This window comes from Clostridium sp., from assembly GCF_036781005.1.
Lineage (GTDB): Bacteria > Bacillota > Clostridia > Clostridiales > Clostridiaceae > Clostridium_B.
In genome coordinates, this window is record NZ_DAIQBT010000012.1 from 1 (window position 1) to 88,843 (window position 88,843).

Here is an 88,843-nt window from a genome sequence, read left to right on the forward strand (position 1 = left end):
TAACGGTACTCCTCTGCCGTCTGCGAGGATATGCTTTTTGCTCCCATTTTTTTCCTCGATCCGTTGGATTTGCTCCAACAGATTCTTTTGCAAGGGGAGCTTGATGTTGAGACTTAAAGAATTAAATATATTCGCCGGTAATTTTTGAATTAAATTTAAAAGGGAGAAGCTTTTGGCATAATTTGCATATATAATTAAACCTATATATCTATATAAAATTTAGTATGTATGGTACAATATTCATATATTGCTAAAAAGATAGGAGGTTACAATATATGAATAGAAGTACCATAAAAGCTGTAGGTAGTATAGCGGTGGTATCCCTGATTCTTTCAGCCTCACTGCCTTTTACCAAGGTTGAAGCGGCAGTGGGAGCTGTTACAAAACTGTCTGGATCAGATTGTTACGAAACCGCAGCTGTTGTTGCAGAAAAGAATTGGACTACCTCCACTGACGTGGTCCTAGCATCAGGAGAAGGATATGCAGATGCAATTAGTTCTACTGCAATTTCTAAAAAATTAAATGCACCTATACTTTTAACGGAGTCAGGTTCACTTAATTCTAGTGCCAAATCCGCTCTTGACAAATTAAATCCACAAAATATATATGTGATAGGAGGGACAGCCTCTATATCACAGAGCATAAGAGATGAACTTAAAAAGGATGGCTACAATTTAGTTGAATTAGGTGGAAAAAACAGATATGAAACTAATCTTAAGGTAGCCCAGCAGCTTGTGAAACTCGGCGTGGATCCTGCCAGTGTAATGATGGTTTCAGGAGAGGGTTTTGCAGATTCTCTTTCGGCTGCACCTATTGCCGCTGCAAAAGGGCAGATACTTCTGCTTGGTGTAAATAATGATGAAGCCATAAAGCCCATAGTAGATTTTGTGAAGAGTAATAGTTCAAAGGTTACCGTATTAAGTACAGAAAATTTAATAAATAGTGAAATTTACAATGAATTAGGTGCAGTATCTAGAATATCTGGAGGATCTGACAGATTTGCTACTAATGTAAATGTATTAAATCAATATGACAGTGAGCTAAAATCTAATAAACTTTACATTGCAGAAGCTAGTGGAGATAGGTATGCAGATGCACTTATTGCAGCTTCAGTAGCAGGAATTAATTTTTCTCCATTAGTGCTTATTGGGGAAAAGGATGACACCTCGACTTCAAATGCATTAAATTACATAAGAAACAAAGTCACAGAAACTACAGACTTGAATCTTATAGGAGAAGAAGGGGTTGTTTCTGAAAATACAATTTCCAATATAAATGCAGCGGCATCAGGAAGCGGTGTGGAAAGTCCTACTGTGGCATCTGTAAGTTCCAATGGACTTAACCAGGTAAAAGTTGTGTTTAACACCGACGTAGATGAGGATTCTGCAGAGAGAGCTGCAAATTATGAAATTAGCGGCAGTCAGTTAGGTTCTGTTACTGAAACTCAATCAACAGCTACTCTTCAAGAGGATAATAGAACAGTTTTAATTACATTTTCAAATCCTTTTCAGCAGAATAGGCAGGTAACTTTTACAGTAAAAAGTGCTATAAATACTAAAGATTCCGTTAACACTATAGCTAAGTATGATAAAAAAATCACTTTTTCATCCACATCAGCCCCCACTCTTGATTCAGTAACTGCCGTAGGAGGAAATAAAATTGTAGTTAAATTTTCACAGCCTATAAGAATGACAAAAGATAATTTATCTTCATTTAAGATAAACAGGCAAAGTATAACTGCATTTGGATTCAATTCTTCTGATACTGAGTTTAGAAATCAATCTTTAAATGAAAAATGGGCAGATGGAGTGGAACTTTATTTTAATTCTCCCCTGCCAATAGGTACAAATACATTTACTGTGCCAAATGGGGATGTAGGAAATAAATTTGATAATGCAGCTAACTTTCCTTTAAGCAGTACCACGGAAAATTTTACAGTAAACTATGTGTCGGGAAATCCCCAGATAGAAAGTGTAACCAGTGAAAATTCTGATACTGTCTATATAAAATATAACAGACCTATGGATCAACAGACAGCTTTAGAACCTACAAATTATAAGATAAATGGAAGTACAGTAAATGTAGATTCATCTTATGTTACTTTTGATAAAAACTCCGGAGACACCATAGTTAAAATTACTAAATTAGAGAACACACTTAAATCAGGAGAAAATACACTTACCATAAGTGGAGATATAGAAGATACTTTTGGAAACTATATAAATAAAAGCAATATGAATTTTTATGTAGGAGGAGATACTGACAAACCTACTATTACCTCTGCCAGTATTTTTGATGAAGAAACCATAAGAATTAAATTTAATAAGGATGTAACAAGAAGCTATGCCACAGACAAGGGAAATTATACTGTACTTGATTCCAGTGGAGCAGATATAACTTATAAAATTGACGACATATATGCAGTAACTGTAGATGGAAATAGTAAAAGAACCTTTAATATTAAATTTGAAGATGATACATTAAATGGCTCCCAGTATAAATTAAAAGTAAAGGATATTATTGATACAAATGCAATTCCAAATATTATGAACCCTTATACTGTTACACTTACAGGTACGGATACTGAGGGAGTGAGTGTTGATGAAATATTAAGGCGAAGTGATAATTCTCATGCTGTAGCTATGTCTTTCAGCAAGGTTATGGACAAGAACTCCCTAGAATCATCTTCAAACTATCTCTTTAAAGACGGAAATGGAGATATAAGAACACTTCCAAACAGTGCTATAATTACTCCTAGTCTGGATTATAAAAGTGTAACTATAGAGTTTCCATCTAGTTTTAAAATAGGAACTGGAAGCGGTGGTACAAGTGTCTATCAAATGGGAGTCAAAAATGTAAAAGATGTAAATGGAAATATACTGGATCTTGGTTCTTATATGGGTGAAATTACTATTGATTCCAGTGATGGCCCTAAAATTGTGTCAGATACTGCAAAAATGACCTTTGAGGATAATGATATAGAAGTGAAGGTTTCACTGTCTTCTCCTCTTGATATACTTAGTTTAAATGATTTTAAAGTAGCTGGAAACGCCCCAGATAGCGGCTATTGCAGTGGAAATGATGTACTGCTTTTATTTAAGGCAGGAATAAGAAATAACGAGAAGATAGACGACATAAAAGATACAGGAAGCAGTACTACAGTTAGTATTACAAATACCAACTCCGTGGATTGGGCAGGACGTAATATAAGATCTGGTTCTTCTAAGGTATATATACCACCTATGACTAGGTCAGATTTATGGTCTGCTAAAAGTTCAAATGGTAATACTGTAACTATAGTGTTTAATCAGGATATTGATAATGATATAAAAACTTCTTATATGGATGATTTTATATTTAAAAATAACGATACTGGAAAGGAATTGAATCCAACTGGAGTAACCATAGATGGAAGAAAGGTAATTTATAGATTCAACAATGGAACTTTTGAAGATGGGGATAAAATTTCTGTTTATGCCAATAGTGATAGTTCTAAAATTAATGTAAGAAGTGAAAAACACGATGATTCAGGATATACACTTTATTCACCATCCAATGAAGATCTGGATGGAAGAACTATAACTGCTGATTAGTAAATCGGAGATTAATTTACAATTTTTAATTCACAGTTCACAATTTGGTAGGATTTTTTGGAAAAAATCTATCAAACTGCGAACTGTGAATTATAAAAACCTTTTTCTTGAATTCAAGAAAAAGGTTTTTATTAATTATTTCTGTAAATTGTCTAAAGCTGAAGTAATATAGGTATATAAATTGCTTATTCCTTCATTTCCACCTTTTATATTTAAAATTGTATCCATTTCCTCAGCTAGATTTTTAAGCTTATCCTCTTCTTCATTTATTTTATCTAAATCTGAAGTATCCACTGCATCTTTAAGAGCAGTAAATATATCATTGCAGTTATTCATATAATTCAATACTTTGCCTGCAGTTTCAATTTCAATAATTATGCTGTCTAAATATTGCTTGTTTAGAGATTCCAAACCTTCTGGTACGGAGAGGTTGGAAACCTTGTCTTTAAGTACAGTCAGTTCATTTTTGTAATCAGATAAATAGGAAATGTCTTCTTGAAATAATTCAGTTAGATTTCCAAGTTCCTGGGATATTTCATCAGCACTAGCTGCAGAATTTAAATCTACCAGTGTATCATTAATAGTAATATAGTTTTCACCTAATTGTTCTGATATATAGGTGCTTTTATCGTTATACGATTCACAGTAAGTTTTTAAATTGTTTACATAGTTTTTTTCAGATTTTACTACATCTGATGGAGATTTTAGTAAGTACTCTGTAGGGAGATCTATAACACCTATACCTCCTAGTAGTATTATATTTTTATATTTTTTTTCATCTATAAGGTTCTTCTGGATGGATATATCACTGCTGTCTGTAAGAAGAATAGGGGCAGTTAACTTAGAGGCTAGGGCACTTCCGGATAATGCATCAGGAAAGTTTTCACCATTTGCAAGTACTGCTGTGTCTGTATCTATATCAAAATATTTGCATATATTTAGTGAAGTTTCATATCTGGTTTGACCACTTATTCTTATTATGTTTTTATCTTCCAGGGAAGGAACAAGAGATTTTAACTGGTTTATTACTTCATCCTTTACGGAACCTTGTCCACCTAGTATATACACATTGTCAGGAGCAATATCTGAAATAAGATCTCTGGTTTCCTCCGGCAGACAAGTATCTCCCGTCATAAATATGGGATATCCTTTTGAAGAAGCTGTACTTGATACACTCAGGGCATCTGCAAATCCCCATCCATTTGCAATAACTATAGGGGTTCCTTTTTCCACTTCCATGGAATTTATTATAGATTTATTGGTATCAAATCTATTTTTCCCTCCAAGTCGTATAATATTTTTATATCCTGATTGTTCCATATAATTTAAAAATTCATCACTTATTGAGGCTGTACCGCCTAAAGCATACAAAGTTCCAGATTTACTTAAATGATTTTTTATATACTCTATAGCATCAGAATTTTCACTTGAATTGTTATTTATAAGGAGTATAGGAGCGTTGTATTTTTTTGATAAAACACTTCCTCCTAAAGCGTCTGGAAAATTTTCTCCGCTGGCAAGTATTATATTGTTCAGAGTTCCCTGTTGAAAGTTGTCTGAAATTTTTATAGAAGTTTCGTATCTGTCAGTGCCTGCAAATCTTTTTACCTTATATGTAGTTTTGGCATAGGCAATGTTTGATATACAGAATATGAAAATTATTGATAGGGTTAATCCTGTTAATTTTTTCATTAAGTTTACATCTCCTTTTGTAAATAATATATATTCAAATTCTAACATAAATATAAAAAATACTGTATAGATAAATTATGGCCGTTTTTTAATGTGTAATAATTAAAAAGCACTTCTGTAAAATTTTACATAGTGGTAATTATAATCCTAACTATGGAAATATAACTATAATTGTGGTAAAATCAGTTCATGATTGAAATATTATATTTGTTAAGAAAATATTTTAATATATGGAAGGAGGAAAATATGAATAAGATTAAGATACTTGCTGCTGCAGTTGCTTTGAGTTTTTGTACGAGTACTATGGTTTTTGCACAGGGAAATACATTAGATATTGACAGCTTTATAAGCAACAATATCAGTGACACCTATAAAGTTAAAAAGGCGGATATTTCCATAAAACAGGCTGAAAATTCCCATGATCAGGCTGTTAAAAACGCCAGTAGTTATTCAGACCAGTTCAATGATGATTTGGATAGTTATACTAAACTGACTATCAGGCAGCAGATAGCTATTACTCCCCGTCAGGCTGAATTTTCTATTTATAAATATACCAAGGAAAAAGAAATTGTTGAAAACAAAGTTAAATTGGATGCATATACTCAATATGAGGCTATTATGAATACTAAAGATGTATTGGAGCTGCAGCAGCAAAAATTTGATCATTCTGAACAGCTTTATAATAGTGCAAAATTAAAATTAAATCTGGGAGTTGTCACAGAGGCAGATGTAAAACAGGCGGAGGCAGCTTATTATGATGCAAAGGCTCAGCTTAACAAAGCACAAAGAGGGTATGATATTCAGATTATGAAATTAAACCAGATATTTGATATAGATGTATATGTAAAATATGATACTCTTCTTAAGGATAAAGTTGCTGAAACACCTTATATAAGAAGTTATGATGATTATTTAAATGATGCACTTGAAAATAGAGGAGAAATTGTAATAGGTCAGGAAAATATAAAGTTAAAGGAGTTTGAGTATAATATCATAAAAGGAATATACCCATCTAAATATGAGACTAGTAATAAAATTGGACAGTATAATTTAGATAAAGCCAAGGACACTCTGGAATTGGACAAATTGTATATAGCAAATAATATAAATGAACTTTATAATAATTTACAGGTTAAGTGTAAAGCTTTGGATTCAAAAAAAGATACACTCAAACTTACTGAGACAAATTACAATATTGCGCTTGCAAAATATAATGCAGGGGTAATGAGTAGAATAGACTTTGACTCACAAAAGATAGGTCTTAGAGCTGCTCAAAATGATTTAAAATCACTTCAGAGAGATATATGGATAGCGCAGTTTCAATTAAATATTGCCTGCGGTATGGGAAGTGATACATCTAAAATTACATATTAGAAGTCAGAAGGAGGTAGAAGCGGTGAAAAAAAATTTAAGTATAGTAATTGGACTTGCTATGGCTATTAGTATGGGCACCAGCTGTTTTGCAAAAGATGAGGTATCCTCGTCTGGTACTACAGAGTCTACAGTATCTCAGGATATTAGTGATTATAGTAATTTTACTTTGGACAATTTATTGAAACTTATAGAAACAAATAATAAGGAAATACAAATGATAGATCAGAAAATACTGCTTTATCAGAGACAGTTTGACAGAGATCACCAAAATGCACTTTCATATGCTGATAAGAACAAATCAAACTATCCTGCAGGGCAGTACGCATCTATAAAAGTTTTAATGGATGTTGTACCAAGGCAAGATCAGCAAAATATAAAAGATGCTGAAAATGAAAGAAAAGAAACATTGCAAAATATAAAATTTTCCTTAGAAGGACAATATTTAAATGCAGTAAGCTGCCAACGTCAAATAGCTGTTATAAATTCCCAGATAGAAAATATGGATAAACAAATTGAACAAACAAATGCTAAAATAAAACAGGGACAATTAACAAGTGATGCTCTTGAGAATCTTGAAGTACAAAAAAGCAATTTTATAACTTCACTTAATACTCCAAAGGCTCAACTGCAGCAGTATGAACTAAATATAAAACAAGCTATAAATGTTGATTTAAATATGGATGTAACCTTGCAAGAGATAGGAAGGGAATTTGCAAAATTTGATGACAGTAATATACAGTCAAGAATTGATCAGGCGGTTAACAATTGCTATGACCTTCAAAAGATAACCAACAATATTGAAACGCTTAAAATACAAGAAGCTATATATAAAAAATATTCCTATAATGATGCTACCGGTGAAGTAAGTGCAGGCCTTAATATACAAGATGCCCAAAATTCTATTTACACCACTCAATTAGGTAAAAGAGTTGAGTTATGGAATCAGTATTACACCCTTAAAAATAGTGAGGATACAGTGAATACTCAGCAGATAAAAGTAGATAATGCGAAAATGAATTATGATATTGCACAGGCTAAGGTTAATGCAGGAGTTTTAACTCAGGTAGAATTGGATTCTTATGCCCTTGCCCTTGAAAGTGAAAATGTGAATTTAAAAAATGCAGTGGATAATTATATGATACTATCAGATCAATTTGAATATGCTCTGACTAAGGATCTTCCAGCAACTTCATCAAATGATTAGATTCATGTGGAGTTTGATATAGAGAATACTTGAAAGTCTAACATACAGCATCATTAAGCGTTACTTTAATGGTGCTGTATGTTTTTCCAGTTCTGCTGCGAAAAATTTTCTTGGATTTTTAACTTTTTATGAATAACCATCTCAGGTAACTCTTAAATTATAATAAGTATGATAGAATAGATTTACTTGTTTAATTGACAAAGCACAATTGATTGTAGATTTTTCACAGAAAAATATTCTCCTAATTGTGAACTGTGAATTGAAAATGGTGAATTGATCTAAAGGGTGGTGGATTTATGAAAGACAAGCTTAAATTACTAAAAGATAAACTACTTAAAAGTAAAGCCAGAATATTAGGAATTATCATAGTTATTTTAGTAATTATTGCAGGTATAACAGGATATTTTTATCATAAAAAGTTGGTAGAATCAAGGGATCCTGTTAAAATTGAAGCAGCTAAGACAGATAAAAAGCTTGGCATAACTGAAGATGAAAGTAACACTAAAAAGCTTAAGAGAGAAGATATTATATTAAATGGAAGGATATATACGCAAAATAATAAGGTTATAGTTACTATGGTAATTAAAGAAGGAGTCAGTGACCAAAAAGTAAAGGAACTGGCACAGGAGTATGGCAAAAATCTGAAAGAAAAATATGAGAAGATGCCAGTTAATGTAATAGCAGTAAGAGGTAATAAAAAAGTATTGGATATAACTGTAAAGTAATTGAAGAGCTACAATGTATAATATATAGTTCACAATTAAGGACAATTTTCTGCCCTTGTAGTTTGGAAAAATCTATTTATAGATTTTTCTTTTTTCATGTTTAATTTATAAACAATATGTTAAAATTAAAATATAATAATAAAAGGAGTGATATTTGTGACCATTCCTATTAAAAAAGAAAAATATACCTATAAAGATTATTTAAGTTGGAAAGAAGATAATAAGTGGGAAATAATAGATGGTGAAGTTTATGCAATGAGTCCAGCTCCTTCAAGAATACATCAAGAGATATCAGGAAATTTATTTTTTTATATAAAGACATATTTATTAGATAAAACTTGTAAAGTATATGCGGCACCTTTTGATGTTAGGTTGTGTGATGAAGAGGAGGATGAAAAAATAAAGAATGTGGTTCAGCCAGATATTACAGTTGTATGTGATGAAGATAAGTTGGATTATAGAGGAGCTAAAGGAGCTCCAGATTTCATAATTGAAATAGTTTCGCCATCTTCAACTTTTTTGGATTATGTAAAAAAGCTTAATTTATATGGAGAATATGGAGTCAGAGAATATTGGATTGTGGATCCCAAAGATGAAAATGTTTTAGTTTATAAAGTTAGTGAAGATGGGAAGTACGGTAAACCACAAATTTATAATAATACAGATGAAATAAAGGTTAGTATTTTTGAAGATCTGGTTATTGATTTAAAAAAGATTTTTTAGACGGGATTGTGAAAACTATAGAAATATTAGAACCAATAAAAACGACAATAGGGAAGGTATATGTTTCACTATTGTCGTTTTTGTTTCTTTTTAATTGTGTATTGTAAACTGTGAATTTATAATGTGTTTTCTAGTTGGTAATTGAAAAATGAATCTTTATAACAGAAGGTTTTAAGGTGTTTCCATCTGTATCTCTAAAGGTGTATTTTCCGTTGCTCAGTACCGTGATGGTATAGGTTTCATCAGCCTCATAACCATTATAAGGGGGATTTATTACTATGGTATCCGGACTTTCAAAAGTAAAAGAGACATTTTTGTATTTTCCACTGCTGTCAGTGACTTTAATATTATCTGTCATAGTCATGTCCATATTATTTAATACTTCATCATCAGGGTCTTTGGTGATTTTATCTTTAAGAGATTTACTGAATTTTATTTTCCATATTTTAAAAGGATCGGTTATAGTGCTGCCTGGTATGAATTTTATATGGGAATTTTTTACGAGACTACATCTACCTTCTTTTATAATAAGTGCATATCCATTGTTAAAAGAAGAAACACTGTTAAAATCATAGGAAATAAAAGTAGAATTTTGCCTGTCTATATATCCCCATTTTAAATGTTTTTTTATAAAACTTGTGTCATCTGAATCTTCAATATTTGAAGAACCCGTATTTTTTTCCACAGCTGCATAACCTTCATTAAAATCATAAGCACTGTTGAATATAGGTTCAATGACTATATCCCCACTATCATTTATAAATCCAAATTTATTGTCTTTTTGTACTCTGGCTAGTCCTTCACTGAAAGCATAAATTCTATTGAATTGTGATTTAGAGGTTGATTTGCCTTTTGCATCTATAAATCCATAGGTACTGCCTAACTTTGTAATGGCTTTTCCCTCCTTATAATTATCTATCCAATCGAATTTGGGTTGTACTATTATTTTACCTGAAGAGTCTATAACTCCATACTTTTTATTTTTATATATTAAGGATATACCATCTTCATTAGGTATAATAGAGTCATAATCCATACTTAAAATTGTATTGCCTTCTTTGTCTATAATTCCATACTTGCCGCCGCTGGAGACTTTAATAAGATTTTTATTTAATATGGATATATATTTGTAATCAGGTTTTAAAATTATAGTTCCATTTATATCTGAAAGCCCCCATTTATTATTTTGTTTTATAGGTACCATTCCTTGAGAAGGAGATCTTATTTCCTCAAAATTAAAAGGTATAAAGGTTCCCTTATCATTTATAAGTCCCCAGGAAGTACCCTTTTTTACTGCAGCATAATTTTCCTGAAAGTTATAGGCATTATCATATATACAATCTGAGATTATATTTCCCCTGCTGTCTAAAAATCCAAATTTGTTATCTTTTTTTATCATCATAAATCCGTCTTCAAAATTATATGCTGTATCAAATTTAGGTTCTATAACCATATTCCCAAAACGGTTTATTATACCCCAGTTAGAACCTGTATTTACGGCAGCTACTCCTTCCTTGGAAAAATCTCCTATATCTTTGAATTGGGGTTGTGCTATAATCTCTCCTTTTGAATTTATAACACCTACTTTTGAACCCTTGGAAACTTTGGCGTATCCATTTTTGAAGGAAGATATGGAAGTGAATTGTGGGGTTAATATTACTGTTCCATTTGTATCTAAAATACCGTAAACACCATCTTTTTTGAATTTTGCAAGGCCGTTATTTTCAAAGGCATATATATTGTCAGCAGATAAATTCAAATCTGTTATGGAATATTTATTACTGTTTGCCGCCAGTGCTTCATGAGAATTTTGAAATGATGTATAACTTAAGATAAATAGAGAAGTTAGAACTAAACTGCAGCATTTATTAAAAAAACTTTTCAAAATTTTTCCCTCCCTATGTGTTTTTAGGTTATTATACCATATTATTCAGACAGGAACTTTATAATTTGATATAATTATTTTGTGAAATTGTTACAGCTGCTATTGTAATGTAATATTAGAGAGAGGGCATATTATAAATATGAATTTTTAAGTAAAGAAGTTACTGTGAAAATTGCATTTGATTTTAGAAAATCCTTATGATATATTTAATTAAGATAAATTAAGAGAGTTAGAAGTTAAACGAGTTATTATGAGAAATTTGGAGGTTTAATAATGGTAAAGAAAACAGAACATGATAAGGAAAATGCTGGTGTAGAATATGTTTCCACAGTTCTCTCTCTTTTAGATGAAGAAGAAAATGTAGTTTCCGATGTACAAAAAGAAATTTTTGAAGATGAAATAAAAGAACTGCCCCCTATAGAGGAGGGACAACTTAATATATCAGGTATATATTTTTATGATGTGGAGGATAAACTTGAAGTTAAAGTATATATAAGAAATGGACTTTCATACAATTTAAATTTAAATAAAATACCTCTTGTAATCACAAATTCAAAAGGTGATGTTCTGGCATCTCAGAAGTTTAATTTGTCATCTCTTGGAACACTTCCACCACATTCAGCAAGACCATTGAAACTTTATTTTGATAAGAAAAATGTTAAGGTAGATAAAATAAACCAGGATGACTGGCAGGTTGCTTTGGATGGCGAATTTAATATAACTTCAAAGGTAAGTCCAAGATATGAAGGGCTTCCAGAGGATATAGATGTAAAGGACAAGCTTGTTTTTGATAAATTTTTAGAGGAACTTCCAGAGATGACAGAAGGGGAATTTTCCATATCTACTTTCAGTGTAGGTCTTCAAAAAAATGGGAATATATTAGTTACAGCAGTGATGAGAAATGCCACAGATAAACCAATTACTATTGATAAAATACCAATAACTGTGCTGGATGCAAAAAGAAGGGCTGTTAAATCAGAAAAATTTACATTAAATGATTTTACGGTGAGTCCTTATAGAGCCAAAATATGTAATTTTGCTTTTCCAACTAATGTACATCCTGAAGAAGATACCTCATTAGATGACTGGTCTGTGATTTATAAGTTGGTGAAGATAAATGGCGGCAAAAATGTTAAATTTGTGAAAACAAAAAAGTAAAGTTGAAAATTCAAAGGTTTATCCCAAATGTACTGACTTTGGGATAAACTTTAATTTGTTTATATGACTTTTATCTAAATAATTTATAAATTTAAAATAATTGAAGATGTGTTATAATATATTAGAAAATAAATTGTTATATGAAGTTTACTTTAAAATTTGTAGGAGAAGAAATATGAAAAATTTTATTAAAAGTAAAAAAGGAATATTTTTATGTGTAATAATTCTTTTGGCTTTTGCATCGGTAATTTTTGCAAGGCTTATTTTTTGGAAATCTGATTACAGTTCTCCTGAATATAAATTTTCAGCGCAACTTTTTAGTAAGGTAGTTAAGGCACAAAGTGAAGGAAGCACAGTAGAACTTACCAAAAATGAAATAAATCAAATAATAGCCCTTTATTTTAAAGAGTATAGAAAAGGGAATCTGGTTGTAAAATCAGTAGAAGGAGATATTCAAGGTAAAACTTTTGCCTTTTATGTGCCTGTAACTTACGGTAAATTTAATATATTTATGAATTCCCGGGGAAGTATGTCTTTAAATAATGGCAAACTGAAATATACACCGGAGTATTTTAAAGCAGGGAAGATTACTCTGCCAAAATCATATATTCTGAAAAAGTTAAGTTCAAAGGTTAAAGATGAGGTGGATATTGAAGGAGACTCCATAATAGTTAACATTAAGGAATTTCTCCCACAGGTTAAAGCCGTGGCTGTAAAGGATGGAAAGCTTTTTGTTACCATGGAGAAAAAGGAATTTAAGATTGAAGATATGTTAAAGGGAAAGTTAAGTTCTATAAGAAATCTTATAAAAAATTCTTCTGATGTAAAGGAGTCAGGTTCCTATACTAAAAACAATAGTGGAAGTGGTGTTTCTAAATCAGATGAAAATAATACGGGGAAAAATGATGAAGTTAAAAATAATACCAGTGAATCTAGTTTGGTTTCCTCTGAAAAACAAAAATCACTTGATAATGTAATCAGTGGACTAAATTCAGCTTCATCATCTGTAAGTACTAGTGCACAAAAAGCAGTAATATCTAAGATGATATCTGTGGCAGGAAATATGAAGGATTCCTCTTACAATCCATATTCCGAAGAAAGCAGTGTCAAGGCAGCATACGGGCAGTTGTCCCAGGCTGAAAAGGCAGAATTAAAGGCAGCTTTATTTTCAAATGTGGATTCTTCAGAAGTGGATATATTGGAAGGCATGATAGGAGGTGGCAAAACAAACTGAAATAAAAAATTCCAAACTTTTAACTTCAGGAGCAATATGTCCAAGTTCTTCAGAACTTATACGTTCTCAAAAATGGTAAAAGTGATAAAGCTAGTTTTTCAAGAAAGAAAAAATACATAAAAATTTGTTTATTGCCCTCTGGACGTAGGTTCAGGGGGCTGAATTTTTGGCCTATTTAAAACTAAAATATAAGTTTATATTTTGTTTACATATTTGGAATGCAATTTTTTCAAAAAGTGCATATATACTGTTTGAAAGGAGATGAATTTATATGGCTGCTAATGCAACTTTAATGGAAACTTCTATAGTATTAAGTTATAAGGATGGATTAGATGATAAAGGAAAAGATATAATCAAAAAACAGACTTTTTCAAATATAAAAATAACCGCATCATCCCAGGATATTTATGATGCAGTTGAAAAAATAGAAATTCTTCTTGGAAAGACCATAGAGGAAATTGTAAGAAAAGATGAAAGTGTTGTAACAAACGCTTAGTCAATTTACAGTTCACAATTAAAAATTCACAATGTAATTGTTCATCGAGAATTATAAATTGTGAACTGTGAATTATAAATTGAAAAAAGGGTGTGAAAAATATGACAAGAGTATTGACTATGACTTTTTTAACAGAGGAAGGGAAAAAAGTTTCTGTAAGAGTTTCAAATGTGAAAGAAACTTTAACAGGACAGGAAGTAAAGACTGCCATGGAAACAATTATTGCAAAAAATATATTTACTTCAAAAAGTGGAGATTTTAAATCTATAGATTCAGCTAATATGGAAGAAAGTTCAACTACAGAGCTTGAAGTAAAGTAAAATTTTGATGTTATTTAAGGAGAATAGTTATGATATGTAATTTGGAAAAGGAGGCTTTAATAGACAGGCATCCCAAAATCCAAAAATATGAAAACTATAATTCGCAGAAAATATTTGAATTAAACTCGCTGCTTGAAAAAGCACAAAATGGGGATATTTCTTCAATAAAGGAAATATGTATAAGGTTTAATGGAATGATTGCAAATATATGCAGAAGCTTTTATATAAATGGGTACACCATGGAAGATATGATGCAAGAAGGCAGAATAGTGCTTATGAAAGCTATTGATAGTTATGATTTAAGTTCAGAGTATCCCTTTCCTTCTTATGCAAGTAAAGCAGTTTTAAAAAATTTCTATTATAAAATAAGAAGCAGTACAAAGAAAGTAAGGTGCTGTAGTATTTATAGTCGTAATGCAGAGGGAAATGAACTCATAGAGATTATAGCATCTCGGGAAAATATTGAAGAAAATTTCCTGGAAAATCAGTGGAAAACCCAGTTGAGGAGTGCTGTAAAAAAACTTTCAGGGGAAGAGAAAAAAATAATATTTTGGTGTTATATAGAAAATAAAAGTTTAAAAGAATATGCAAAAGAAAAAAATATAACCTACAGCAGGGTGGTATACAGGAAGAAAAGAGCACTTTATAAGTTGAAAAAATATTTGGAGGATTATATGTAGTTTTAATATTAAAAGTTAAATAGAGTTTTGGATTTTCCACAAAATTATTGTATGCAGAGGTATTTGAAATTTTTCATACCTCTGTATTTTACATAGCTTGATTTTTATTGTATTCATCCAAGTGTATATACACTGAAGAAAGAAATACATTATCTTTGTGCCCAAATTTTGCTGTGTCACCGTATTTTTGTGATACATACAAGATTGAAGGCAAGCCTGAGCCTATAATGCCTATTATCATTGCTACTAAAATCTTTAATCTAGGTGCTGTTAAAAAAATCATAGATTCTAGTCTTTTTTCCAGTTCTATGATAATATATTCTTGAGTATTAAACATACTTGTTAACTGCCTTCCTATCGATATTGATTGCAATTATATTTTATAGGATTTTAAGGCGGTTTTTTATACAATTGTGTCCTCTAAATGTTTTATACATTTAAGGATAAATTGTGGCCTTCACTGAAAGAGAGTGAGTTTGATTTCTAATTTACGTAAGACAGGTATAGTTTATATTGAATATAAAAATAAAATTATTTTATTAATATCATAAATTTATAGGAAATGGAGATAAGCAAATGAAAGTAATTATACTGGCAGGAGGAAATGGCACCAGACTATGGCCCTTAAGTAGGGGTAGCTATCCCAAACAATTTATAAAACTGCAGGATGATAAACCTTCATTATTTCAACAAACATTTAAAAGAAGTTTATTATTATCATGTTTAAATGATATATATATAGTTACTAATAAAAAATACAAATTTTTAGTTGTAGGTGAAATTAAAGAATTAGGCTATGAGTATGATGAATCTAATATTATTATTGAACCTGAAGCTAAGAATACTCTACCGGCAATTTATGCAGGTGTCCATGAAATAACTAAAAAGGGAACAGATTCTGTAGTGGTCTTTCCGTCAGACCATATGATTTTAAAAGAAAAGGAATTTTGTGATATTATTAAAGATTCAGAGATATTTACCAAAGATTCAATTATAACCTTTGGCATTAAGCCGGATGGCCCCAATACTGGATATGGTTATATAGCACCTGGTGCTGGAAAGTTAAATGCTTATAAAGTTAAAGAATTCAAGGAAAAACCGGGGCATGAAGTTGCAGTTACATATGTTAATGATGGATACTTTTGGAATAGCGGTATATTTATGTTTAATACTGAACTTTTTATAAATGAAGTAAAATTGTATGCTAAAAATATCTACCATGCTTTTGAAAGCAGTAATAAAATTGAAGAATCCTTTAGCAAAATAGATGAAGATATTTCAATGGATTATGGTATTATGGAAAAAAGTAAAAATGTTGTTGTAGTACCTGTGGATATCGGCTGGAGTGATCTTGGAAGTTTTGATGCTATCTGTAATATTTCTGATAAAGATGAAGATGATAATATAGTTGATTCTCATAATATAGTAATTGATTCAAGGAATAACTACATATACTCAGAAAAAGATAAGATAGTGTCAACTATAGGGGTAAATGATTTAATTGTAGTAGACAATAGAGATGCCCTGTTAATATGTAAAAAAGACCAATCACAAAAAGTAAAAAAAGTTGTGGAAACTTTAAAAGAAAGAAATGACAGTAGAGTCAATTATCATGTCCAGGATTATAGACTCTGGGGATATTATAAAGTCCTGGAAGAAGATAAAAATTCTTTTAAGATTAAGAGAATAGAAGTAGGTCAGGGAAAAAAGCTAAGTTATCAATTACATTACCACCGCAGTGAACACTGGATTATTGTTAAAGGTATGGCTAAGGTAACAATTGATGATATTGAGAAATTTGTGCCTGCAGGAGAAAGTATTTTTATAAAACCCGGACAAAAACATAGACTGGAAAACCCGGGCAGAATACCTCTAGAAATTATAGAGGTACAGATGGGTGATTATCTGGAGGAAGATGATATTGTAAGATTTGATGATGATATGGAAGAGAATAAAAAGTAAAGTAGAATATTATGAGGTTAAATAAAATGTATAAAATTTTATCATGTATATTTATTGTTATCTGGATGGGACTTATTTTTAAGCTCTCATCCCAACCCGCAGTACAGTCTGGCCAGTTAAGCGGAAAGGTAACAAATATTAATATAAAAGCAATTGAAAAAGTTAAGCCTGATACCAAATTTAATACAGGAGAATTTAATCATATAATAAGGAAAAATGCCCATTTTTTTATCTATTTGATTCTAGGAATATTGACTATAAATGCTTTAAAAACAAATGGTATAAAAGGATACAGGTGTGTAATTTTTACACTATTTATCTGTATTCTTTATGCTTCAAGTGATGAAATACATCAAATTTTTGTACCGGGCAGGAGTGCTCAGGTTAAGGATGTTTTCATTGACAGTGCTGGGGTTGGTGCAGGGATTTTAGTGTATTTGGCTATTAAAAAACTCAGAAAAAGTTTTTTGCAGAATCTATCGTAGTATATGAGTAAATTGTGAATAAAAAATAACGAAATTATAGTGGAGACAATGAAGTTGTTTATGTACTCTTGGAATTTCAATCCTCTCTGATGGGTAAATTATAAACCCTTAAGTCTACTTCAGGTCAATACTTTTTTAAAAAAAGAAAAAATCGGTGACAAGGTAGCTTCGCACTATCCAAACCGGCTTCAGATTTCCTATTCAACTTCAATCTTAGTACCATCCAACAAAGTCACAATGACCTTCTCTCCGTCAAACACCATCATCTTCTCCACTATTCTAAAAAATAAATCCATAAATTATATATTTGAAGCACTACCTTTATCTATAATATTTTTTATAAATTGAAGCAATTTTGAAACATAATGACCAACGCAGACAAACAGCCCCATGATTGCCAGCTGATCGGCGAAAAACAAACTCAGAGGTTCATCAAAATCAAAGAATACAAACTGAGTTTTAAGCAGCATATAAGAACCATTCTTCCGCTGCAAAAATGCATATATTCCATAAGCGGCAAGCAAAATAGCTATTATACGCAGAAAAACAGTACGAATGCGGGAAGTCTCCTTTATACCCGTAATCTTTTTTGCAATGCCCATCAGCATACCCCAATGAAGACCCAAATGTATTGACATCAGAGCAAATCCCCAATAGGAAGCAAGCAAATGAATTGTTCTTGCAAAAGATATACCACTACTTATATGAAGGAACATGAACACATACCGGGATATCATGATTCCACTAACCATAAGGCAAATCATAATTACAAAAATTAGAATATTGATAACTGTTCCTATGATTCGAATGCCAGAATACCGCCCTTTCAAAAGATTTTGATGCCATCTGTAATTTAAAATATTGTGGATGATGAATAAGATAAACATAGAAATTCCCACCCACTCATGGGCTACTTCACTAACCAGTGAATATGCCATGAGTACAGGCAGCATAACGGTCATTGATAAATCTACAATAATTTGCAATATCTTTTTCGGCATCATTTCACCTGCTCCTTTTATTCGACTATTTAATAAATCCTAGTTTAGACAATCTGTTTTTCACATCATCCGCCGTATTATTAGGAAGATCTTCACTTATTGCAAGTCCTTCTAAAATTGTGGCTTTTGGTTCCAGCTTGCTGATAGTCTCAATGGTATTTGAGAAGCCGCTGCCACCGCTGGTACAGAATGGTACAATGGTTTTTCCTGATAAATCATATTCATCAAGAAAACTGTAAACAGCCATAGGCATATCGTACCACCAATTAGGATAGACAAGGATTACCACATCATAGGAACCCATATTCCTCACATGTGTTGCTAACTTTGGTCGGGCATTGGCATCATGTTCCTCCTTACCCTCACGATCAATCACACTATGATCAGAAATTAACTTATCAGACTTTAATTTATCTGTTCTCTGAATAAAGAACAAATCGCTACCTACTACATCCTTTTGGATCGTTTTTGCAACAATCTCGGTATTGCCCTGAACACCGTCCTTCGTAATATTCAGACTAGCAGAAGAAACTGTATCCACCTTCTTAGGAAGATCAGTATTGCCAACACGGGAGAAATACACAACCAGAATTTTGTGTGAACCTGCTGAGATTCGAGCTGAACCATTAGATGTCCCAACCACATCAGAAGATGTATTCGTCTCGGTATTTTTTCTACTACTACAAGCAGTGAGAGAAAGTACCACAAGTAAAAGTAACAAGATAGTTCGTTTTTTCATTATTATAATCACTCCTTTCGCTTCGTTCAAAGTACAAAATGTAATGAATTATACTACTCTGAACAAATTTTTTTATTATTACTAAGTAATTTTCTCTCTTAATAATTTTAGCATAGAGTATAAAGTTAACTTTATGTCAATACCTTATGTTAAAAAAATTAAAGTTTTTAAGCTCAATTTTTCATTTTCTTCAAAATTTCAGTGTAACGTATTAATAATTTACTAAAAATCAATTATAGCAAATCCTGCTGAAAATCCGAAGAAATTCTTTCATAGGACGACTTACATATTTATTCTAATGTGAAGCAACTAAAACACCAAAATAATTGCCAAAAGGAGATGAAAATTCAACAGAATCATGACTACAAATATCATTAAGTATACACAATTCTGGAGATATTAAGGCAGGTCTTTCAGCACATGCTTTAATAGATCTTAATACAAATGAAGGAGTTATAGTTCCTACATCAGCTGTTGTTCAAAATAAAGGACATAATTATGTGATTGTAATAAATTCACATTATAGAAATGTGTATGGATGATAGCTGTTTATAATCATGATATCATTGATAATAGTCCCCCGAAAAGTTATAATTGAATTATAAAAATTAAATGGGTTTCAAAGAGGGCAGGATGAATATAAAAAAAGATATAAATAACATTCATGATAAAAGTTATAAAGATTTATTTTCAAATAAAGAAGTGTTTATAAATTTAATTCAGAATTTTGTAAAAACTCCATGGGAAAGTAAGTTAAAAGAAGAGAATTTGGAACTTGTGAATAAATCATATATACTATTTGACTATGAAGAGTTATAAAATGTGTTAACCGTTAATAGAGAGGAGGTCTTTTAAATGAATCAATTCAAAGACGTAAGATGGAGACAAAGATTTGTGAATTTCCAGCGATCATATAAATTATTAAGTAAATATATTAATGAACCTCTTGAAACAGAATTAGAGCGTGCTGGTATTATACAGTTTTTTGAGATTTCCTTTGAACTATCCTGGAAATTGATGAAGGATTATCTGGAATCACAGGAGTTATATACAAAAAGTCCTAGGGAAACAATCAAACAAGCTTATCAAATGGGGTTAATTGATGACGGGCACATTTGGATAGATGCTCTTTCAGATAGAAATTTGACTGTACATACTTATGATGATAGACTGGCAGAAAAAATGGTTAAGGATATAGTGAGGATTTATTTTCCTGAACTAAAAAAACTTTATAAAAAGTTGATTAAGGAGCTTTAAAATGTTTGGATTATTGGAGCGAGATTTAAAATATATACTTAAGGCTGTTAAAAAATATTCCGAAATAGAGGAAGTGATTATTTTCGGCAGCAGGGCTATGGGTAATTATAAAAAAGGCTCTGATGTTGACATAGCATTAAAGGGTAAATATGTAAATAGAAAGGTAGTTTGCAGACTCAGTGATGACTTAAATGAAGAGTATCCGCTGCCTTATTTTTTTGATGTGGTAAATTATAATGATGTTTCAAATGAGGAACTTAAAAGACATATTGACAATGTAGGAAAAACTATTTATAAAAGGGAAGATTAAGTAGTAAGTTTATATAGTTCAATTTAAATATCCCAAGGTATTCATGTAGAGCGATTCCAATAGTACTAAAACTATCATAGGAAGGAATAAATGACTTAAAGTCTATAATTACATGAGTATTGGTAAAATAGTCAGTAGGGTAGGGGATAATTTCTTTTATACCTGCATTTGAAAAATTTATTATTGAACGTTTCATATGAAAAGCTGATGTTACTATTATAGGTTTTGAAAAGTGGTATTTATTTAGAATTTTGGAGACAAATTCTGCATTTTCTGTTGTAGTCTGGCTGTTATTTTCTATTATTATATCGTTTTTGGAAACATTTAAATCCAGTAACTGCCTTCTGGCGATTTCAGATTCTATACCAGTTGTTTCATAAACTTTACCACCGGATAGAATTATAGGCAGTTTTGTTTTATTATATATACGCAGTGTGGTTAGTAAACGACTGGATGCAGAACTAGAAAGACCTCCAGTGCCGCTAAAGTCCGGGGAATCCAGTGTAGCACCCCCACCCAGCATGATAATTACATCCCCATCTAGTTTCTGAGGAGGAATAAAAGTATATTCTAGTGAGTGAATTGCCCAATTTGCGGTAAAGGGAATTGAAACAATATAAATAAGAAATGCTATTGATATTGTTAATTTTGGAATTTTCTTTTGAGATTTATATTGAATCAGGGCTGAAATCACCAGAATAACGATAAAGCAGCCTGGAGGAAGAATCAAGTTAGTTATAAATTTAATAAAATATATCACAATAACACCCCTTTATATTGAGAATTTTCTCAAATTAATTATGCAACATTTCAAATTAAATTGTTTAAATCAACTGGTATATAAAATGAATAATTGAAGATGACACAAAAGCAGTGATAAACATCAAACATATTAATTTTAAAGCAGTTTTATTACCAAGTTCTTTAAACATTGTAAAGAAAGATGCAATGCAGGGAGTTGAAAGAGTTAAAAATATACAGGCAATTATAAATTGATGTGCACTAAGATTTAAGGGCACAAGCAAGGCTACTGATGCATCTTTTCTAAGAAAGTTTAAAAGCATAATTGGTGCAATTCCCGATGGAAGGCCGAGTAAAATATTTATGGGTTTTTGTATTATTTCAGTAATAAAACTTAAAATATGTAGTGTATCTAATATATTCATAGTTAAAATACCTACTCCAATCATTGGAATAACTTCTGCAAAATAATCTACAATTCTGATTTTAAGTTTACTTGCCATAAGTTTAAGTGAAGGTATTCTACAGGCGGGAAATTCAGTAAAAAACTCTGAAGATTCCTCCTTTTTATATATCAAATTCATAAACCAATTCATCACTAAAGTTAAAGTAATTAATATGATGTAAATAAATAAAACAGTCATTACCCCATAATTCATTCCAAGTGAAACTATAATTGCACTTTGTGAAAGACAGGGTGCACTCATAAAAATTAATGTTATAGTTAAAATTTTCTCTCTTTTGTTGGTAAGACTTCTTGTTGCCATAAATGCAGGTACTTTACAGCCCAGTCCGAGCATTACGGGTATGGATGAATATCCATGAAGACCCAGTTTGTGAAAAAATTTATCCAGTACAACAGCAAGTCTTGGCAGATATCCAAAATCTTCTAAAAAACCGAAAATAAAATAAAAAGAGAAGAAGTACGGAAAAACTGCAACTAATGCTATATAAATACCACTTGTAAGTATTCCAAAGGATTGAAGTGGATCAGAAGTATTTGTAATTAAAAGATTTTTAATAGTGAGATAAGGAATTCTATTACCTAAACTTTGAATCAAGGGATTGTACACATGGAAATAAAAGGGTTCAAATATCAATTTTATCAGGTTCTCCCCTATAAATTCAACCAATATTAGTGTAAATACAAGCACAAAAAAAGCAATTACAATACCCCAAATTGGATGTAGTGTTAAATCACTTATGCTTTCAAGAAATGTATGATGACGATGAGATAATTTTTGTATTTTATTAATAATATTTCCAATATAATTCCAATCAGCATTCTCTTTAATTCCTAAGTCATTTGTTCTGGCGTTCTCTAGCGAGGCCAGCAATTCTGAAATACCTTCATTTTGAAGAGCACTCACAGGAATTACAGGAATACCAAGTAAATTTTCAAATTCCCTGGTATTAATGGTGATGCCTTTATGTATAGTTTCTTCCCAGAAGTTCAGGCATATTACCATAGGTTTATTTTTTCTTAAAAGCTGTAAAGTTAGTTTGAGATTACGTTCTAAATTTGTAGCATCAATTACATTAATAATTATATCTGCAGTGTCGATTAAATTTAATGCAATTTGATCTGTTGTGGAAGATTCTCCTAACAAATAAATACCTGGACCATCCAGTATTTCATATTCATTATTTTTATATTTAAAATGACCTGATTGCATGGCAACCGTAGTTCCACCATAATTTGCCGTAACAATTCCAATTCTTGTGATACGGGAAAAAATAAGGCTTTTACCTACATTAGGGTTTCCGGCAAGTACTACTTTTTTCATGAAAACTTCAAAACCTCCTCATGTTGATAAACTATGTATTGTAAAGAACTTATATTCAATTTCAATAGGTAAAAATTCAACTATAAATGTTCCACAAGAATTTTTTCTGCAATATTATACCCTAAGGCAAATTGCATAGCACCTTTTTCAATTATAATTGATCCCTTTGAGGGAAGAGCACTTTTTTTAAGAATAATAGTTCCCGAAAATATTCCCATAGCATTAAGTTTATCTATTAAAATGGGATTATTTTCAAATTTTATAATTTTTGCATATTTACCACACTCAAGGTCTGATAAATATACATAATGATTATTATCATCTATACTGTACTTAAACTGTGTAATACTTTTATTTTTTACCTGGGGTTTAAAAATATTTTTAAACATTTTTTACTCCTCATTTTGAATTTTTTAGACACGTACATAATAATTGTAATCATTATCATTTTAAAAGTCAATGTGTTTGTAAATTTATCCGAAGGGATACCATTGGTAATACTAGCCTTTTCTTTAAAGTGGGAGATAACATCTTAAAATTTCATTGACAAATAAAAAATTCTAATCTATCATATATTGTAAGTAAATAAACTGATGAATGAGGGTAGTATTCTAGAGTTATATGTTTTTAGAGAGCTGCAGTTTTGGTGGAATGTAGCAGCATTTATCTGGATGAATGGACTTATGAGGGCAGTCTGAAAGGATTTTTTCCAAGTAGGCACTGACGGGAACCTTACCCGTTATAAATTAGGCGTATATTATAATGTATATGAAAAGAGTGGGTAATTTTTTACCAATTTGGGTGGTATCGCAGGAGTATAGGCTCTTGTCCCTTTTATTAGGGTCAAGAGTTTTTTTATATACTTTTATATTCAAAGGAGGTTATAAATAAATGAGTAAAATACCTTATAGAGTTTATTTGTCAGAGGAGGAAATACCGCGTAAATGGTATAACCTCAGGGCTGACATGAAAAGCCAGCACGATCCATATATAAATCCAGCTACTATGAAACCTGCAAAGGCAGAAGACTTGTATCCCGTATTTTGTGAAGAACTTGCAAAACAGGAAATGGATAATAAAACCAAATATGTGGATATTCCAGAGGAGATCCTGGATTTTTATAAAATTTATCGTCCATCTCCCCTTTGCAGGGCATATAATTTAGAAAAAGCTCTGGATACCCCTGCAAAGATTTACTATAAATTTGAGGGAAACAACACCTCCGGCAGTCATAAATTAAATTCTGCTGTAGCACAGGTTTATTATGCCAAGAAACAGGGAATTACTTCTCTTACTACAGAAACTGGAGCTGGTCAATGGGGTACAGCATTATCTGAAGCCTGTGCATATTTTGAAATACCCTTAAGAGTCTATATGGTTAAAGTATCTTCCCAGCAAAAACCTTATAGGAAGGCGATTATGGAAACCTTTGGGGCAAAGGTAATTCCAAGTCCTTCAGATACAACAGAAGCTGGACGTGCTATTCTCGCCAAAAATCCTGATACAGGAGGGAGTCTTGGCTGTGCTATTTCTGAGGCTGTTGAATATGCGGTGAATACAGAAAATTGTCGTTATGTTTTAGGCTCTGTCCTTAATCAAGTTCTTCTGCATCAATCTATAATAGGTCTTGAAGCCAAGGCAGCCATGGAAAAAATCAATGTTTACCCAGATATTGTTATAGGCTGTGCAGGAGGAGGCTCTAATCTTGGAGGACTTATAGCTCCTTTTATGGAGGATAAATTGACAGGAAAAGCCAATCCCTATTTCATAGCTGTTGAACCTGCTTCCTGTCCGTCCCTTACCAGGGGAAAATATGCCTATGATTTTTGTGATACAGGTAAAATTACTCCTCTTGCAAAGATGTATACACTAGGATGTGAATTTATTCCTTCTGCCAATCATGCAGGTGGATTGCGTTATCATGGAATGAGTCCAATTATTTCAAAGCTTTATCATGATGGATATATTGATGAAGCACGTGCTTTGGAGCAGACCAAAATATTTGATGCTGCTGTATTGTTTGCAAAATATGAAACAATATTGCCTGCTCCAGAATCTTCACACGCCATTTCTGCAGCAATTGATGAGGCACTTAAATGTAAAGAAACAGGGGAAGAGAAGACAATTCTATTTGGACTTACTGGAACTGGATATTTTGATATGCAGGCATATATACAATATAATGAAAATAAAATGTCTGATTATATTCCTAATGATGAGGAGCTTCAAAAAGGATTTGAGACTTTACCTACTATTCCATCATTGTAATTAATATAAAAACACATGGACATCACACTATATCAATCCATGTGTTTTTTTCTTAAGAAATTTTAAATTTTGATATAATTTCATTAAGTTTTGCAGTACTTTTTTTCAAATGATGAACTTCTCCATAAACTTTATCTGATTTTTGTAATAGAATAGTTAGTTTTTGTACTATATCTTCCGTATTTTTTGATCCTGTAGAAGAAGCTTGAGACACCTTGTCTATTTCTTCAAACATATTCTGTATGGATAGGAGCATATTTTTGTTAGTTTCGCTAAAATTACTTATCATATTATTTATGGACCTGGCATCTTCGGTGTATTGATTCATTATTTCAAGTATTAATTCATAGTCTTTGCCGATATCATTTTCTATAAAAGTTAGCATTTCATTTGAGTTTTCAGATAAGTCCCTTACTGAGGTAATTACATTTTTAACTATGCTTTGCATTTCAGTAATGGTGTTTTTGGAACTATCGGCTAGTTTTCCTATTTCTCCTGCAACTACGTTAAAGCCTTTACCTTCTTCACCTGCTCTGGCTGCTTCTATGTTGGCGTTTAGGGCAAGCAAGTTTGTCTCTGATGCAATTTCTAATATAGCTCCAGACAGATTAGAAATTTCATTTACTTTCTCTGCTTTTGCGAGAGACTTTTCAAGGGTTTCTTTTGTGGATTTTAATGTATTAAATATTTTATCATGTGATTTTATAAAGTTTTCCAGTGTGTTTTCAGCAGTTGTACTGATCTGATTGGCAGATACAGATATTGACTGAGAATTGTCAGCAATATTTTTAATTGAATTTTCCATGTTAGAGGAGGAAGCACTCATTTCATCTGTAGATGCTGCCGTATTATTCATTCCTATTGACAAATCCTTTGTTACAGAAGATAGATTTTCTATCATTTCATTGAGTTCAGAGACTATATGTGTAAATGTCTGAACTGATCTATCCATATTTTTAGCCTCTTCAATTAGATTCTGTATTATTTCTGAAAAGGTTATTTTGATCTTATTAAAGCTTACAGCTAAATTGCCTATTTCATCTTTCCTTTTTGTATGAGATTCTTTTAGTGAAAATATAAAGTTCCCATTTGCCATTTGTTCACATATGCCTGTAAGATAATTGATGGGATTTGATATATTTCTTGCGATTAAGTATCCTATAATTATACTTAAAATTAAAAAAACAATTGATACAGCAATACATTTCATTTTTAAAGAAGAAAGGCCTGATAATACCTCGCTTTTAGTCACTTCAATGGCCATTGACCATCCCAGTTTTCCAATAGGACCATATATTATAAATCTTTCCACACCATTAAATGTATGGTTTCCAAAACCACTTTTCCCATTTGTCATTTGTTTTATCAAATCGGGCATATTAAGGAAATCTGAATCTTTATCGATTATATTTGCTGTGGCAGAGGTTGTAGTATCTGTATTTTTTTTATTGCTGTCAGTTTCGGTGGACTCTTTAATATGTATGCTTCTTTTTGCTATTTCAATATTTGAGTGGCCGATGGTTTCTCCTTGTCTGTTAAGTATAATGATATCTCCTGATTTTCCGTATTTTATATTTTTGACAAAGTTGCTTAACTCATATCCCTCTCTTACTGAAATCAGTACACCGGTTATGATATCATTTGTTTTTATTGGAACAGCATATATCATTACAGGGGAATTTTCTTTATTTATTTTAATGGGATCTGTAATGACATTTTCACCCTTAATGGCTTTTTTAAAGTAATCGGTATTTTTCACATCTTCAGTTTCGCCATTAGTATATACAGCAGTTCCCTGACTGTTTACTATGGCCATTTTTAGGCTTCCTAGGGATTTTGTTTCTTTGGACAATATTTCTTTTATACCTTGTGTATCGTTGATATTATTAGCTGCAGTAGATAGATTTTCACTGGATGCCAGTATGTTTAGTGTGTTAATTTGATTCACTGCAAATTGATTGATATTTTCTGTTGCCTGGGTGACAAAGTTTGGCATTGTCTGTCTTACATCTTGTATTAATATATTTTTAGACGAATTATATAATTCTATGGCTAGGCCTGTACAAACTACTATAGACAGTAAGCTGATTAATATAATAATTCTACTTTTTATACTTTTCATAATATTCTCCTCCATAGATGTAGATAATGGTTATTATAGTTAATGTTAGCTATAATATACTAAACCTAATACTATTATACAGTAGTATTAGGTTTAGTATATTTAAAAAAGAAAAAATTCTATTTAATCACTTAAAATACAGCATACAATAACTGTTATTGGCTAGATAACCTAGAACTAAACATATGGAACCGCTGATATAAGCCAGGATTAAAGTAGTGGCCATAGTTCCCATAGTATCCCTGCCTACAACCATTCCCGCTTTCATAAGCCTTCCGGTATTGATTTTGGGGTGTGCTTCTTTTATTTCAGTCATGGTTGAGCGATTTATTCCTCCTATCATTACCAAAGATACAATAGTTATGGCAATGCAGACAAAGATGCAATGGTTATATTTGGCTCTATTTTAAACTAGTATAAATTGTCTCTAAATTGTTTTTCATACTTTCAATATAATCTTTGTTATCTTCTTTACTTTCAAGAGTATATATTTTTTCAACTTTGGCACCTATTTCATTGGCCAGGGTGGTAGATACTTTAGTACTTACCATGTCTTCCATGAATATAGTTGTTATTTTATTTTGTTTGCAGTAATCTACCAGTTCTTTTAATTTTTTTGTAGAAGGTTCTCCTTCTGCAAATACATTTTCTACACTATTTTGATTTAAGTCATAATCTCTACAGAGGTATGCAAAGGCAGCATGGCCAGTTACAAAATTTTTATTTTTAACGGTTTTGAATTTTTGGGTATATTCATTATAGAGAGAATTTAGTTGCTTTGAAAATTCACTATAATTTTTTTCATAGAATTCTTTATTTGAAGGGTCTACTTTAACTAGAGCATCTTTAATATTTTTGGACTCAACTTCCGCACCTTTTAGACTAATCCAAAGATGGGGATCGTATTGTCCGTGTTCTTTTATTTCTTCAGTGTCAGTATTTTTAATGGGATTTGATCCCTTTGAGGCATTTACTACAACTAGATTTTTATTGTCAATGGATTTTAAAACCTTATCTGTCCAGGATTCCATACCCAGTCCGTTGTATATAAATATGCTGGCACTGCTTAAATCTTTCAGGCTTTCTGTAGTTGGTTCAAAATCATGAGGTTCGGTACCGTTAGGTATTATTGTGGTAATGGCAATTTTATCTTTTCCAATAGCTGAAGCAAATTCTTTCATGGCATTAAAGGATACTACCACCTTTATTTTGGATTGAGATGTTGTATTAGCAGTTTCAGTTGATTTGCTATTGCAGCCAGTGAAAATAAACATGAAAGAACTAATTAGAAAAGAGCATAATACTATCTTACATATGTTGTATTTTTTAAACACTTGTATTCCTCCTGAAAAAATAATATTTAAATGCAAGTGATTTGCATTTAAATATATAATACTTGATAAAAAAGATATTGTCAATTATATGAAGTCTTACTATAAATTGAGGATCAATACCATGATAGCTACTTTTAAAATTAAGATCCTTATATATCCTTTTTATTGAATTCATACATGCCTAAAGTAGCAAAAATAACAAATAAGGCAAGAGATATTATATATATATAACTTGGGCATCCAAAATCTAAATTTGAACCGTTTAAAAGTACCCTTCCAGGGTAAGTCCAGGGAAATAGTATCCAGTATTTTGTATTGTTTATAAGTACTGATGGAAGGGAAAATACCACTCCTATTCCTAAAGGAACTGCTATGTTTTGAAATTTCATAGTTAAATAGTATTGAATTGATATAACAGGAAGGGAGGCGGCAAAACACAGCAGAGGAGAATAAATAATTCCTTTTGGCATACTTTCACTTACGGGTGCTGCAATTACTCCAGCTGCAATTACAAGTAGGGTAAAAATAAAAAGATTTAAAAGTACCATACCGCATGCCACCAGTAGTTTTGATACATATATATGACTTCTTTTTACAGGTAATGCAAGTATCCTTTTGAAATTATCTTCACTGTTTTCTATTCTAACTAAAACCCCAACCAAAATAGTAATGAATAAAGCTATAATAAATAGACCGTAAAATATAGAGCTTTGAGTGTATATCTGATTCCATATGTTCTGTCCTTTTGAGGTAAAAAGCTCTCTGTATCTTATAAAATTTCCAAAACCAAGGACTACAAAGAATAAAGGTAAAAACATAACTATACCTAGTATTTTTGAATGTTTTAATTTTAATAGTTCTGTCTTATATATATTTTTCATTTTATACACCACCTATTTAATATCCCTTTTATTAAATTCTAAGACCCCTATGATAAGCCATAATATACCGGAGACTGTTCCAAAAATGGCAGCAGTATAGGCATCATTCATATCCCCTAGAGGAAGTGCCCTTAAAACGCAGGAAAATGGATTTATATTTCCAAGAATCTTACTTTGTGCAAGCATATATGAGCCTATAGTACCTGCAAATCCTATGGCTGCGGCAATTAAAGAATTTTTAATATAACAGCTTATAAATTGCTGAAAACTCACCACTCCAAAGGCTGCAGCTATTTCTAAGAGTACATATTTAAAAATAGGTGAAGGGCTTCCCTCAATTTCAAAGAACTTCTTTATAAGCATTACAAAGACTCCATTTAAAACTATTAAAATAACTGAGGCCGCAAATACTATAATCCATTTGGAGAGATAAATCTTTATCCTTTTTACAGGTCTTGCAACTATTTGTTTCCAGGTATTTTCGCTGTATTCCATGTGATTTACAATAAAAGCTATTACCACGATGGATAAGTTTAATAGTATAAACCAAAGTGTAGATAAATGATTTTCACAAAGTAAGGCATCTACTTTATTATAAATTCCAATTTCAGCTGCTTTTTTTAGCCGGCTGCTTTCCATTAAGTAATCATATCTCAGGTGAAGATCTGTAAATAAAAGAATAAACGAAAATACCGGAATGAAAAATACCCCTTTCCACAATAAGGATTTTCTATACTTCATAAGTTCAGATTTTAAGACATATATAAAACTCATATATTTTTTCTCCCTTCTGTAAGATGGAGAAATATTTCTTCTAAGGATTTTTGTACCTCTACAAATTTAAATACTTTATTGTCATTTAATATGAGCTGTTTTAAAATTTCATAAGGTTCCATTGCTCCGGGCCTTATAAGAATATGATTATCTTTTATTTGGCATTTATAGCCTAGGTTAGTTAATGTATGGGCTGCTTTTTTTAAATCTTTCACTCCTATACAGATTTCACCTTTACTTTTTGAGTGAAGTTCTTCAAGGGTACCCTGAAACAACATATTTCCCCTGTTTATAATTCCTATATCATCTGCTGTAAGCTCAATTTCACTTAAGTTATGGCTGGATATAATTACTGTCATATTATAAATTTTAGGAAGGGTCTTTATAAGTTCTCTTATTTCATGAATTCCAGAGGGGTCAAGTCCATTGGTAGGCTCATCCAATATTAAAAGTTCAGGCTTTGATATAAGAGCCTGGGCTATTCCAAGTCTTTGTTTCATTCCAAGGGAAAATTTTTTGCACTGTCTATCCTTCCATTCAGTAAGTTTTACAAAATCTAAAACTTCATCAATATATTTATAGTCAAGTTCCAAAAGTTTTGCTGTTATTTCCAGGTTTTCATAGGCTGTTAAGTTTCCATAATATGAGGGAGATTCAACCAGAGAACCGATGTTTTTTAAAATGCTCATTCTATGCTGCCTTAAATTTTTATTAAATATCTTGATCTGTCCTCTGGTAGGAGTCATAAGGGCCAGAAGCATTCTTATGGTGGTAGATTTCCCGGCACCATTTGGCCCTAAAAACCCATATACTCGTCCTCTTTTTACTGTAAGATTTAAATTATTTACTGCCTTGAAGCCTTTAAATTCCTTGGTCAAGTTTTTAGTTTCTATAATTTTTTCACACATTATTTTTCTCCTCCAATTTATTGTGATTTTATCATAAGGGGTGAATCTTAAATTTTGTTTATGGGAACCTTATAAGAACCTTAAAATTTTACTTTGAGAATTTAAAGTATTAAATAATGTTATAATTGAAGCAAATAATATTTCTGTTTTGGAGGATTGTTATGTATGATGAAATTTTGGATAAAAAGATTCTTTTAATTGATGATGAAAGGGAACTTTTGAAACTTATGGAAACTGTTTTGAGAAAAGAGGGGTTTAAAAGGATATTCAAAGCTTTAACAGGGACAGAGGGGATAAGTTTATGCAAAAGTGAAAAACCAGATATAGTGGTTTTAGATGTGATGATGGATGATATGGATGGTTTTGAAGTTTGCAGGTCTATAAGAGAATTTTCATATGTGCCGGTTGTATTTTTATCTGCAAAAAGTGATCATATAGATAAGATACTGGCCCTTGGACTTGGGGCCGACGATTATGTGACAAAACCTTTCAGTCCCAGGGAAGTTGTATTTAGAATTAAAGCCCACTTGAGAAGAAATATATATATAAAGAATGAACTTACCATGAAAAAGGAAAAAATATGTTTTGGAGAGGTAACTATTGACTGTAAAAAGGGACAGGTGTTAAAAGGGGGCAGAAATATTGCCCTTACTCCAAAAGAATATCACCTTTTATGCTATATGGCCCAGAATGCCAATCAGATATTGACAAAGGAAATGATATGTGATGAGGTGTGGAAGGATAACTATGAGGGATATGATAATACTATAATGGTTCACATTAGAAAGCTCAGGGAAAAGCTGGAGGATAATCCTTCAAAACCTCGATATATAGTTACTGTAAAAGGCTTGGGGTATAAATTGACACTTTAGAATTGGAGGTGCAGCCTGTGAAGTTTATAAATAAACTAAAAACCAATTGGAGCCTTACAACAAAATTTTTAGTGACCCTGGTATTTATAATCATGATAGAGTTCATTGTGGATATGTTTGTATGGAGAGGTGCTATTATATACACCAAGGAAAATCTTCCAGAATTTAATCCTGAAAAATTCACATGGACTTTTTCAAAATATATAAATATTGAAGATAATAAGCCTGTTTTAAATGAAGAGGGTAAAAGTCAAATTATAAAAAATAAAGCCTGGGTTCAAATAATAGATGAAAGTTTTAAAGAAATGTATTCTTTTAAAAAGCCGCAGCAGGTACCAAAGGTATATACTCCTATAAAAATGGCTCATATTTATAAATATGATGTGTCAGGTTATTCCGTATTCATAAGTGAAAAGAAATATAATAATGAAAGTTATACGTACGTTATAGGATTTCCCATACAGCATATAGCGAAACATACTGTTGTTTTCAATCCCACTGCACTTGAAAATTTTTTTAATGGAGGTTTTATTGTACTTTTAGCTGTAAATGTTATTATTGCAGTGATTGCCTCTTATTTTATATTTGGAAAGAGAATGGGAAAGCCTCTTGAAAGCATTATTAAAAGTATAAATGAGCTCTCCAGGGGAAATTATGAAAGTAATCATTTGGAACAGGGAGTCTATAAGAGTGTATTTATGAATTTGAATAATTTAGCTGAAACCCTAAAAGAGAGCAAAAATAAAAGAGAGGAGGTGGAAAAGATGAGGGAAAACTGGATTTCCTCCATATCCCATGATGTAAAAACCCCTCTTTCTTCTATAAAGGGATATGCTGAAATAATGAAGGATCCTAAATACACCTTCTCACGAGATGAAATTTTGGAATATTCAAAGATAATATATGATAAATCTTCCTATATTCAGGGGCTGGTGGAAGATTTGAATCTTACATATAAGCTGAAAAACAGAGCAGTGCCTTTGGAAAAAGAAAATATAAATGTGGTGGGGCTTATTCAAAATATAATTGTGGAAATTTTAAACCATCCTCTATATTCAAATAGAAATATAAACCTTTATTTTGAAAGAGAAAATATAAATATTATGGCAGATAAGAAATTGCTTAGAAGGGCACTGTCCAATCTGATCTTCAATGCTATAATACATAATCCCAAAGAGGTTAAGGTAGATGTTTCCGTTTATAAAAAGGATAAAGTCCATATTCTAATAAAGGACAATGGAAGAGGAATATCTGAAGATGATTTGAAATACATTTTTGAAAGATATTACAGAGGCACAAATACCAATGTCTCTTCAGAGGGTTCTGGACTTGGCATGGCCATATCCAAACAAATAATAGATGCCCAGGGAGGAAGCATAAAGGTAGAAAGCACTTTAGGCAGGGGCACTGATATAGATATAATAATGGAATAAAGGGGGAAAGGAAAATTCACATGAAAAAGATACTTATAGTAGAAGATAATACAGTTTTAAGTACAGGGCTTAAATTTGATTTGGAGAGGGAAGGATATGAAACCTACGCAGTATACAATTCCCGTCAGGCTAAAGAAATTATGAAGGCGATTGATTTTGACTTGATTGTACTGGACATAAATCTCCCTGACGGAAGTGGTTTTGAACTTTGTAAATGGATAAAGAAATTGAAAGATATGCCCCTTATATTTCTTACTGCCTGTGATATGGAGAAAGATGCCATAAAAGGTTTTGAATTAGGTGCTGATGATTACATAACCAAGCCTTTTAATATGGAGATTTTTAGAAGGCGTATAGCAGCTGTATTGAAGCGCTGTGAAAGGGGTGGTACAGAAAATATTTATAATGATGGATATCTTATGGTTGACTTTGATAAATTGATGGTAATTAGAGAAAATAAAACATTTACCCTTACGTCCTCTGAGTACAAACTTTTGAAAATTTTTGCTGCCAATGGGGGAAAGGTTCTCACAAGGCAGGTGCTGCTGCAGAAACTCTGGGACAACGATGGAAACTTTGTGGATGAGCATGCACTTACCGTTAATGTAAACCGTATTAGAAATAAAATAGAAAGTAAAGCACATAAATACATAAAAACGGTATATGGTATGGGCTATATGTGGGTAGGTGAAAGCTTTAATGGCTGATAAATATTCTTCGAAAAATATTTATAGAGTTTGGATAGCATTATGGTTTTTTGTGTTTATGTGTTTTGCCTATGTTACTTTTTCTACGGTGGGAAGGTGGAGCTTAAGATTGTTATTTCTGGGGTTTACAGTCTTGTTTCAAGTTATAGCACTTTTGGCTGTGGCTGCATTTAGAAAAAAAATCGTATATTTTTCTGAGAACATGGGCGCTTGTTTAGATGAGATGATAAATGGAAGCGAAGAGGTTCATTTCGATTTAGAAAGTGAAACTTTGATGGCAAAACTTCAGATAAAATTAAAACGTCTTTATGAAATTATGAAAAATAACAGCAGAAAAAGTATGCATGAAAAAAGAACCATACAAAAACTGGTATCTGACATCTCCCACCAGGTGAAAACTCCTATTGCAAATATAAAAATGTATAATGCCATTTTAACAGAGAGAGTCATGTCTTTAGAGAAACAACAGGAATTTTTGAAAGCTTGTGATGTTCAGATAAACAAATTGGATTTTCTCCTTCAGTCCATGGTAAAAATGTCCCGTCTGGAGACAGGCGTTATGGAGGTGTCTCCAAAGCCTACCAGTATCTATGATACATTAGCAGAGGCATTAGGGGGAGTGTTTGTAAAGGCAGAGAAGAAAAATATCCATATTTCAGTACAATGTAATCCTTTGCTCATTGTTAATCATGATAAAAAATGGACCGGTGAAGCTGTCTATAACATTTTGGATAATGCAGTAAAGTACACGGGAGAAGGGGGAAGCGTAGAAATAAAAGTGGATAAGTGGGAATTTTACACCAAGATAGATATTAAAGATACAGGAAAAGGAATTTGTGAAAAGAATCAGGGGGCAATTTTTAAAAGATTTTACCGTGAGCCCGAAGTTCATGATGAAGAAGGCATTGGTATTGGTCTTTACCTGGCCCGTAAAATTATTACCCTTCAGAAAGGGTATATTGAAGTTAAATCCAAATCTGGTTACGGATCTACTTTTTCTATTTTTATTCCAAATAGCTAAAAAATTAAAACCTCTCAAAATTGTGAGTTTTTAGAGAGGTTTTAGAGACATTGAGGTTTTATAATTAGGGCAGTAAAGAGAAAGAGGGTGTAATTTTTGAATGCTGTTGTACAAATTTCAGATTTAAAAAAATATTATGGCAGGGAGCCTAATATTGTAAGAGCCTTAGATGGGGTAAATTTATGTGTGGAGTCCGGGGAATTTATTGCTATTGTAGGTACATCAGGAAGTGGAAAATCCACTTTGCTGCACATGATGGGGGGACTTGATAAGCCAACCTCTGGCAGTGTCATAATTGAAGGCAGAGAACTATGCAAAATGAAGGATGAAGCTCTCACTATTTTCAGGAGGAGACAAATTGGCTTTGTTTTTCAAAATTATAATCTGGTTCCCATCTTAAATGTTTATGAAAATATTGTACTGCCTGTTGAATTAGATGGAAATAAGGTGGATAAGGATTATGTGGAGAAGGTTATTTCCATGCTCCATTTAGAGGATAAGTTAAATAATATGCCAAACAATCTTTCAGGGGGACAGCAGCAAAGGGTAGCCATTGCAAGGGCACTTGTGAGCAAACCTGCCATTATTCTTGCAGATGAGCCTACGGGAAATTTAGACAGCCGTACCAGCCAGGAAGTAATGGGGCTTTTAAAGATGAGTAACAATGAATTCCATCAAACTTTGGTGATGATAACTCACAACAGTGAAATTGCACAGCTAGCCCATAGAATTATCCGTATTGAGGATGGAAAAATTATGGACAGGGAGGCGTAATAATGCTTGAGAATAATAATAGTAAAGTTATAAGCAAGCTGGCACTATGCAGTCTTAAGGGTAACAAAATGCGTAATTTTTTTATTGTGTTTACGGTGGTGCTATCTGTGAGCTTGTTAACTGTTATGAGTCTTTTTTGTTCAGCCCTTATAGAAAGAGATAAAAAGGCAGTGGCAAAGGTTCAGCATGTTATCTATCAGCAGGTAAATAAAGGACAGTTTGAATCACTTAAAAAAGATAAACGTGTAGAATATGCCACCCCCTTCAAATTAGGACAGAGTTTTGAAATGGGAGGTCACATGATCCGCCCTGTGTATTATGACAGAAATTCCTCAAAAATTGAAACTATCAAAGTATCCTATGGAAAACTACCGGAGAAGGAAAATGAAATTGTACTTGATAAATCCTATATGGGAAAGCTGGGAAGGAAAGCAAACATTGGAGAAACTATTTATTTTACTTTTTTAGATGGAACTACTGAAAAATTTGTTGTTTCCGGCTATACGGACAGCGGCATAAAATCCGGGGTATATGCTGTATTGTTTTCAAAGGAATATGCTGAAAAGGGAACTCAGTTTAAAAATATACCCTATGGTGCTCTTGTACGTATAAATGGTGCAGATAAAATGTCAAAGGATCAATTTATAGATGTAATTCATTCTGTTGGACAGGATTATGGTATTGAACGTAAGTATATAAACGAGAATAATTTTTTCTCCAATATGTTGTCTATGAATTTCCAGCAAATTATGGTTATCATTGGTATAGGTGCTGGTATTTTACTGGCAAGTGTGCTTGTTATCTACAGCATATTTTATATCTCTGTGGTAAGTCGTATAAGACAATTTGGTCAATTCCGTACATTGGGCATGACAGAGAGACAAATCCGCAAAATGGTAAATAAAGAGGGACTTGCTCTTTGTGCAATTGGTATACCTATAGGACTTGTTATAGGGGGAATAATTGCATATTTTCTGAAACCAGAGGGCTGGAACTGGATTAATTCTGTATTTGTTGGGGCAGTTGTGGCGGCAGCAGATATTATAACACTGCTTTTTTCCATTCATAAACCGGCCAAGCTTGCATCAACCGTATCTCCTCTTGAGGCTTCTAAATTTTCCTTTTATTCTGGAAGCAAAAAAGAAACTTCAAAGCTCCATAGAAGAATTACTCCAATAAGTCTTGCATTTATGAATTCTATACGCAATGGGAAAAAGACATTTTTAACCATGCTGTCTCTTGGTATAGGCGGAGTACTGTTTTTAATGGCAGCTACTTTTATAGTTTCTATTAATAAAGAAGAGTATTCAAGACAGACAGAATTTTATTTTGGAGAATATTTAATTGAGTTCTCCTACAATGCAGTGGAAACTTCAGAGCATGGATATAGTGATATTCAAATAAACAATCCATTAACTAAAAAATTGAAGGAAAAGATAAAAGCAGTTCCAGGGGTAAAGGGAATCAAAAGTATCAAGCAGGTAAATATCCAATATGAATACAATAATGAAAAAGAAAAAGACTTTTTAACACCATTTACCAGAGATAAGATATCATTACTGAAAAAATCCTTAAGTGAAGGGAATTTCGATTATGATAAAATGATAAAAAATAATGAAATTTTAGTAATTGCAAATGATAATGTGAAAGAGTTTTATGGATGGAAGTTCAAGGCTGGGGATAAGGTAAAAATACATTATTATAATGGAAAGCCTATGGAAAAGGAATTTAAAATTGCAGCATGTATGGATGATTATGTATCCTATAAGAATTTAGGGGGACCCTGGGGATATTTTCTCATTCCTGATGAAGCACTTAAGAGCCTTATGAACAATATGGACCTTACCACTGGATTTATAGTATCTGCTGTGGATTTTTCGAAAAATGGAAAAAGCATCGAAAAGAATCTCAATAAAATAGTGAGGGAAAATTCTCTTTTAAGTATGGATACATTGAGGGAAAGGATGGAACAGGATGAGAATAACTTTAGTATTATGTATGGAGTTATTCTGGGACTTGCTGCGTTTATAATATGTTTTAGTTTTATCAATCTTATAAATACTTTAATTATGAACATTTTGACACGGAGACAGGAACTTGCCATGATGGAATCTATTGGTATGAGCAGCAGACAACTGGACGTAATGCTGCAAGGGGAGGGGATTATTCTTGCAGTGGGGAACATTTTTATTACACTGTTGTTAGGTACAAGCCTTGGATATTTGCTGATACAGGCGATGAGAGATACAGGCACTGAGTATTTCCATTATCACTTTCCGGGGTGGTATTTATTAGGATATACCCTAATAATTCTGCTTTTACCTATGATAATTTCTGGAGTACAAATTCATTCTTTTAAGAAAGATTCTCTAGTGGACAGACTGAGAGAGCATGAATAGAATTTTAAAAGGCAGCATTAGCTGTCTTTTATATTCTAATAAATTTATTGAAATATTAGTGAAAAAAATAAAAAAAATTTGATATAATAAAATTAAAAGGTTTGTGTTGATTCCTTACTTATCTAATATAAAGTACTATAATATAATAAAAAATTCGTAGTATAAATTTAAAGTGCAAGAAGAAAAGAAGGTGATTTTTAAATGGCTGCACATTGGAAAAACAAACTTGTTCTTGAAATGGATGGAATAGAAAATAAAATAATAGCATTAAAAAAGCTTCTGAAATATTCAAAAATTGTGGGTATACATAGAGCTTTTTATGATGTAATTAATCAGTATAAAAATGCTATAATTAAGTTTACAAGTATGTACAATACTTTAGATGAACAAATGCAGCATCTTAGACATGAAAATATGAAATTACAAGCTGAAAATGAGGAATTAAAAAGAGAGTTGAATAGGTGGGGGACATATAAAAGGCAAGATGAAAAATTTAATTCTAAACTTTTAGCACAGAAAAACAACATACTTTATTGGAAGGTATTGGGGATATCTAATAATGAAATAGCTAAAAGGCTTAAAAGGGAAGAGTATGGAAAAATAAACATAGGTGAAGGCGGCATACAGCATTTTTTGAAAACTTTTTCTCAACTTTAACCCATAGGAAACAATAATCAACGAATCATGCCATAATTTATTATAATTTTTATGTTAGATTATTTTTGTTATTATAAATAATTAAAGACTGCGTCGAATAATATAAAATAAAGTATTAATATGTATTTTTCAACCATATTGACATTAAATTGACTTTATAGTACTATTTTACTATAAGCCCATGTTAATGATTTATGAAAGTTTACTTATCAAAATTAAATTCAAGGGGGAATTAAAATGGTTGGAGGATGGACAGTTCAAGATAATGTCAGCGAGGAAAATAAAAAGGTTCTTGAGACTGCTTTAAAGGGATTTGTGGGTTCTACTTTTGAACCTATAGCAGTTGCTACTCAGGTTGTAAATGGTGTTAATTACTTATTTATAGCTAAATCCACTACGGTAACATCACCACCTAAAATTGGACTAGCCAAAATATATGTTACAGCAACACCAGCCGGAACTGAACCTAGGCTAGTTAATATCGAGAAAATTGTATAATAAAAAACTTATAAACATAAATTTGTAAGGGGAAAATTTATATGATGTAGTATTTGGGAGTTTTAGAAAAATCTAAAACTCTTTTTACATGAGAAAAATTCGAAATTATTATGCATTAATGTCGTTATTGTATGATCTTAGGTGTCATATAAAAGTCTGGTTATTTAATTAAAGGGTTCTTTGGCAATATTATTTTTTAAATTTTTTACCCGCAGGGTTTTACCTAGGGTGGAACTTTGTAAAACTACACTATAGTTGCAAATTCCCTTATTGTGTTGGAAATAGCTGTGAGACAGGGTCAGGGACTGTAGTGCCTTTATCTTGACAAGAGATTGAGTTTTATTAAAGCTGCCATGGCACATATAGAGTATATTTTCATTCATACCAAAGGCGGTGTTTTTAAATTCTAAATGACCCATTATAAATAGGAATAATAGAAGTATTAGACTTGGCAATACAAATACAGCTTTTATAAAAAAGCAAATCACTGCTATAATTATCCAAAGTATAAATTTTTTACATAAGAATCTGAAATAGGTGTGATTTTCAGGTCTAGTTACTTCTCCTGTATATTTGAATTCTCCAAGTATATTTTTTAAAATATCTTTTTTTAAATAATCACTGCATATAGGATAAAGTATGGCTTTTTCTCCTTTTTCATCTCCATAGCCTATATTTTCAATTTCCAGGGTAAAAAATTTAAAATGCTGCATTAAAATACTTTGTTTTATGTGTATTCCTTTTATCTTTGTTTTGTCAAAGGAGTAGTTTTTTCTGTTTGTAATTCCATAATTCACATAAATATTTTTATAGTCAGTCCATAGCTTAAAATTATAATATTTGACTATATTGTATATGATAGATAAAAAAATACTTACAAATATTAGAATGAAAAGTAGAAATATTATTATCATTATACTGCTGTATATATTATTTTTCTCCAGTTCGTTAATATATTTTGAAGTATTTAAATTGATGAAGGACTTTAAATAATCCTGAAAAAATTGTTGTGCAACAAATAACATTCCAAGTCCCTTAAAAAGTGAATTTGAAATAAGTGAGTATATGAATAGATGTTTTGTGTCTATGGTATATTGGTTATGATGTGTTTTTTGAGAATCACACTCCTGGTTTTTAAGCAGGATATTTCTAAGGGACTCTGCCCTATTTTTATTTAAAGTAAATTTAAGTTCACTTCCACGGGTGGAGCTATCTCCAGTATCAATTTTTATGGTGGCTGCTTTAAAAATTCTCTCTAAGAGTTTTTGTGAAATATCTATGGTGTTAATTCTATCTAAGGGAATTTCAATCTTTTTTATGCTAAAGACTCCTTCTTCATGATATATAGAGTTTGTTTTCACTATGAAAAAATTTTTTTTCCAGGCAAGTAATTCACATAAAAGTATAAATATAATTAAAATGGATAATATGAAGATAGATTTTATAAGTTTTACCTTAGTTAATAAAAATCCCATTAGTATGATTGTAAGGGGGATAAAATTTTTAGCTGTATTTATAAAATCATAAAATAGTCTTAAAATATGATTTCTTTCTATTTTATTCAACTTTTTCACCTGCTTCTATAAGTAGATTAAGATTTTCTAAAATTTCTTCAGCTTTTTCCATAGGCAGTGCAGGTATTTCATGATGACCTCCTGCAGTTATTATGTTTACAGAGGTTATTTTATAAATTCTTTGAATGGGTCCTTGTTTTATTTTCAAGTTTTGGATTCTTGAGATGGGAATTATGGTCTTTTCTCTTATTATAATACCCTTTATAAGTTCAACTTTATCCTGAAGTATAGCATATCTCCATTGTTTGTATTCTAAAAAGGATCCTATAAAAATATCTGCTATAGAGAGGAATATGACAATTAGTGCCAATATATAGGCTATGTATTTAACTAGAAGAATATGTCCAAATTTGGGAATGAGAAATAGCTGCATTATCAATACATAGATAGATATAATTATGATACTTGTTATGGTTTTTGATATTATCCAAGTTTTTACAGAATTTCTATCAATTTTTTCATAGTTTTTCAGTTCGTTTTTATTAATCATTTTATCTCCTTTTGTGTTGTGAAATTATAATTAAGTTAACACACTTAATAGAAAATTTACATTATAATAATATTATTGTCATAATTTCGTAACACATTAATTATTATAATTAAAATGAATTTAAATGTAAAGAGAGGTGAAAATTTTATCCATGAAAACAAAAAGTATATTTAGAAAATTTCAGATTTTATTGTTATCAATATTCTTAATTTTAGGGGGCAGTTCTGTCATTGCCAAGGGACAACTCTATAATATTGCTAACAATAAATATGTCCTATCAAACTACTGTTTTCCAGGACCAAATTTAATCCATCCAATTCCGGATTATCAGTCTCAAAATAATGAAACTACAGTGGAATTACCAGATAATACAGAGACATCTAGTAATTGGGCAGGATATATAGTTACACCAGCTTCAGAAGGTGAGGGCTATACAAGTATTTCTGGAAGTTGGACAGTGCCAAATATTTCTTCAACTAATGAAAATGCAGTAGCTGCACAATGGATTGGACTTGGTGGAGTAGATTCTTCTGATTTACTTCAAATTGGAACTATGGAACAATTAGAAAATGGACAACCTGTTGCAGTGGTGTTTTGGGAACAATTGCCTGATGTTGCCCAAAATATAATGACCATACCAATTAATTCTACAATTAGTGTAAATATATATAATTCTTCAGGTTCAACATGGAATTTGACATTTACAGCAACTACACCTAGCGGTGAAGTAAAAACCAAAACCATATCTACCACCTTAGATTTTTCTTATGCTGAAGGAATTGGAACATCTGCAGAGTGGATAAGTGAAGATCCATCAGATGTATATGGTAATCTTGTACCTCTTGCAAATACGGATATAGTAAAGTATGAATCTGCCAAAGTTAATGACAATTCTTTAAGTGATTCCAGTAATACAATCCGTCCCGTTGCAATGGAGTCAAGTAGTGGAAATATTGTAATCTACCCTTCTTCACTTGGTTCAGATGGAGAATCTTTTACTGCAACTACAGCAGTTTCAGGTAATAAATCAAATAGCAGACCAAATAGCAATCAAAATTATACCCCTAATGTTAGACACAGATTTGATAATATTCCTCCAAGACAAAGGCATATAGATAATCTTAGTGGGCAATTTCATTCAGAGGAGTCCATAACATTGCTGATTTATTATAATGCAAATAAGAGGTTAGATTAATTTCTAACCTCTAAAATGGGTATTTTATTGAAAGTTTTATTTATTTTTTTCAGCAGCTTCTGCCTCTTTTTTGGTAACATGAACTGTGCCTCTTGGATGATTAGGCGGTGCATAAATAGAGTAAAGTTTTAGAGGAGTATTGCCTATATTTATAACATTGTGCCATGTGCCAGCAGGTATCATAATTGCATAATCATCGTAAACCTTTCTTTGAAAATCTAGATTATGTGTACTATTTCCCATCTTTACAAGTCCCTGTCCTTTTTCAACACGCAGGAATTGATCAACCTCTGGATGAATTTCCAAGCCTATATCTTCTCCTGGATTTATACTCATTAAAGTAACTTGAAGATGGGAACCTGTCCAAAGAGCAGTACGAAAAGTATTATTTTCATTAGTAGCTTTATCAATATTCACCACAAAAGGTTGTGGTCCATAATCTTTCAATTTAACTGAACTGTTAGCTTTTGGTGCAGGTGAATAATCCAGTCTCGAATCATATTCAATTCCATTTCCATCATTATAGTGAGTATACGGACTTCTATATCTTTTCTGAAACATTGTATTTACAAAGTAAGGGCAGGGATAAATATTGTAATTATCCATGCCATTTGAGTCATAGTTTCGTGTATTTCCACAGTATCCACAGGGATAGGTTCTATAATTATTATACATATTTTTTTCCTTTCATAGTAGTACAAAATTATAGTATGTTACAATTTATAGAAATGTGATTATGTAGGGTAGAACTTATATTTTACATTATGTAAGATAAGCTAAATGTAGCTGCAAAAGTGAAATAATATGCAAAACTGCAACATAGTTGTATAAGCTGCAAACACTATTGTATTGTACAAAAGCTCAATAATTTTGTTGCATTAATGCAATAGAATTATTTGATAAATTTATGTATACTTGAGATTAGCACATTTTTTAAGATGGCATGATAATTGCGTTAGTTAATATAATTAATATATTTTTGGAGGTATATAATAATGGAAAAAATAGATAAATTCAATAAGATAATTTGTGATACGTTAAATATAAAAGATTCAGCGGATATAAAAGATGAATTAGGTCCAGATGAAATAGAGGCATGGGATTCTCTGGCTCATGTAGAGTTGGTTACAGGATTATCAGAAGAATTTGGAGTGGATTTTGATGTAGTGGATATATCGAGAATGTACACTATTGGAGATGTAAAGAAGATGTTAAAAAAATATGGGGTAGAAATATGACTTTTACTGATTATGTTTTTGAAGAGTTTAAAAATTCAGATAAAATAGCAGTAATAGATAAAGATAAAATAAGTTACAGGGAAATTTACGGAGGTGTAAATTATATAACTTATTTATTACAGGAAAATGGATGTTCAAAAGAGAATAGTGTACTTCTTATTTCAGACAATTCTGTTTTTTTTATAAAAACCTATTTTGGAATAATTAAAAATGGAAGCATATGTGTTCCTGTGAACCCTACTATATCTGAAAACGATATAAGGTATATTATGGATATACTAGAAATAAAGATAGTATTTTGTCAGAGGAAATACAGGAATAAAGTAGATAAGATAGTTTGTAGAGATACTATGGTATATAGTGAGGAAAGTGTTTGGGCAAGTAAGGATGAAACTGACTCCAGTAGTTTTATAGAAGAAAAAGAGGATACGGCTCTTATTATGTTTACTTCAGGTTCTACCTCAAAACCCAAGGGAGTTATGCTTACTCATTATAATCTCATGTATAATACTAATTCTATAATAGAATATTTGAAGTTGACTAAAAATGACAGGGTGGAAGTGGTACTTCCTTTTTATTATTGTTATGGAACATCTCTTTTGAATACACATTTTAGATGTGGAGGAAGTGTTGTAATAAATAATAAGTTCATGTTTCCAGAAACAGTTATAGAGGATATAAAAGAGTATAGCTGTACCGGTTTTGCAGGAGTACCAAGTACTTATCAAATATTACTTAGAATGACTAGTATTAAGACAATTAAATTACCTTCACTAAGATATGTAACCCAGGCAGGGGGTAGGCTCCCAGAAGTATTTATATCAGAATTATGTGAAGCCCTTCAAGGAACAGATGTGTACATTATGTATGGACAAACTGAAGCTACAGCTAGATTGTCATATCTGCCTCCAGAGCAGATTAAAAATAAACTGGGGTCTATAGGGTGCGGTATTCCAGGAACAGAACTTTTTATATTAAATAAAGAGGGTAATCCTACTGCTGTGGGAGAGGTAGGAGAAATAGCCGCAAAAGGCGGAAATATAATGAAAGGATATTTTAATGACCCGGAAGAGACAAAAAAGGTACTGAAAAATGGCCTTCTGTACACAGGAGATTTGGCTTACAGGGATGAAGATGGATATATATTTGTGGTTTCAAGAGAAAAAAATATAATAAAGTGTGCAGGAAATAGAATAAGTCCCAAGGAGATTGAAAACACTATATGCAGTATAAAAGAAGTGGTGGAATGTGCTGTTATAGGGGTAGAGGATGATATTCTAGGGGAGGCTATAAAAGCCTTTGTGGTTCTAAAAGATAAAAATTCTTCTATAGACGACAAATATATAATTAACTATTGTTCTTCAGTATTACCAAGATATAAGTTGCCTAAGTATGTTAAATTTTTATCACAGCTTCCCAAAAATTCTTCAGGGAAAGTATTATTTGCAAAATTAAAAAGTATGTAAAATAAGTATGGAAACAGGTGAGATATGCTATGGATATGAAGCATTTAATAGAAAATATGATTTTCAGGGATCAATTTGAAATGTTTCAGGAAGAAAAAGAAGGCATGTTACTTGAAATAATTAAGGAACAGCTTGCATTAAATAAAGTTAATTCAAATATAGAAAGTATGTACAGAAAACTTTCTATAGATATTTCTAAAATTTCAAAACTTGATCAGGTGCCTTTTATTCCAGTAAATATGTTTAAGACATTTGAGCTTTTAACCTGTAAAAGAGAAGAAGTAGTAAGGGTATTGAATTCCAGTTCCACAACTTCAAATACTCCAAGCAGGATATATTTGGATAAGGGTACGTCTATAAGGCAATCGCAGGCACTTATAAATACACTAAAGAGTTTCTTGGGAGTTAACAGAAAACCACTTTTAATTTTGGATGCAGCAGGTGTAAATAAAAAAAAGGAAGTATTAAATGCCAGAGGAGCTGCGATAAGAGGAATCAGCAACTTTGCAGGCAGCATAACCTACGTTATGGAGGAGAAAGATGGAGAGCTTGAAATAAATTTGCCTAAGCTTAAGAAATTTCAGGAAGACAATAAGAACAAGGAAATATTAGTTTATGGATTTACCTATATAGTATGGAGTAAATTTGTAACACAGCTAAAGAAAAAAAATATTAAACTGGCTCTTCCTAAAATGAAACTTTTGCACAGCGGGGGCTGGAAGAAGCTTGTATCAGAAAGTGTTGAAAAAGAGGAATTTAACAGGGTGACAGCTGAAGTATTTGGTACTGAAAAAAGCAATATAATGGATTTTTATGGAATGGTAGAACAGCTGGGGGTAGTATTTGTGGATTGTGAATGTGGATATAAACATGTACCGGATTTTGCGGATATTATAATAAGAGATTTTAATACTTTAGAAGAAGTGGAAATTGGACAGCAGGGAATAATAGAAGTATTGAGCATACTTGGAACCAGTTATCCTTCACAAGGCATCCTAACAGAAGATGTAGGAGAATTTATGGGAGTTGATAACTGCAGCTGCGGAAGGCGAGGGAAATATTTCAAATTCAGATCCAGAATAGAAAAGACTGAAACAAGAGGGTGTGGAGATACTTTTGCAGAGAAGGAGGAGAGAAAATGATAAATTGTTATTTATTAGATGGATTCCTTTATGAAAAAGAAAGAAGCTTTAATGATTTCAGTCATATAAACCAGGTTTTGAAGAGTAATTTAAAATTATTAGGCTCTATACCAGTTCAAGCTATTGTACTTATATTGGATGAGTATAGTAAAAGATTGAGCATGGATAGAAAACTTCTTGGAATTCAAGGAGTGTCTTATCTTTCATTTTATTTTAGAAGATCGAATTTAGAAAAGTTAATAAGCATGAATTTAAAGGATGAAAAATATTTAGATGAGTTTGTAGCCATAGGAAATGATAAGTTTATAAAAGCACAGGCAAGAGGTATAAGTTGCCACTGGATAGCAGGGAATATAGGTACTCTTGCACTCTATTCAATTTTTCAATCACTTATGGCCAAGAATTCAAACCTTGTAAAAGTTCCTAAAAAAAATATGACTGTAGTATTGAATATTTTAGAACATTTAAATGATATACAAGTAGTCTATGAGGAGAAAACATATTATTCCAGGGATTTAATTAAAAATATATGTCTGGTGTATTTTGACAGGGAGAATGAATTTTTAAATAAATCCATGTCTCTTATGGCAGATGCAAGAATTGTATGGGGAGGAGAAGATGCTGTAAACTACATTACATTACTTCCTAAAAAAACTACCTGTAAGGATGTTGTGTTTGGGCCCAAATATTCTTTTGCTGTATTTGACAGAAAAGCTCTTGAAAGTGATGAATGTTTTTCCTATATGGATAAATTAGCAATGGATATAGTATTGTTTCAACAGAAAGCCTGTTCTTCTCCCCAGGTAGTTTTTGTGGAAAAAGGGTCTATTCCTTTAAGAGATATAGTCTGTATGTTAGAAAAATCCTTTAAAAAGATAGGAAAAAGATATAATGATCCTCTGGATGAAAATACCTGTGCAAAGATTATAAATGAAAGAGGAGTGTACAGTCTTGATCCAAACAAGAATATCTGCTGCAACAGGGGGCTTGGGTATACTATTTTGATTAACGATGAAATATCATTGGAAGAACCCATAGGAGGAAGATGTATTTTTTTAAAGGAAATAGACAGTATATTTGATATAGAGAATTTAATTACTCGAAGAATTCAAACTATAGGGCATGCTATTTCAGATAAAGGCAAGCTTTTTAAATTTGCAGACAGGGTTACATCCCTTGGGGTAAATAGGGTGGTAAGTGTAGGAACTATGAATATTTATGATTGTCCCTGGGATGGCAATTTTATGATAAATGAACTTGTAATGTGGTGTAGTTTGAATATTTAGAATTTATTTCTTTTTTAGATGAAATGGTGGAGTAATGTTAAAAAAAGTGATATGTGATTTTGGGGGAGTTGTATTTGAAAACTATTAAAACTAAAACTTCAAGTAATGAATTAAAGGAATTAGCAGTCTATTTATGAATTTAAAATTTAAAAAAATATTTTATGTGAAAGGGTGAAGTACTCAATGATAACTGCATTGCAGCAAAATTCAAAAAATAGTTTATCACTGCAAGAGGTGATTGAAAAATATCCCAAAAAGCAGAGATTTATTCTTCCTATAATACATGATATACAGAGGCAGTATAAATATATACCAAGACAGTCTTTAGAAAGTTTATCTGAATATAGATTATGAGGGGTTTAACCATTGATGAATTAAAGGTGGGAGATAGTGCTTACATTGAAAAAGTTGTCACTGAAGAGGATGTATATGCATTTGCAAGAGTAACGGGAGATTTCAATCCTCTTCATATAGACAAGGTAAAATATAAAGATAAATTTAAAAAAAGGATAGCACATGGAGTTCTGCTGACAGGATATGTATCTGCATGTATAGGTATGAAATTTCCAGGGCCTGGGACAGTGTATTTAAGCCAGAATTCAAAATTTAATCTACCTGTGTATTTTGGAGATAATATAAAAGTCAAGGTAAAAGTTTTAGAAATATATAAAAAAGAAAATATAGTAAAATTGAAAACTACTTGTATAGATCATAATAAAAGTAAAGTTTTAACTGGGGAAGCTTTTGTTATGCCTCCACTAGAATAGTGAAAAAACTGTAATATAAAGTAAAAATATATGTACTATTGCAACTATTTTGAAATTTGTGGGAATAAATCGCAATACTAAAACATTATTGACTTAAAAAATTATTTAATATATACTAAAGACCAAAGATATTAGTAAAGTGGTTTTAATATATGGATATTCTATACTTCTAGAATAATCAGGTAGTTAAGATAAGTTAAGAGAATTCTGGGGAATTCTCTTTTTGTTTATATCCATGTTTTATGGGATTTTGAAAGGGGATTGTGATATGAGAGATAAAGAATTATTGGAGTTTGATAATTTATACAAGGGTAAAAAAATAGTAGATTTAACTATGAAGCAGTTATATCAGATTATTGAAAATTCTTACGATGGTATGTATATAACTGATGGGGAAGCAAATACATTATTTTTAAATAAGTCCTATGAGAAAATTACAGGTATGAAAAGAAATGATATGATAGGAAAAAATATGAGATATCTTGTAGAGAACAAATATCTTTCACAGTCTGGCACCCTTTTGGTTCTTGAAAGTAAAAAAAATGTGACGATAGAGCAGAAATTTAAAACGGGTAAGACAGTGCTTGTTTCAAGTAGCCCTGTCTTTAATGATAATGGGGAAATAACGCTTGTAGTTACAAATGTAAGAAATGTTACAGAACTTTATGAACTTAAAGAACAGGTAAAAAAGAATATGGAACTTACTGAAAAATATTATTCTCAATTAGAGGGAATAAGGCAGCAGCTTCTTAAATTTTCAGATATTATAGCAAAGGATGAAAAGATGCTAAATACTCTTGAAATGGCCAAAAAAGTAGCTAAGGTGGATACCACTGTACTTTTGCTTGGGGAGACAGGTGTAGGTAAAGAAAAAATAGCCAAGTATATACATAAAAATAGCACCAGAAGCAATAAAAGTTTTATAAAGATAGATTGTGGTTCCATACCTTATAATCTTATAGAGTCAGAACTTTTTGGATATGAAAAAGGAGCTTTTACCGGGGCAAATAAAGATGGAAAAATAGGATTATTTGAGCTGGCAGACGGGGGAAGTATTTTTCTGGATGAAATAGGGGAACTCCCTCTTGATATGCAGGTGAAATTGCTGAGAGTACTTCAAGAAGGTGAAATTAAAAGGGTAGGGGGCACAGAAGTAATTAAAATTGATGTAAGAGTAGTTGCAGCTACCAATAGAAATTTAAAGGATATGGTGGAGAAAAAAACTTTCAGGGAGGATTTATATTATAGATTAAATGTAGTACCTATTAAAATTTTACCTCTCAGGGAAAGAAAAAATGATATTGAACCTCTTATAAATCATTTTTTATGTGTATTCAATAAAAAATATGATTTTGATAAAATAATTACTCCAGCAGCTTTAGATTCCCTAAAGGAGTATAAATGGCCGGGAAATGTAAGGGAATTAAAAAATATAATAGAAAGGGTTATAATTATGAGCTCAGGAAACAAGATATTGAGAAGTGATCTGCCTATTAAAGAAGTCTGGGACAGCGATGTGTCAACCAGTAATATGTGGAATGAAAAATTGACCTTAAAGGAAGCAGTAGAAAATTTAGAGGAATCTATAATAGAAAGTTCACTAGAAAAGCATGGAAATGTAAGAGATGCAGCTAAAGAGCTGGGTATAAATGCGTCTACTTTGGTAAGAAAGAGAAAAAAGTATAAAAATAAACCTGTGTTGCAAAAGTAAAGCTTGTTGCAATTATGCATATAACGTATTCAGTAGGCACTATAAACGGGTGAAGAGACTCTTATATAAATATAAGAGTTCTTTTATTTTGCAATATTGCATCAAAAATATTATTTTACAGATTGCAGTATGAAGAGAATAAAGCATTAAACTTTTACAATATAGACTTTAAACGTAGTCATATAGGGTTTGTAAAAAAAATTAATGTTCATATAAAAAGTTGGCATGAAAGTTGCTAATTAAATATAGTGTAATTAAAAATATATTTATTTTATGAAAGGAATGATTTTAATGTCTTTAATGACTGGGGAAGAATATGTAGAAAGTTTACGTAAGTTAAAATTAAACGTTTATTACTTGGGAGAAAAAATAGATAATCCAGTGGACAACCCTGTACTTCGTCCATCTTTAAATTCTGTGAAGATGACTTATGATTTGGCTCAAGAGCCTGAATACGAAGATTTAATGACAGTAACATCCAGTATAACAGGGGAAAAAATAAATAGATTTACAAATTTACATCAAAATAGTGGAGATTTGGTAAAGAAAGTTAAAATGCAGAGATTATGCGGACAAAAAACTGCTGCCTGTTTCCAAAGATGCGTTGGAATGGATGCTTTTAATGCAGTATACAGTACTACTTTTGAAATAGATAAAGAGCATAAAACAAATTATTTTGAAAACTTTAAGAAATTTTTAACTTATGTTCAAAAGAATGATTTAACAGTAGATGGGGCTATGACAGATCCAAAGGGAGACAGGGGTCTATCACCAAGCAAACAGGCTGATCCAGATTTATATTTAAGAGTTGTAGAAAGAAGAGAAGATGGTGTAGTTGTAAGAGGAGCAAAAGCTCACCAAACAGGTATATGTAATTCTCATGAAGTATTAGTTATGCCAACTATTGCCATGAGACCGGAAGATAAAGATTATGCAATAGCTTTTTCTGTTCCTACAGATGCAGAAGGAATAACTATGATAATTGGAAGACAGTCCTGTGATACTAGAAAAATGGAAAAAGATGCAGACATAGATGTTGGTAACAAAGAATTTGGCGGAGTAGAAGCATTAGTGGTATTTGATGATGTATTTGTTCCAAATGACAGGATATTCTTAAATGGTGAAACTGAATATGCTGGAATGATGGTAGAGAGATTTGCAGGATACCACAGACAGAGTTATGGCGGATGTAAAGTAGGAGTAGGAGATGTATTAATAGGTGCTGCTGCGGTAGCTGCAGAGTATAATGGAGCTGCAAAGGCATCTCACATAAAGGATAAATTAATAGAAATGATGCATTTGAATGAAACTCTTTACGCTTGCGGAATTGCATGTTCAGCTGAAGGATATCCAACAAAAGCTGGAAATTATCAAATAGATTTGCTTCTTGCAAATGTATGTAAGCAGAATATAACAAGATTCCCTTATGAAATTGTAAGATTAGCAGAAGATATAGCAGGAGGATTAATGGTTACCATGCCTTCTGAAAAGGATTATAAGAGTCCAGAGGTTGGAAAATATGTAGAGAAGTACTTGGTGGGAGTTGCATCTGTACCTGTTGAAGACAGAATGAAGATATTGAGATTATTAGAAAACTTATGTCTTGGAACAGCTGCAGTAGGATATAGAACTGAATCCATGCATGGAGCAGGTTCACCACAAGCACAGAGAATAATGATATCAAGACAGGGAAATCTTGCACATAAGAAGAAACTTGCAAAGAAAATAGCAAGAATAGAGGATTAAGGGAAAAGGTGTTTTCTCACCTTTTTCCTAGAGATGAGGTGCTGTATTTTATGAAGGAAAAAATATTAAAAATAATTGATGAAAAAGTAAGACCTTATTTAAACGGCCATAATGGAGATATTGAGGTTGTTGAAGTAAAAGATGGTATAGTTAAAGTAAAGCTTTTAGGTCAATGCAGCGGCTGTATTTCAGCTAAGTATACAGTACAGGATATAGTGGAAGCTTCCATAAAAGATGAGGTTCCTGAAATAAAATCAGTAGAGGTTATAGACTATATAAATGAAGATACTTTGAATATGGCAAGGAAAATATTAAGTAAGCATCATAGGTAAGGTGAGTATATTTTGAATGTAGGAATTAAATATTGTGGAGGATGTAATCCTAAATATGATAGAAAACAATTTCTATATGATTTACAACAAGAATTTAAGTATAATTTTGAAACAGCGTCCCTAGACAAAACTTATGATATAGTTATAGTTTTATGTGGGTGTACCAGCTGCTGTGTTGATCACAGCAAGCTTAAGTTTAATCTTGAAAAAATATTAGTAAAGTCCCAAGGGGATTTTAGTGTGGTAAGGGGTATATTGAATAAGTATTTAACAACATAGGATAGGGAGGAGATAATTTTTATGGATTGGAAAAGTATGTATAAAGATAAACTGGTAACTGCAGAAAAAGCTGTTTCTAAAATAGAAAACCACAGCAGGGTAGTTTTTGCACATGCAGTAGGAGAACCTGTAGATTTAGTAAATGCGTTAGTTAAAAATAAGGATAATTATATAGGACTTGAGATAGTTCACATGGTAGCCATGGGTAAGGGCGAATATACAAAAGAAGGCATGCAGAAACATTTCAGGCACAATGCTTTATTTGTAGGTGGATGCACCAGGGATGCAGTGAATTCAGGAAGGGCAGATTATACACCTTGTTTTTTCTATGAAGTGCCAAGTTTGTTTAAAGAAAAACGTTTGCCTGTAGATGTAGCACTTATTCAAGTAAGCGAGCCAGATGAATATGGCTACTGCAGTTTTGGAGTTTCCAATGATTATACCAAGCCGGCAGCAGAAAGTGCTAGTCTTGTAATTGCAGAAGTAAACAAAAATATGCCAAGGGTACTTGGGGATTCTTTTATACATGTATCAGACATTGATTATATAGTTGAGGCTTCACATCCATTGATAGAGTTACAGTCTCCTAAATTGGGAGATGTGGAAAAAGCCATAGGAGAAAATTGTGCAGCTTTAATTGAAGATGGATCTACCCTTCAGCTTGGAATAGGTGCTATACCAGATGCAGTACTATTATTTTTGAAGGATAAAAAGAATTTAGGAATACATTCTGAGATGATATCAGATGGTGTAATGGAGCTGGTAAAAGCAGGGGTTATCAATAACAAGAAAAAAACCCTACATCAAGGCAAGATAGTTGTAACATTCTTAATGGGAACAAAAAAATTATATGCTTTTGTAAACAATAATCCTATGGTAGAAACTTATTCTGTAGATTATGTAAATAATCCACTGGTAATTATGAAAAATGACAATATGGTTTCAATAAATTCCTGTGTTCAAGTGGACTTAATGGGACAAGTATGTTCAGAAAGTATAGGATTGAAACAGATAAGCGGAGTAGGAGGTCAGGTAGATTTTATCAGAGGAGCTAATTTATCAAAAGGCGGAAAAGCTATTATAGCTATACCTTCTACAGCTGGAAAAGGAAAGGTTTCCAGAATAACTCCACTTTTAGATACTGGTGCTGCAGTTACAACTTCTAGGAATGAGGTTGATTATGTAGTTACTGAATATGGTGTTGCCCACCTTAAAGGTAAAACCCTGAGAAATAGGGCACGATCTTTAATAAATATCGCCCATCCAAAATTCAGAGAATCATTGATGAATGAATTCAAAAAGAGATTTTAGAATTTATTTGTGATTTTTTAGTTACACTTCTATATAACAGTGTAACTAAAAATAAAGGTTTAATTGTAGTTAATTTAACAAAAATAAGGCTTAATTTATAGGGGAGGAATGTAAATTGAAAAAAGGGTATTTATTTATTTTATTGACGGCAATATTTTACAGCACCCAGGAGATTTCAGGAAAAATGTTGGCACAGAAAGGTGCTATGGATCCATTTCAGGTTATGATGATTGTATTTTTAATAGGTGCAATAGTATTGCTTCCTATGGCAGTGAAAGATATGAAAGCTAAAAAGATTAAACTAAATGGTAACGATTTGGGATACCTTGCTCTTTGTGGAATACTGGCAGTATCCATTTCCATGTCTATGCTCCAGTTTGCAGTTACTTATACTAAGGCATCTACTGCAGCGGTATTATTCTGTACCAATGCTGTATTTACCATACCTTTTGCATATTTCATATTGAAAGAGAAAATAAAAGGTATTACCATAGTTTCTATTATTGTTTCATTGATTGGTGTAGTTATAATATTCAATCCTGCGAAGGTTATGGAAGGTATTGGAGGCAGCAAGGATCTAATAGGAATATGTTTTGCACTTATAGCAGCTGTAGTCTGGTCATTGTACACAGTAATAAGTAAGAAGAGAATTGATGTTTACGGAGGATATGTTTTTAATTGTATTTCTTTCTTCTTTGGAGTAATAGCACTTCTTCTTCTCTTAATAGTTACTGGTAGACCAATACTTAGTGGAATTACTTTAAATAATATTCTAGTGCTTCTATACATGGGTATTTTTATAAAGGCTGTAGGATATATATGTTATCTTGGTGCAATAAAAGAAACCTCTGCTGTAACAGCATCTACAGTTTTTCTTATAAAACCTGCACTAGCTACAATACTGGCAATTCTGATTTTAGGTGAAAGTATAGAAGTAAATGTAATAATAGGTATTGTATTTATAATTATAGGTTCTATTATAAATTACTCCAGTAATAAAAAGGGAAATGATTTAAAAAAAGTAGCTAGTACTAGTGAATTGAACTGCTAGGCTTAGCTTATTAAACTATAAATAATATTTTAACTATTTGTGAGGCGATTAAATGAGTAAGGGAATAAAAAATTCACAATTGAAAAAAAAGAATATAAAATCTGATAAAACAGTTGAAAAAGTGGAAAAGACAGCTGATGTATTAGAAAAAAGAATAAGAAATCCAAAACTTCAGGATAAAGTTGTAACGGCAGATGTGGCAGCTGGCATGATAGAAAACGGTATGGTTGTTGCAATTAGTGGATTTACTCCTTCTGGATATCCTAAAGAAGTACCTAAAGCATTGACTAAAAAGGTTAATGAGTTAGATGAAGAATTTAAGGTAACACTTTATACAGGATCATCTACAGGAGCGGCTATAGATGGAGAATGGGCAAAAGCAGGAATAATAGAAAGAAGAATACCATATCAGACAAATGCTGACATGAGGAAGAAGATAAATGATGGTTCCATTAAATATGCTGACATACATTTGAGTCACATGGCTCAATATATTAATTATTCCGTAATTCCTAAAGTAAATGTAGCTATAATAGAGGCAGTAGCTATTACAGAAGAAGGGGATATTATTCCTTCCACAGGAATTGGAAATACAGCTACCTTTGTGGAAAATGCAGATAAAGTAATAGTAGAAATTAATGAAGCTCAACCTCTTGAATTGGAAGGAATGGCAGATATATATACATTAAAGAATCCTCCACGAAGAGAACCTATACCTATAGTTAATGCAGGTAATAGAATCGGAACCACATATGTGACCTGTGGTGCTGACAAGATATGTGCTATAGTAATGACAAATGCCCCGGATAAAACAAGACCTCTTACAGAGGTATCTCCTGTATCTCAAGCTATATCCGATAATCTTATAGGATTCTTGAATAAAGAGGTTGAAGAAGGAAGGCTGCCTAAAAACTTGCTTCCTATACAGTCAGGAGTTGGAAGTGTAGCAAATGCAGTTTTAGCTGGACTTTGTGAATCAAATTTTAAAAATTTGAGCTGTTACACAGAGGTTATACAGGATTCTATGTTAAAACTTATAAAATGCGGTAAAGCAGATGTGGTATCAGGTACTTCCATAAGTCCTTCACCGGATATGTTACCTGAGTTTATAAAAGACATTAATTTATTCAGAGAAAAGATAGTATTAAGACCACAGGAAATAAGTAATAATCCAGAGGTAGCCAGAAGAATAGGAGTTATATCTATAAATACTGCCCTGGAAGTTGACATATATGGCAATGTGAACTCCACCCATGTTATGGGAAGCAAAATGATGAATGGTATAGGCGGTTCTGGAGATTTTGCCAGAAATGCATATTTGACTGTATTTACTACAGAGTCTATTGCTAAAAAGGGTGATATATCCTCTATAGTTCCTATGGTATCTCATGTAGATCATACAGAGCATGATGTTATGGTAATTGTTACAGAACAGGGAGTAGCAGATTTAAGAGGTCTTTCTCCTAGAGAAAAGGCAGCAGCTATAATAGAAAATTGTGCTCATCCTGATTACAAGGATATGCTTATGGAATATTTTGAAGAGGCTTGTGAATCATCTGCTGGAAATACACCACATAATCTTGAAAAAGCTCTTTCCTGGCATACAAAATTTATAAAAACTGGCAGCATGAAGTAAATAATTAACATGTATAGTACAAAAAATTTAGACATATAAAACATTTATTTAGGAGGAAAAACATGAGTAATGAAGTATCTATAAAAGAATTAATTGAAAAGGCACAGGTGGCACAAAAAAAATTGGAAGCCTATAGTCAAGAACAGGTTGATGTACTTGTAAAAGCACTAGGAAAAGTAGTTTATGATAACGCAGAAATGTTTGCGAAAGAAGCAGTAGAAGAAACAGAAATGGGTGTTTATGAAGATAAAGTAGCTAAATGTTATTTAAAATCAGGAGCTATCTGGAATCACTTAAAAGATAAAAAATCTGTTGGTATAATAAAAGAAGAACCTGAAAGAGGACTTTTATATGTTGCTAAACCAAAAGGAGTTGTTGCAGCAACTACTCCTATAACCAATCCGGTAGTAACTCCTATGTGTAATGCAATGGCTGCTATAAAGGGAAGAAATTCTATAATAGTAGCACCACACCCTAAGGCAAAGAAAGTTTCAGCTCACACTGTAGAACTTATGAATGCTGAACTTAAAAAATTGGGAGCACCGGAAAATATCATACAAATAGTAGAAGCACCATCAAGAGAAGCTGCTAAGGAACTTATGGAAAGTGCAGATGTAGTTGTTGCTACAGGGGGTGCTGGAAGAGTTAAAGCTGCTTATACAAGTGGAAGACCAGCTTATGGAGTTGGACCTGGAAATTCGCAGTCAATAATTGACAAAGGATACGATTATAATAAAGCCGCACAGGATATAATAACAGGAAGAAAATATGACAATGGAATTATATGTTCTTCTGAACAATCAGTTATAGCTCCTGCTGAAGATTATGATAAAATAATGGCAACATTTGTAGAAAATGGGGCATACTATGCAGAAGATGAAGAGACAGTAGAGAAGTTTAGATCAGCTTTATTCAAGGATGGAAAGATAAACAGCAAGGTTATAGGTAAATCTGTTAAAATAATTGCAGATCTTGCAGGAGTGGAAGTACCAGAAGGCACTAAAGTTATAGTACTTAAAGGTAAAGGTGCAGGAGAAAAAGATGTACTTTGTAAAGAAAAAATGTGTCCAGTTTTAGTAGCATTTAAATATGATACTTTTGAAGAAGCAGTTCAAATAGCTATGACTAATTATATGTATGAAGGAGCTGGACATACAGCAGGCATACATTCTAACAATGATGAGAACATAAGATATGCAGGAACTGTATTGCCTATAAGTAGATTAGTTGTAAATCAGCCTGCAACTACAGCTGGTGGAAGTTTCAATAATGGATTTAACCCTACTACTACATTGGGATGTGGATCATGGGGCAGAAACAGTATTTCAGAAAATCTTACTTACGAACATCTTATAAATGTTTCAAGAATAGGATATTTCAATAAGGATGCAAAAGTTCCTACTTCAGAGGAAATATGGGGATAAATTATATCGTTAAAAAATATATAAGGGGGAAGAAACATGAAGTTATTAAAATTGGCACCTGATGTTTATAAATTTGATACTGCAGAGGAGTTTATGAAATTCTTTAAGATTGGGGAAGGTGACTTTATACTTACTAATGAATTTTTATATAAGCCTTTCCTTGAGAAATTCAATAATGGTGCAGATGCCGTATTCCAGGAGAAATATGGACTTGGCGAACCTTCTGATGAGATGATAAACAATATAATTAAAGATATTGGAGATAAAAAATATAATAGAATCATTGCTGTAGGAGGAGGATCTGTAATTGATATAGCTAAAATTCTCAGCCTTAAATATACTAATGATTCATTGGATTTATTTGAAGCAAAAGTGTCTCTTGAGAAAAATAAAGAATTGATTATAGTTCCAACTACATGTGGAACAGGTTCAGAAGTTACAAATGTATCAGTTGCAGAATTAAAGAGAAGACATACTAAAAAGGGAATTGCTTCAGACGAATTATATGCAACTTATGCAGTACTTGTACCAGAATTTATAAAGGGACTTCCTTATAAATTTTTCGTAACTAGTTCTGTAGATGCATTAATCCATGCAACAGAAGCTTATGTGTCTCCAAATGCAAATCCTTATACTGATATGTTCAGTGTAAAAGCTATGGAATTAATTTTAAATGGATATATGCAAATGGCTGAAAAAGGCAACGATTATAGAGTTGAGATAATTGAAGACTTTGTTATAGGCAGTAATTATGCAGGTATAGCTTTTGGAAATGCAGGAGTAGGAGCGGTTCATGCACTGTCATATCCAATAGGCGGAAATTATCATGTACCTCACGGAGAAGCAAATTATCTTTTCTTCACAGAAATATTTAAGACTTACTATAAGAAGAATCCAAATGGTAAGATTAAAGATGTAAATAAGTTATTAGCCAGCATATTAAAATGTGATGAAAGTGAAGCTTATGACAGTTTATCAAATCTTTTAGATAAATTATTGTCAAGAAAACCATTGAGAGAATATGGAATGAAAGAGGAAGAAATTGAAACTTTTGCTGATTCAGTAATAGAAGGACAGCAGAGATTATTAGTGAACAATTATGAACCTTTCTCACGAGAAGACATAGTAAACACATATAAAAAGTTGTATTAATATTTTAAACTACAATTATTAAATGCTCCCATCTTAAGAGAGGACATCTTCACGCTGTGAAATGTCCTCTTTTTGCGTACCAAATTCTATTTTTACCCTAAAAATTATTTCATATTGACATGTGAGTAATATTTCTGCCACAGTATGTGAAAAAGTTTTCATTAATTCTACAGCTTCATGATATAATAAAAATGATAGAAAATTATTTTTGTAATAATCTTAAATGGGAGGTGTATAAAATTGAAAATGGATTTTGTTCTTAATTTAACTCAGGAACAAAAATTGGCCATGACTCAGGAAATGCAATTATCCATAAAATTGCTTCAAATGTCAAGTTTTGAACTTCAGGAATATGTGGAAAAAGAACTTCAAGAAAATCCTGTACTTGATATAGAAGAATCTAGTGTAGATAAATTGGAAAAAGATAAATTAGAGTATAAAGAACTTATAAAAAATTTAGATTTTGACAACTATAGCCATCATAGTTATGATAAAAATTTTCGTGAGCAAATCTCTCCCTTTAACTTTATTTCTGAAGAAAAGTCTCTAAAGGAGTATTTAAGAGAACAAATAAGGGAGCTTAATGAAAATCAGTATGTAAAAACAATTTGTTCATATATTATAGAAAATATAGATGACAGGGGATATCTTATATTAGAAAATGAAGAAATAGAAAAAGAGCTTAAGATTTCAAGAGAACTGGCTGCATATTGTATAGATGTAATTCATTCTTTAGAGCCTTATGGAATAGGAGCTAGAAATTTACAGGAATGCTTGAAAATACAGATAAAGAAAAAGGGAATAAATGATGAAAAACTATTTATAATAATTGATAAATATCTGGAATTAATAGCAGAGAACAGCTATAACATTATAGCGAAAGAATTGAATATGGATGTGAAAGAAGCACAAGAATATGGGGATTTGATAAAATCGCTTTCTCCTAAGCCTTCCAGGGGATTTTATACAGGAGAAAGTATAGGCTATATAGCACCAGATGCATATATAAGAAAGATAGACAATAAATACTTTATAATCATGAATGATGATTTAACGCCAAGGCTTACTATAAACGCCATATATAAAGATATATTGAATCACGATACTGATAAAGATGCGGTAAGTTATGTAAAGGAAAAATTAAATAGTGCATTATTTTTGATGAAAAGTATACAACATAGAAAAAGCACTATCTATAGGGTTTTGGAGAAGATACTGGAAATTCAAAAAGATTATTTTGACTATGGAGAAAGCTATTTAAAGCCCATGACATTAAAAGAGATAGCAAATAGTATGGATATGCATGAATCCACTGTAAGCAGGGCTATAAGAGATAAATATATATATATAAACAGGGGGATTGTAAAAATAAAAGATTTATTTACTACAGGTATGCCTGCGAGTTTTAGTGAAGAGAATGTATCAAGTTTAATTATTAAAAATAACATAAAAAAAATGATAGATGATGAGGATAAGAAAAAACCATTATCTGACCAAAAAATATGTGATTTAATTAACCAGGAAGGTATGAATATTTCAAGAAGAACTGTAGCTAAATATAGAGAGGAAATGGGCATAAAGTCATCAAAAGGGAGAAAGAGATTTTAATTCTCCCTTTTATAATTGGAAATAATGATTAATTATTAAGATCTAAATACAACTTCTTCTTTAGAAAACATAAATTTTGCCAAAAATACAGTGGCTATTACATATACAATATGCCAAGATAAAACTACTGCAATATGAGTAGGGTTAAATACTCCTGAAATAGCTTCTTTCATAACTACCACTGCATTTACTATGGGTATATTAAAAAATAGAAAACCTATATTTTTTGAGTCCATCATAAAAGGTATGTAAGTCAAAATCATTACAGGAATTATAAATCCACCAAGATAGGTATTTGCTTCTTTCATGGAACGGGCAAACATACTTATGGATATTTCTATGGAACTTAGTGATATTAATACAAACAGAGATACTATGCCTATAACTCCAAAAGCAACTATAGGAATGCTCAGTTTCCCTTCTATGGAAAATATATAGAGCATGGAAGCTATCATGGAAGTTAATGTAATTATTAATGTAATAAATGCCACAGATGAAATTGCCATAAGCTTTCCCCAAAATATAGACATTCTTCCCACAGATGTGGACAAAAGTGCTTCAAAGGTGTTTCTTTCTTTTTCACCTGCTACAAGATCGGCAGCTATTCCTATGGTGGGACTTATCATAAAAATAATTAATATAGTAGGTAGTATACTTAAAATTCCAAAGGCTATGGCATTGTCATCTTGATTATTTAAAGTTTCCTCCTTTACTTGAAAAGGAGTTAGTATATTAGTATCAATTCCATTTTCATTCAATCTATCATATACGATAGATTTATTATAATTATCCAGATTATCTTTTATAAGTGAAGATGCCAGGGCGGATTTATTTGAATCTCTGTCATATATTATTTTGATAGTGGCTTCAGTTTTATTGGAAATTTTTAAGTCAAAGTCTTCAGGAGTTTCAATTATAAGGGATATTTTGCCTTTTTTCAATTTTTCATTTGAATTACCTGTATTATCTATAGTTATGTTATTTAGTTTTTTTAACATGAGGTATACTGAAGAACTTTCACTGCCTTTATAGGCAATAGTTATATTTTTTTCAATAGATTTTGTAGTGTCTTTCATGGTGGAATCTATTATTTTAAACATGGCAGGATATAGTATAATGGGTAACAGTATAGTGAACACAAGAGTTTTTTTATCCCTGAAAATATCCATAAGTTCTTTCTTGAAAATTATCCAAAAGCTATTCATGGACATTACCCCCTATTAATTTTATAAATACTTCTTCTAAATTGTGGTTATTATATTTTTCTTTCAATTGATCTACGGTTCCCTCTTCTATAAGTCTTCCTTTTTGGATTATTATAACCCTGTCGCAGAGTTTCTCCACTTCTGTCATGGAATGAGAGGATAAGAGAAGTATTTTATTTTCACTTTTGCATTTCAAAATAAATTCATGTATTACTCTTGCTGCAGAAACATCCAATCCAGTACTTGGTTCATCAAACAGCATTACTTTTGGAGAATGTATTATAGACCTTGCTATGGATACTTTTTGCTTCATTCCCCTTGAAAATTTGCCTGCTTTTCTGTCTATGTATTCTTTCATTTCGAGATCTTTTATGAGTTCTTCCATTTTTTTGTTTATTTTTTCCTGTGTCATTCCATAGAGACGTCCAAAATATTCGATATTCTCTCTAGCGGATAACCTATCATAAAGTCCAACTTCACCTCCAAATAAAATGCCTATTTCTCCTCTTACTTTGGAAGGTTCTTTAATTACATCATATCCATTAACTTCTATAGTTCCCTGGGTAGGTTTTAACATAGTGGAAATCATTCTTAAGGTAGTGGTTTTTCCAGCACCGTTTTCACCTAGCAGACCTACTATTTCCCCCTTACTTACATGGAAAGATAATTTGTCTACAGCTCTTATATCTTTAAATTCTTTACTTATATTTTTTATTTCAAGCATTCATGGGCCTCCTTCTATAAAGATATATACTATTAACTTACTATATAAGTATGTACTTTTCAATATTTATCAAGTTATTTTTAAGTTTGGCAGAGTTTATCTATAAAAAAGTACCCAGAAAAAAAGTACCCAGATTTAATTTGTATAAATCTTAGGTACTTTACTTCATTTAATGTCTATGTTATCGAGGATTGCATTGTATAGATTGGCTACATGTTTTCCAAGCCTTTTAGTTACTTGTTTGTCTATATCAAATTTTATGTCTGTTTTATTATTTGTTTCTTCTGAGAGATCAAAATGGGACAGAGCTGCTACGGTCAAATGAAGAGCAATTTCGTCTTTAGTCAACTTATCATCTCCCCCCTCTTTACGGAATTCATTTAAAACTATTATATATATATTCTATAAAACCATTTAAAATTCTCTTTATTTAACTTTTATCCCAACGCTGCCATTGCTAATACTTCTATTTTCTTTAGAATGGGAGATAAGCACTGTTGCACACCTGGATAAGTGTTCCTGAGAATTACGTTATATAAATTAGCTACAAAAGAAGATAAGTTTAGAATTATAATTTAAATGTATTTGTAAGTTTATTCATATCTTCAGACAGGACAACTAATTTACCGGAGGTACTGTCAATTTTATTAAATAAGGTCTCTTGTATTGTCAGTTTTTCCTTAATATCATTTGAAACATCAATTCCTGATTTAATAGTAGAATTCATACTATCTATAGTAGAATTTATCTCTTCAAGAGAAGCTGCCTGAGTTGTAACTCCCTCAGTTATAGTATTTATCATGCTAAAGGTATTTTCAATACTGTCGATAATTTCATCTATGCTTGTTTTTACCTGGTTGGATTTAGAAACACCGAGTTCCACTTTTTCTTCTGTTGTCATAACAGCGGATACTACATTTCTGGTTTTTGTATTCATATCTTTAACCAGATTAGCAATATCCTGAAGTGAACTATTGGTGCCTTCTGCAAGTTTTCTTATTTCTTCAGCTACCACAGAAAATCCCCTGCCTGCCTCACCGGCTCTAGCTGCTTCAATGGCGGCATTTAAAGCAAGTAGATTTGTCTGTTCCGAAATTTCAGATATGATTACAATAATCTCATCAATTTTATTACTTTGTTTTTCAAGTTCAAGTACTTCATTACTTACATCTTTTGAGTTTGAAGCGAGATCATTTATAGCCCCTACAATGGAATCAACAGAAACTTTACCATTTTCAGCAGCATATTTTACTGATTTTGTATATTCTAAAATTTTAGAAGCAAGTTCGGCGGTATTCTGTGAATTATCGGTTATGTCAGATAATGAAATTGAAGTTTGTTTTATATTCTCAACGTTTTTGTAAAAGTCAGATATAAGTTCCTTAATTCCTGCAGTGATTTCATTTATTTGAGTACTAGCTTGTACAATTATATTATTTAAATCTTCAGAGGATAAAGTTACTTTTTTAGAGGATTTTTGTATTTCTGATATTAGATTTTTTAAATTATTTTTTGCTTTTAAAAGAGATTGTATCATTTGTCCTGCTTCTCCGTGTTGTATAGTTTCAATGTTAACAGAAAGATTGTTGTCTGCGATAGAATCTGCAAGCATAATTCCCTTTTTTAGAGGTTTTACAACAATAAATTCCGACAGTAAGCTTGCAATTGTCTCAAAAATTATAAGGAATATTATAGCTTTAAAAATAATTTCTCCAGTAATTATTTGAAAAAAATTATTGTAAATATTATAAGATAAAGTAACTGCTATAGATATATTTGATACAAACATTGCAAAGAAAACTAAAAGCATAATACGAATACGTATTGAGAGATCTTTAATCTTATTCATAATATCATCCACCTGTCTTTTATAATTAATATTTAAAGTAATAATATAAAATTTAAATTATAGTTAAAAGTTTTAATTATATATAAATACTTTATACTATTTTAAATAAAAATAATAGTGTGGAATTCATATCAAATATATTGTATTTCAATAAATATAAATTCAAAAATGATAATATTATATCGAATAACAATAATTTATCCTTTATAATATAATAATGGAGGATAAAATGAAAATTATAGTTAACCTGGATGTTATGATGGCAAAGAGAAAGATGTCTCTTTCAGAATTGGCAAAAATGGCGGGGATCACAAATGCCAACTTATCTATATTGAAAAATAACAACAAGGCAAAAGCAATAAGGTTTTCTACTCTTTGTACAATTTGCTTATCAAGAAATACTTTTCTCCATCTTAAAATTATTTAGGTCATTTTTTATTTTTATATGCTATAATATATTTTATATGCTATAACATATTTTTAAACTATAATGGGAAGAAAGGCTGATATAAATTGAATAATCCAACATTTAACATAGGTTCTGTTCTAAAAAGGGTTAGGTTTGAAAGAGGATTGACTTTAGAGGAAACATCTAAACTTACTAAAGTAAGCAAGGCAATGCTGGGTCAGATTGAGAGGGGAGAATCAAATCCTACAATATCGGTATTATGGAAAATTTCTACGGGCCTTAAAATTTCATTTTCTGAAATATTAGGAAGTGAAGTTACTAACTTTGAAGCGATATCAATAGATAATATAAAACCCCTATATGAATCAGATGGAAAAATGATATTGTATGATGTATTTCCATTTAATCCGCTGTTGGGATTTGAATATTTTTATATCAAGCTTCTTCCGGGTGCTAAACATTTTTCTGCTCCCCATAATAATTCCCAAGAAGAATATGTGGTGGTGACAAAAGGTACTATGGTAATAACTGTAGAAGAGCAAATTTTTGAACTTGCTGCTCCTTCGGCATTAAAATTTAAAGCAAACAGAAAGCATAGCTACAGCAATCCTTATGATACAGAAGCTGTATTTCAAAATATAGTTAAATATTAAAACCAGAGTATTGCTAAAGTATATGTTCTGGATTTATTTTAAAAAGAATATATGCTATAACATATAAAATCTTATATAACGTATAATGAAGGGAGACACAGGTATGCTTACAGAAAGAGTTGAAATTCTAAGGCAGAATTATATAAATGCAAAACCGGCAATTTCATATGAAAGGGCAAAAATCTGGACAGAATCACATAAAAGAACAGAAGGCGAATCAATTGCTATAAGGAGAGCAAAAGCTTTTAGAGATACTTGTCAGCAAATTGATGTTAATATTTTTCCTGGAGAGCTTATTGTAGGGGCTGTTGGAGAATTCAGGAAATGCGGGATACTGACTCCAGAGTTTTCCTGGAGATGGGTGGATAGAGAAATGGACACTTTTGATAAAAGAGAGCAGGATCCATATGTTATGACAGATGAACAAAGGACATTTGTAAGAAAGAATATATTCCCATATTGGAAGGGGAAATCTTTAGAAGAAGCATTTCTAGCACAATTGCCTGAAGAAACTGTAAAAGTTGTAGTAGATACTGGATTTGTGGATAATGATTCAAAATGGAGACAGGCCGTTGGGGAAATAACACCAGATTATCAAGATGTTTTATTTAAAAGAGGTTTTGGAGGCATTATAAAAGAGGCAAAAGAAAATATGGCAAGACTGTCTCTTACTTCAGCAGAAGATATGAAAAAGAAAGACTTTTATAACTCTATAATAATTACCTCTGAAGGTATTATTATACTGGCAAATAGATATGCTAGAAAAGCTAAAGAGATGGCGGCAGTGGAAACTAATTTTACCAGAAAAAAAGAACTTCTGAAAATTGGTGAAATATGCACAAGGATACCTGAGAATCCCCCTGTTACCTTTTATGAAGCTATTCAATTTGTATGGTTTACACAAGTTGGAGGGATAATATCTGAAAATCCACTGGCACTTAATATAGGGAGATTTGACCAGTTTATGTATCTATACTATAAATCTGATATTGATAAAAAGGTTATGACAAAGGATGAAATACAAGAACTTATTGAACTATTGTGGATAAAATTATCTGAATGGGTTTGGACAATTTCTGCAAATACTGCGGAGTTCTTTGCAGGATACAACCAATTTCAAAATCTCACTATTGGAGGAAAGACAAGAGAGGGAAAAGATGCTGTAAATGATCTTTCCTATATGTGTTTGAAGGCTACTGAAAGAGTGAAAACTCACCAGCCGGGATTGAGTGTGAGAATTCATCAGGATTGTCCAGAAAGTTTTTTAGAAGCAGTTACCTATTTGGTAAGTAAAGGCACAGGTTTTCCTGCAATCCACAATGATGCGGCAGGCTATCAGATGCTTATAAATGCAGGATATGAACCAGAAGATGCCAGAGATTGGAATAACTGCGGCTGTGTAGTACCACATTTTCGTAAAACTGGAGAATGGACTTCTGCGGTGAATATCAACTTTGCTGCAGCTTTGGAATTTGCACTAAATAGAGGCAAAAGTAGAATTACTGGTGAAAAAATAGGGCTAGATGAAAAAAATCCAATAGATTTTAAATCCTATGAGGAAGTTGAAATAGCTTTTTATAAACAGTTTGATAATTTGATTAAGCATTCAATTATAGCTACATTGCTGGCACAAAAACTTCATAAGGAGATGGTTCCAAGACCATTTTTATCCTCTTGTATGGAGGATTGTATGATAAAAGGAAGAGATCTGGTTGATGCCGGTGCAAAATATAATATAGGACCTGTACTTACAGGAATAGGTCTTGCAGTTACTTCTAATTCTCTTGCGGTAATCAAAAAACTGGTTTTCGAAGATAAAGTAACTACAATGGAAACCCTGATAAAAGCACTTGATGCAAATTGGGAAGGCTATGAGGAGTTAAAACAGCTGGCCTCTCTTGTGCCAAAGTACGGTAATGATATAGATTATGTTGATGATATTGCAATTAAGATGGCAAATTATTATTATAAGGAAGGACACAAATATAAGGATATAAATGGAAATAATTTTCTTACTGCTTTTATGGGAATTTCTAATTATCTGCCTACAGGAAAAGTTGTAGGGGCAACTCCTTGTGGAAGAAAAGCAGGGGAACCATTATCAGAAGGGGTATCTCCATTTGCAGGATCTGATACTTCGACACCGCTAGCTGCAATGCGGTCAGCTGCAAAAATCAATCAGGATGTACATTCCGGTGGGACACTGTTAAATTTGAGATTAAATGAAGATTTGGTAAATACTAAAAGGGGACAGAGCAATTTGGGGGCAATGATTCAATCTTTCTTTTCTCTGGGGGCTTTTCATGTGCAGTTTAATACAATATCTACTGAAACACTGCGCAAGGCTCAAAATAATCCTGAGGACTATAAAGATTTGTTAGTTAGAGTTGCAGGATACAGCACTCAATTTGTGAATTTATCAAGGGCAATGCAAAATGCAATTATTGCAAGAACAGCTCATGAAAATTATTAGAATTTAAAGACATAGCTATTAAGTTGTGTCTTTATTTAAAGCAGGGAGGATTTTATGGACAATATAATTGGATATTTTATGGAACCTCAAAATTTTTCTGTTAATGATGGAAATGGAATTAGAACAATTATTTTTTTTGCTGGTTGTCCACTTAAGTGTAAATGGTGTTCCAATCCAGAAAGTTGTACAAATTCTAGCAAAATTGCATACTATGAAAAAACATGTATAGGATGTGGAAGCTGTTTAAGGGTATGTCCCCAGGGAGTGGGTATAAATTTAAATGAAGCTCTTCAGCGAAAAAAATGTAATTCCTGTGGAGTTTGCACGGAGGTATGCCCAACCAACAGTAGAAAAAATTTAATTTACCGTTATAATAGTGAACAAATATTAAATATGATAGAAAAACAGAGGATATTTTACAAATATTCGGGAGGGGGTGTTACATTTTCTGGAGGAGAGGCAACGCTGCAGGAAAGTATGTTAAGAGAACTTGTAAATAAACTTTATGATAAAGCTGTGGATTTGGCCATTGAAACTTCTGGCTTTTTTCAGTTTGACAGAGTAAAGGATATATTGGAAAAGTTAAATTTAATATTTATAGATATAAAACATATGGATGACAGTAAACACAGATTTTATACGGGGGTAGGTAATAAAAATATATTGGAGAATATCTCAAGATTGAAAGAATTAAAGGTACCTGTAGTAGTTCGCATACCAGTAATTTATGGAGTAAATTCTGATAAAGAAAACATAAAAAAAACTGCTGGATTTATTAAAGATAATTTAGATAAACCAAAGCTGGAATTATTACCATATCACTCATTTGGTGATAGTAAATATGAAGTTCTTGGACTGGAGAAACCATCCCCAAAGTTCAAAGCTCCATCACAGGAATGTTTAAGGGAATTATGTAAAATAATTGAGAATGAGGGTGTTCAGTTGGTTAATTATAAATAAGGCTATGGAATTGTGGTAGAAGATGCTGAATATCATAAATTCAAAAGTTTTAGTATTCTACTGACATTTTTTTATTGTTTGAAATTAAAAGAGAGCAAAAGGATCTTGATTTTAATAAGGATCCTTTTGCTCTTTTAAAAATTACTTTTTTGGTTATTCTGATATTTGTTAGAAAGATTATATTCTCCCTCTTGATTTTTAAGAGTTCGTATCTTTTATACAGCTAATTTTAATTGATTCATTTTTTTCAGTTCTTTATAGATAAAAATTAAAGATATCATTGCAGCGAAAAAATCAGATAATGGAAGAGATACAAAAACACCAGTGACTTTAAGAAATATTGGGATGATTAACATTAATGGTATTAAAAATAAAAATGGTTTCATTATTGATAAAAATAATGCAGGCTTAGGTTTGCCAATATACTGAAAAAAACTTGCAGCAATTACTTGAACACCTACTAAAGGACTCATAAGTATCAGTACTCTTAAAATAGGAACCGTCAGTGCTATTAATTCATTATTAGATGTAAAAACACCCGCTATTTTATTTGTAAAACTAATAATTATAACTAAAAATGCCAATGAAATTACAACTGATGTTAAAATTCCAAGCTTTAAGCTTTGTTTTACTCTATTGAATTTTTTAGCACCATAATTAAATCCTATAATAGGCTGAAGAGCTTGTCTAATTCCATACATAGAAACGGTAATAAATCCGAATATACGATTATATATACCAATTGCAGAAATATATAAGTCAGATCCTCCATAAATTCTTATTGAATTATTTAATACTATGGCTACAATTCCATAAGCCAGTTGAGTCATAAACGTGGATACTCCTAAGGAAATCGCTTCCTTTAATAACTTTATATTAATTACTAAATTTTTAACTTTTACTCCTAAAATTTTACTATTAAAACAGATGTATACCAATAAAAATATGAAACATATTATTTGGGAAATATCTGTAGCAATGGCAGCTCCTTTTATCCCATATTTAAGTCTTGTAACCAATATGTAATCTAACGGAATATTAATTACAGGTCCTATTATCATGCTTATCATAGCAATATTAGCATGTCCTTCTGATTGTATGATGCTATTGGAAACAATACTAAAAACGAAAAAAACACTGCAATATAAAGTAATTCTAAAGAATGTTACAGCATAGGGTAGTATAGTTTCCAAGGAACCAAAAATATACAATATAGGTCTCATGAAAGCCAGTCCTATAACCATAATTAGAATTCCTAATAGAACAGAGGATGTTAATGCAGTACCCACAGCCTTTTCTGCTCTTAGTTTATTTCCGGCTCCAAGACTTCTGGAAATTATAGAAGCAATTCCAACTCCGATCATTTGAGAAAGAGCCAGTATTATTTGTTGAATAGGAAGGACTATAGTTAAAGCTGCAATTCCTAAGCTACCATTAGCCTGATTACCTATAAAAATTGCATCAATAAGATTATATAATACATTAGCTAAAAATACACTTATGGCAGGAAGAGAAAACTTAAAGAGTAATGTTTTGATATTACCTTCCAAAATAAAATTTTCTAATTCAGTCATGTTATTACCTCCCAAAATTTTATATTCCATATGCTCACTTAATAAAGTACCACTTTATACTAAAGAGTATTGTTAATAAAAAACCTCCTTTCTTAAAAATATAAAAATAATTCATATATGCCTTAATATTCAATGTTGTCATACTCTATATTTTATACTTACATTTGTTTTATTACTATATCAATAATGCTAATATTGCTATATAGTAATAACTAGGTATTACATATATTTTGACCAATTTTTTTTCATCCGAATCCTATTTTAAAGCAAAATTGACCTTCAGGGGTAATTAATCCTGTTTTTTATGGCTTTAAATTTATACTAAAATCTAAAATAACAAACTTTAGATTACTTTAAATTGCTTAAAATATCTATGTCATACCAATATATGTAAAAAATTAATTGTGAGGTTGCTTATATTTTAGCATTTTTATGGCAGTCTGGTAGACAAAAAAAGGGAAGATAAATTATTTAACTTTCTAGATTTTTCAGAATACCTTTTTTGTTTTTATAATAATTTTATCTTCTGAAATAAGTAATCCTGCTATTGTAAGCATAGTTCCAAATACAGTGGTGCCTGTAATTTTTTCCTGTAGTATAATAAATGAAGTGATAACGGTTATTACTGGAACTATATAAATATATACACTGGTTTTTACTGCACCTAAAATTTCAACTGTATAGTTCCAGGTTACAAAGCAAAGTGCAGATGCCCCTAAGCCCAGGAATAAGATATTAAACAGATTGACTGGCTGTGTCAATAAGGATATATTGGGCTTAAAATCAAATATAAGTAATGCAGGTATCATAAATATAAGTCCATAAGTAAAAATTCTGCGTGTTGTTTGAATGGTACTATAGTGGAATTCACTTATTTTCTTTGTCAAAACAGAATAGGCAGCCCATATGACAGCAGCTAAAACAGCTAATATATCTCCTAAAGGATTTAATTTCAAGTTGTTGTTCCCATTAAAACTGATAAGAAAGATTCCCATAATTGCAGCAGCAAAACCTATAAGAAAATTTAGATTCCATTTTTCACCATTCAAAAATAAGTATGCAAAGATGGCGGTGAAAAATGGAGATATGGAAATAATAACTCCAACATTTGAAGCCAAGGTATAGGTTAAAGCCATATTTTCCAACAAAAAATAAAGTGTAACACCACATAAACCCGCTGCAGCAAAATATAATTCATGTTTTTTTCTTTTGATTTTCAACTTATGAGGGCATATGAGCCATAGGGCAGTAAATCCTATTGTAAATCTTAAAAATAATATTTCTATTGGGGAGAGGGTATTTAAAAGTATCTTTGTTGATATGAAGGTTGTCCCCCAAATAAAGATAGTAATAAAAGCAAACAAGTGTCCTGTAATTTTCTTTTTTTTGTCCATAAAAATCCTTTCTGTATATAGATGCTTAACTTTGGGTATTTTTAAAAATATTCATATATTGTTTTGGTGTTAGACCTATAAACTTTTTAAAAAAATTTGAAAAGTGGCTCTGATCTGTAAAGCCTGTCCGTAGTGCCGTATCCAGTGGAGTTATTCCCTGCTGTAACAGTTTTTTTGCTTTATTGATACGTATTGTTTCCAAATAGCTGTAGGGTGAAATTCCCTTTTGTTTTGTAAAAGAGCGCAGTAAATAATATTTACTGAGTCCCGTGAGGGCACTTAGTTCATCTAATGTTATATTTTTAACATAATTTTTTTCTAAGAACTCACAGATAGCCGTAATTTTCTTACTTTGTACTGAGTTTGTTTCATAGATTTCCTGTTTTGAATACTCTTTAATTAACTGTTCTAATAAGAAAAAGAATATTTCCTCTTTTCTAAAATCCTTTTTTTCTTCCATGATCATAAGATGAAGTTCCTTTAATAATGATACCAATTCACTGTGAAAAATAACCTGTTCTGTAAAGTGAGGAAGATACTCTTTTCCCGTTATTTCAAAAACTGATTTTAACATAATTTCCTCATGAATATTAATACAACGATAATCTAAAGTTTTGTTATCAATTTGAGCACAGGTATGGTTATCATGAGGATTGAACAATAATAAATCTCCTTTTTCTATAGTATATTCCCTGTTATTACATGACAAATATCGTTTGCCTTTTTCAATAAATCCCAGTACATAATAGTCATGAAAGTGATTGGGAAATTTTTGGATAATTCCTTGAAGGAGATATGCTTCAATCTTTAGTCCTATATCGTATTTTATAGTTCTTATTTCTTTTCCTATGAATTTACCCTCCTTTTCTAAGTGTCTGATATTCAGTGTACCACAAGTTATATTAGTATTCTTGTATAATATTGCCCTTTGGACTTTTTACCATATAGTTATTTATTAAATGCATTTGATAATACAACTCATAATTTGTAGAAAATATATTGACAATTTAACTGAAAAATAATATACTTAATAAAAACTTTAATAGAGTAAAGGCTGTGACAGAGATAAAAATATTCAATATATTAATTATAGAGAGCCAATGTTAGGTGTAAGTTGGTATTAATATGGATATACAATGATCACTCTGGAGCTTCCAAGTTGAAAGGTTTTTTCCTAGTAAATGAGGACGTTTACCAACGATATATGGTTAGGGTTCACAATGAAAAAGGATTTAATGTTCTTTAAAGTCGACCTGATAATGAGTGACAATTTATGTATTTAAATTGTAAATAAGGTGGTACCACGGAAGCGTATCTCCCGTCCTTATAAGTATAATAAAAAATTATATTTATAAGAACGGGAGATTTTTTAATTTTAAAATTAAAATTAAAAATGGAAGTACTTTTTAAATTTTCAAAGTCAATAGAAATCTAAATAATGGAGGTATAAAACATGACACAACTAACAGAAATAAGATGGCATGGTCGAGGTGGACAAGGTGCTAAAACAGCTTCTCTGCTGCTAGCGGATGTTGCTTTTAGTATAGGAAAATATGTACAGGGTTTTCCAGAGTATGGGCCAGAAAGAATGGGAGCACCAATAACTGCATACAACAGAATTAGTGGAGAAAAAATACTTGTACATTTTAATATTTATGAACCTGATTATGTTGTGGTAGTAGATGATACTCTTTTGGATGTGGTTGATGTTACAAGTGGCCTTAAAGAAGAAGGGGCAATTATAATAAACACAGAAAAAAGTTTGGAGGAAGTAAAAAAACATCTTAAGGGATATTCCGGAGGTGTGTACATAATTAATGCCAGAGAAATATCTGAAGCTTGTCTAGGAAAGTATTTTCCTAATACTCCAATGCTTGCGGCAGTAGTCAAGGTAAGTAAAGTAATGGATGAGACTACATTCATTGAGCAAATGAGACATTCTTTTAAGCACAAATTTTCCTCAAAAAATGAGGTAATAGAAGGAAATATGAAGGCACTGGAGAGGTCTTTAAAGGAGGTAAGGAAGTAATGATTAAAACAAAGATAAATGAGACAACTAAGTGGAAAGATATGACTGATGGTGGAAATATATATTTAAGTGGTAATTCAAAAGAATTTATTACTGGCAGCTGGAGAGTGAATAAGCCTGTATTTATACAGGAAAAATGTAAGCAATGTTTATTATGTGCACCAGTCTGTCCGGACAGTTCTATACCTGTTAAGGAAAGTAAGAGATTAGATTTTGATTATGACCACTGCAAAGGCTGTGGAATATGTGAAAGTGTCTGTACCTTTGGAGCAATTAAAATGGTAAAGGATGAAAAATAGGAGGGGAAAGTATGAGTATAAAAGAAAGACTATCAGGAAATGAAGCCATAGCAATAGCTATGAGACAAATAGAGCCAGATGTAATGCCTGCTTTTCCAATAACGCCTTCTACGGAAATTCCTCAATATTTTACAAAGTATGTAGCGGATGGAAAAGTAAGGACAGAATTTATACCAGTGGAAAGTGAACACAGTTCAATGGGTGCAGCTATTGGTGCTCAGGCAGCAGGTGCTAGGACAGTAACAGCAACTTCATCCTGTGGACTTGCACTAATGTGGGAACTTCTGTATGTTGCTGCATCAAGCAGATTACCAATAACTATGGCAGTAGTAAACAGAGCATTATCTGGTCCTATAAATATAAATGCAGATCACTCTGATACCATGGGAGCAAGGGATTCAGGGTGGATACAGATATATTCAGAAAACAATCAAGAGGCATATGATAATTTCATACAGGCTGTTAGAATTGGTGCACATAAAGATGTACAGTTACCAGTAATGGTTTGTCAGGACGGATTTATAACAAGCCATGCAGTTGAGAATATTGAATTAATAGAAGATGAAAAAGTAAAAGAATTTGTGGGAGAATATAATCCAGAGCATTATCTTATGAATCCAAATGAAACCATGGCTGTAGGTCCATATGATATATCCGCATATTATATGGAACATAAAAGACTTCAGGCACAGGCCATGATAAATGCAGAAAAGGTAATTTTGGACATAGCTGAAGAATTTCAAGAAATGACAGGAAGAAAATACGGATTTTTTGAAGAATATGAGCTTGAAGATGCAGAGTATGCAATTGTAGTAATTAACTCAACTGCAGGAACAGCAAAAGCAGCTGTAAATAAAATGAGACAATCAGGAAAAAAGGTTGGATTACTTAAAATAAGAGTATTTAGGCCATTTCCAGCAAAAAAAATTGCAGAAGCATTAAAAAATACAAAGGCAATAGCTGTAATGGACAGAGCAGAGGGATTTTCAGCCTGTGGAGGTCCTGTTTTTGCTGAGGTAAGATCCGCAATGTTTGATGTGGAAAATGCTCCTAAGATAATAAACTATGTTTACGGATTGGGAGGAAGAGATATTGCCATAAATGATATAGAAAAAGTTTATAATGATTTAAGTGAAGTAGCTGAATCTGGAACTTGTGGTGAAACATATAGATTTTTAGGAGTTAGAGAGTAGGAGGTGGAGTATAATGGAATATAAATTTAAAGAGGAAATGAATAAACCAGAAAGATTAGTGGGCGGTCATAGAATGTGTGCTGGATGTGGTGCTCCTATTGCGGTGAGAAGTGTACTTAGGGCCCTAGGTGAAAAAGATAAGGCAGTAATAGGTTCTGCAACAGGATGTTTGGAGGTTTCTACATTTATGTATCCATATACATCCTGGAAGGATTCTTTTGTACATAGTGCCTTTGAATGTGCTGGAGCAACTATGGGTGGTGTAGAGAGAGCATACACTGCTTTAAAAAAGAGAGGAAAGATTAAGGAAGATTATAAATTCATAACCTTCGGAGGAGATGGGGGAACCTATGATATAGGATTTCAATCATTGTCTGGTGCTATGGAGAGAGGCCATGACATGGTGTATGTATGCTATGATAACGGAGCATACATGAACACAGGAATCCAAAGATCATCAGCAACCCCTAAGTATGCAGATACTACAACAACACCAGTTGGAGCCGCATCATCAGGTAAACCACAGTTTAGAAAAAACCTGACAGAAATAATGGTAAGTCATAATATACCATATGTAGCTCAGACAACATTTATGGGAAATTTTAAAGATATACATGAAAAAGCTCATAAGGCAATATACAAAAAAGGGCCGGCATTTCTAAATGTATTATCTCCATGTCCAAGGGGATGGAGGTATGAAACTGCTGACTTGATGAAAATATGTAAATTAGCAGTAGATACGTGCTTCTGGCCTGTTTTTGAAGTGGAAGAGGGGCAGTGGAGATTAAGTTATAAACCTAAAAATAAACTGCCTATAGAAGATTTCTTGAGACCTCAGGGGAGATTTAAACATTTATTTGAAAAAGGAAATGAATATATGGTTGAAGAGCTGCAAAAAGAGATAGACAAGCGTTGGCAAACCTTATTGAAAAAATGTGAGGAGTAGGTAAAAGACCTGTTTACCTTTATAGTTCTTCTAAGATTGAGGCAGGGAAAATTATTTTAAATAATTAAACTCTGCCTGATTATGTTATATGACATAGTCATTTTTATTTCAAACTATGTAATATATCCATAATAATTATTAATAATTATTAAGAATTATTAAATTTTACTCTTATAAAAGGGTTTTTTTATTTTGCACAGAAATTTTTAAAAGACATTAAGGTTATTATAAGTTAATATTTAGGATAGAGGGGAAAGATAGGGGAAAATGCTAGAAAGTAATAAATCTAAAAGAATTAAAAGGGTAAAACAAGTTTTGGTAAGTTTATTTTTTATATTAATTTTAGTTGTGTTTGTGTATGATTTTAAATTATATATAACAACAAAATTAATTTCAGCTACTGTTAAAAACAACAAATTTGAAAATGGTACCATGAAAAAAACAGATGTTGATATTTCAAAAAATGTTTGGAATTTGGCACATAAAGGAAATTATTATGAAAATGGTGATCTTAGAAAATTTCCTTATCCATATAGTTCTATGCTTTCGATATGTTCTGATATTGATGATACTACCTTGGAGGATTTTAAAATATATCATCAATTTTTAAACACAAAAGAAGAGACTTCTCACGGGAAAGGGCTTGGCTTGGATGTGGGAGACAGTATGTGGCTTTATATGGGTGAAAAATATTCAAAATCCCAAAATGGAATACATAGACCAGATGAAGTGATGACCTATTATAAAGGAATTAATGTAAATAAAGAGAATAATGCTTATGAAATAACTAATTTCATAAAGGGTGGATGGATAGATTGTATACATACTTTTGGAGACTTCTCAACTGAGGATGAAAAAAGAACTCTTTTTACCAGAAAGTTAGCTATAAACGGATGGGAAACGTTTAAAAACATAGGATTTACTCCAAAAGTGTGGATAAATCATGGGAATAAGTCCAATAAACAGAATTTTGGTGCTGCAACTTCCTCTTCATTTATGAGCTATCAAGAAGGTGACAATCCTGAAAGCAGGTATTATCATACTGATATAACTTTAGAAAATGGTATAAAATATGTATGGAATTCTGTGAATAGTAATATTTTTGGACAAGAGTATCCCTTATTTGAAATTTCATTAAGGGATGGAAGAAAGGTTTGGGGATTTTACAGATATACAAATGAAATATCCAATGGTAAGCTTGACTGGACATGGATTCCAGGAGAAATTTATCGTCAGCTGACTGAGAGCAATTTGGATGGAATAGTTAAAAATAAGCAATATTCTATTGTAGCTCAGCATTTTGGTGTATCAGCACAGGAACTTTTTACGGAGAAAAATATACGAGCTTTGAGACTTTTAAAGCAGTATGAAGATGATAACAAAATATTGGTTGCAAAAACTACAAGGCTTTTAGATTATGCTGATGTTCATAAATATGTTATTTATAATAAGTTTGTGGAAAATGGAATAACTTATATTAATATAATTGGTGTAAACGATCCTCTGTTTGGGAAATTTATTCCTAAAATTGATAATTTAAGAGGACTCACATTTTACACAGATAAGTCAGAAAACACAAATATTCTTCTTAATGGAATTGTATTAAGTAAAGATGAAATACAAAGAAATTCTGAAGATGAAACTGGAAAAGAAAGTGTGTCAATAAAATGGTATAAACCTGATTACAAAGATTATAGCAAGTGCTCAAAATAGCAAGAGCCAGCATAAGCTAGGTATTTCAATGTGGAAAATTATTTAAGAATGAAGACATGAATTTTTAATAAAATGTATATTTTTATATTGTTTACAAATGGTTAATTATTATGACATTAAGCTGTAACAAATACTATTTATAATTATAAGTGTCTTTAGTAAATAAACCTTAGTATTAAATAAATAGATTGTGAGCAATACCCCAAATGTAAAATTAAGATAGTGTCTGTGGTTGCAGGATACTTTAAACTCAAATGCAACTGCCAGAAGTTGATATATGTTGAATCCTTAAAAAATAATATTATATCAAATAATTCTTAGGCTCAGGTGGAGTTTGCTTATAAGGAATACGCATCGTAATCTAACTTATCCAGAGGCGTAGCAGTGCTTATTCCCCGCTTTGAAGAAGATGGGGGTGTTAGCAATGGTAGCCTTCGGATAAATGAGCATCTGTCATGTAGGGTACTTATTTTAAACTTATAAAAAATTTTTAAAAATCAAATAAAAGCTCCGGGATTATCCGAAGCTTCTATTAGTTAAAACTAATGAGTGACATTAAAGTATTCTTATGAGCATTAGTTATTATATCCAATTTATTATGTCTTATAATTATTTTCCATAATATAATTAAATTACCTGGAGTATTTTTTTGTAGAAATGCACAAACTTTAAATGCAGCATTAAATATTGCTATTTCAAAGAGGTGTTTATAATGACACGTAACAATAATTTAGTAGTACCAGAGGCCAGAGCGGCTCTATATAAATTTAAAATGGAGTCAGCTAAAGAAGTTGGAGTAAATCTAAAAGATGGCTACAATGGAGATTTGACTGCAAGAGAAGCTGGCTCAGTAGGTGGAAATATGGTTAAGAAGATGGTTGAATCCTATGAGCAGGGCTTAAAATAATACTACAAGAAGAGGGCCTGTACCTTAAATTGAGGTGCAGGCTTTATCTGTCAGATGATGAATCTATGCCAATAACACTGCTATCTTCTTTGATAATTCATTTGTTAATATTTTTGTACCACATCTAAATCTAACCCTTTTTGTTTATTTGCTATATTTGTAAATCAAGTCAAATGGTTTCTGAACAGTTCTTATAGACAGGACAGGGTCTAAGATTACATCCTCCGCAAGCGTTTTTATCACAGCGATAACCAATTTTTTGATAATGGGCTGTGGGTTCATCACATGTAGTTGCATCCTGATATTTTACTATAATTGAAATTTTGGTGTTATATTTAGGACAAAAACCAGAAATACGTTTTCTAATAAAAATATCATTCATAATAGTATCACCACCTTCCAATAGTGATAATTCTACAAAAATATATTATAACCTTTAGAAGATAATGGAACCCATTGTGGATTCCATTAATGTTTATCTAAATGTTTTTACTTAGATGATGGTTTAAATGTTGTACAACTTGTATCGTCACTGGTATTAGGTTTATTTTTACCTGACATTGGGTTAACTTCTAGAGAATTGGCATGGCAGCAATTATCCTTCCAATAGTCACAGCAATTAACACTACATTTTACTTCCATCTTAGGAGAAGTCATAATATAAAAACCTTCTTTCAATTATATTTTACAGGGTTAGTATGTTATAAAAAAATAAATATTATACAATTAGAAAAAGTATCACATAAGTTTTTTGCAATTTAAAACTTAATATAATGTAAATTTAACTATTTATGTTACATGATATACATCAAGGAATTCTTGGGTTCAGATGGAGTTTGCTATGGAGAAATACTTATCTCCATCATGTAAAAAAAATAAGTATATCGCGGATAAGCATTATGAGGAAAATGAAAGTGGACATATTGAACAAAAGTTAATAATTAGTGAAACGACATGGGAAATAATTCAAGATTTATTACCGCTTTATCACGATAATGTTTGTAGTAATAAAAGCCTTGCTGCTATTGAGGAACATCTTATGGAGTGTGATACTTGCAAAAAATACCTTGATAGTATAAATAATGACTTTATTCAAAATACTACAGATAAGATAGCAGAACAAGCAAAAGTTAATACTTGGAAAAAAATTAAAAAGAAGCTATTCCGAAAGAATGTAATTATATCAATTGTTTCAGTTTTGTGTGCAATTGCCGTATTGTTAGGAGGGTTTTTGCTTGTTTTTTATCATGAAATGCCAGTTCCCTATGTAAATGGACTAGTGAATGTTAACATGACACAGGATGGAAGAATTGATGTTATGGTATCAGAAGCAGGTCACCATATTTTTGTTGTGATTATTTAATATATATTATAGTTAATTTCATATTGCATGAAAATAAGAGTATTTTAAAGAATTATGAAAGAATCATGAAAAAAAGTATGAACAGTGCTATCCTGCGAATTATTGATAAACATCAGTTTATTTGATATAATATTGACAATATAATTAATTTTTACAGTTATTTTTTATACTTTTAATAATATTGTATGGGAGGAGCGTTATTTTAATGGAAGGACTTATTAATCTTTTAAACAGTATAGACAGTGTTTTATGGGGGGTGCCCATGATTGTTGTACTTTTTGGAGCACATATTTTCTTTACTTTTAGAACAGGATTCATTCAAAGAAAAATTTTTACAGGAATTAAATTATCTGTTACTAAGGATCCAGATAGTGAAGGAGATGTATCACAATTTGGTGCTCTTAGTACTGCTTTAGCATCCACTATAGGTACAGGTAATATAATTGGTGTTGCAACAGCAGTGACTTTAGGAGGGCCTGGTGCTGTACTTTGGATGTGGTTCACAGGTGTATTTGGTATAGCTACAAAGTATGCTGAATCTCTGATATCTGTAAAATATAGAGTGAAAACTGAAGATGGGAGTATGCTTGGGGGAGCTATGTATGCCCTTGAAAGAGGACTTAACATGAAATGGTTAGGAGTAATTTTTTGTATATTTACTGCCATTGCTGCTTTTGGAATAGGATGTTCTACTCAAACAAATGCTGTTGCTTCTACTTTAAACGACAGTTTTGGAATTCCTATGTGGATTTCAGGAATTATAATTGCTATCTTGGTAGGAACTGTTATTATTGGTGGAGTAAAATCTATTACTAGGGTATGTGAAAAATTAGTACCATTTATGGCTATATTTTATGTATTAGGATGTTTAATTATTTTAGTTATGAATGCAGATGTTTTAGGACAAACAGTTGTAACCATAGTTCAAGCTGCATTTTCTCCTCGAGCTGCAGGAGGTGGATTTATAGGATCTACTGTTGCAATTGCATGTCGTTATGGTGCTGCAAGAGGTTTGTTTTCCAATGAATCAGGAATGGGTTCTGCTCCTATTGTAGCAGCTGCTGCCAAGACTAAAAATCCTGTAAGACAAGCTCTTGTTTCTATGACAGGTACTTTTTGGGATACAGTAGTAATATGTTTGATGACAGGTCTTGTAATTGTAAGCAGCGTAATTAAGAATCCTGCGATTGATACAAAAACTTCTTCTTTACTTACAAGTGCTGCGTGGAACCAGATTCCTGTAGTAGGATCAGTTATAATAGCTATTGCTTTAGCTATATTTGCATTTTCTACAGTATTAGGATGGTCTTATTATGGAGAGAGGGCAGCTGAATATTTGTTTGGAAAGAAAATTATTAAACCTTACAGAATTCTATGGGTAATAGTAGCTCTATTGGGTACACTCATTAGTCTGGATCTTGTGTGGACGATTGCAGATATATTGAATGCATTGATGGTAGTTCCAAATGTAGTAGCAATGTTACTTCTCAGTGGAGTTATTGCAGCTGAAACCAAGAAATACATCAACAATCTTGATTTACCTTCAGAAGATAAGGAAAAGGTATCCTGATAGTGAAACTAATATTTTTTATAGAAGTATAGAATAAACTGTAAGTAGATATTCTTTACATTAATTATATATTTGCGGGATATTTTTAAATATGTTATATTAAGTATAATATACATGCATAATAGAATAATTGACTATATAATTTCGGTTGAACAAATTTTAATTTGATTTCAAGATAAATATGACTTTTAGGGTGGAAAGTCCTTTATGGACTTTCCATTATTTTTTTGAAGTTAGGAGGATTTTTATGGAAAAGGCATTGCTAAATATTGTATTAATACTTGTATTTACAAAGATAGGAGGAATGATAAGTAGAAAGATGAAAATGCCAGAAGTATTGGGGGCACTAATTGCAGGTGTGATACTTGGACCTGTTATATTAAATATTGTACATTACGATGATAATATAAAATTGCTTTCAAATCTTGGAGTAATTTTACTTATGTTTCTCGCAGGATTGGAAACTAATGTAGAAGAGTTTAAAAAAGCTGGATTATCCTCATTTGTAATTGCGTTAGGAGGTATAATACTGCCTCTTGTTTTGGGGACTCTAGGGGCATATATGTTTTTTAGTGATTTTTGGGAGAATATATTTGTAGGAGTTATATTGACTGCCACCAGCGTAAGTATTACAGCAGAAACGCTTAAGGAACTTGGGAAACTAAATACAAGAGCAGGAATTAATATCCTTGGAGCGGCAGTAATAGATGATATTTTAGGCCTTATACTTATATCCATAGTTCTTGCAGTGGCACAAACTTCTGGCTCAAATACTCAAGTTTCAGGCACATTGTCAATTGTGTATGTATTTGTAAAAGTAATTTTATTCTGTCTGGCTTCCATAATTGCAGTGGTGTATATGCCAAAATATATGAATAAATTTAAAAATTATATAAAGCCGGGAAGAGAATTTCTAACATTTTCCCTAGCTTTTGCGGTTCTTATAGCCTATATAGCCGAAGTTTTAGGTATTGCAGCTATTACAGGTGCATATATAGCTGGACTTATACTCTCATCTGTTACCCACAGAGAATATTTAGAGAGAAATGTGAAAGCAATTTCATCAGGCTTTTTATCTCTTATATTTTTTGCCAGTGTTGGAATTGAAGCAAATCTTAAAGGATTAACTATGGAGGTAATTCTTATTACCTTAGTTATGTTTGTCATAGCTGTTATTGGAAAGGTTATAGGATGTGGTGCTGCTGCAAGATTTATGAAAATAAGCAAAAGTGAATCTTTACAGATTGGAGCCGGTATGATATCAAGAGGGGAAGTGGCTATTATTACTGCCAATATAGGCCTTCAAAAGGGAATAATTTCAGAAGAGATATTCTTACCAACTCTAATTGTTGTAATATTGACTACAATTATAACACCTATTTTACTTAAGTTATCTTTTTCTCATAAAAGGATGCTTAAAATTGGATAACTATAATTTTATATTGGGTGGACTGTTATAAAAACACTTGAAAATATAAAGTAATAGGTGTGCAGAAATTTCCGTACATACTTTTTCCTATTATTTCTATTATGATAAATAATACCGATTATAAATATTGGGACTGGTGAAATAGTAAAATATGAATAAAAAGTTAAAATATAAATCTACAATAAAATCAATGCCGCACCTTTATATAGAAACAAAAAGGCTGCAAGGCTTATTTTAAAAGGATTTAATGATTCTGAAATAAAAAATATGGCCATTGAAGAAAATATTTTTCAGATGAGATCTGAAGCACGAAAAAAGAAATTGCGTCAATAACATTAAAAAGATTAAAGAGTTTAGATGAATTCCTACTTGATAAATTAGTGAATGGAGATTTTTCCATATCTGTTATACTGCAAGATTTGCAGTAAGAAATCTGTTAAAGTAGAATCATTAATCAATAAAAAATATGATGAAGTCTATGGAGGATGTGAGAAAGCAAGATGGGGTTGCCAAAATGAAATTACCAAAAATGGAATTGCCTAAGATAGGATTACCGAAAATAAAATGGCCTTTACGTCTATTGTTATATGTAGTAACGCTTATTCTTTCAGTGTTATCCATGTTAGTGTTATACTTTCGTCTTGTCAATGTTGTACTTGCTGATATTATTTATGCGTTAGCTGCATGTATGATTGGATTGTCAGGATACTATCTGTATAATGATTTGAGATATGGTGTGAATGAAAAATTGAAGCTTATCATTGAAGTCAATCCTTTTACAAACCGTGTGGCAAAAGATTATCGCTACAGAACAGTTCTGTTTACTTATTCGTCTTTAGGTGCTAATCTGATTTTTGCTTTTGGTAATGGCATATTTGGTATTATCAATCATTCCGTTTGGTTTGGAGCTTTATCTGCGTATTATATTGTTCTCAGTATTATGCGTTTTATAGTTATCCAGTATGAAAGAAGAATTTCAATACTTGAAAAGACACAGAATATGCAGCAGCAGGAATTATCGGTTTATCAAAATTGCGGGATTCTATTCATCCTATTGACAATAGCATTAGGTGCATCTGTAATTCAGATGGTGTATTTCGATAAAGGATATAGCTACCCCGGAACACTTATCTTCGCAGTGGCGGCTTATACTTTTTATAAAATAGTATTAGCCATTATCAACATTGTAAAAGCGGGAAGATTAAAGTCTCCTCTTCTAATGACAATTAGGTATATTGGATATGCTGATGCAGTTGTGTCTATGCTTTCATTACAAACAGCCATGATTGTATCTTTTGGTTCAGTTAATACAATGAGTTCGAAGAGAATGAACAGCCTTACAGGAGGATTGACTTGCCTGATGATCCTAATTATGGGAATTTATATGATATGTTCAGCAACAATACAAAAAAAGAAGATCATTTAAAATGACATCAGAATTTATTATGAAATATTACTTGTAAAGAGTTTTGAGGAAATACCCAAAGCTCTTTTTTTACTTATAAATTTTAATTAATGTTTTTCAAACATAATTGAAACAAAGAATTAAAGAATAGAGAATAGAATACAGCCATCAGTTAGGGAATCAGAGACAAATATTTTGGATAGAGAAATATCAATTAATATTTTATAAACAGTTTTCTGACAAAAATCAAATGTCCTTATTTTATGATATCAGTAAGTGTTATAGAAGTAGAAAGTGTAAAAGAAGGGATGTAGGAACTATGGAATGTTAATGCTACAATAAAAATACCCGAAAACCGGAACGAAAATAAAAGTTCCTGCATTAAAAAGTAATAGTAAAGCTGGGGGATTGAATGGATTACTTAAAACCTTAATTAAAGTTGATTATGGGTTTTTTGAAAAAATAAACAGAGGAATTGTCAAAGAGCTTCTGGAAGAAATAAATTCATTAAAGGAAGATTTGCAGGAAAGTGAGAGAGCTATAATTTCTTATATAAACGTCAGAAATTCAGAGAGGGATATAGAGCAGTTAGGTAAATAATAAGCGTAACATAATCAATAATAAGATTTTAGGGGAAGAATTAAATAATGGATGAAATTTAAGGAGAAGTTTTGGAAAAAAGAAGAGGTGGGGCATATAAAGGAAACTCTTAGGAATATGGAAGCAGACAATGCTGTAATTGAGGCTAATATTAAGGATTTGAGGATTGAGAACCAGGAGTTTTTGAAGGAGAAATATAAGTATAAAAAGGCAGATTGGCAGGTGGGGATGAAATGTAATATGTCTCAAGGAGCTGTTACTAAAAGGAGACATAGGTTGATTGAGAATATAGTTAACTGGGATATGTGGATTAGTGCTGTGAATTAAGATAGTTGTAAAATGAATAATGTTATATTAAAAATATACTGCTTTTCGTAATGATTAGATAAAGCAGTATATTTTTGTTGACTAATATTTTTTACTATAATAGGATAAGAAAATTATAGTTATAATAACCTGTACAATTAAAATAGTGGCAATAGTTATAGAAGCTTCTTTTAACCTTAGAAATCCTAGTATGATAGTTGTTATTGATTCAAGAAAAATTATTATGGTATAGGCAGATGAGTGAGATTTCATTCTTATTAATTGAGTGCGTTCTTCATTCTTAGCAATTTCGATTCGTTCTGCTTTTTTGGGGTTGTTTATTAGTCTAATGCTAGAAATAATACCTAGTATTCCAGTGACTGTACATGCTCCAGCTATGCCATAAATAAGTCCATTGCTGTAGTCATAGGTAAAATTATGAAATAGAGTAACTGTAAATGCAACAATACCAATAACGGTATATGCAATAAAAAATACAAACTGTTTTTTAGCATAATTCATGGGTTATTCCTCCTCAAAAATAAATACTTCTTCAATTGATAATCCGAATATTTTAGCTATTTTATAGGCAAGAAAAATTGATGGATTGTATCTCCCGTTTTCAAGGGAAATTATTGTCTGTCTGGTAACTTTACAGAGCTCAGAAAGTTCTTCTTGTGTCATACGTTTTTTCTTGCGTAAATCTTTAATATGATTTTTCATAATTCACTCCTTATAAAAAGTATAGTAAACTTTACAATTTAAAGTATAGTAAACTTTACTTTAAATGTCAAGCGAATTTTACATTATTGGGAATGTAAATCTGTAGGAATTATTCAGGAATTAAACAGGAATTAAAATGGAATTAGATTGGAATTAAAATATTGCTAAAGTGTAATATAATAGTTATAGTGAGAAAATCAACAATAACTCATATACAAATTCTCCCTTTAAATATACCTCTGGCTCCAGGGTTAAATGGGACTTCAGTTCGGGAAACCGTAAATAAAATCCTTTATATTATGTATATGTCGGAGGTAGGCACTGTTAATGCGGTGCTTATTTTTGTATTTTTTAACATAGGCGTAATGATGTTATAACAATTGGGGTATATACTAAATAACATAGTATTATATTCCAAGGCATTGAAAGATAAGTGTCTGTGGTTGCAGGGCACTATAAATTTAAATGCAACTATCATAACTCTATATAAATTACCACGCCCTTAAAATAAAATTTAAATAATAGCAAGATAAGCACCTGTCATTTAGGGTGCTTATTTTTTATATTATAGAATTTAGATAATGGAATATTATGGATAATGTGTGTAACCTGTGGATAATTCTGGAGATTAGTGCATATAATAATAAGTTAAGGGAAGTGAGAGGTATGAGAATAAGAGAAATCTTAAAAGAAAAGCTTAACTAAGATAAAAAACTAAATAAGGATAAACTAGGGAGAGGCGAATACCTCTCCTTTACTGATATAGAAAAAATGATGAGACATGAGTGTTACAGGAAGATGAGCTATTTATGGAAATATTACAAGTTATTTTTATTAGCATTGTAACAACATTAATTGTACAAAAATTGATGTTTAAAGATAAAAAATGAAAATTTAACAGCACATATTTGTAAATGATTCTCCGCCTTGAAAGTCAAAGCGTTAAGGGCAATTGGCTTTGCATCCACTTTGAGTTGCTTTGTATTAACACAGACAGCTATCATGTCGTTTTCAAACAAGGGTGATAACAACTTTGCCAATGCTCTTGCCGGAGTAGTTTTTGGTGGAATGGCAGCGCTCATAGGTCTGTATGTTATATTGGACAGCTTTTTACATAAAAAACTGTCCGTTCCCGAAGCCGATGATTCATAAGGAAATCATACTCATATTCGCACCCTGTTCAGCTAATTTTAACAAGTTTTAGATATTTATCAGCAAAAAGCAGCTCTGCAATCGGGCTGCTTTTGTTTTTTAATATTTCTCAAACAATTCTTAAGCATTTCGCAAACATTTAAAAGTTAAAGTGTATACATCAAATAAATTAATAAGACGAGATGTCTTAACATCTGACCTACGGACAGTAAATTTGTATAAAATTCCAGTGGATACAATAGTTAGTATTAATTTATGTATTCTATAATTTAACTGTGTTTTAAGTTCATTATTATTGAATAAATTGATTAAAATGTAAATAAGGATTTATACTTATGACAGTGCTTTGTGTCAATGTAAATAAAAGTAATTAAGATTCATATAATGTAAAAACAATCTTTAAATAGTAATGGCTTTTCAGGGAATTATAGCATCTGTTAAACCATTTAATGCCAGAGCTAAAAAGACTGTAAATTCTAACTTGATTCCCTTTCTTCTATATCAAACCTTTTTTTATATTCTCTGATTGCAAGTGGCTTTTCTAA

Annotated in this window: 88 protein-coding genes, 1 pseudogene and 3 other annotated features; of the genes and pseudogenes, 59 read left to right on the forward strand and 30 right to left on the reverse strand. The window is 31.6% G+C overall.

Annotation, left to right across the window (positions count from 1 at the left end):
- Positions 1 to 103 (reverse strand): annotated as a pseudogene (locus tag V7Q02_RS06660) (IS5/IS1182 family transposase); the annotation flags it as partial.
- 172 nt (positions 104 to 275) lie between these two features.
- Here V7Q02_RS06660 and V7Q02_RS06665 point away from each other — a divergent pair.
- Positions 276 to 3,593 (forward strand): cell wall-binding repeat-containing protein, encoded by a 3,318-nt coding sequence (locus V7Q02_RS06665; RefSeq protein WP_333860221.1) that lies wholly within the window; start codon positions 276 to 278, stop codon positions 3,591 to 3,593.
- A gap of 135 nt (positions 3,594 to 3,728) precedes the next feature.
- On the opposite strand, the gene V7Q02_RS06670 is transcribed toward V7Q02_RS06665, so the two are convergent.
- Positions 3,729 to 5,285 carry a cell wall-binding repeat-containing protein gene (locus V7Q02_RS06670; RefSeq protein ID WP_333860222.1) on the reverse strand — a complete coding sequence of 519 codons (1,557 nt, stop codon included), beginning with the start codon at positions 5,283 to 5,285 and terminating at the stop codon, positions 3,729 to 3,731.
- A 246-nt stretch (positions 5,286 to 5,531) separates the two neighbouring features.
- On the opposite strand from V7Q02_RS06670, the gene V7Q02_RS06675 reads away from it, so the two are divergent.
- From V7Q02_RS06675 to V7Q02_RS06690, 4 genes are all read left to right on the forward strand, one after another.
- Entirely contained in the window at positions 5,532 to 6,659 is a 1,128-nt protein-coding gene (locus V7Q02_RS06675) for a TolC family protein (protein ID WP_333860223.1), read from the forward strand.
- A gap of 22 nt (positions 6,660 to 6,681) precedes the next feature.
- Complete coding sequence (locus V7Q02_RS06680) at positions 6,682 to 7,863, forward strand: TolC family protein (protein ID WP_333860224.1); 1,182 nt, start codon at positions 6,682 to 6,684, stop codon at positions 7,861 to 7,863.
- A gap of 296 nt (positions 7,864 to 8,159) precedes the next feature.
- Positions 8,160 to 8,588, forward strand: coding sequence for a hypothetical protein (locus V7Q02_RS06685; protein ID WP_333860225.1), 429 nt, complete (start codon positions 8,160 to 8,162; stop codon positions 8,586 to 8,588).
- Positions 8,589 to 8,744: 156 nt separating this feature from the next.
- Entirely contained in the window at positions 8,745 to 9,311 is a 567-nt protein-coding gene (locus V7Q02_RS06690) for a Uma2 family endonuclease (RefSeq protein WP_333860226.1), read from the forward strand.
- A gap of 130 nt (positions 9,312 to 9,441) precedes the next feature.
- On the opposite strand, the gene V7Q02_RS06695 is transcribed toward V7Q02_RS06690, so the two are convergent.
- Entirely contained in the window at positions 9,442 to 11,196 is a 1,755-nt protein-coding gene (locus V7Q02_RS06695) for a WG repeat-containing protein (protein WP_333860227.1), read from the reverse strand.
- 273 nt (positions 11,197 to 11,469) lie between these two features.
- Here V7Q02_RS06695 and V7Q02_RS06700 point away from each other — a divergent pair, with 273 nt between their 5' ends.
- The 5 genes from V7Q02_RS06700 to V7Q02_RS06720 all read left to right on the forward strand — a co-directional run bounded on the left by V7Q02_RS06700 (position 11,470) and on the right by V7Q02_RS06720 (position 15,084).
- A complete protein-coding gene (locus tag V7Q02_RS06700) occupies positions 11,470 to 12,354 on the forward strand; it encodes an SLAP domain-containing protein (RefSeq protein WP_333860228.1) in 885 nt (294 codons plus the stop codon).
- 175 nt (positions 12,355 to 12,529) lie between these two features.
- A complete protein-coding gene (locus V7Q02_RS06705) occupies positions 12,530 to 13,588 on the forward strand; it encodes a DUF2140 domain-containing protein (protein ID WP_333860229.1) in 1,059 nt (352 codons plus the stop codon).
- Positions 13,589 to 13,859: 271 nt separating this feature from the next.
- Positions 13,860 to 14,084: a DUF1659 domain-containing protein gene (locus V7Q02_RS06710; RefSeq protein ID WP_333860230.1), complete on the forward strand. Its 225-nt coding sequence runs from the start codon at positions 13,860 to 13,862 to the stop codon at positions 14,082 to 14,084.
- 101 nt (positions 14,085 to 14,185) lie between these two features.
- Complete coding sequence (locus V7Q02_RS06715) at positions 14,186 to 14,404, forward strand: DUF2922 domain-containing protein (RefSeq protein ID WP_333860231.1); 219 nt, start codon at positions 14,186 to 14,188, stop codon at positions 14,402 to 14,404.
- 29 nt (positions 14,405 to 14,433) lie between these two features.
- Complete coding sequence (locus tag V7Q02_RS06720) at positions 14,434 to 15,084, forward strand: sigma-70 family RNA polymerase sigma factor (protein ID WP_333860232.1); 651 nt, start codon at positions 14,434 to 14,436, stop codon at positions 15,082 to 15,084.
- 88 nt (positions 15,085 to 15,172) lie between these two features.
- Here V7Q02_RS06720 and V7Q02_RS06725 read toward each other — a convergent pair whose 3' ends face one another.
- Positions 15,173 to 15,421, reverse strand: coding sequence for a hypothetical protein (locus tag V7Q02_RS06725; protein ID WP_333860233.1), 249 nt, complete (start codon positions 15,419 to 15,421; stop codon positions 15,173 to 15,175).
- Between the two features lie 239 nt (positions 15,422 to 15,660).
- Between V7Q02_RS06725 and V7Q02_RS06730 the strand changes: the two genes are divergently transcribed.
- The gene (locus V7Q02_RS06730) at positions 15,661 to 17,046 is read left to right on the forward strand and encodes a mannose-1-phosphate guanylyltransferase/mannose-6-phosphate isomerase (RefSeq protein ID WP_333860234.1); all 1,386 of its coding nucleotides are present in this window, start codon (positions 15,661 to 15,663) and stop codon (positions 17,044 to 17,046) included.
- Positions 17,047 to 17,072: 26 nt separating this feature from the next.
- On the forward strand, positions 17,073 to 17,531 hold the full coding sequence (locus V7Q02_RS06735) for a VanZ family protein (protein ID WP_333860235.1): 459 nt from the start codon (positions 17,073 to 17,075) through the stop codon (positions 17,529 to 17,531).
- A 299-nt stretch (positions 17,532 to 17,830) separates the two neighbouring features.
- Here the strand turns inward: V7Q02_RS06735 and V7Q02_RS06740 are convergent, their stop codons facing one another.
- Together V7Q02_RS06740 and V7Q02_RS06745 are read right to left on the reverse strand one after the other, a co-directional pair.
- Positions 17,831 to 18,535: a DUF4405 domain-containing protein gene (locus tag V7Q02_RS06740; protein ID WP_333860236.1), complete on the reverse strand. Its 705-nt coding sequence runs from the start codon at positions 18,533 to 18,535 to the stop codon at positions 17,831 to 17,833.
- Positions 18,536 to 18,557: 22 nt separating this feature from the next.
- Complete coding sequence (locus tag V7Q02_RS06745; RefSeq protein ID WP_333860237.1) at positions 18,558 to 19,271, reverse strand: flavodoxin; 714 nt, start codon at positions 19,269 to 19,271, stop codon at positions 18,558 to 18,560.
- A 633-nt stretch (positions 19,272 to 19,904) separates the two neighbouring features.
- Between V7Q02_RS06745 and V7Q02_RS06750 the strand changes: the two genes are divergently transcribed.
- From V7Q02_RS06750 to V7Q02_RS06760, 3 genes are read left to right on the forward strand one after another with little or no spacing between them, the layout of a single operon-like run.
- Positions 19,905 to 20,090, forward strand: a complete 186-nt coding sequence (locus V7Q02_RS06750; RefSeq protein WP_333860238.1) for a hypothetical protein — start codon at positions 19,905 to 19,907, stop codon at positions 20,088 to 20,090.
- A 36-nt stretch (positions 20,091 to 20,126) separates the two neighbouring features.
- On the forward strand, positions 20,127 to 20,528 hold the full coding sequence (locus V7Q02_RS06755; RefSeq protein ID WP_333860239.1) for a nucleotidyltransferase substrate binding protein: 402 nt from the start codon (positions 20,127 to 20,129) through the stop codon (positions 20,526 to 20,528).
- A 1-nt stretch (position 20,529) separates the two neighbouring features.
- On the forward strand, positions 20,530 to 20,838 hold the full coding sequence (locus V7Q02_RS06760) for a nucleotidyltransferase domain-containing protein (protein ID WP_333860240.1): 309 nt from the start codon (positions 20,530 to 20,532) through the stop codon (positions 20,836 to 20,838).
- On the opposite strand, the gene V7Q02_RS06765 is transcribed toward V7Q02_RS06760, so the two are convergent.
- From V7Q02_RS06765 to V7Q02_RS06775, 3 genes are all read right to left on the reverse strand, one after another.
- A complete protein-coding gene (locus V7Q02_RS06765) occupies positions 20,816 to 21,598 on the reverse strand; it encodes a YdcF family protein (RefSeq protein WP_333860241.1) in 783 nt (260 codons plus the stop codon). The genes V7Q02_RS06760 and V7Q02_RS06765 overlap by 23 nt on opposite strands.
- A 64-nt stretch (positions 21,599 to 21,662) precedes the next feature.
- The gene (locus V7Q02_RS06770) at positions 21,663 to 23,366 is read right to left on the reverse strand and encodes a ferrous iron transporter B (RefSeq protein ID WP_333860242.1); all 1,704 of its coding nucleotides are present in this window, start codon (positions 23,364 to 23,366) and stop codon (positions 21,663 to 21,665) included.
- Positions 23,367 to 23,446: 80 nt separating this feature from the next.
- Positions 23,447 to 23,755 carry a FeoA family protein gene (locus V7Q02_RS06775; protein ID WP_333860243.1) on the reverse strand — a complete coding sequence of 103 codons (309 nt, stop codon included), beginning with the start codon at positions 23,753 to 23,755 and terminating at the stop codon, positions 23,447 to 23,449.
- Between the two features lie 195 nt (positions 23,756 to 23,950).
- Positions 23,951 to 24,202, forward strand: a binding site (T-box leader).
- A gap of 55 nt (positions 24,203 to 24,257) precedes the next feature.
- Between V7Q02_RS06775 and V7Q02_RS06780 the strand changes: the two genes are divergently transcribed.
- Positions 24,258 to 25,634: a TrpB-like pyridoxal phosphate-dependent enzyme gene (locus tag V7Q02_RS06780; protein WP_333860244.1), complete on the forward strand. Its 1,377-nt coding sequence runs from the start codon at positions 24,258 to 24,260 to the stop codon at positions 25,632 to 25,634.
- Positions 25,635 to 25,686: 52 nt separating this feature from the next.
- On the opposite strand, the gene V7Q02_RS06785 is transcribed toward V7Q02_RS06780, so the two are convergent.
- The 6 genes from V7Q02_RS06785 to V7Q02_RS06810 all read right to left on the reverse strand — a co-directional run bounded on the left by V7Q02_RS06785 (position 25,687) and on the right by V7Q02_RS06810 (position 31,653).
- Positions 25,687 to 27,756 carry a methyl-accepting chemotaxis protein gene (locus tag V7Q02_RS06785; protein WP_333860245.1) on the reverse strand — a complete coding sequence of 690 codons (2,070 nt, stop codon included), beginning with the start codon at positions 27,754 to 27,756 and terminating at the stop codon, positions 25,687 to 25,689.
- A gap of 127 nt (positions 27,757 to 27,883) precedes the next feature.
- Positions 27,884 to 28,072 (reverse strand): YibE/F family protein, encoded by a 189-nt coding sequence (locus tag V7Q02_RS06790; RefSeq protein ID WP_333860246.1) that lies wholly within the window; start codon positions 28,070 to 28,072, stop codon positions 27,884 to 27,886.
- Positions 28,073 to 28,157: 85 nt separating this feature from the next.
- Positions 28,158 to 29,030, reverse strand: coding sequence for a metal ABC transporter substrate-binding protein (locus tag V7Q02_RS06795; RefSeq protein WP_442882158.1), 873 nt, complete (start codon positions 29,028 to 29,030; stop codon positions 28,158 to 28,160).
- 209 nt (positions 29,031 to 29,239) lie between these two features.
- Positions 29,240 to 29,971, reverse strand: coding sequence for an ABC transporter permease (locus V7Q02_RS06800; protein ID WP_333860248.1), 732 nt, complete (start codon positions 29,969 to 29,971; stop codon positions 29,240 to 29,242).
- 12 nt (positions 29,972 to 29,983) lie between these two features.
- The gene (locus V7Q02_RS06805) at positions 29,984 to 30,745 is read right to left on the reverse strand and encodes an ABC transporter permease (protein ID WP_333860249.1); all 762 of its coding nucleotides are present in this window, start codon (positions 30,743 to 30,745) and stop codon (positions 29,984 to 29,986) included.
- Positions 30,742 to 31,653, reverse strand: coding sequence for an ABC transporter ATP-binding protein (locus V7Q02_RS06810; RefSeq protein ID WP_333860250.1), 912 nt, complete (start codon positions 31,651 to 31,653; stop codon positions 30,742 to 30,744). Before V7Q02_RS06810 ends, V7Q02_RS06805 begins: the two co-directional genes overlap by 4 nt.
- 161 nt (positions 31,654 to 31,814) lie before the next feature.
- Between V7Q02_RS06810 and V7Q02_RS06815 the strand changes: the two genes are divergently transcribed.
- The 8 genes from V7Q02_RS06815 (at position 31,815) to V7Q02_RS06850 (ending at position 40,014) form a co-directional block, all read left to right on the forward strand.
- Entirely contained in the window at positions 31,815 to 32,525 is a 711-nt protein-coding gene (locus tag V7Q02_RS06815) for a response regulator transcription factor (protein ID WP_333860251.1), read from the forward strand.
- 17 nt (positions 32,526 to 32,542) lie between these two features.
- Positions 32,543 to 33,958 carry a HAMP domain-containing sensor histidine kinase gene (locus V7Q02_RS06820; RefSeq protein WP_333860252.1) on the forward strand — a complete coding sequence of 472 codons (1,416 nt, stop codon included), beginning with the start codon at positions 32,543 to 32,545 and terminating at the stop codon, positions 33,956 to 33,958.
- 20 nt (positions 33,959 to 33,978) lie between these two features.
- The gene (locus V7Q02_RS06825; RefSeq protein ID WP_333860253.1) at positions 33,979 to 34,665 is read left to right on the forward strand and encodes a response regulator transcription factor; all 687 of its coding nucleotides are present in this window, start codon (positions 33,979 to 33,981) and stop codon (positions 34,663 to 34,665) included.
- Entirely contained in the window at positions 34,658 to 35,686 is a 1,029-nt protein-coding gene (locus V7Q02_RS06830) for a sensor histidine kinase (protein WP_333860254.1), read from the forward strand. Before V7Q02_RS06825 ends, V7Q02_RS06830 begins: the two co-directional genes overlap by 8 nt.
- A 96-nt stretch (positions 35,687 to 35,782) precedes the next feature.
- Positions 35,783 to 36,460 carry an ABC transporter ATP-binding protein gene (locus tag V7Q02_RS06835; protein WP_333860255.1) on the forward strand — a complete coding sequence of 226 codons (678 nt, stop codon included), beginning with the start codon at positions 35,783 to 35,785 and terminating at the stop codon, positions 36,458 to 36,460.
- Between the two features lie 2 nt (positions 36,461 to 36,462).
- Positions 36,463 to 38,859, forward strand: coding sequence for an ABC transporter permease (locus V7Q02_RS06840; RefSeq protein WP_333860256.1), 2,397 nt, complete (start codon positions 36,463 to 36,465; stop codon positions 38,857 to 38,859).
- Between the two features lie 201 nt (positions 38,860 to 39,060).
- Positions 39,061 to 39,516: a hypothetical protein gene (locus tag V7Q02_RS06845; RefSeq protein ID WP_333860257.1), complete on the forward strand. Its 456-nt coding sequence runs from the start codon at positions 39,061 to 39,063 to the stop codon at positions 39,514 to 39,516.
- A gap of 237 nt (positions 39,517 to 39,753) precedes the next feature.
- Complete coding sequence (locus V7Q02_RS06850; protein ID WP_333860258.1) at positions 39,754 to 40,014, forward strand: hypothetical protein; 261 nt, start codon at positions 39,754 to 39,756, stop codon at positions 40,012 to 40,014.
- A 164-nt stretch (positions 40,015 to 40,178) separates the two neighbouring features.
- On the opposite strand, the gene V7Q02_RS06855 is transcribed toward V7Q02_RS06850, so the two are convergent.
- Positions 40,179 to 41,588 carry a PH domain-containing protein gene (locus V7Q02_RS06855; RefSeq protein WP_333860259.1) on the reverse strand — a complete coding sequence of 470 codons (1,410 nt, stop codon included), beginning with the start codon at positions 41,586 to 41,588 and terminating at the stop codon, positions 40,179 to 40,181.
- Entirely contained in the window at positions 41,572 to 42,078 is a 507-nt protein-coding gene (locus V7Q02_RS06860) for a PH domain-containing protein (RefSeq protein ID WP_333860260.1), read from the reverse strand. The genes V7Q02_RS06855 and V7Q02_RS06860 overlap by 17 nt, the downstream gene beginning before the upstream one ends.
- A 151-nt stretch (positions 42,079 to 42,229) precedes the next feature.
- Between V7Q02_RS06860 and V7Q02_RS06865 the strand changes: the two genes are divergently transcribed.
- Positions 42,230 to 43,273, forward strand: coding sequence for a G1 family glutamic endopeptidase (locus tag V7Q02_RS06865; RefSeq protein ID WP_333860261.1), 1,044 nt, complete (start codon positions 42,230 to 42,232; stop codon positions 43,271 to 43,273).
- A gap of 36 nt (positions 43,274 to 43,309) precedes the next feature.
- On the opposite strand, the gene V7Q02_RS06870 is transcribed toward V7Q02_RS06865, so the two are convergent.
- Positions 43,310 to 43,948 (reverse strand): cupin domain-containing protein, encoded by a 639-nt coding sequence (locus V7Q02_RS06870; RefSeq protein ID WP_333860262.1) that lies wholly within the window; start codon positions 43,946 to 43,948, stop codon positions 43,310 to 43,312.
- Between the two features lie 320 nt (positions 43,949 to 44,268).
- Between V7Q02_RS06870 and V7Q02_RS06875 the strand changes: the two genes are divergently transcribed.
- The 15 genes from V7Q02_RS06875 to V7Q02_RS06945 all read left to right on the forward strand — a co-directional run bounded on the left by V7Q02_RS06875 (position 44,269) and on the right by V7Q02_RS06945 (position 59,814).
- Positions 44,269 to 44,511 (forward strand): acyl carrier protein, encoded by a 243-nt coding sequence (locus V7Q02_RS06875; protein ID WP_333860263.1) that lies wholly within the window; start codon positions 44,269 to 44,271, stop codon positions 44,509 to 44,511.
- A complete protein-coding gene (locus V7Q02_RS06880) occupies positions 44,508 to 45,977 on the forward strand; it encodes an AMP-binding protein (protein ID WP_333860264.1) in 1,470 nt (489 codons plus the stop codon). Before V7Q02_RS06875 ends, V7Q02_RS06880 begins: the two co-directional genes overlap by 4 nt.
- Before the next feature lie 29 nt (positions 45,978 to 46,006).
- The gene (locus tag V7Q02_RS06885; RefSeq protein WP_333860265.1) at positions 46,007 to 47,119 is read left to right on the forward strand and encodes a LuxE/PaaK family acyltransferase; all 1,113 of its coding nucleotides are present in this window, start codon (positions 46,007 to 46,009) and stop codon (positions 47,117 to 47,119) included.
- The gene (locus V7Q02_RS06890; protein ID WP_333860266.1) at positions 47,116 to 48,405 is read left to right on the forward strand and encodes an acyl-CoA reductase; all 1,290 of its coding nucleotides are present in this window, start codon (positions 47,116 to 47,118) and stop codon (positions 48,403 to 48,405) included. The genes V7Q02_RS06885 and V7Q02_RS06890 overlap by 4 nt, the downstream gene beginning before the upstream one ends.
- A 183-nt stretch (positions 48,406 to 48,588) precedes the next feature.
- Positions 48,589 to 48,759 (forward strand): NAD(P)H-dependent oxidoreductase subunit E, encoded by a 171-nt coding sequence (locus V7Q02_RS06895; RefSeq protein ID WP_333860267.1) that lies wholly within the window; start codon positions 48,589 to 48,591, stop codon positions 48,757 to 48,759.
- Entirely contained in the window at positions 48,756 to 49,172 is a 417-nt protein-coding gene (locus V7Q02_RS06900) for a MaoC family dehydratase (protein WP_333860268.1), read from the forward strand. The genes V7Q02_RS06895 and V7Q02_RS06900 overlap by 4 nt, the downstream gene beginning before the upstream one ends.
- Positions 49,173 to 49,440: 268 nt before the next feature.
- Complete coding sequence (locus tag V7Q02_RS06905) at positions 49,441 to 50,883, forward strand: sigma-54 interaction domain-containing protein (protein WP_333860269.1); 1,443 nt, start codon at positions 49,441 to 49,443, stop codon at positions 50,881 to 50,883.
- Between the two features lie 291 nt (positions 50,884 to 51,174).
- Positions 51,175 to 52,629, forward strand: coding sequence for a 4-hydroxyphenylacetate 3-hydroxylase family protein (locus V7Q02_RS06910; protein ID WP_333860305.1), 1,455 nt, complete (start codon positions 51,175 to 51,177; stop codon positions 52,627 to 52,629).
- 50 nt (positions 52,630 to 52,679) lie between these two features.
- On the forward strand, positions 52,680 to 52,961 hold the full coding sequence (locus V7Q02_RS06915; protein WP_333860270.1) for a NifU family protein: 282 nt from the start codon (positions 52,680 to 52,682) through the stop codon (positions 52,959 to 52,961).
- A gap of 12 nt (positions 52,962 to 52,973) precedes the next feature.
- Complete coding sequence (locus tag V7Q02_RS06920) at positions 52,974 to 53,240, forward strand: hypothetical protein (RefSeq protein ID WP_333860271.1); 267 nt, start codon at positions 52,974 to 52,976, stop codon at positions 53,238 to 53,240.
- Between the two features lie 21 nt (positions 53,241 to 53,261).
- On the forward strand, positions 53,262 to 54,551 hold the full coding sequence (locus V7Q02_RS06925; protein WP_333860272.1) for an acetyl-CoA hydrolase/transferase family protein: 1,290 nt from the start codon (positions 53,262 to 53,264) through the stop codon (positions 54,549 to 54,551).
- 115 nt (positions 54,552 to 54,666) lie between these two features.
- Complete coding sequence (locus tag V7Q02_RS06930; protein ID WP_333860273.1) at positions 54,667 to 55,602, forward strand: DMT family transporter; 936 nt, start codon at positions 54,667 to 54,669, stop codon at positions 55,600 to 55,602.
- A gap of 52 nt (positions 55,603 to 55,654) precedes the next feature.
- Positions 55,655 to 57,238 carry an acetyl-CoA hydrolase/transferase family protein gene (locus V7Q02_RS06935; protein WP_333860274.1) on the forward strand — a complete coding sequence of 528 codons (1,584 nt, stop codon included), beginning with the start codon at positions 55,655 to 55,657 and terminating at the stop codon, positions 57,236 to 57,238.
- Between the two features lie 62 nt (positions 57,239 to 57,300).
- A complete protein-coding gene (locus V7Q02_RS06940) occupies positions 57,301 to 58,662 on the forward strand; it encodes an aldehyde dehydrogenase family protein (protein ID WP_333860275.1) in 1,362 nt (453 codons plus the stop codon).
- 36 nt (positions 58,663 to 58,698) lie between these two features.
- The gene (locus tag V7Q02_RS06945; RefSeq protein ID WP_333860276.1) at positions 58,699 to 59,814 is read left to right on the forward strand and encodes a 4-hydroxybutyrate dehydrogenase; all 1,116 of its coding nucleotides are present in this window, start codon (positions 58,699 to 58,701) and stop codon (positions 59,812 to 59,814) included.
- Positions 59,815 to 59,847: 33 nt separating this feature from the next.
- On the opposite strand, the gene V7Q02_RS06950 is transcribed toward V7Q02_RS06945, so the two are convergent.
- Positions 59,848 to 59,976, reverse strand: coding sequence for a hypothetical protein (locus V7Q02_RS06950; protein WP_333860277.1), 129 nt, complete (start codon positions 59,974 to 59,976; stop codon positions 59,848 to 59,850).
- A gap of 84 nt (positions 59,977 to 60,060) precedes the next feature.
- On the opposite strand from V7Q02_RS06950, the gene rpoN reads away from it, so the two are divergent.
- A complete protein-coding gene (gene rpoN, locus V7Q02_RS06955) occupies positions 60,061 to 61,422 on the forward strand; it encodes an RNA polymerase factor sigma-54 (protein WP_333860306.1) in 1,362 nt (453 codons plus the stop codon).
- Positions 61,423 to 61,457: 35 nt separating this feature from the next.
- On the opposite strand, the gene V7Q02_RS06960 is transcribed toward rpoN, so the two are convergent.
- The 4 genes from V7Q02_RS06960 to V7Q02_RS06975 form a co-directional block, all read right to left on the reverse strand.
- Positions 61,458 to 62,627 carry an ABC transporter permease gene (locus V7Q02_RS06960; RefSeq protein ID WP_333860278.1) on the reverse strand — a complete coding sequence of 390 codons (1,170 nt, stop codon included), beginning with the start codon at positions 62,625 to 62,627 and terminating at the stop codon, positions 61,458 to 61,460.
- Positions 62,620 to 63,351: an ABC transporter ATP-binding protein gene (locus tag V7Q02_RS06965; protein ID WP_333860279.1), complete on the reverse strand. Its 732-nt coding sequence runs from the start codon at positions 63,349 to 63,351 to the stop codon at positions 62,620 to 62,622. Before V7Q02_RS06965 ends, V7Q02_RS06960 begins: the two co-directional genes overlap by 8 nt.
- 165 nt (positions 63,352 to 63,516) lie before the next feature.
- Positions 63,517 to 63,699, reverse strand: coding sequence for a hypothetical protein (locus V7Q02_RS06970; protein WP_333860280.1), 183 nt, complete (start codon positions 63,697 to 63,699; stop codon positions 63,517 to 63,519).
- Between the two features lie 220 nt (positions 63,700 to 63,919).
- A complete protein-coding gene (locus V7Q02_RS06975; RefSeq protein ID WP_333860281.1) occupies positions 63,920 to 65,200 on the reverse strand; it encodes a methyl-accepting chemotaxis protein in 1,281 nt (426 codons plus the stop codon).
- A 229-nt stretch (positions 65,201 to 65,429) separates the two neighbouring features.
- Between V7Q02_RS06975 and V7Q02_RS06980 the strand changes: the two genes are divergently transcribed.
- The 4 genes from V7Q02_RS06980 to V7Q02_RS06995 all read left to right on the forward strand — a co-directional run bounded on the left by V7Q02_RS06980 (position 65,430) and on the right by V7Q02_RS06995 (position 69,695).
- Complete coding sequence (locus tag V7Q02_RS06980) at positions 65,430 to 65,627, forward strand: helix-turn-helix domain-containing protein (protein ID WP_333860282.1); 198 nt, start codon at positions 65,430 to 65,432, stop codon at positions 65,625 to 65,627.
- Positions 65,628 to 65,713: 86 nt separating this feature from the next.
- Positions 65,714 to 66,262, forward strand: a complete 549-nt coding sequence (locus V7Q02_RS06985; RefSeq protein ID WP_333860283.1) for a helix-turn-helix domain-containing protein — start codon at positions 65,714 to 65,716, stop codon at positions 66,260 to 66,262.
- 103 nt (positions 66,263 to 66,365) lie between these two features.
- On the forward strand, positions 66,366 to 68,735 hold the full coding sequence (locus V7Q02_RS06990; RefSeq protein ID WP_333860284.1) for a glycyl radical protein: 2,370 nt from the start codon (positions 66,366 to 66,368) through the stop codon (positions 68,733 to 68,735).
- A 54-nt stretch (positions 68,736 to 68,789) separates the two neighbouring features.
- Complete coding sequence (locus tag V7Q02_RS06995) at positions 68,790 to 69,695, forward strand: glycyl-radical enzyme activating protein (protein WP_333860285.1); 906 nt, start codon at positions 68,790 to 68,792, stop codon at positions 69,693 to 69,695.
- A gap of 215 nt (positions 69,696 to 69,910) precedes the next feature.
- Here the strand turns inward: V7Q02_RS06995 and V7Q02_RS07000 are convergent, their stop codons facing one another.
- From V7Q02_RS07000 to V7Q02_RS07010, 3 genes are all read right to left on the reverse strand, one after another.
- Positions 69,911 to 71,269, reverse strand: coding sequence for an MATE family efflux transporter (locus V7Q02_RS07000; RefSeq protein ID WP_333860286.1), 1,359 nt, complete (start codon positions 71,267 to 71,269; stop codon positions 69,911 to 69,913).
- A 488-nt stretch (positions 71,270 to 71,757) separates the two neighbouring features.
- Positions 71,758 to 72,663 carry a DMT family transporter gene (locus V7Q02_RS07005; protein ID WP_333860287.1) on the reverse strand — a complete coding sequence of 302 codons (906 nt, stop codon included), beginning with the start codon at positions 72,661 to 72,663 and terminating at the stop codon, positions 71,758 to 71,760.
- Between the two features lie 25 nt (positions 72,664 to 72,688).
- On the reverse strand, positions 72,689 to 73,513 hold the full coding sequence (locus tag V7Q02_RS07010) for an AraC family transcriptional regulator (RefSeq protein WP_333860307.1): 825 nt from the start codon (positions 73,511 to 73,513) through the stop codon (positions 72,689 to 72,691).
- 197 nt (positions 73,514 to 73,710) lie between these two features.
- Positions 73,711 to 73,992 (forward strand) — a binding site (T-box leader).
- A 124-nt stretch (positions 73,993 to 74,116) separates the two neighbouring features.
- Between V7Q02_RS07010 and V7Q02_RS07015 the strand changes: the two genes are divergently transcribed.
- From V7Q02_RS07015 to V7Q02_RS07040, 6 genes are all read left to right on the forward strand, one after another.
- On the forward strand, positions 74,117 to 74,692 hold the full coding sequence (locus tag V7Q02_RS07015; RefSeq protein ID WP_333860288.1) for a 2-oxoacid:acceptor oxidoreductase family protein: 576 nt from the start codon (positions 74,117 to 74,119) through the stop codon (positions 74,690 to 74,692).
- Positions 74,692 to 74,991 (forward strand): 4Fe-4S binding protein, encoded by a 300-nt coding sequence (locus V7Q02_RS07020; RefSeq protein WP_333860289.1) that lies wholly within the window; start codon positions 74,692 to 74,694, stop codon positions 74,989 to 74,991. Before V7Q02_RS07015 ends, V7Q02_RS07020 begins: the two co-directional genes overlap by 1 nt.
- Positions 74,992 to 75,002: 11 nt before the next feature.
- Positions 75,003 to 76,184 carry a pyruvate ferredoxin oxidoreductase gene (gene porA, locus V7Q02_RS07025; protein ID WP_333860290.1) on the forward strand — a complete coding sequence of 394 codons (1,182 nt, stop codon included), beginning with the start codon at positions 75,003 to 75,005 and terminating at the stop codon, positions 76,182 to 76,184.
- Positions 76,185 to 76,197: 13 nt separating this feature from the next.
- Positions 76,198 to 77,130, forward strand: a complete 933-nt coding sequence (locus tag V7Q02_RS07030) for a thiamine pyrophosphate-dependent enzyme (protein WP_333860291.1) — start codon at positions 76,198 to 76,200, stop codon at positions 77,128 to 77,130.
- Between the two features lie 267 nt (positions 77,131 to 77,397).
- The gene (locus V7Q02_RS07035) at positions 77,398 to 78,843 is read left to right on the forward strand and encodes a hypothetical protein (RefSeq protein ID WP_333860292.1); all 1,446 of its coding nucleotides are present in this window, start codon (positions 77,398 to 77,400) and stop codon (positions 78,841 to 78,843) included.
- Between the two features lie 712 nt (positions 78,844 to 79,555).
- Positions 79,556 to 79,750 (forward strand): alpha/beta-type small acid-soluble spore protein, encoded by a 195-nt coding sequence (locus V7Q02_RS07040; RefSeq protein WP_333860293.1) that lies wholly within the window; start codon positions 79,556 to 79,558, stop codon positions 79,748 to 79,750.
- A 169-nt stretch (positions 79,751 to 79,919) separates the two neighbouring features.
- Here V7Q02_RS07040 and V7Q02_RS07045 read toward each other — a convergent pair whose 3' ends face one another.
- Complete coding sequence (locus V7Q02_RS07045) at positions 79,920 to 80,132, reverse strand: hypothetical protein (protein ID WP_333860294.1); 213 nt, start codon at positions 80,130 to 80,132, stop codon at positions 79,920 to 79,922.
- Positions 80,133 to 80,239: 107 nt separating this feature from the next.
- Positions 80,240 to 80,407: a DUF1540 domain-containing protein gene (locus V7Q02_RS07050; protein ID WP_333860295.1), complete on the reverse strand. Its 168-nt coding sequence runs from the start codon at positions 80,405 to 80,407 to the stop codon at positions 80,240 to 80,242.
- 184 nt (positions 80,408 to 80,591) lie between these two features.
- On the opposite strand from V7Q02_RS07050, the gene V7Q02_RS07055 reads away from it, so the two are divergent.
- From V7Q02_RS07055 to V7Q02_RS07080, 7 genes are all read left to right on the forward strand, one after another.
- Positions 80,592 to 81,113 carry a zf-HC2 domain-containing protein gene (locus V7Q02_RS07055; protein ID WP_333860296.1) on the forward strand — a complete coding sequence of 174 codons (522 nt, stop codon included), beginning with the start codon at positions 80,592 to 80,594 and terminating at the stop codon, positions 81,111 to 81,113.
- Between the two features lie 205 nt (positions 81,114 to 81,318).
- Positions 81,319 to 82,683: an alanine/glycine:cation symporter family protein gene (locus V7Q02_RS07060; RefSeq protein WP_333860297.1), complete on the forward strand. Its 1,365-nt coding sequence runs from the start codon at positions 81,319 to 81,321 to the stop codon at positions 82,681 to 82,683.
- 146 nt (positions 82,684 to 82,829) lie between these two features.
- Positions 82,830 to 82,886 (forward strand) — a sequence feature (sodium ion sensor (DUF1646 type); this cis-regulatory element may regulate processes involved in with the transportation of sodium ions).
- A gap of 44 nt (positions 82,887 to 82,930) precedes the next feature.
- Positions 82,931 to 84,112 carry a cation:proton antiporter gene (locus V7Q02_RS07065; RefSeq protein ID WP_333860298.1) on the forward strand — a complete coding sequence of 394 codons (1,182 nt, stop codon included), beginning with the start codon at positions 82,931 to 82,933 and terminating at the stop codon, positions 84,110 to 84,112.
- Positions 84,113 to 84,370: 258 nt separating this feature from the next.
- The gene (locus tag V7Q02_RS15925) at positions 84,371 to 84,445 is read left to right on the forward strand and encodes a hypothetical protein (protein ID WP_442882159.1); all 75 of its coding nucleotides are present in this window, start codon (positions 84,371 to 84,373) and stop codon (positions 84,443 to 84,445) included.
- Between the two features lie 145 nt (positions 84,446 to 84,590).
- The gene (locus V7Q02_RS07070) at positions 84,591 to 85,538 is read left to right on the forward strand and encodes a hypothetical protein (protein ID WP_333860299.1); all 948 of its coding nucleotides are present in this window, start codon (positions 84,591 to 84,593) and stop codon (positions 85,536 to 85,538) included.
- Positions 85,539 to 85,925: 387 nt separating this feature from the next.
- Positions 85,926 to 86,117 (forward strand): hypothetical protein, encoded by a 192-nt coding sequence (locus V7Q02_RS07075; protein WP_333860300.1) that lies wholly within the window; start codon positions 85,926 to 85,928, stop codon positions 86,115 to 86,117.
- Positions 86,118 to 86,168: 51 nt separating this feature from the next.
- A complete protein-coding gene (locus tag V7Q02_RS07080) occupies positions 86,169 to 86,444 on the forward strand; it encodes a hypothetical protein (protein WP_333860301.1) in 276 nt (91 codons plus the stop codon).
- A gap of 81 nt (positions 86,445 to 86,525) precedes the next feature.
- On the opposite strand, the gene V7Q02_RS07085 is transcribed toward V7Q02_RS07080, so the two are convergent.
- The gene (locus V7Q02_RS07085) at positions 86,526 to 86,945 is read right to left on the reverse strand and encodes a hypothetical protein (protein ID WP_333860302.1); all 420 of its coding nucleotides are present in this window, start codon (positions 86,943 to 86,945) and stop codon (positions 86,526 to 86,528) included.
- Between the two features lie 3 nt (positions 86,946 to 86,948).
- Complete coding sequence (locus V7Q02_RS07090; RefSeq protein WP_333860303.1) at positions 86,949 to 87,146, reverse strand: helix-turn-helix transcriptional regulator; 198 nt, start codon at positions 87,144 to 87,146, stop codon at positions 86,949 to 86,951.
- 927 nt (positions 87,147 to 88,073) lie between these two features.
- Between V7Q02_RS07090 and V7Q02_RS07095 the strand changes: the two genes are divergently transcribed.
- Positions 88,074 to 88,298 carry a hypothetical protein gene (locus V7Q02_RS07095; protein ID WP_333860304.1) on the forward strand — a complete coding sequence of 75 codons (225 nt, stop codon included), beginning with the start codon at positions 88,074 to 88,076 and terminating at the stop codon, positions 88,296 to 88,298.
- The last annotated feature ends 545 nt before the right edge of the window (positions 88,299 to 88,843 follow it).

What these genes read in the sequence shown, in the direction of transcription:
- V7Q02_RS06790 (WP_333860246.1), bottom strand. Translation starts at nt 28,072, where the DNA reads ATGACTGAAATAAAAGAAGCACACCCCAAAATCAATACCGGAAGGCTT.
- V7Q02_RS06885 (WP_333860265.1), top strand. Translation starts at nt 46,007, where the DNA reads ATGGATATGAAGCATTTAATAGAAAATATGATTTTCAGGGATCAATTT.
- V7Q02_RS06665 (WP_333860221.1), top strand. Translation starts at nt 276, where the DNA reads ATGAATAGAAGTACCATAAAAGCTGTAGGTAGTATAGCGGTGGTATCC.
- V7Q02_RS06910 (WP_333860305.1), top strand. Translation starts at nt 51,175, where the DNA reads ATGTCTTTAATGACTGGGGAAGAATATGTAGAAAGTTTACGTAAGTTA.
- V7Q02_RS06865 (WP_333860261.1), top strand. Translation starts at nt 42,230, where the DNA reads ATGAAAACAAAAAGTATATTTAGAAAATTTCAGATTTTATTGTTATCA.
- V7Q02_RS07040 (WP_333860293.1), top strand. Translation starts at nt 79,556, where the DNA reads ATGACACGTAACAATAATTTAGTAGTACCAGAGGCCAGAGCGGCTCTA.
- V7Q02_RS06925 (WP_333860272.1), top strand. Translation starts at nt 53,262, where the DNA reads ATGGATTGGAAAAGTATGTATAAAGATAAACTGGTAACTGCAGAAAAA.
- V7Q02_RS06980 (WP_333860282.1), top strand. Translation starts at nt 65,430, where the DNA reads ATGAAAATTATAGTTAACCTGGATGTTATGATGGCAAAGAGAAAGATG.
- V7Q02_RS07035 (WP_333860292.1), top strand. Translation starts at nt 77,398, where the DNA reads ATGCTAGAAAGTAATAAATCTAAAAGAATTAAAAGGGTAAAACAAGTT.
- V7Q02_RS07070 (WP_333860299.1), top strand. Translation starts at nt 84,591, where the DNA reads ATGGAGGATGTGAGAAAGCAAGATGGGGTTGCCAAAATGAAATTACCA.
- V7Q02_RS07015 (WP_333860288.1), top strand. Translation starts at nt 74,117, where the DNA reads ATGACACAACTAACAGAAATAAGATGGCATGGTCGAGGTGGACAAGGT.
- V7Q02_RS06705 (WP_333860229.1), top strand. Translation starts at nt 12,530, where the DNA reads ATGAAAAATTTTATTAAAAGTAAAAAAGGAATATTTTTATGTGTAATA.
- V7Q02_RS06770 (WP_333860242.1), bottom strand. Translation starts at nt 23,366, where the DNA reads ATGAAAAAAGTAGTACTTGCCGGAAACCCTAATGTAGGTAAAAGCCTT.
- V7Q02_RS06895 (WP_333860267.1), top strand. Translation starts at nt 48,589, where the DNA reads ATGATAACTGCATTGCAGCAAAATTCAAAAAATAGTTTATCACTGCAA.
- V7Q02_RS06795 (WP_442882158.1), bottom strand. Translation starts at nt 29,030, where the DNA reads ATGTTTATTTTCACTGGCTGCAATAGCAAATCAACTGAAACTGCTAAT.
- V7Q02_RS06805 (WP_333860249.1), bottom strand. Translation starts at nt 30,745, where the DNA reads ATGAGTTTTATATATGTCTTAAAATCTGAACTTATGAAGTATAGAAAA.
- V7Q02_RS06915 (WP_333860270.1), top strand. Translation starts at nt 52,680, where the DNA reads ATGAAGGAAAAAATATTAAAAATAATTGATGAAAAAGTAAGACCTTAT.
- V7Q02_RS06815 (WP_333860251.1), top strand. Translation starts at nt 31,815, where the DNA reads ATGTATGATGAAATTTTGGATAAAAAGATTCTTTTAATTGATGATGAA.
- V7Q02_RS06735 (WP_333860235.1), top strand. Translation starts at nt 17,073, where the DNA reads ATGTATAAAATTTTATCATGTATATTTATTGTTATCTGGATGGGACTT.
- V7Q02_RS06945 (WP_333860276.1), top strand. Translation starts at nt 58,699, where the DNA reads ATGAAGTTATTAAAATTGGCACCTGATGTTTATAAATTTGATACTGCA.
- V7Q02_RS06965 (WP_333860279.1), bottom strand. Translation starts at nt 63,351, where the DNA reads ATGCTTGAAATAAAAAATATAAGTAAAGAATTTAAAGATATAAGAGCT.
- V7Q02_RS06890 (WP_333860266.1), top strand. Translation starts at nt 47,116, where the DNA reads ATGATAAATTGTTATTTATTAGATGGATTCCTTTATGAAAAAGAAAGA.
- V7Q02_RS06825 (WP_333860253.1), top strand. Translation starts at nt 33,979, where the DNA reads ATGAAAAAGATACTTATAGTAGAAGATAATACAGTTTTAAGTACAGGG.
- V7Q02_RS06720 (WP_333860232.1), top strand. Translation starts at nt 14,434, where the DNA reads ATGATATGTAATTTGGAAAAGGAGGCTTTAATAGACAGGCATCCCAAA.
- V7Q02_RS07080 (WP_333860301.1), top strand. Translation starts at nt 86,169, where the DNA reads ATGAAATTTAAGGAGAAGTTTTGGAAAAAAGAAGAGGTGGGGCATATA.
- V7Q02_RS06775 (WP_333860243.1), bottom strand. Translation starts at nt 23,755, where the DNA reads ATGTTTAAAAATATTTTTAAACCCCAGGTAAAAAATAAAAGTATTACA.
- V7Q02_RS06750 (WP_333860238.1), top strand. Translation starts at nt 19,905, where the DNA reads ATGAATATAAAAAAAGATATAAATAACATTCATGATAAAAGTTATAAA.
- V7Q02_RS06870 (WP_333860262.1), bottom strand. Translation starts at nt 43,948, where the DNA reads ATGTATAATAATTATAGAACCTATCCCTGTGGATACTGTGGAAATACA.
- V7Q02_RS06860 (WP_333860260.1), bottom strand. Translation starts at nt 42,078, where the DNA reads ATGATTAATAAAAACGAACTGAAAAACTATGAAAAAATTGATAGAAAT.
- V7Q02_RS07005 (WP_333860287.1), bottom strand. Translation starts at nt 72,663, where the DNA reads ATGGACAAAAAAAAGAAAATTACAGGACACTTGTTTGCTTTTATTACT.
- V7Q02_RS06900 (WP_333860268.1), top strand. Translation starts at nt 48,756, where the DNA reads ATGAGGGGTTTAACCATTGATGAATTAAAGGTGGGAGATAGTGCTTAC.
- V7Q02_RS06935 (WP_333860274.1), top strand. Translation starts at nt 55,655, where the DNA reads ATGAGTAAGGGAATAAAAAATTCACAATTGAAAAAAAAGAATATAAAA.
- V7Q02_RS06725 (WP_333860233.1), bottom strand. Translation starts at nt 15,421, where the DNA reads ATGTTTAATACTCAAGAATATATTATCATAGAACTGGAAAAAAGACTA.
- V7Q02_RS06875 (WP_333860263.1), top strand. Translation starts at nt 44,269, where the DNA reads ATGGAAAAAATAGATAAATTCAATAAGATAATTTGTGATACGTTAAAT.
- V7Q02_RS06700 (WP_333860228.1), top strand. Translation starts at nt 11,470, where the DNA reads ATGGTAAAGAAAACAGAACATGATAAGGAAAATGCTGGTGTAGAATAT.
- V7Q02_RS07020 (WP_333860289.1), top strand. Translation starts at nt 74,692, where the DNA reads ATGATTAAAACAAAGATAAATGAGACAACTAAGTGGAAAGATATGACT.
- V7Q02_RS06760 (WP_333860240.1), top strand. Translation starts at nt 20,530, where the DNA reads ATGTTTGGATTATTGGAGCGAGATTTAAAATATATACTTAAGGCTGTT.
- V7Q02_RS06780 (WP_333860244.1), top strand. Translation starts at nt 24,258, where the DNA reads ATGAGTAAAATACCTTATAGAGTTTATTTGTCAGAGGAGGAAATACCG.
- V7Q02_RS06755 (WP_333860239.1), top strand. Translation starts at nt 20,127, where the DNA reads ATGAATCAATTCAAAGACGTAAGATGGAGACAAAGATTTGTGAATTTC.
- V7Q02_RS07065 (WP_333860298.1), top strand. Translation starts at nt 82,931, where the DNA reads ATGGAAAAGGCATTGCTAAATATTGTATTAATACTTGTATTTACAAAG.
- V7Q02_RS06995 (WP_333860285.1), top strand. Translation starts at nt 68,790, where the DNA reads ATGGACAATATAATTGGATATTTTATGGAACCTCAAAATTTTTCTGTT.
- V7Q02_RS07055 (WP_333860296.1), top strand. Translation starts at nt 80,592, where the DNA reads ATGGAGAAATACTTATCTCCATCATGTAAAAAAAATAAGTATATCGCG.
- V7Q02_RS06960 (WP_333860278.1), bottom strand. Translation starts at nt 62,627, where the DNA reads ATGAATAGCTTTTGGATAATTTTCAAGAAAGAACTTATGGATATTTTC.
- V7Q02_RS06975 (WP_333860281.1), bottom strand. Translation starts at nt 65,200, where the DNA reads ATGAATAAGATTAAAGATCTCTCAATACGTATTCGTATTATGCTTTTA.
- V7Q02_RS06950 (WP_333860277.1), bottom strand. Translation starts at nt 59,976, where the DNA reads ATGAAAACTTTTTCACATACTGTGGCAGAAATATTACTCACATGTCAA.
- V7Q02_RS06745 (WP_333860237.1), bottom strand. Translation starts at nt 19,271, where the DNA reads ATGAAAAAACGAACTATCTTGTTACTTTTACTTGTGGTACTTTCTCTC.
- V7Q02_RS06810 (WP_333860250.1), bottom strand. Translation starts at nt 31,653, where the DNA reads ATGTGTGAAAAAATTATAGAAACTAAAAACTTGACCAAGGAATTTAAA.
- V7Q02_RS07000 (WP_333860286.1), bottom strand. Translation starts at nt 71,269, where the DNA reads ATGACTGAATTAGAAAATTTTATTTTGGAAGGTAATATCAAAACATTA.
- V7Q02_RS06800 (WP_333860248.1), bottom strand. Translation starts at nt 29,971, where the DNA reads ATGAAAAATATATATAAGACAGAACTATTAAAATTAAAACATTCAAAA.
- V7Q02_RS07060 (WP_333860297.1), top strand. Translation starts at nt 81,319, where the DNA reads ATGGAAGGACTTATTAATCTTTTAAACAGTATAGACAGTGTTTTATGG.
- V7Q02_RS06990 (WP_333860284.1), top strand. Translation starts at nt 66,366, where the DNA reads ATGCTTACAGAAAGAGTTGAAATTCTAAGGCAGAATTATATAAATGCA.
- V7Q02_RS06840 (WP_333860256.1), top strand. Translation starts at nt 36,463, where the DNA reads ATGCTTGAGAATAATAATAGTAAAGTTATAAGCAAGCTGGCACTATGC.
- V7Q02_RS06845 (WP_333860257.1), top strand. Translation starts at nt 39,061, where the DNA reads ATGGCTGCACATTGGAAAAACAAACTTGTTCTTGAAATGGATGGAATA.
- V7Q02_RS06670 (WP_333860222.1), bottom strand. Translation starts at nt 5,285, where the DNA reads ATGAAAAAATTAACAGGATTAACCCTATCAATAATTTTCATATTCTGT.
- rpoN (WP_333860306.1), top strand. Translation starts at nt 60,061, where the DNA reads ATGGATTTTGTTCTTAATTTAACTCAGGAACAAAAATTGGCCATGACT.
- V7Q02_RS06685 (WP_333860225.1), top strand. Translation starts at nt 8,160, where the DNA reads ATGAAAGACAAGCTTAAATTACTAAAAGATAAACTACTTAAAAGTAAA.
- V7Q02_RS07085 (WP_333860302.1), bottom strand. Translation starts at nt 86,945, where the DNA reads ATGAATTATGCTAAAAAACAGTTTGTATTTTTTATTGCATATACCGTT.
- V7Q02_RS07030 (WP_333860291.1), top strand. Translation starts at nt 76,198, where the DNA reads ATGGAATATAAATTTAAAGAGGAAATGAATAAACCAGAAAGATTAGTG.
- V7Q02_RS06715 (WP_333860231.1), top strand. Translation starts at nt 14,186, where the DNA reads ATGACAAGAGTATTGACTATGACTTTTTTAACAGAGGAAGGGAAAAAA.
- porA (WP_333860290.1), top strand. Translation starts at nt 75,003, where the DNA reads ATGAGTATAAAAGAAAGACTATCAGGAAATGAAGCCATAGCAATAGCT.
- V7Q02_RS06675 (WP_333860223.1), top strand. Translation starts at nt 5,532, where the DNA reads ATGAATAAGATTAAGATACTTGCTGCTGCAGTTGCTTTGAGTTTTTGT.
- V7Q02_RS06850 (WP_333860258.1), top strand. Translation starts at nt 39,754, where the DNA reads ATGGTTGGAGGATGGACAGTTCAAGATAATGTCAGCGAGGAAAATAAA.
- V7Q02_RS07090 (WP_333860303.1), bottom strand. Translation starts at nt 87,146, where the DNA reads ATGAAAAATCATATTAAAGATTTACGCAAGAAAAAACGTATGACACAA.
- V7Q02_RS06785 (WP_333860245.1), bottom strand. Translation starts at nt 27,756, where the DNA reads ATGAAAAGTATAAAAAGTAGAATTATTATATTAATCAGCTTACTGTCT.
- V7Q02_RS06830 (WP_333860254.1), top strand. Translation starts at nt 34,658, where the DNA reads ATGGCTGATAAATATTCTTCGAAAAATATTTATAGAGTTTGGATAGCA.
- V7Q02_RS06730 (WP_333860234.1), top strand. Translation starts at nt 15,661, where the DNA reads ATGAAAGTAATTATACTGGCAGGAGGAAATGGCACCAGACTATGGCCC.
- V7Q02_RS06740 (WP_333860236.1), bottom strand. Translation starts at nt 18,535, where the DNA reads ATGATGCCGAAAAAGATATTGCAAATTATTGTAGATTTATCAATGACC.
- V7Q02_RS07045 (WP_333860294.1), bottom strand. Translation starts at nt 80,132, where the DNA reads ATGAATGATATTTTTATTAGAAAACGTATTTCTGGTTTTTGTCCTAAA.
- V7Q02_RS06880 (WP_333860264.1), top strand. Translation starts at nt 44,508, where the DNA reads ATGACTTTTACTGATTATGTTTTTGAAGAGTTTAAAAATTCAGATAAA.
- V7Q02_RS07050 (WP_333860295.1), bottom strand. Translation starts at nt 80,407, where the DNA reads ATGACTTCTCCTAAGATGGAAGTAAAATGTAGTGTTAATTGCTGTGAC.
- V7Q02_RS06940 (WP_333860275.1), top strand. Translation starts at nt 57,301, where the DNA reads ATGAGTAATGAAGTATCTATAAAAGAATTAATTGAAAAGGCACAGGTG.
- V7Q02_RS06905 (WP_333860269.1), top strand. Translation starts at nt 49,441, where the DNA reads ATGAGAGATAAAGAATTATTGGAGTTTGATAATTTATACAAGGGTAAA.
- V7Q02_RS06710 (WP_333860230.1), top strand. Translation starts at nt 13,860, where the DNA reads ATGGCTGCTAATGCAACTTTAATGGAAACTTCTATAGTATTAAGTTAT.